The sequence below is a fragment of the Ralstonia sp. GX3-BWBA genome (assembly GCF_003290055.1).
GTDB lineage: Bacteria > Pseudomonadota > Gammaproteobacteria > Burkholderiales > Burkholderiaceae > Ralstonia > Ralstonia holmesii.
Map to the genome: position 1 here is coordinate 1 of NZ_QMKS01000029.1, position 115,343 is coordinate 115,343.

The window sequence follows — 115,343 nt, forward strand, 5'->3', positions numbered from 1 at the left end:
CTGGTCATCGAGGTTGACACCTCATTGCCGGGCCTGCGGGTCAAGCAAGTGCTGGAACGGCTGAAGGAGATGCGAGGCTTGCCAGCTTCCATCACGGTGGACAATGGTCCCGAGTTCGCTGGTAAGGTGCTGGACGCATGGGCCTACGAAGCGGGCGTCACGCTGTCGTTCATCAGGCCCGGCAAGCCAGTGGAGAACGCCTACATCGAGAGCTTCAACGGGCGGTTCCGCGATGAATGCCTGAACGAGCACTGGTTCGTCTCAATGCGCCACGCCAGGCAGCTGATTGAGGAATGGCGTATCGAGTACAACACCGAGCGGCCTCACAGCTCGCTCGGCTATCTGACCCCGGCGCAGTTTGCACAGGGGCATGAGCAGAAAGAGTTTTTAACCTCGGACTCCACCTGCGCTTCGTACTAAAACCGGGGGCAGGTCAGTGGGCATCTGAGCAGACAGTGAATCCGTCAACAATAGGCAAAGAAACCGGCTATCAAATAGCCGAGGGGAGAGGCGCAAAGCAGATCTGCTCGCAAACGCACCATTCGGATCAGTCAGGGAGTGGGGCAGCCGTCGTACATAAACAGCCAATCCGCATAGGTACGTGCCAGCGAATTGCGGATCATCACCTCAGCCGGCAGCTTTGTACGGATCGGCAGCTTAGTCGATGTACTAGCCACGCCCCAAATTCCGCCTTGCGGTGCCAGCACCGGCACAAATGGCTGGGAGGTCATCGGATCCAGGTACAAACGGCGCAAATACCGCCGAGTGACCAGATGTCGATTGTCCTTCAGCAGATCCTCCAACTGGGCTGGATAGCGATGCTGCCCGTTAGGTGCGCTCAGGTAATAGTCCTTGATGGCCTGGCGATACGCTGCGCCCACCTCAAGAAGTGCGGCCTCCCGTTCGCGCTGCATGCTCGTCGAATACACCTCGACTGCCTTGCCCAAACCGAGCGACAGCAAAAACACGGCAAACAGCATGAAGAGATAGCCCACCCCACGCTGCCGGCCCCTCATTGAGCACCTACCAAGATTTGAATGGCGTTCCATCGATAGCATTGCCTGCCGCGCCGCTGCGCACGTCGTACACCACCTTCTTGCCGGCGTCCTCTTCACGAATCATCGGCAGCCAACTGTCGCGCTGGTCTGTGACGGGATCCAACGGCATGGCGCGCAGATAGCGCTGAACCACCAAGTCGGTGAGCTTTTCCGGATAAACGCCCTTGTCGCTGTAGTACTGGTCTAGCGCTATGCGCAGTGCCCCAAGGTTTTCTCTCAGCGCGGCCTCCTTGGCCACATCCACTTTATGGATGTAGCGCGGCACGACGATGCTCAGCAGTGCCGACACAATCGCCATCACCACCAAGAGTTCGATCAACGTGAATCCGCGCGATCTCTTCATTGGTGCTTACCATTGAGCGTACGGCTGGCCATTCAGCCCCACCCGCTGACTTGTCGAATAAACATCATAGACGTCATCACCTTCTTTCGGGCGATCCGCTTCGCTCGCATAGGAGCGCTTGCCCCACGTTGCCGTCGGTGCCAGTTTCAGGTCGGGGTTCATCGGATCGCGTGGCACGCGGCGCAGAAAGTAAATCTTGCGCCGCCCGGGGTCCTTCAAGTCCTGAGCGCCTTCCACCAGAACGTCCAAGGTCGCTGGATAGCCTGTAGTGGTAGCCGAGCGGTAGATGCGCCCCTCATCTCCTGCGCGCTTGTAGGCGTCAATCGCGCCCCGAATCTCGCGCAACGCGGCGCGCAACTCCTGCTCTTTGCCCCGCCGCACGCTCATTTCCGTCAGCGGGACCACGACAGAGGCCAGGATGCCCACTAGCACCACAGTGATCAGCATCTCAATCAAGGTGAATCCACGTGCGGTCTTCATCGCTGAACCGTGAGTTGCTTCGGCAACGCAACGGTCGCGGGCAGCGCATTGCCGTCAGCCCCCTTCACTTGCAGGTTTTGCACTGAAAGGCTGATGGGCGCAGACGGCTGCTTGGTGGCCTTCATCGTTACCATCGCGACAGTCGGCCCTCCCTCAGCACGCTTGCCCGCCTTCACGTGAATGGTCTGACCGGCTTGCGCGATCTGCGTCGCTGCGGCTGCACCGTTCGCACTTGGGCTCGGGCTATTCACAAGTTCAATGCCCGGCTGGTCCATCACCAGATCAAACTCGATTGAATCATAAGGCTGTGGATAGTTGATGACGACTCTGAAGTCGCCGCCCAGTTGGACGCGGTCAGGCGTCTGCAGGCTGACCTGCTGAGCAACCGACTGTTGCATTGATGCCAGTGGCGCGAATGCCGTCGCCCCACCTACAGGGGCGCCCGGAACCGGGGGCGCACCTACAACGGGTGGCGCACCTGTTGGCTCACTAGAAGCCTGTGGGACTTGCGTCAACTGTGCGTCGCTGCCACTGTACTGTCCCCCTGGGGTTAAACGCAGAGGCCTTACAGATGCACTATCCGCTGTACCAGAAGGAAACTCCACCACATAAGCCGGCGGGGTGGGCATTGAGCGCACAATGCGCGGCGTAATGAGCAGCACAATCTCGGAACGGTTATTGGTATCCGTCTGGTTCGAGAACAGCCGGCCAACCACGGGCAGCCTTCCGATGCCGGGAATGCCTGCCGAACTGTTGCTTTGCTCGTCTTTAATGAGACCTGCCAGCACCTGTGTCTCGCCGTCATGCAACCGCAGCATCGTACTCGCGTTGCGCGTGCCGATCTGGTACGCCAGCAGCCCGGTGGTCGAGCGAATCTCCTTCACTACGTTGCTGACCTCCAAGTCGATCCCGATGGTCACCTCTTCATTGACGTGGATCTCCGGCTGCACCTCAAGTTTCAGGCCCACGTCCAGATAGCTGATTGACTCGGTGGACGCACTGGAAGTCTGATTGACTGTCGTGGTGATGACGGGCACCTTGTCGCCAATCAACACCTTGGCCTTCTGGCGATTGGTAACGCGGATACGCGGATTGGCCAAGGTTTTGGCATCACTACTGGTCTGCTTGAGGTTGAGCACCGCCAGCGGGTTGGGCAAGAACAGCTGGAAGTTGTTGCGGTTGATGCCACTGAGCTCATTCATCGCCAGTTGCCCGCCAACGCCCGCTCTACCGAAAACGCCGACAGAGACATTGTCGGGGTACTGGATACCAGCGTTGAGCAGCCCATTGGAGTTCACCTCCAGAATCTCCACCTCTAGCAAGACCTCGGGGTCTGCGATGTCGTAGGTGGCAACCAGGCGCTCAATAGCAGAAATCACGTCCAAGTTGTCCCGGACTACCAGCATCTTGAAGCGCTCGTCCACATAGAGCGACTTGGGCGCAATCAACGCCTTGACCATATCCTGCATCTTCTTGGGGTCAGCGCTCTTGAGGTAGAACGTGCGCATCACCAAGTCTTCATACCGGCGCTTCTTCTCCTCAGTGTCGCTATAGATCAGAAGAGTCGACTCATTCAAGATCTTCTTGTGCAGTTGGCTGGTGCGCAGCACTAGGTTGAGCGCATCCTCAACTGACGTGTTCTTGGCAAAGATTGTCGTCTTGATGTCCGTCTTTACGTCCTTGTCCAGTACGAAATTGATGTTCGACGTCCTAGACAGAATTTCGAGCACGTTCTGGATCCCGACATCGCGGAGCTCCAACGTGACCGGTTTCTTGAGGGCTTTCGACAGAATGGGATCGGCCGTCAGGCTTCTGTTCTTCTCCAACTCAATGCTCTGAAGCATCTGCTTCGCCTGCTGCTGGTCGGCGTTCTCGAGAAGCGCCGCCTGCAGCGAACGTGTCGCAGTGGCGGTATCGCCTGCTTTCAAGGCGGCATCGGCCTGCGCGATGTTCTTTGCTTCTCGTGCATCGCGGTCGAGCGAGGCAAGCCCCGCGGTCGCTGCCTCATTGACGGGATCAATGCGTAGCATGGCCTGATAAGCGCGCTGAGCTTCCGCAGTCTTCTTAGCCGCTGTCAGCCGCCGCGCCGCTAACAACATGTCGCGTAGCACGCCATCACGCGTCCGGATGTACTTAAGCTTGTAGTCTGCCGGTTCTGTTTTGGCCAGTTGCGCGAGCAGGACGAGGCCCGCCTCGTTGTCCCCCTCGGCGATTAGCTGGTCCGCGCGGCGCGCCTCCAAATATGAAGCACAGCCCGACAACAGGGCAAATGTCGCTACCAGGCACAGCCACCTGAGGGACAAGACATGCCGTCTATTTGTATTTGTCGTCATTGCACGGCGATGAGGCGCACTTCATCCAAGGGTAGGTAGCGCAACTCCACTTCTGAAGCGCTGGCTCTTTCGACTTTCCACTGGGCGTCCACTTGTCCTCCGACCTCCACTACCAACGGCCTGGCGCCGCGCCCCAGAAACACGTAGCTGCGACCATCCTGATCCATGTGGCCGAGATATGTCAGTGCGGGATCCGGAGCGGTCGGCTTTGGAGGAATAACGGGTGCCGGCGGCGGGAGCCGTGATGGTGCGGGCGCAGGGACCGCTGCCACTTTGTCTTGCTCCGGTGCATTCGGCTTCCACTCCTCCCCTTCCAGCCGAACCCAGGGTGCTCCGGTATCCGACGACGACTCGGATGGTCCATCAGCTGACCGTGGTGGTACAGCGTTAATCACTGGCACCTCAACGGCATCCGGCTTCAGCAAAGCAACGGCAGTCAACGAAGTCGTGGCGAGCAGCAAGGCCTGTAGCGATTTGGACAGTCCGAGCCCTTTCATTGGCCGGCTCCAGTCGTCGGGGCACTAGGGTCCCGATAGTAGAGGCTCGTCTCCAACCGGACATTCAGCCGTGTCGCCTGACCCGGCGCCTTTTCCATCGTGACGCGATCGATGACAAGGTTAGGCAACGCCACCAGAAGAGTGTGTAGATACTTGCGGTAGTCGAAGTATTCGGCGGATACCGTCAGTTGCATGGACATCCGCTGGGCCGACAGATGTTCCAGGCTACCTTGGGCGTACTCCACTCGGGAGAGATCCACACCGCTAGCGGTGGCGAGTCCGTGCAGGATGCGCAACTGCTGCTCACGCACATCCTGCGTCGGCAAAAAGGCAATCAGACCTGAGACATAAGCGGCACTGTCGCGAGCCACAGGTACCTGCGTCGAAGTCGCAATAGACCCCGGCGGCGTGGGCCTGTGCTGAGGTGCGACCGTCGGAATCACTGCTTGCAGCTCCCGCACCTCGCGGCGCAAAGGCTCGTTGACCCAGAGGCCCAAGCCGACACCAAAACCAATCACGGCAACAGCCAAAAACTGAGGCCACGCCAAGCGTTCCCAGCAAAGACGGGCATGCCAGCCGATGCGCCGACCGACCTGCTGCAGCCGCATCCCTCCCGACAGTGCGGGCCAGTTCACGGACGCCTCCGCTGCACGGCCAACTGGAACGCCAGCGGCTTGCCGCCGGAGGCGGTAGCCTCAGGCTGCTTGACCTCAGACAGCGGTTCCACATTGCGCCAGAAGGCATCACCCTGTAATCGCTGCACGAAGCCAATGAACGCCTGACTGTTGTCAGCCTGACCGCTAATCCGCAATCGGAACGCGTCAGTCTCCGGCTGCACGCGCTGCAGCAGGATGTCATCCTGAACCGCCGACTGCAGCGAATTGAGCATCGGCTCCCAAGGAAGCTGTAAGCCCGCCACCAGCCGCTCGGCCTCCTCAATCGCTTCCTTGCGGGGCGGAGGCAATGGCTCAGGATGGGATTTGATGACCGTGTGCCGATAAGCGTCGATCCGAGCCAAGGCAGTGGCTCGACGCTCCAGCAGTTGGTCGCGCTGCCACAACAAAAAACCGCTGCCGGCCACGCCAAGCATCAGCAGCACAATCGTGCTCATCCGCCATGTGGATTTCCTAACAAAATCCAGTTGCAGGGCCGCCATCAGTGGACTCCGCACAACGCAAATGCATAGGTAGCATCTTCCTGCTCGCGAAAGCCTTCGCCATTGCGCAACGAAAGCCGTATCTCTTCTGGCAACTGAGGAAGCCAGATCGAGGCGAAGACACGCTGTCGCCCCTGCGCACCGGTTGACGGCATGACGATGTCACCCGTCGGATCGGGATCGAAAGGCCGCAATGCAATGCTGTTGATGCAACCTTGCTTGTGGCATAACGCCACCAGGCGGTCGCCGTCGACCAAGGACACTGTTCCCTGCTCTGATGCCAACAGCTTCTCGAAGCGGTTCCAGACTGCAGCCACGCCAGGCGTGATGCTGGCAAGACGAACTCCCGCCGATCGAGCATGCGCCTTCAGCTCTACCAGCAGCGCCTTTGACACACACGCCACCATTAGTGCCTGTCCGTAACGCGGGGAAGCGAAACACATGGCGTAAGCGGATGCATCCTGCTTGAACTGCTGCTCGAACAGTGCGACCGCGAACGCCTGGCGCAAGGACGCGTTAGCGAGGTCCGGCGTCCATGGCAACAGCAAATAGCGCACGGCCGTATTGCCCAGTACCCACTCCAGTGAACCCCGCCGGCTTGGACTCCCCATCCACTCGCGCAGAGCTAGCAGTGCAGCGGAATGCTCGCCTGGCGCGAAGGCGAAACACTGCTTGCGCACCACTCGTCGCCCCAGCAGCTCGCAGGCCATCAGCGCCCCAGCTGCGAAGTGCACCCGGTATCGTGGCGCGGGCCGCAAAGCGACGTTGATTTGGCGCCTGAGCAGCCGGCCGAAACGGCGCATGCTGTTCACCCAAGATGCCCCCACACCGCTACTCCACAAAGGTGACACGGTTGATCTCCTGCAGCGTGGTCTGCCCTTGCTTGACGGCCTCTAACGCCTCCTGGCGCATCGACGCCATCCCATGCGTCCGCGCCGCCTCCTTGAGTCGAGCGATAGGCGCCTGCTGCAGGATGAGTTCGCGCAGTTCGTCGTTCAGAACCAGCACTTCGGTCAACGCACGGCGGCCCTTGTAGCCCGTCCCGCGGCAGTGCGCGCACCCCCGGCCCTGCAATAGCGCATGGCCGTGCAACGCAGCGCGCTCGATGCCCGAGGCAACCAGCAGCTCCCCGTCCGGCTCGCAGGATTGCACGCAGTGCGGGCAGTTCAATCGCACCAAGCGCTGCGCGACCACGCCATTCAATGCTGTGACGAAGCTATAGGCGTCCACACCCATGTGTCGAAAACGGCTTAGCACGTCGAACACGTTATTGGCGTGCACGGTGGTGAACACCAGGTGACCAGTAAGTGCAGCCTGTACTGCGATCTCTGCGGTCTCGCGGTCCCGGATTTCGCCCACAAGGATTCGGTCGGGATCGTGGCGCAGGATGGAACGCAGGCCCTTGGCGAAGGTCAGACCCTTGCGCTCGTTGACGGGAATCTGCAACACCCCGGGCAACTGATATTCGACGGGGTCCTCGATGGTGATGATCTTGTCGTCGCCGCGGTTGATCTCGGAGAGCGTCGCGTACAGGGTCGTCGTCTTGCCTGAGCCGGTCGGGCCAGTGACCAGCAGCATGCCGTAGGGCTGGTTGGCCAAGCGTCGGATGGTCTGCTGGGCTGCCGGTGTAATCCCAAGCAGATCGAGACTTAGCTGCGCCAACTCCGTCGTGAGTGACTGCTTGTCCAAAATGCGCAGCACGGCGTCCTCGCCGAACAGGCCCGGCATGACGGAGACCCGGAAGTCGATCTCCCGTGCTGCAATGTGCACGGCAAAGCGGCCGTCCTGCGGGATGCGCTTTTCCCCGATGTCCAGCTCCGCCATCACCTTCATCCGGGAGATGACCTGTTCTGCCAGCTGCGGGTCAGGCAACTGGCGTGCCGTAGCCAGCACGCCGTCGATGCGGTACTTAATAACCAGACCTGCCGGCGTGTTCTCGAAGTGGATATCACTCGCACCGCTCTTGTGGGCGTCATACAACGTGGAGTTGACCAGGCGCACCACTTGGCTCTCGTCTCGGGCGATGGAACGCAGGGAGATTTCCTCACTGTCGTCGGCATCGGATCGAGGTGGAACGCCCTGTTCCAGTCGGATAACCTGGGCCAGCGCCTGCTGATGCGCCTCCAGGCGCGAAAGCATGGCCTTGAGTTCGAGTGGATGGGTAAAGGCCAGCTTGAAGTAGCCCTGGATTTGATGTGCGGCCCAGGTATGCAACGCCGCATCCAAAGGGTTGCCCGCAACAAAATGCCGTACACCTTGGGCGTCGGTCATCAACAAGCATTCACGCTCTAGGCACTCGCCATAGCTCACCAGCGAGAAATCTGGAGTCATAGCCTCAAGGTCGACCAGACCCAGCGCGGGCAGTCCGCTGTGCCGGCTTACCGTTTCAAGGACCTCATCAGGCGACCGCCCAGCCAGGCGCTGTAAGGCCACAAGCAGCGACTCACCTTGGCTCGTCGCCTCGGTGGCGGCGCCCGCTAGCAGTTCGGCCGTTAGCCAGTTGGATTGGCGGGACACCGCCACACTTGCCTGGGTAGAGACTTGAGACGCTGCGCTCATTGCAAGCTCCCGGCGAGCTCGAAAATCGGCAGATACAACATGATGACGATGCCGCCGATGGCAAGGCCGATCACCAGCATCAGCACCGGCTCGAAAAGGCGAGCAAAGCGGTCGATCCAGTGTGTGATTTCCTTGTCGTGGAAAGCGGCTGCCTGCTCCAGCATGTCGGCCATCTGACCGTTGCGCTCTCCGGCGCGCAACAGCCGCAGGGCAACCGGCGTAGTGAGCGCGTTCCCATGCAAGCTGTCGCTCAGGCTCTGGCCCTGAGTTACCTGAACGGTCGCGCCAAGAGCAGCAGTCTGCAGTTGCGCAGGCAGCAGTCCTTGCGCCATCTGCATGGCCTTGATCACGGGGATACCGCCACCAAGCAGCAGGCCAAGCGAGCGATAGAAACGCGACAGTTGCATCAACCGAACCCGCGCGCCGATCCAGCGGTTCACCTGTGCAGCGGCACCCAGCCAGGCACGCATCTGTGGGCGGGTCAATGCTACCGGCAGAGCGGCCATGATCGCGATGAGTGCGATGGCAACCGCGAGCCAATGTTCGCTGGCAAAGCCACCCCATTGCATGAGCCAGCGCGAGGCGAGTGGGAGTTTGTCTTCCATGCCTTCGTAGACGCGAGCAAAGCGTGGCACCAGGAAGCACAGCAGAAACAGGGCGACGGCTCCACCGACCACGCACAGCATGATCGGGTACAGCGACGCGCTGATGATCTTCTGACGGATGAGGCCCAGTTGCTCGTGGTAACGCAACCAGCGTTGGAGCGCCGGCACGATCTCGCCGGTGTGCTCGCTGGCTGCAATGGAGGCAACGAAGAGCTCAGGAAAGATGTCTGGGAAGCCCTGCAGGGCAGCGGAAAAGGACTGGCCCTCGCGCATGCGGCGCACCAACTCGCTTAGAACGCCTCCCGTGCGCGCGGCATGCTCTTGGCGCTCGGCCAGCGTTTCAAGGGTTTCAATCAAGGACAGCCCTGCACTGAGCAACGCGACCAGTTCATGTGTAAACAGAGCCAGTTCAAAGTGTCCACCGGCGGCGCGGTTAAGTGTCAGTCCGAGACGCTCGCCCTGAACAGTCAGGACACGCAACCCGCCCTGTCGCGCAAACTGCTCGGCCTCGGCTCGACTGCCGGCCGTCACAAGGCGCATCTGCAGTTCGCCCTGGGCGGTGATGCCGCGCACCTTGAATTTGGCCATGGGGATGAGAGGGGGCGCTCCGGCAGTTCAGTGGCCGATGTCAGCGTTGTCGCCCGTACCGCCAGGCGCTTTGTCAGCGCCAAAGGAATAGAGCTCGAAGTCGTCTGATTGCTTGCTACCGGGGAATTTGTATTGGTAGGGCATGCCCCACGGGTCCGGAGGTACGTCCTTACGCAAATAAGGACCGTGCCAGCGCCCTTCGCCAGGGATGGGGCTGATGAGCGCAGCAAGCCCCTCCTGACTAGTGGGATAACGCCCCACATCTATGCGGAACTGATCTAGCGCTTTGCTGAGAATATCGATCTGTGCCTTAGCTGTCGTCACCTCGGATTTGCTCACATTACCGAACAGGCGCGGACCAACGATGCCAGCCAAAAGTCCAATAATAACCAATACAACCAGAAGCTCTAACAAAGTAAACCCGCGATTAAATTGACTTCGACGCATTTTTTAGAATACCGCCCTCAATCAACACCAACCCGTCAATCAGACGCAGATCAAAACTTCCCAGACACCACCGTACCCCCGTATTTCTCAATGAGCCCGCGAACGCTCTCAAGCGCAGCCTTCCGAGCCTCGGCGTCCGGGAAATAGTTCTCAAAAACAAGAAACTCAATTTTTGAAACACCCTTTATATCGGTCGCCACCAGGAATCCCGTTTTCTCCGATACATCCCGCTTGTACTCAAAATATAAAACAGGCCGCCCTAAAAGATCATCGAGCCCTGGAGCTGCCGCAAATTTCCTCAGCCCTTGCACACCAAGCGCCGCATCCAAATCACGCACAAAATCGGCATACTTCTCCGGCGCAACCTTCAAAACAGCAACCTGAGTCGGAGGGATTTTTTCAGCAGAGCATCCCATCACCCCCCCAAAATATATGCAAGCAAACAAGGCAAGAGACCGAGCAAATTTAATCACGGATAACCCCCACTCGAACCACCTTGAAAATAGTCCACAGACCAAACATGAGTCGGGGTAAAGATCAAATATCCGAGAAAATTATTCCAGCCAGGCCTAGGGCCACTTCCAGTGCCAACAGTAGTCAGATATATCCCGATCCCGACCCCATCAGGTCCTGGGCCATAAGTTATTGAGTGCTCAACCTGACCAGGGAAAAATTGATGCCCCGGAAGAGTAATATTAAATATCGCGTAGCGATCGTAATCAACTATGTGCTGAATCGGGTCGTTGGTTGGCAATAGTAAGTTGTACCCTTGACTAGGAGCACCATTAACAATCGTCAGAATACCAAGGGAAAAACCATCAACGACCTGCAGCGCGATCCCCCTAGTACAACCAGGTCCTTCTGTACAAAGATACGTGGGTCCAATCTGGTACCGATGATCAGTCGAGCCAGTTTGTACAAAGCTCAAGCCCGTCGGATCCGTCCGATTTACCGGATTGTTGCCCACATACGCATAAAGGTTCTCGTCATCCTTGTAACCGATCGGGTCTGTCTGCAAGAACCTCCCGAGCGTAGGCGAATAGAACCTCCCCTTGTAGTAGTACAAACCAAGATCGCCGAGCAATTGCTGGCCGGTATACCGGAACCGTAGCCCAGTTGTAACGTTAGGTTCTCCATACGGACCATAGGAATAGGTCGCCGTCCTCGCACCTGCCGCGTTAGCGGTGGCCACGATGCTGCCCAGATGGTCCGAGTACAACCAGTTCTTGGCGGTGGTACCAGCACCTTCGTACCAGACGATTGGCTCATCAGTTCCCGGACCATGCACGTATTTTCTGAGCACGGTGTTGCCGGTACTGTCATATTCGGCAACCAAGTTCTGACCGTCATACAGCAGATTGGTGGTCGTGGTGGTGAGTAGCAAAGTTACCGCTGTCTGGCGCAGCCTGCCCTCGGCATCGTAGGCTAGGGTGGCACTGGTCGAGGGGAGCTTACTCGCCGTCTTGAGGCGATTGTCTAGGTCGTAGCTGTAGTTCCAAGTACCGTCGCCCGCCAAGTTTCCGTTGCTGTCATAGCTGTAGGACAGAAGAATAAGACCGGTGTAGCGATTCAACCCGTCGCTGGTGTAGGTCTGAGTGCCGGTTGTCGCTCCCGTCCATTGATAAGTGTTGTTGCTCCAAGTAATGCCCGTCAGTTCGCGGATCTGGTTGCGGGTGTAGGTGTACTGCACCTCTTCGCTGGTTGATGCAAGGAAGTTTTTCAGCGTCGCCAGTGCCCCCTGGTTGTCATAACTACGCTGAATTGTCGTACCGTTACCTAGAGTGACGGTTGTACGCCGGCTCAAATCGTCGTATGCATAGCTCGCCAGGTTGACGCTGCCATTCTCCTTGATAGCGTTTGGCCGGTTAAGCGCATCGTAGCTAGTGGTCGTGTAGAACGCGTCGGGCCAAGTCGTTTGAACACGGTTACCAGCAGCGTCGTACTGATAGGTGAGCGTTTTGCCTCCCGCGGTCGTATTGATCAGTCGGCCTGCGTTGTCCCAAACGTAGGTGATGGTGTGGCTGCCATTAGCGTACTGCGATGCAGTACGTAGGCCTCGCAGGTCATACCCGAACTGTACGTTGTCGGAGGAACTCGGATACGTGCGTGCCGTTAAGCGGTTCAGGTTGTCCCAGGTTTGCGTAATGACATCCCCTGTGCGCTTGCGCATAGAAGAGACATTACCGTTAGCGTCATAAGCATATTCTTCGTAGTCATTCGTGTTGGCAGAGCCTGGGGTGCTGGGTTGAGGGTAATAAATGCGAGTCCGTCGATCGAAGCCATCATATGCATATACGGTCAGATTACCCTTCGCATCCTGACTCGAATTGAGATTGCCATTGGGCGTGTAGGTGTACTGAACGTAGCTCTGTGCGATCGAGGTGCCGACCGCCTTATCGATCCTCTGAACCGTGTCATCGGCGTTATATACGGTCTGGGTGACCCGATTTCCGCCATCTCCTGCCGCCAAGTATTGCGTCACTTGGTTTGCGCGGTCCAGATCATCATATGCAGTGTCGGTGATGGGTACTGGCGAGGATTCTGTTGGACATGTCGTGGCGGCTGCTGTCTGAGCAGGCCCCCAAGCGCGAACGATCTTGCCAGTCGCGCTGTAACGACTGCAATTGACCAGCCACTGGGTGCCGATTTGTCTGGCCACGCTGACCGGCCGACCATCAGCGTCATAAGTAGTCTGTGTTTGCTTGCCTACTGCATCGGTGACTTGCGTAGCGCGACGCTCACTGTCGTATGCCGTGGATACCGATGAGACGACATCAGTACGTGGACCAACGACTTGCGTGAGGTTGCCCACGCGATCATAGGTAAAAGTCGTGGTGAGGTTCAGCGTTCCCGTACCCGAATCGACAGTACTGGTTTTAGGTACGTACTGATTCGTTGAGTCGTAGGAGGTCGCTGTGACCGTGGAGTTGGTCGAGCTGATCCTGACCGACTTCGAGGACGGCAGATAGAACGTTGGGAAGCCTGTCGGAGTGTATGCAACGTAGCCATAGCTTGTCTGCGGCGCCACCCCGGATGCGTCAATTGGGGACGTCATCTGCAACGGCTGGCCCTGCGCTGTATACGTGTAGCTAGTAACGTTGCCCCGCGCGTCGGTCGCCGTCGCGACCTTATTGAAAGCGCTTTCATATGTGAAACTCAGAGTCAAGGGCGTCATTCCTGATCCTGCCGCCCCGACCTTGCTCATAGTCCGCACATTGTGGGTGCACCTCTTCTCCGCACTCGCGCAACTTACGTCGTCGTAGGTGTAAGTAACACCGTTACCCTGAGGAAGCTGTGTGCTGACCAGCCGTCCGTGTCCGTCATACGTGTTGACGGTCCAATTCAGCAACGGCGTGCTCTTCTGAAGGACATTGCCCAGGGCATCGATATAGTTGGTCTTGGTCACCCCACCAGGACCTACTTCCGCCGACCTGGAGCCTGCAAAGTAGTAGTTGTAGACCTTTCCTCTCGCGTTGGTTTGAGTCTGAACGCGTCCAAGCGTGTCATAGGTGTTGGTAACCGCGGCAGTTGTCGGGAAGCTGGGGTAGAAAATCTGTTTCAGCTGTCCCGGCTGGCCATACGTGAAGGTTGTGGCCGCACCGACGGTATTTGTGAAAGTCGTCAGATTTGCGTTGCTGTCATAACCGTAGCTAACTGATCGGGTGCCGTCGCTGACTTGGCTAAGCCGCCCGTTTGTGTACGTGAAGTTGAGCGTGCGGCCCAGACTATTGGTCACGCTCGTCAGTAAATTGCCGGTATACGAGTAGTTGACTTGGATGCCGCTTGGATCGGCATAGGTCCCCGCCTGCCCAGCCGCATTGAACTTCAACACCGCCCGATTCAAGAACTCGTAGTTATAAGTGCCGTCGGCATTCTGTGTCAGTTTGGCAGAGTTGCCGGGCGGCGGATTGTACGTACCATCGGGAAGCTTGACGAATACCTCGCCATTCACGCCCCGAGTAACGATCACGGTGTTATTGGTCAGCTGCTCCCCAAACCAACGCTGACCCAGCACAGCCGCCACCAATTTATCTGTCGGCCTTGTAGAGTCAGACAGCAAGTCCAACGACGCCTTCATTTCCACCAATGCACCAACGGCATCCAATGCTGAGTCCTCGCCCATGCCCTGAAAGCCATCGGAGTTGACCGCGACACTAGCTTGAAGGTTGTGCGCCCACCCCTTGCCTAGAGAACCGTTCTGGTTGCGCATCCCCGAGCTGTACGATCGCTTAAAGCTCAGGCTCTGCGGGAAGGTACCCACCCCAACGTTTATGTCCTCGTGGTCGTAAAGAAAATTTCCGGAGACCAAGTCCACAGGGTCGTTATACGTGCCGGACCACCAGGCATTCACCAGTGACGCCCACCATGACATGTCCTGTCCGACGAAGGAGTTCAAGTTACCGGGATCTTGCGGCGCATCGGCGAAACCGCCGAACAGCCCCCCACTGATCATGGATCCAACGGTATTTGAGTTGACAACAAAATAGCCAACGCCCGCCCAGCGGTTTTCCGTGAGATCGCAACGACTCGGGACAATCAGTCGCCAGCCGGCATTCAAGTAAGCATTGAAACTCGGGTAATAGGAGCTGCAGTTCACCAGGTTCGGTTGTACGGCACTCGCGTAGTTGGTCGAGGTTGCGCTGTAGATTGGCAGACCACTAGCCGCAGCGATATCGAGCAGCTTGACAGTGGATACGGCAGCTATGTTCGTGGTCTGCTGTACGGTGGTCGACTCCAGAATGCTCATGTGGTCGGCCACAGTTAGGAATGCGGCATTTTCCTTGTCGACACTGCCACTAAGATTGGCCGTTGAGATCGTGCTGCCCTGCAAGTCCACATAGGCGCTGTTCACATAACCGGCAATGCCTACATGGTGCTGGTGCAAGATGCTGGTGTCGCCCAACCGTTCTGTGGCGTAAGCGATGTGTGCGACCTGCGCAAGCCATTGAGCACCAATAACTGCCAGCGTCGAGCCGAGCATCGGTTCGGAAGTTGCGGCCGCGCCGGCCGCGCTCAAATCATTAAGCGCATTTTGGAACTTTTGTGCCGGGCCGCGTCCTGCTGGGCCCCAGCCATTGGCAACTAGAAAAGTGTTGGTACCACCGGCGGTGAGGGTCTGGTTTAGCGTCTGGTTTGCGAAAGTCGACGCGTAGGCGTTGTGCGTGATCGTGAAAGTGATGGTCGTCGATGTTCCTGGCGTTACCGCCGTCCCTGGCGAGCCGACAGCAGCCCCATCCAGCATGAGCACGGGCTGGTTGGAGCCGTTATAGGTAATAGTCAGACGCCGCCCATATATGGCGTCCGAGGTATAGGTCTGATCAATCCCTTGATACTGGACGCGCAGCGTCGGCTTGGCGGATGCCGGGACATCGGTGATTTCCTGAGTGGTGTACGCAGTGTCCTGGAGCGGCGGCGCCGTGTTGCGCAAGGTCTCGCCATACGACGGCGTAATGGTCTTTCCACCCAGGACATCGTCCAGCGTGCCTGACGGCAGATTGGATCTCAGGTAGCTAGCCAGATTGTTGGCGTAGGTGTTGAGATTGTTGCGAATATTGGTGCGGTTGATGTTTTGAACATAATCGCCAGTGACCGTCGCCCCGCTTCTGGCAGCGCTCAGATAGGTCGCCGCATCGTAGCCAGTCGTACTCGGACTGGCCAGGTCGATTCCCGTCTTGAAGGTATGTGGCTTGTAGCTGGGGTCGAAGTAATAGCTCGTCCCGCCAATGTTGGCTTTGACCCAGATATGCCCGAGCGATGCATCGGTCATCGCAGCGGTCGTCCCCGGGCAGCTACCAGCGCTCGTGGCATTGATCTGGTAAACGGGAATCTGAGTTTTGCCAAGGAAACTCAACACAGCGCAGGCGTTCGATGTATCAATGCCATACCACTGGTTCATTTGGGCTGCGGTTACCTTGATCACGCCGGTCACAAAGGTCGCTGTGTACCCGGAAGCCCGTAGCAGATCCACCATAAGCATGGCTTGGTCGTACGCAGTACCTTGGTTGTCCAGCACTGCACCGAGCGAGCCTTTTTGCACGCCGAAGATTGGGTAGAACTCGATATTGTTGCGAACGTACTGGTAGATCAGGTCGGGGTCATATGACAAAGCGCGTGCCAGTTCTGCAACGGATGCCGGCCCCTGAGGGCTGGCGTCGCCGCCTACACGAACCGCAGCCATTGGCGTAGTCGTAGTCGGTGAGCCATTGGCCGTCGTTGCTCCGTAGGTCGGCACAACCGTCTTCGTGGCGCTGTAGGCCCCCCGGTTCAGATTGGCTGGGAATACACGGCTGGCGCGAGCTCGTTCCGAGTCCTGCCCGGAGACGGGCGGCAAATTGGCAGAAGAGGTGCCTGGGCCTGGGCCGGCCTGCTTGCCAAGACCCGTAGCAGGTAAATTCTGCGGCAGGTAGCCAAGTACGAGCTTGCCGCTGACAAACGTGACGGGGCCCCCGGCTCCGCTTGCGGGAGGCACCTTGCCAGCGTACTGCTTTGCCGAAGCCGGTGGCGCAATAGCCTTGCCCAGTGCTGGACCGCGCGCGGTCTTGACCGAAGCGGCGCCATTGTTTGGCCGATACCCTGATTGGATGGAGCCACTAACGGCATTTGTAGCGAATACGCTAATACCGATACACAGGACAGTCGGGAAAAGGGCGTGCGCGAGCCTGGACATAGGAGTCCCACCAAAATGTTTTAAAAAATTTGGTATCGCACCGAAATCGGTGCGACGCAGAAGATGCGCTATGGCGACGTCGTTACCACCGACGTGCGATTGCCTGCAGCGTCATAGCTGTATGTGATGGTGGTGGTAGTAGAGCCGTTGTTGTAGACCGCCGTGGCCAAGCGGCCTAGCGCGTCATACGTGTAGCTCACGGAGCCGGCAACGGCAGGCACGCTTGTCAGCATGACTGCGGCGGTCAAAGCGCTCAGAAGCGGTCGATGTGCGGGCCGGCGCTGAGGCACAGGCCCATTTCCCGAGTCAGTCATGTCCCCTCCCTGTACAGCCCCCCACTGAGTCACGACGCAATTCACAGTGACTGCTCAATAGTGGTATTTCGTTCTCATTCGCTGCCGTTTACGAAAGCTAACAAAAAGGTTCCCGCAGAACAACGCGCGGACACTGTATTAAGAATATTTCAGATCACCTCATCGGGATCTTACAAAATCAGAATTCCAGCACCCCACCATGGACGCAACTCACATCAGTTAGTAGAAAATATCTACGTCGATCGGAATAATTGTCTTCATTACTGAAGACAGGCATTTGATAACTAGGGAAGCGGTCGCGATTCTTGCCAATCCAGGCGGGTGCAGCAAGGCGAGTGGGACTTCTCGCCGGCAGAAGAAGATTGGGTGATGAAGCGGGCTCAACAGGTTCTTGGCTGGAGACCCGTCCGAAATGAGAGTGTCAGGATTTCCGTGTTCAAGGCGGGGTTGAGATTCACACGGACGGTCGGACGAATCGATCTGCGTGGAGGATGGCGAATTGGTTCATGGCCTGCTTCCGGTGGTGGGCGGCACGGCTCCAACCCCGCCGTGATGTTACGCAGTTCCAGCCAGATGAGCCTCGTCGCTCGGGAAGTGGCCTCGGGTCTTGATGATTTTACGTAGTTGGGCATTGATGTTCTCAATGGCGTTCGTCGTGTAGATCACCTTGCGTACGGCCGAAGGAAACGCAAAGAACAGAATCATGCGATCCCAGGCGTTGCGCCAAGCGACACTGACTGTCGGATATCGTTGTACCCACGAGCCGTCGGCAAACGCCTCGAGCTCCGCCGGCGCGACGTCCGCGCTCGGCGCTGTGTAGATCGGCCGGATCGCCCCGGCCAACTCACGGCGGTCCTTCCAGCTCGCGTAATCTAGGCTGTTGCGAATCTGGTGGACGATGCAGGTCTGCTGCGTGGTCGCCGGGAATACGGCCGCCAGTGCTTCGGGTATATACCCCTGAGCCCGTCCGTCACGGCGATCAGGATGTCGCCCACGCTGCGCGTCTTCAGATCGTTGAACACCTTCATCCGGAACTTGGCGCCTTCGGTGTTCTCGATCCACAGGCCCAGGATGTCACCCGTGCCGTCGGGAAGCACCCCCAGCGCCAGATAGACGGCCTTGTTGCGCACCAGGGCGTCCTCGCGAATCCTGACCCGCAGTGCGTCGGAGAACACCACCGGGTACACGGGATCGAGTGGCCTCGCCTGCTAGGCGGTGACTTCGGCCATCACCTCGTCGATGCTTTCGCGGTTCATCTGCTTCCAGACCTTGTCGGCGCAATACACCTGCCAGTTGGCATGCCAAGCTCGCAGGACTCACAGCAGAAATGCCCGAGCGCGCCCGCACGCTGGACGCACGTTGGCCGCGGAAGGGTACTGCTGACTCCCCTCCGTGGCTGGCCAGACAGTAATGGAGCCCGGCCGAAGAGCCGAAGGCATGGCCCGGACAAAAGCAGGATTCGGGATGGCGCATGAGCCCGGTTGCACTTGCTCAAATATTCTTGTTATTTTAACTAGATCTCTAATATAATGGGTCGAATTGACGACGGCAACCGACCATCAGGAGACGAACATGCTGACCCATGAAGAGAACGAACTTTTGTGCCGCGTGGAAGGCGATGCCCCAATGGGGAAGCTGATGCGCCAGCACTGGACCCCTGTTTGCTTGATTGAAGAAGTCAGCGAACCGGACGGCGCGCCGGTCAAGGCCCGCGTTTTGGGCGAAGACCTGGTCGTGTTCCGCGACAACGAAGGTCGCGTTGGTGTGATGGATGAGTACTGCCCGCACCGCCGGGCATCGCTGGTGTACGGCCGTAACGAAGATGGTGGCCTGCGCTGCCTGTACCACGGCTGGAAGTTCGACGTGCTGGGCAATGTGCTGGAAATGGTGTCCGAGCCGGCCGCCAGCGGCATGACCGAGAAGGTCAAGCACAAGGCTTACCCTTCGAAGGAATGGGGTGGCATGGTCTGGGCGTACATGGGTCCGCAGGACGCCATTCCCGAATTCGTCGCACCCGCCTGGGCGCCGACCGCTGACACCCGCGTCAGCATCGCCAAGGCGCTGCTGCCCTGCAACTGGGCCCAGGTTCTTGAAGGCGCGATCGATTCCGCACACAGCTCAAGCCTGCACTCGTCCGACTTCGTGCCGGCACGCGTCGGCGGCGCCGAGGCAACGTCGAAGAACTGGCTGCGCCCGTCCACCGACAAGGCACCGCGCCTACAGGTCGAACGCACCGACTATGGTTTCCGCTACGCTGCGCTGCGCCGCCCGATCTTCAACGCCAACACGCACGACTACGTGCGTTCGACGGTGTTCATTGCGCCCGGCACGGTGCTGATCCCCCCCAACAACCTGTATAACGTCGCCAACATCAACGTGCCGATGGACGACACGAATACTGCGTTCTACTTCATCGCGTGGGGCGACCCGGAAACCACACCGGAAACCGAAACCTGGCGCAAGTTCCTCCGTCAACAGATTGGCCCGGACTTGGACGAGCGCTACCGTCCGCTGCGCAATCACGAGAACCGTTTCTGGCAAGACCGCCAAGCCATGAAGGCCGGCAATTTCACCGGCATCACCGGCTTCCCGAATCAGGACATCGCCATGTGGGTCACGATGGGTCCGATCGCCAACCGTTCGGACGAGCGCCTGGGCGCAAGCGATCTCGCCATTGTCGAGTTCCGTCGCCGCATGCTGGATGCTATTGCGGAATTCGAGCAGGACGCCGAAGCCATCGGGACCGGTGCAAAGGCGATCCCGCAGACGGTCTGTTCGTATCAGGCGGTGGTGCCGAAGGAAACCGACTGGCGCGCGTACGCCGCCCGCTATGTCAGCGCGAAACATGCCCTGCCGGAAGGTGAGCCCGCTGCGCTCGCGACCGACTATCAGGTGAGGCAATAAGCGATGAAGCCGGCCATGGAACAGCGCCGTCTGCGCATCGGGGTAGCGGGACTGGGGCGAGCGTTTTCGCTGATGCTACCCACCTTCCTTCAAGACCCGAGGGTTCAACTCGTCGCCGCGTGCGACCCGCGCGAGGAAGCTCGGCAGCAGTTCGCCGCCGATTTCGGCGCTCGGACCTACGCAGATGTACTGGACCTGGCTGGCGACCCCGATGTGGAGGTTATCTACGTGGCCAGCCCCCATCAGTTTCACGCGCAGCACACCGAAATTGCCGCAGCCCACGGCAAGCACGTGTTGGTCGAGAAACCGATGGCGCTCAACGCGGCCGACTGCGATCGTATGATCGCCGCGTGCCGGGCTGCAAACGTGCATCTGATCGTTGGGCATTGCCATAGCTTCGATACGCCATACCTGCGCACGCGCAACCTGATCCGCTCGGGCGATTTCGGTGCGGTGAAGATGATCCAGGCATTCAACTACACCGACTATCTATACCGGCCGCGCCGTCCAGAAGAACTCATGACGGCCGAAGGTGGCGGCGCCGTATTCAGCCAGGCCGCGCACCAGGTCGATATCGTGCGGTTGCTCGCGGGTTCACGCGCGACGCGCCTGCGTGCAAGCGTCGGTCGCTGGGACTCCAAGCGCCCGACCGAAGGCGCGTATTCGGCACTGATCTGGTTCGAGAATGGCGCCTATGCCTCGCTCTCATACAGTGGGTATGGCCACTTCAACAGCGACGAATGGATGGGCTGGATCGGCGAGATGGGTGACCACGCAAATCCCGACGCCTACGGCGCCGCTCGGCGGCGGCTGGCGACCATCGCCTCTTCGAATGATGAGGCGCAGCTCAAGGCCGCAGGCACGTATGGCGGCGCGGCATACAAGCCGCCCTCGACCGCGCCGGACGAGCCGGCACGCCGGCATCAGCATTTTGGCCCGGTGATCGTGACGTGCGAACGCGCCGACCTGCGCCCCATGCCCGATTCCATCATCGTGTACGGTGACCTGCAACGGGAGACTCTGCCGCTTGAGCTTCCCACCGTACCGCGCGGCGAAGTGATCGACGAACTCTTCGAGGCCGTCATCGCGGGGCAGGCGCCTCTTCATGATGGTGAGTGGGCGAAGGGCACGCTGGAGATTTGCATCGCTATCTTGGAATCGAGCGAATCGGGCAAGGACGTATCGCTTTAACCCTCGCCAGAAAGCAAAGAGCCCTCGCTATCGCGAGGGCTCTCTTTTTTTGGCACGGCGGCGGGGCGTCCGACGAGGACTGCCCAAGCCAACACTACGCGCCTAGCGCCTCAACCCGTAGAGAAAAATCCACCGCCCTGACATGCTTTGTGAGCCCGCCAACGGAGATGCGGTCCACACCCGTTTCCGCAATGGCACGCAGCGTTTCCTGCGTCACGCCGCCTGACACCTCCAGGCTGGCGCGCCCGTTGTTGATTCGCACCGCCTCCCGCATTTGTTCCAACGAGAAGTTATCAAGCAGGATTGCGCAGGCGTCTGCGGAGAGCGCTTGTGCCAGTTCATCCAGCGTCTCGACCTCGACCTGTACCGGCACACCCGCACCAAGTACCTGCGCGGCGCGCACCGTCGGTGCAATGCCACCACCCGCTGCGATGTGGTTCTCCTTGATCAGGATCCCGTCATAGAGGCCTCGTCGATGGTTCTCGCCGCCACCGACGCGCACCGCGTATTTTTGCGCCAGGCGCAGTCCGGGCAAGGTCTTTCGGGTATCGAGAATCCGCGCCCTTGTGCCCTTGACGATCTCCACCAGGGCGTGCGTCGCCGTGGCGACGCCCGACAGCAGTTGAATGAAATTGAGCGCCGTACGCTCCGCGGTCAGAATGCCGCGTGCCGGCCCAGTGAGCTGGCACACCGCCTGCCCTTCGCGCATCCATTCGCCTTCACCCACGAACCATTTGATCGTGATGCCCGGCTCACACTGCCGTAGGGTTTCTTCAAACCATGGCGTGCCACACAGCAGCGCTGCTTCGCGCACCGTGAGGACGGCCTCGGCCGAGGCAGCCGAATCCACGAGCCGGGACGTCCAGTCGATATTGCCAACATCTTCCGCGAGCGCTTCGCAGATATTGCGCGTCATTGCCGCGCGCGTTGCTACATCCATTTTGAAAGGTCCGATTTTGAGCGGAAAAACTGCGTGAGATTGGTAGCGGCAGCACTGAGGTGCCGCCCCCAATCGATGGAATATGTGAGGAAGGAAACGCTGGCAAAGACCGATGCAAGACGCACCGTTCAGGGACTTTCTTACTCCTCGCCGCGCGCGGCGATCAGGCTGCCCATTTCCCGCGTGGAGGGAATCCGCAGCGCCGGATCATCGGTCTCGGCTTCGTCGCGGGCCATGTTTTCAATGATCGTCAAGAGCACCTTGCGCGCGACGTTAATCTCCGTGGCCTTCAAGCCCCTGACGCTGATCTCGTTGACTTCTTCAGCCAGTGGAACGAGCTTGTTTTTCAGGCTGCGGCCGCGAGCCGTGAGATACACATGCGTGTTCTTGCGATTGCCTGGGGCATAGTGACGCTCGACGTATCCGAGCTTTTCCATCGCGGACACCGCGCTGAAAGTGGTCGGCGTGGTGGTCCCGGCCTCGTCGCTGAGTTCCTTCTGCGTCAGACCGTCGGTAACCCACAGGATGCGCAGGAACGCCCAGTGACCGAATGAGACCTCATGCTGAGCCAGCCGCATCTGCAGCCCGCGCACCATCGCGCGCGCCGCATCCTTGACCAAGTGGGCAAGACGATCATCCGGGACGGCCTCGTGCCAATGCCGCAGGATGGGATTCTCTTTGGAAGCCCTTGCCCTGCCCGAAGAACGTGTTGCAACCATGCTTTCCTCGCCGTGACCATCACCAAAATGGTTCACATCATAGCGTGTTCGACAGTGCGCGTGCCGCCTGATGGCCGCGCACCGAGGCCCTGAAAATTCAGAAGAGATGACGAATACCGATCGTCACGCCCGCTTGGTCCATGCCGGCAACCACGTCCACGCCGGTACCGCGAAGGCCGACATTGGTCGTTGACCGGTTGGCAACGTACGCGCCCTCTACATACACGTCCGTGCGCTTGGAGAACGCGTAGTCGACCAGCAATGCCCCCATCGTCGGACCACCGTTGGAATCGCGGAAGTGCGTGTGGTAGACACTGGCTGAAATCGACAGCGGCGCGGTGACCTGCCAAACCATGCCCCCCCAGTACAGCAGCGAACTCGGCGGCGCATCCGTATTGCGCGTGTTCAACCAGCGCAGACCCGCCAGCGCCTTGACCGGGCCGATTTGGTACGACAGGCCCAGTAACGTGCGCTGCTGAGTGTGGCTTTGCGTGGCGATTGAGGTGCCCTGCAATTGATCATAGGTCACGCCGACGCTGAACGGACCCTGGTCGTACAGGATCGCTGCGCTCATTTCGCGCCCCACCTTTGTCGCGCCTGGTAGCTCGCCGCCGTTCTGAATGGCCGCATCGTAGCCGGTGCTATACAACGCTGCAAACGTCACACCGCCCAGATTCACGCCGTAGCGCAGCGAGTTGTCCGCGCGATTCACGAACTGGCTGTCCATGCTCTGTGCGGAATAGCTGGGATTGAACGTTAGCGGGTCATACTTGAACATCAGCTCATAGAGTAGGTTCTGGTGACGCCCCGCCGTCAGCGTACCGGCCGGCGTGGCGATACCAACGAAAGCCTTGCGACCGAAGAGCCGCCCACCCTGCCCGAGCGTGCCGGTATCCGAGTTGAAGCCGCCCTCAAGCGTCATCACTGCCTTGTAGCCGCCGCCGAGGTCCTCAGAGCCCTTGAGCCCCCAGCGCGATCCAGCGAGGTTGCCGGACTGCTCGCGCACCACCGAGCCTTTGCTGGCGCCCTGAGCCACGCGGTTGACGTATTCCACGCCCGTATCGACGACGCCATAAAGAGTCACCGAACTTTGAGCATGGGCTACCGTACCGGTGAGCGCCAGCAGCGCGCCACCGGCGCGCGCGATGATTTGTCTCGTCATTTTGATTTGTCTTGTCACTATTTTCGTAGTTCTGGTGGGCGCTCTCCCGCCCCCTTGGTGTTCCCCACGCATCTGTCTCCTGCCAGATGCGCGACGGGCATCACTACCCGCTGCGGAATTCAGATCTTGAAGCTTTCCAGGCTGGCCGGATGGAACAACTCGGTCGGCTGAAGGCGTCGGCTCGACAGCCCCTCGATGTGGTGCTGCGCCAAGAAGCGGTCGATCACGTGCTCGTTGTTTGCGAATCCGTATGACCAGAAATCGTGGCCCATCAAGCGGCGTGCGTTGCGCAGCTGGTCTTCGATGAATGGCAGCGTGACCTTGGTAGCCGACGTGTCGCTCAAACGTGCAAGCGCCACTTCCTTAGAATGCTCGAACGCCTTCACGATGGCGCCGGGCAGCCACGGGTGCTGTTCGGCCAGTGTCTTGCGGATGCCGAGCGTGTGCATGATCGGGAACAATTTGCGGCGTTCGTACCACTCCGCCGCGCTCTTTTGCGGGTCATCGAAGAGATACTTGACCTGCGGATGCCCGCGGTCGAAGCACGACGGTGCCCGCGGCCCGATCACGCCATCGATTTCGCCTTCGGCCAGCAGATTCGAGATCGTCTTGCCTTCCGGAGCGTTTTCCAGCATGACGCCTTCCGGCAGCTTCAGTGAGATCTTCTCCACGCGCGTCGGATCTTCATAACCCCCGCGTATCCAGTGGATGTCTGACGCTTTCACACCGTATTCCTCTTCGAGGAACATGCGAACCCACACGTTCGCCGTGAGTTGGTATTCCGGCACGCCGATGCGCTTTCCCTTTAGGTCTTCCGGCCGGTTGATGCCCCGATCCGCACGCACATAGATCGAGCTGTGGCGGAACGCGCGCGATGGGAAAACGGGCACGGCGATGTACGGCGAGGTGCCTGCGGCCGTTTTGACCGAATAGCTGCTGAGCGAAAGCTCGCAAATGTCGTAGTCTGCGTGGCGGAAGGCACGGAAGAAAATCTCTTCCGGGTCCTGCAACATGAACACGGGATCCACGCCATCAATCTGGACTTCGCCGTCGATCAGCGGACGCATCCGGTCATAGTTGCCCACGGCGATGGAAAGTTGAAGCTTGCTCATTGATGTTCCTTTTAAACAATCGAAATCAATCCGTTGCGTTCGTTCTCACGCGCCGGATTTAGGTACCTGCTGCTGACGTGGTACGCCGAGAAGAACCGCAATACCACCAGCAAAGACGAGCACGGCAACCAGCAAGATGCCGGCCGAGAAACTGCCCGTCACGGTCTTTACCCAGCCAAGGACGATCGGGGCGAAGAACGCGCCGACCTGGCCGAGACTGCTGATGACACCGATCCCACCGGCGGCTGCCTCGCCCTTGAGGTAGTTCGGCGGAATGGTCCAGATGATTGCCGCGGCGGCGAAATAGCTCACCGAAACGAGGCTAAGGCACACGATCGCAGCGGCCGGATTGTGGGTCAGCATCGTCAACAGCGTGGCGCCCGCGGCACCCGCTGTCGTCGACAGGAAGAAGTGCCAGCGACGCTCAAGCCGCATATCTGAACTACGCGCAATCAGCAGCATGGCAACGGCACCGACGATGTATGGCAACGCCGACAGGAGACCAATCTCCAGCATGTTGGAGATGCCGGTCTGCTTGATGATGGTTGGCGTCCAATAGTTCAGGATCGTGCCGCAAATGGGCACCGTGGCCCACCCTGCTGCAATCACATATACGCGCGGATCGCGCAGCGCAACGATCAGGCGGCTCGGTGCGCTGTCCGGTTTCGCGCGATGTTCTTCCTCCAGGGCTGCCACGACGAGGCGCTTCTGCGCGGCAGTCAGCCACGTTGCATCCTCCGGTTTGTCGACCAGGTAGAACCAAGCAAACACCCCGGCAAGCACTGCCGGCAGGCCTTCAAGGAACAGCAGCCATTGCCAATTTCGGAAGCCCCAGACGTTAATGAAGTTCTGCAGAATCAGGCCAGAAAGCGGGCCGCCGATGATGCCGGCAACTGCAATCGCCAGCAGGAATCGCGACGTGATACGGGCGCGACGCTGCGCGGGATACCAGAATGAGAGATAGAGAATGATCCCCGGCCAGAAGCCCGCCTCTGCCGCACCAAGCAACGTGCGAGCGAGGTAGAACTGCCAAGGCGCGTTCATGAAGGCCATGGCGGTGGAGATAGAGCCCCACAGCAGCATGATCCGCGTGACAGTCTTGCGTGCGCCGATGCGCCTGAGCAGCAACGTGCTCGGCACTTCGAGCAGGATGTAGCCGATGAAGAACAGGCTCACGCCGAGCCCGTATGCGGCGTCGCTGAGTCCCAGGTCCTGCTTCAACTGCAATTGCGCGAAGCTGATATTGACGCGATCCAGATAGTTCAGAACCCAGCAGAAAAACAGGAAGCTCATCAGCCTGAGTGTGATCTTTCGATAGGTCGCCTCAACGGCTACGGAGTCAGTACTCAGATGCGGGGGCGCATCCGCGTAGGTCAACGTGGAGTCTTTCATTTCGTTGTCTCTGGGGGCGTTTTGTCGACTCGATCACTCAGACCTCCGCGTAGGACGGTGTTTGCTTCTCGTTGTCGAATGTTGATTAGATGTCTAGTTATAAGACTACGAGGCCTTGCCCCCCCTGACAAGTGAGGGTTTATACCGAACCCGCGCTTTCCTTCTCCGATTACGTCGCTTGCATAATTAGATCTCTAGTTATATGATGCGAACAACCGACTGAAGTCAAAACGAATCAAGTAGACGGAGACAGCATGACCACCCCTGACACCGGCTTGCTGCGTCTGAAGATCGCGCAGAAGGAAATGATTGCGCGCGACATCTGGCGCTTTGAACTGACCGATCCGCAAGGCGCGCCGCTTCCGCCGTTCGAGGCCGGATCAAATTTGACGGTCGTGGTGCCCAATGGCATGCGCCGCAGCTATTCGCTCTGCAACGATTCGCAGGAAGATCATCGCTACGTCATCGCGGTCAAGCGTGACAGCAACGGTCGTGGCGGTTCCATGAGCCTGATCGACGACACGGCCGCAGGTGATCTGATCGACGTATCCCTGCCCCGAAACGAATTCCCGCTCGACGAACGCGCAAAGTCGTTCATTCTTGTCGCGGGTGGCATTGGTATCACGCCGATGCTCTCAATGGCACGCCAACTGAAGGCGGAGGGCTTGCGGGATTTCAAGCTGTACTACCTGGCCCGCGACCCAGAGGGTACGGCTTTCCTGGACGAACTGAGCAGCGACGAGTGGCGCTCGTCGGTGAAGATTCACCACGATCTCGGCGACCCCACCAAATCATTCGACTTCTGGACACTGTTCGAGCGGCCAAAGGCCGCACACATCTACTGCTGCGGCCCGCAGGCGCTGATGGACACGGTGCGTGACATGACCGGGCACTGGCCGTCTGGCACAGTTCACTTTGAGAGCTTCGGCGCCAACAACGCGAACGCGCAGGTGAACACGCCGTTCATGGTTCAGCTCAAGCGCACCGGCACGTCGCTGGACATCCCGGCGGATCGCTCGATCCTTGACGTGCTGCGCGCCGCAAACGTGCACGTAGCAAGCTCATGCGAAAGCGGCACCTGCGGATCCTGCCGGACTGCACTGTGCTCGGGCGAGGCGGATCATCGGGACATGGTACTGCGGGACGACGAGAAAGCCACGCAGATCATGGTCTGTGTGTCGCGCGCAAAATCGGCTGAACTGGTACTGGACCTCTGAGCCATCCCCAGTGCGGACGCACGAAGCCAACACGAGGATTTGAACATGAGCGGCCAGACTTCCTCCCGCACCCCACCCACCCGGGACGCTAGTGCACCAACGCCGGCGAGCGACAACAGTCTCGCCTGGTCCGATGCGCGTCTGCTCGGGTTCACGCCCATGGACGACGTGCACGAGGAGTTTTACACGCTTGCACTTAAACTGGTGACCTGCTCGGATGCGAGCGCCGCCGATGCAATCGAACGATTCGAGCAGCACGCGATCAGCCATTTTGAGCAGGAAGATGAATGGATGCGCTCCACCAACTTCCCCCCGCGCGACTGTCACATCGACGAGCATGCAGCTGTGCTCAAGTCAGTTGGTGAAGTCAAGCAAGCCGTGGCACAGGGAAAGGCCGGCGCCGACGTGGTTCGCAATCTAGGGATGGCCCTCTTTGACTGGTTCCCGGGTCATGCCGACTACCTGGATTCCGCACTGGCAGCCTGGATGACCAAGCAGAACATGGGCGGAAAACCCATCGTGCTACGCCGCAAGCTTGATTGAATGACTCACCCACGGGCTCAACGTATGAAATTCCACCGGCCGGGACGAATGCCGTTCAGTTCGGATGCCTGTGATACAGCGGACCGAGTCGCCATGTCGTTTTTTCTTGCTAGTTGCCCCCCCGCTGCCGGACGCGCAAGACGGCATCGGGTTGAATGCGGCTGAATACCTTCAAGCGCGATCGCCTTCCTCAACGGTCCCACCCCTATGACAGCAACGCCCAGTCACGTCAATCGAGCCTGAAAGCCGAAACGGCCACAGCAAGATTCCTTGCGCGTTGCTGCAAAGACTCCCCCGCCGCTGCCGCTTGCTCCACCAGCGCCGCGTTCTGCTGGGTCACCTCGTCCATTTGCGCTACTGCGGTATTAACCTGCTGGATTCCAGAACTCTGCTCGTCACTCGCTGCGGTAATTTCGCCCATCAGCTCCACGACGCGTTTGATCGCCGACACAACCTCATCCATCGTTGTCCCAGCTACGCCAACAAGCGTGTTGCCGGTTTCCACGTGCCCAATCGAGGCCTCAATGAGGGCCTTGATTTCCTTTGCCGATTCGGCACTTCGCTGCGCTAGGCTGCGTACCTCGCCCGCCACGACCGCAAAGCCACGACCTTGTTCGCCTGCGCGCGCGGCTTCCACTGCGGCGTTCAGTGCCAAGATGTTGGTCTGGAAGGCAATCCCGTCGATCACGCTAATGATGTCAGTGATCCTTGTTGCAGAAGCACGGATCGACCTCATGCTGTGCACGACTCTGGATACGACTTCGCCGCCCTGAACCGCAACATTGGATGCGTTGCTCACCAGGGCGTTGGCTTGCCTCGCGCTGTCGGCGTTCTGCGCAACGGCAGACGCTATTTGCTCCATCGACGCTGCGGTCTCCTCCAGCGAACTGGCCTGATGTGCAGTTCGCACTGACAAGTCGGTATTTCCCGCTGCTATCTGCGTACATGCGCTCGCGATGCCGTCCGTATCGCTGCGTACCTTTCTTACGATTCGGACGAGGCCCTCTTTCATGACGCCTAGCGCTTCTAGAAGTATGCCTGCCTCATCTCGTGTGTACCCACCATCCTCAAGGGATTCGAAATCTGTCAAATCCCCTTGCGCGATACGCCTGGCTACCCTTACAGCCTTGCCAATCGGTTCCGTGATACTCGCGGTCAGCAGCCAGGCAAAGACAACACCGAGAACGACAACCAACATAGCCAGCAGGATCAGCATCCTACGACTCTCGACCGCGATTGCCTCAATGTCCTGGGCTGCAGTGTCGATGGATTGCCGCTGATAGTCGAGCACTGCCTGTACGGCCTTCTCGTATGCCTTCGCAGATGGCAGGAAGCGCTGCTCGAGGAGGCGATCCGCCGCATCCCGATCCCCCGACAACTTGGCAGCCGAAACACTATCGCGCCCTTCGACATATGCTTCGCGAACGCTTTTCACTTTCCGGAGTAGAGATTTCTCCGCCTCGGTGTTCGGCAGTGCTTCGATCTTCTTCGCCAGTTCCATCGACTGGCTCGTCGAGGATGCGGCGTCATCTGCGAAAAATTGCGCAAGCGACGGATCGCTGCTTTTGGCAATCGCGATTGTCCGGCGAATACCCCCGTATAGATAACGCTGCCAGTCGGAGACCATCCGCTCCTTGGCAAGCGGTATATCCATCATCGCCCGGGTTGCGTTGGCAACGGTCTGTAGCCGGTAAATCCCAATGCTGGTATTGACCGCCAGCGCGACGAGGATCAATGAAAAACCGAGACCAAGACGTTTCCCGATACTCAGGTTCCTGAATTCCAAAATCAATCTCATTCTTGTTAGTTGCTGTATATCTGTTCATCACGAGAACCGGCAGGGTGTCGGCGATCCGTCTGAACAGATGGCACCCGCTCTATCAACCTCGACGCGGAACAACCGATGCCGCCACTACCTACTTTTGCGACCGGCCCGGCAAGAACATGAGCGCAGCCACGGCCACCACTGGCCCAACGGCAAGCGCCCCCAGCGCCACCGAGAACGAATGCGTCTGCCCGTAGAAGTAGCCCACCACCAGCGGTGACACGGCACTGCCCGATTGCCAGATGGCGTTGGTCAGGCCCGCGCCAGCGCCGGCGGAATTGCGCCCGCATGCGTCGCTCACCTGTGCCATGAGCACGGGCGTGTAGCCGAATCCAACGGCACCCAGCAACGGTGCCAGTAGGTAGAACTGGGTGACCGTGGAGCTCTGCCCGAAGACCATCAGCATGACGGCAAAGCCCGCCAGGCACAGAATCGATATCCGCTTGCGCGCATGGCCGTGCAGGTCGGAGAGCCAGCCCAGCACCGGCTTGGCAATGACGGCCCCGATGCCAAAGGTGGCAGCGATTGAACCCGCCGTCACCGGAGAGATGCCGTACTGCTTGGTCATCAACGCGTTGCCCCACGCACCGAACCCCACGGTGGCCCACAGGCCGCCGCAACCGGCGATAGCCAGCAGAATGAGATTGCGGTTCTTGAGTAGCGCGAGGATGTCAGTCCCCTTGATGCGCGCGAGCGGGGGCTCGCCTTCGGGCGCATCCCGCAATACGAACCAGGCAACCACTGCACATGCCAGCGTGATGCCGCCCAGCAGGCGGAAGGCGGTCTGCCAGCCATACCACTGCGAGATCGTCGGCACCGTGGCATTGGTAAGCACCACGGCCAGCGACGTGGCGGTGGTGTACAGCCCCATGGCGCGGCCACGGTCCTTGCGGAACCACGCCGCGATGATCTTCATGCCGGCGGAATAGTCCGCCCCCGCGGCCAGGCCCATCGCAAACTGGATGGCGATGCCCGACCACAAGGTGTGCGCAAAGCCGAAGCAGAACGTGAGCACGCCCAGCGGCACGAGCGCCACGGTGAGCGTGGTGCGACCGCCGAGCACATCGGTCAGGATGCCGCCCGCGATGTTGGCCAGCACGTAGCCGATGTAGAACGCGGTGACGAATGCGCCCAGCATGGATACGGATAACCCGAGCGAGTGCCCGACCGGTGCGGCAACGCTGCTCCATGCCACGCGATCTACGTAGCTCAACAGAAACGCTGCCCAGACAACCGCCAGCACTACCCAGCGGTAGCGTGATGTTTCTGTCTGCGCATGCGATGCGGCCTGCACCACCTCCTCCGTCATCGAGAGGCTTGTCTTCATGGTCTCCTCCATCGCGGGCTTGTGTGTTGGGCGCTCCGCGTGTGTACTTGGTGTCCCGGTACCGGGGGTCCGGGGCGTCGTTTGTTGGTAGGCGGCTCTGCGTCCGCTCTTTCAAAGATCGAGGACCAGCGTGCGCGATCTCGCGCGCGAGCAGCACGGCGTGAACTGATCGTTCCTGGCCTGCTCTTCCGGGGAGAGGTACAGGTCACGATGGTCGGGCTCGCCCTCGAGCACGCGCACCAGGCAGGTCCCGCAGATGCCTTGTCCGCAAGATACCGGCACCTCGATGCCGGCAGCGGCAAGCGCCTCCGCCACGGTCTGCTCTGCCCGCACGGCAACGGTCTTGCCGGAACTGGCGAGCTTCACTTCAAACGCGCCACCCGCCGTGTCCACGCTGACTGCAAAAAACTCATAGTGCAGACGATCTTCTGCCCAGCCCAGCCGGCGTGCTGTCTCCAGCACAGCATCCATGAAGCCCTTGGGGCCGCAGACGTACAGGTGCACATCGGCGCCAGCCTCCGCCAGCACGGCCTGAATGTCGAGCTTCTGTGCTGTGTCCTCATCATCGAAATGGAACGCCACCTGATCAGCATAGGGCGCGCTGCCAAGCTGTTCGACAAAGGCGGCGCGCTCCCGCGAGCGGGCGCAGTAGTGCATGGCAAATGCATGCCCATCGCTGGCCAGGCATTGCGCCATGCACAGCATCGGCGTAATGCCAATGCCGCCGGCCAGCAGCAGATGCCGCGGCGCGTCGGGCTGAATCGGGAAGTGATTGCGCGGTGGGCTGATCTGCAACGTACCGCCCGCTTCCACAGCGTCATGCATGGCGCGTGAGCCGCCGCGCGACTGCGGATCGTTCAGCACGGCAATCACGTACCGGTGCCGTTCGCCCGGGTGGTTGCACAGCGAGTACTGCCGCGTGAGGCCGCCCGGAACGTGCACGTCGATATGCGAGCCGGCGGAGAACGCCGGCAGCGGCGCGCCACTCGGGTCAGCCAGTTCAAAGCTGCAAATACCGTCTGCTTCCACCTGCTTGCGCACCACGCGCACGGTGAGTTGCGATGTGTCCATACCCACCTCTACATCACGTGCAAACCACCGTCGACCATCAGCGTGGTGCCGGTAATGAACGAAGCCTCGTCGCTGGCCAGCCACAGGATCGGCCAGGCGATTTCGTCGGGCGATGCCCAGCGCCCCAGCAGCGAGGTGTCCTGACGCTGCGTCTTAAGCACGTCGACGCTCTTGCCGACAGCCTGCGCGCGGCCGATATGGAAATCGGTCAGCGTTGAACCCGGACAGATTGCGTTGGCCCGCACCGCATGCGCCGCCTCTTCAAAGGCGAGCGTGCGCGTCATGGCCAGCATGCCGGCTTTGGTGGCGTCATACAGCCCCATGCCCTTGCGGCCCGTCACTGCATAGCAGGACGAGACGTTGACGATGCTCCCCCGCCCGGATGCTCGCAGCAGGGGCAACGCGGCTTTGCAGTAGTTCGACGTGCCGACCAGGTTCACGTCAATCATGGCGTGCCACTCGTCCGGCGTGACTTCCGCGAGTGCCGAGTAGTTGCGCATGGCCGCGTTGTTCACGAGCACGTCCATGCCGTCAAACTTGTCCGCCACCAGTTGCACGGCGCGCTCAGCCTGTTCCGGGTCGTTCACGTTGGCCGCCAGCGTTTGCACCTGAGCGTCGGGAATCTGCGCAGCAATGTCCGCGGCGGTGCGTTCCAGCGCTTCGGCGCTCGCGTCAACTAGCATGACCGACGCGCCCGCGGCGCAGAACAGGCGCGCCGTGGCAGCACCGATGCCGCCTCCGCCGCCGGTAATCAGGGCGCGTTTGCCCTGCATCCGTTGTCGTTGTTCCATCGTCGCCGCCTTACACCGAATAGACCGGCTGGTCCTTGCCGTCATCCAGATGCACGCGTGCCCAGTCTTGCGGCTTCTGGTCCTTGGGCAGCAGCACGCCGGCGGCGCGCACGCGCTGGGCGGTGGCGTCGAGCGCAGGCGGCTCCACATCGCTCTGCATGTTCGTCGCGGCTTCATACAGCATGCGGCGGCACATCACGATCGCGCGGTCGGTGGGCAGCAGCTTCTCGGCCGCGTGGTTCTGGATCGGGCCCATGCTTTCCTGCAACGACGAGTCCTGCACCGCGAAGCCGAACACACCGCTGTACGCCCGCTTGTCCTTCTGAGCCTGGCGGTCGATCAGGTAGTCGTTGTCCTTGTTGGCCTTGGTGCGCCACGTGCCTTCTTCGTATTCGTTGTGGATGCCCTTACCTGCCTTCATGTCGGCCAGTTCCTGCTCGGTGAGCGGGCGATCGGGGCGGAAGTTGATGCTCCAGGCCCAGCAATTGTGGTCATCGATGGGCACCCAGACATGGCCGCCCAGCGCATGCTCGCCAAACGGCGGAATCAGCGTGTACCAGGGGAACAGCCACTGCGTGATGCGGTAGTAGTACGTGTCTGCATCGCCGTTGCGACGGCCGAACAGCGTGAGCCCCACCGGCGTCTTTTCGATGTCGAAGATCACGTTGCCGTCGGCCTTGATGTACTTCAGCGCCTCGGTGCCCTGGTGCATCGGGTCGTCGTCGACCTCGTAGCGGTGCACGTACGACACGTGGCTGGTGTCGATGCCGCCCTCCATGGCCTGCAAGTAGTTGCTCTCCTGCAGGCGCTTGGAAACATACACATGGCTCGCGGGCAGGTTGCACCACTCCAAATCGGGCGGGGCGGGCTGCTTGTCCTTCGGGCCCAGATAGGCCCAGACGATGCCCGCGCGCTCGATCGTCGGGTATGCCTTGATACCCATGTGCTTGCAGGCTTGGGGCGCGTCGTAAACCAGATCCAGTTCAAAGTGGATCGCAAGGGGGGCGACCTGGCATTAGAGGCCGATTCTCAGAACCCACCACAAGTCTCATCATCAACAACTGCGCTGCTGGAGGAGGTTCTTAAGCTTGGTGTGTCGCCGAACAAAGCCGCCCAGCTCATGAGCGAGTTCTCCGAGGAGCAGGTCAGGGCCGCGCTCCAACATACCCTGCTTCGCGACGCGTCGAAAGACAAAGAGCCCCTGAAGAGTCGGGCATCGTTCTTTGTCAGCAGCATTGAGAATGGATATTCGCGATCAGGTGTTTCGGGAAAACTCAACGCTGGGACATCCCCTCGTCGCCCCGTCTTGAACGACGCTGACCTCAGGGAATCGTTCATGTGCAGCCGTGACGCCAAAGCGGAAAAAGCGTTCTTGGAGATGCCCCTCGACGAGCAGGCGGAGGTGCTCCAGCGATACAACTCCAGTGTGCGGAACGACAAGCTCTTGTACGACCCATCCCGTAGTACAAAACTGGCAAAAACTGGGTTTATCCGGTTCTTGAACCAGCATTTGTGGGGCGAACCTGGTGATGCCGATCTGTACGCCTATCACTTCAAGAACTGAGAGATCCTGCGTGTTCTGTAGCTTCTTACTGGTATTGGCCGCAATATCTTTCCGCTAGCCTTGCCAATTTGGGTTCTGCCGGGCGTGTAAGGGCAGTTGCTCCCCCCCTCCCCGTTCCTCCATTATTCTTCCTTGCTTGAGTCCGGCCGGCGATCGGCCTCAGATGGCCACACAACGGCCACAGACAGGCAAGGAGGAGCATGTCCCCCAGTTCAATGGCCACTTTCCGGCCATTGATCGGCGCACTATGGCCTCAGGCTGTCCAGGTGCGTAATGAGTTGCCGCTTTACACCTTTCCCACCGCCGTTTCTGGTCAAAGGAATTGCGCTCTCAGTGAATGGAAATGCTGTTAGAGCGATTGCGGCAGCCTTGTCGTGACCTACTGTACACATACATATCTGCATAATTTGATGGATTTTTGTCGTACTTTCTTTATATTTTTTTATTTCTATCGTCAAATTGTTGTGAAGTCACTCGCTTGATTGCGCGGGACCAGCTTGCAACCGCTTCAGCGTCATACCGGGCAGCACTGTGCCGATCGGGCGGCGGCTAAGGGGTAAAAGTAAAAACACACAATCAAGATCCTGGGCGGCGCCTCTTCGAGGAGCAGTTGCCTTGGCGAAGCGACTTGGCTCGAGCCAACTTTCCTATCGGCTTGGAGTGCGCCATACGACTGCTTTCTTCCATGGAACCCTGCGAGTGCCTGAAAAGTTGGCTCGAGCCAAGATTTCACTGACCACTTTGGGGTCCGACCAATCAACAAGACCGCTACTTCCGAATCGAGCTACGCGCCTCGTTTCCGGGGAGTTGGCTCGAGCCAACTTCTAAAGGGCTCGGGTGCGCGTCATTCACACGCCTTCCTCCAGAGAGCCCCGTGACCACCGGCGATCTTGGCTCGAGCCAAGATTCTCTCGGCCATATTTGAATCCGACCAATCAGCAAATCCGTTACTTCCGAATCCAGCCACGCACTTAGGTCTACGGCAAGTTGGCTCGAGCCAACTTCCAAAGGGGCTCAGTTGTGCGTTACAAATTTCTCTTCTTCCATAGAGGCCCGTTACCATCGGAAAAAGTTGGCTCGAGCCAAGATTTCACCGGCCACGCTGCGGGCCGCAATATCCTCGGAATCTTTGCGTTCGAGTCGCCCGGTGCACGGCTGCGGCACTAGGTTGGCTCGAGCCAACTTTTTATATGCGAACTTTGCGCGCGGAATTTCTTGACGTTTGGATTGCCATCTCTTGTTTAGCGATTTCTTCTGAATTAGAATTCACTAAATTTCGATAATTTGTCTGGAGGACATCCATGGTTATCACTATCGGTGCCGAAAAGGGTGGGGTCGCGAAAACACGGTTGTCTACGCATCTCGCAGCTTTGGCAGCAACTGAAGGAATAGATGTGGTTCTTTTGGATACGGACAAACAAGGCTCCGCGATGTCTTGGTCTCGCATACGCAATGACGAAGGCGTAACTCCGGCGATTCCTGTACTTTCTTTGCCACCAAATCCGGCTAGAGAGCTCGCTAATCTTGCCGGCAAGTACACGCTAGTTGTCGTCGATATCGGGGCGCAAAACTATCGAACGATGCTTGAATGCGCACAATTATCGGATCTTGTGCTGGTTCCTTGTGGACCCGATCAGCAAGAAGTCGAATCCACACTCAATGTGTTCGAAGCACTGCGTGCTCTGGATCATCGGCACCAGAACGGCAGTATTCCAGCTCATGTCGTTCTGACCAGAGTGTCTACAAAAGAAAATGCAAAAGCCACGAATGAATTGAGGGAATACTTCGCGGGAGAATCCATTCCAGTGTGCCGAACACACATTGCACAGCGAGAAGCGTGGCGGGCGACGGGAAAAACTGGTCGCGCCCTGCATGAACTCAAAGGCTCCGACCGGTCATTAAAAGCAATTGAAGAGATGCAGGCGCTATACGAAGAAATCGTCGAACTGGCAAATAAGGAGTGATCTAATGGCCACATTTAAAAAGAAGACTATTTCTCCGGCCGCCGTCGCAGTTGCGGAGGCAAATGCAGCAAGCGCCCCAATTGTCGGAGACCCCCGGACGCACAATGACGGGTTGGCGCTTGCTCAGCCGGTATTTCACGACGCAACAACAAAAGTTGGCTCGAGCCAAGATGTTGTGATCGGCCAAATTATCGAAGTGCCTGTTGAACGGGTCAGGTCGAATCCACTGAATCCACGTGCTGTCTATACGAGTGCAGCAGTGGACGAAATGGCGATCTCACTGACGAATAACGGGCAGCGTGTTGCCGCACTCGGCTATCAGGAGGACGACGGAGCAATCGTACTGATTGAGGGCGAGACGCGTTTGCGCGGCGCCCGGGCGGCCGGTATCCCGACGCTCCGGGTCGAAATTCGTGCCAAGCCCGCAAGCGAACGCGAGCTGTACGAAATGGCGCGCGCTGCGAACGTCGAGCGAAGAGACCAGACTCCGCTCGACGACGCTATTAGGTGGAAGGAACTGCTCGCACGAAAGATCTACCCAACCCAGAGTGCACTCGCTAAGGCGTTGAATCTCGGTGAAGACTATGTGTCCCGCACCCTATCACTCGCGCAGTTGCCTCACAAAATTGTCTTGGGGGTATCTGAGTATTCAGAGCTAATGAATCACAAGATGCTCAACGCCTTGCGTGAATACTGGGAACAGCAAGGCGATGACGAGACCTTCGAACTAATTCAAGACGCAGCCAGGAATGGTCTGGGTTACCGTGACGTGGTTGCTCGCCGCAAGCTAGCAGCCAAAGGCCCAGTGCGCCGGGCACGATCATTTCGGGAACACTTAAGCTTTGGCGAGGCAAAAGGGGAGCTAAGGACGTTCGAGGCCGACGGCCGACTTGAATTGAAGTTGAAGGGCCTGAGCGCACAACAGGCCGAGGAGGTCGCGAGAAAGATCAAAGATCTTTTCCCGACTCAAGTTACGTGACACTCGTTGGTGGCGACGACAGTTGATTGCACTATGGCAGCCGCGTTTCCGAGGGTCCCACGTAATACGAATTAGAGCCTGCAGCAAGAGTTGCGTAATACAACAGCACGGGACTACCTAGTTGCGCCGACTAGCGCACCTAGATTGGTTGAAGCATCACTGAATAGTTTTGCCGGAGAAGGGGAGGGGGGGATGCTGCGATTGGGGAAGGTTCTGCGCTTGACGCCAGAGGAAACTGAGCGCTTTCAGACGATTTCTGGTGACCAGACAACACCGAAGTCGGTGGAGGAGTACAACAAGGCCTTGCTAAAAACAGCAGAGCATTACCAACTGCTGGCCGCGCAAGAAGGATCCGCAGATGCGGAACTTCTTGCACGACTGGCAGAAGGGGAACTGATCCAGACCGAACCGAAGTTCAAATCAAGGCCAGATCCATGCGAGCAATAAGGCTAGCTGGTAGAACCTGTCGCCAGGTACGTTCCAAGCGAGCCACTTTGCTCGTCCATGCCCCACCAAATCAGTAGGCGGGACGATAGGCCCGTGCAGACGGGACCGACTCGTTTGCTTTGGCGAAGAGCCACAGCAGACCGATCACGATCATGGAGAACGCGAGCACACCCAGCTGATGACGCAGCACCGAACTGCTGACCGGAATGGTCAGGAAGTAGAGGGCGGCAAACAGCTGGACGACGACGGCCAAGATGGCAACTGCAGACGAACGGGATTCGATGTTCAACATGCTAGGCTCCAAAGATGTTTCGAAGCCTGCCCCCCAGCGGGGAGTAGGCCCCGATGGGTGAGAAACAACAAGTGCCGGATGGCACGGTGGACTCGCTTGTGGCGCATTACTGCGTCGAAAGCTTGCGACCACATGCCTATCAGACTGGAAGACTCCGCATAGCGGAACCCCCAGCGCTGATTGGCAAAGAGGAACTGTGTGCGATTAAGCAGAAGCCTTGGTCGCAAACAGAACCACGCGAGAGATGACGGTACTCGCGTAGCGCCCGATACCAGGCGCATCACACAGCAGCTCGAGCTGCTTACCAAATCCCTGTTCCACGAGAATCTCCACGACTTCTTCCAAGCATGCCAGATCGCCCACAAGGGACGGATACATGCGGAAGTTTTCGAGGAGCGTCTTCGGTTGCTTTGCAGCCACCTCCAGGAGATGGCTGTGAGCTTCCGAAATGGCTTGGCGACGCAGGGCGCGTTCAGACAGGACGACGTTCGACATGACAATCTCCAAAGGAGAATGCGAAGACATCGTCCCCACGAGGGAATCGAGTCCCCGCGCGGGTTGAAAGAAAAACGGAACGAGCAACAGCCGATCGAATCGGACAGCTACCAGAACCGAGGCACAACAAGACGACAAATCGCTGAAAAGGCGATGCCGAGACAGGAGAACGGTGAAGTTCTCGAGGCTACCGGAGTAGCAAGCCGTCCACAAAGGGACGAGCAAGATCACAAAGGATCTCGCGGGAAAAACGGGACACGCGAACGTGTTCGAAATCCTGCTGCTTGCAACCAAGGAGAGCAAGACAAGCCCAGAGGGACTTGGATGAAAGCTTGGGGAATGCAAGCCACTGCATTTCCCAAATCTTCATCCGCGTAGAGGCTTGCGTAGAAGTGAGGCTCGAAATGGTGCGAGTTCCAGCTGCTCGATGCCGGTGTTCGGCACGTGGGTATTCTTTTTCAGTTCGCCAGCAAAGTCAAGAACTACTTCCCATCAGGAATCGCTGGGGGCAGATATTGTGCAGCCCTAGGCGATTCGCTTAGGCACCGAGGGGCGCGACGGGAGCAAGAGAATGCCCGATTTGTCGTAGTCGAGCTTCGCGTCGCGGTAGACTTCCTTCACATCCTTCAGGTTTTTGAGGAAGTTTTCCTTGAACTTGTGAGGTGACGACTCAGAGCCGAACTGCAGCATCAGAGCTTCCCATGGAATCTTGGTCGACTTGTCCATAATCGCGTATCGATAAGTCAACCAGCAGTAGATGTCGATCGCCATTGCGGATCGAGACAATGCCTTCACAATCCGCAGGTCGACTGGAACCGGGCTCTTCGACAGCGTCTCATGGAACCGCTCGGTCAAACGAAGCCGAGACTGCCAGAGTGAGCCTTGGTCAGGGTTGTGCGGATTCCACCAAATCTCGATGTTCGCGTTGTCCACAATGCGAAAGCCATCAGTCTGCCAAGCCACCGCATCCGGATCACTCGTCACCGCGATATTGGCGGAAAACAACCGCTGCATCTGGTTGCGCATCAAGGTGATATTGCCTCGGGATCCCCCTGACACATGTTCTCTGCCGATGTTGCTCATGAACTCACTGAGTGAGTTGCCGAGAACCAGTTCGCGCTCACCTGTTTTCGCAACCTCGGTCGCAATCCAAGCCAGGATCAGGCGCGGGTATGCGCCGTACGGATACCCAATGGACACTGCCTCCTGGGTGATTTTCGGCTTGCCGCGGACAATCGTCTCCACCCGTTTCATGTAGTGGCCGGGTTGAATTAGCAGGCTGACCTTACCGCTATTTCGCCCCCATGCGGGCGGATTGTTCTTAGGCTGCACATACGGAAGAGTGGCGTGCACCATCCACTTGGCCACGAACCCAATTTGGCCAGCCTTCTTTGCATCTTCCGCCTCGATTGCCAAGGCTTCTTCATACAAAGCGGTGAAGCGTCGCTCCCGAGCGCGCTTGCTCTCCGACGTGGAATCTCGGGGCACTAAGACGAGTTGGGAGGGCTTCTTGGAATCTTCGTTGTTCATGTGAGCTCCGGTACCGGAACGTTTGGGGAAATCTACACGCTCTTCGATCTCGGTGTAACGCAGATTCAGGGTGAAACTGGGGTTTTGGTCGTTTTTTTTCTACATCGTGTTCGCGGGCGCGCTGGGCGGGGGGCAACTTTGGTTTTTCAAAGTTGTCCCCGGGCCGGGCGACCTCAACTAGTTGAGAGATATAGAAAGTCTTAGATACAGAAGATAAATGCCAACATATATGCGGTGCCCGCGAACCGTTGTCCCGTCTAGGTTTGCGGGCACCCTCAACCCTGAATCAGCGTTCTCTCTCCCTGAATCTGCGTAGGTACACCCTGAATCTGCTTGGACAAGCATGCTTTCCGCACCCTGATTCTTCGCCGGCCCACCCTGAATCTTTGTGGACAACTTTCACAATGCACAGGTTTGTCCACAGAGCGCCCTTGCGTCGATATCGAGCTCGCGGCCACAGAGCCTTTCCCACCCTGAATCTGCGCCCAGAGTCACCCTGAATCTTCGCAAATCGCCTTCAAGGCATGCTGGAGCTGAGGTTCTAGGGCCTACCAGAGGTCGACGGCGGCGTACCTGGCGTCTCGAGGTCCGGATCGGCATGAAGGCCGTACGGCGCATTTCCACCCTGGATCTGCGTGTATTGCTCAATCGGACTGGTCTGCCACTTGCCTCACCGTCCGCATTGGCCTAGGAGGTAGCGGCAATGCAGATTCAGGGTGGATTCCGGCGCAACTATCGGATTGTTAACGGGTTTTTCTGATGAGCAATCGGTCCGGCTGAGGCCATTCTAAGGTCATTGATCTGCTCAAGCGGGCCACGTCCATGCGCGGTATGGCCGGCATGCTATCCCACCCGAAGCGCAGATTCAGGGTGGGCATCGTCCCTGAAGGCCCTTGCGGTGGTGGTTGGCAGGCCGCCCATATATAGAGTGTCTGCCATTGTGGGAGGTAGAGCGGGAACGCTCAATTGCGCAGAATCAGGGTGGCGCTTGCGCTTGTTTTTGCCGCCCAAAGGGGCACGAAGATTCAGGGTACGCAGAATCAGGGTGGAAGGGGCATGGCTCCGGCTGCCGCACCGCTCGAGCCTGTAGCCGCGGTTGGCAGCATCGCAACCAGTGCATGGCGCTGCTGCGCGCCGACGGCAGATTCGCACCCCGATTCTTCGCGCACTCGGAACCGGTCGATTTAGATTCACCCCGAATCTTCGTTCGGAGGGAATGGCCGCTGGCCGCCGGCACCTCGGCAACAGTGTGCTGGCCGCGTTTGCCGACTGCTTACCCTGAATCAGCGTGTCGCTTTCAGGGCAAAGAGTGCTGGGGTGTGCACGGAAATCCACCCTAAATCTGCGCAGGTTGGCTGGCCATAGATGTTCGTCTCCCACAGAGTGGCCGGCGCCTCAGTGCGCGTTCGCGCACCCTTGTTCTGCGTGACCCCCATGTTGGGTTATATACGCTTTAGCGCCCATAAGTCGGGACTGAGGCGGATCTTCGATCCGCCCAAAATGCAGCTGCCATTGGAAAACCCAGATAGGAACGCTTTTGGCCAACGCTGAACGATGGGCGGTCAAGAGAGGTCAGGGAAGAAGCGCAAGCGCGCGTGACTCTTTTTCGTGCGCGACTTGTCCAGAGCTACGGGCGGGAAGCGCCACTGTGCACCCTGAACCAGCGTGGCATTACCCTGGGGTAGGGAGGCAAAGTTTCCTTGGGGCGCGTGTCTTTCGTCGACTTGTGTCGGCAATAGAAAGCGCGTTGCTATGCAGAAGCCGGGTAGGGCGCCTACGTGCCAAACGACGATTCGATGAAGGCATCGACCTCTCGGTACTGGCGGGCAATGTCGGCGACCGAGTAGATGCCCGTCGTGCTGATCGACGCGTGCCCCAGGAACTGGCGCGCGGTTTCCAACGCCATCCCGCCGGCCACGGCGTGCGAGCCGAACGTATGGCGCAGCCAGTGTGTGGTTGCCCGCGAGAACGCGTCTGCGAATTCGGGCGCTTCCAGGTGAGCGGCGGCCGCAGCATTGTCGAAAAAGCGCTTCACCGCGTTGTACAGCTTGGCCAGCGTGACGGCCTTCTCGGTACGGTCCGCGGGCACGACGGCCTCTGCACCTGCCGGCTTCAGACGCTTGAGTTGCAGTTCGCGCTTGTCCTGCAGTGCCGGGATGAGCGGCGTGCCGGCCGGGCAGGCCTGCGGATCCGCCGGCAGACCGCGGTAGACCAGGTACGCGGACAGCGCCTGCAGCAGGCGCGGCGACAGTGGGATGAAGCGTTCCTTGCCGCCCTTGCCGATCACCCGTAGGACCGTGATGGTGCCCAGCTCGGGCCCCGCGTACGTGCGGGTGATGTGCCCGGTGCGCGCGCCGGCCAGCTCTGCCCGGCGCAAACCGGTGCCATAGGCGAAGGTCAGGATGAAGCGAATGCGCTGGGTGGCGGGCGTCTCCGCTGGCAAGCCGCGCAAGAAGCGCATGGCGAACTGCCATTCGTCGTGGGTGAGACTGCGTTCGGTATGGATGCGGCTGGTGACGGTCTCCGGCTCCGCTGGCGTGCCATCCTCGGCCAGGCGCATCTGCCGCGAAAGGCGCACCTCTGCAAACGGGTTGAAGTCGAGGTAGTGGGCGCGCGTGAGCGACTCGCACAGGCTCTTGAGCGCCTGCAGGGCCAGGTCGCGGCTCTTGTAGCCCAAGCCCTTGCGAAACGGCCGCCACAGCGGGTGCGAGCGCGCTTCGACCCGCTCCATGATCCAGGTCGACGTCGGGGTCGGTGCCGGCAGGAAGGTGTTCACGTACTCGTTGCAGTCCGCGATCGACAGGCTAGAGAGCGCCTTGCCCTTCTGCAGGACGGCCCACAGCAGCAGCCGCTCGGCCTCGGTGCGGTAGCGCGCCAGCGTGTTGGCGTTGCCGGCGTACTTGCCTAGCCACCAGAGGATCGCCGCCTTGTCGTCGTGCGCCTCGGTCTTGTTGCGCGAGTCCAGGTCGCGGTTGGTGCCGAGGCTGCCGTCCAGCGCGCGTGGCAGCACGAAGTACTCCAACGGCGCGACCGACGTCGACGGCGCGCGCTCCAGCACCACCGGCTGGCCCCAGCGCGGCGGGCGGGCCAGGGCGGTCGGCGCCACCGGCATGCCGAGCGCCTGCCCATTGGCTTCCAGCCAGGCGGTGATGCGGCCGGCACCCTTTTCGCCGAGGCGCGGCACGTTGCGGTACCAGCGGTAGCCGGCCGCATTGACGGCCTGCACCAGACCTCGGAGGGTGTTGAGGCCGACGTCGGCGAGCTTGAGAGCGATCGACACGTCGAACCAGCCCAGCACGTGGTGCTCGGGCTTGGGCACTTCCACCAGCAGGCGCTCCAACTCCGCCAGCGCGACCAGTTGCTTGGCGCGCAACCGGGCGTTGCGTTCCTGCCGGCGGCGCACCGCGGCCTCGGCCGGATCCTCGCTCTCGCCGCCGGCGGGAAACTCGGCCGTAAAGAGCTCGAGCAGCTCGGCCTCGGTGTAGAACCCGTCCGGGTCGCGTTCGGCGGCGAAGTCGTCCAGCGACGGCGCTTGCCGCTTGGGCTGGGCACCGGGCGTGACTGGCGCCGCCTCCAGCGGCGCGATCGCGGCCGGGCGGATCTTCAGGAGGCGCGCGGTGGCGAAATCCTTGTGCTTGCGGGCGGCCGCGACCAACTCGTCGAGCAGCCAGCGCTGGGTGCGGCGCGCGCGCGGCGTGTCGCGCCCGAAATCCAGGTAGCGGTCGGCCGCGTCAGCGAGGTCCAGCCCCTCCAGGTAGGTGCGGAAGAACGCAATGTGGTGCAGGCCGATGCGCCGTCGCTCCGGGGCCGCTCGGGCAGCGGCCGGTGCCTGGCCATCAGCAGGCGCTGCCGGCGTGGCCACCTCGCGAAAGGTCACGTCCTCGACCGTCGCGTCGGCGGGCAGGGCGCCCGGGCGGTTGGCGGTGGTCTCGCGGTCGTCGTTCGTCGGCATGCGGGTTCGCTGTGGGTCGGTCTGGGGGTGTTCGTGGCGCCGACCCCGCTCGGCCGGCGCCGGCTCGGACCGGTGCGGGGCCTTGCTGGCCAAGGGCTGGCGGCCGGGGAGGGTGAGGCGCGTTCAAAAACAGCCTAACTTCACGTATTTTGTGAAGGGGTACATAGTAACACCTATGTATCCCTTGGTTTCACCCTAAAAAATTGCGCCCTCGCGCAATCAAGTCCACAGCAATGCGGTTGACGAAGGGAAAGTCGCACGCGGAGTCCTTGAAATACAGTCTAGGCGCTCGGTGGCTGCTATACCAAGGACACCTTGTGGAGGCAGCGGCTCGACCCGTGCATTCAATCCTCTTCCCGTTGCCCGGAAGGGCAGGGGAGTGGTGGTTGAGAAAATGCGACCGGTCTACACGGCACGCGGGTCCGCGCGATGACTAATCGACCCGAGGCCCTGGGGAAAAGCGGTGCTCTTGCTCGGCGTCAGCCTCATGCAAGCGCTCTTGCCAGGCCCAGTGCTGGTACCAGGGCCCCGGGCGCGTGGGCCAGCGGCCGTCAACAGTCGGAATTCCCTGGTAGGTCTGTACCCACCTTGCGAGGCTGTAGCGGTCGTACTTCGCTTGAAAGCGTTCGTTCTCGTCGGCGTCGCCTGTCTCGCCGGGAAAGCGGATTGGGAGCGTGTTCGTTCGCACGCAATGCACTAGATACGCAATGATCTCCTCCTCCAAGTCGCTTTCGGAGAGTGCCGCCTCCGTGGGAAAGTGGATGGCGAAGTAATCCTGGTCACTCCTGCTCCTGTTCAGCAACTCCAGCGCGCGTACCAGGCTCCTGTCATAAGGATCGATCAGCCCCAGATAATGGAGCGCATCGCGTATAGAGGACTCCATTGCCTCCGCCTCTTCGGCGAATGCAATCGTGACAAGATGGAATTCGCCGCTATCCGCATAGGCGCCATCCGGTAAGCGTAGATGGGGCGGCATCGAACTGTTCCGCTGAGGGGACAGGAGTAGGCCACCGTGGGAGGCTGTGTAGACGTGCCGGATTCCGGGTACGAGTTCCTCGGGCTCACCGATCGCGATTCCCCAAGGGGTGCTGTTTTCCAACTGGCGCTGGCGCATTCTCGGAGAATAGGGGGTCATGCCAAGATGAGGCCAGTTCGCTATCATAAGCCTTCAAGTAATGAAGGCGGCGCGAATCATACGTTTCAGTAATTAAGGATCACGGCGCTTTCGTCCGCTGGCCAACGCGTCCTGGTGTTGCCTTCTTCAACTCGCTCACCAGCCGGCGCGTTGTTTCCGCTTCGGTTTCGGCGCGCTCAGCCCGCCGTAGCGCCTCCTCCAGCAACGACTGGGTCTGCACCAGTTCTTCGGCCGTTTCACGCTGCCGCGTGGCGGCTCCCTCCGCCTGCTGCCGCACTGCGCCCAGTTCCATGCGCAACGTGCCGATCGCATTGGCATGTGTCACGGCGCTTTCTTGCATCGCGGTACGCGCGGCCACAACCTGCGCACGTAGCTCATCGGCCAGCTTGTCGCTTTTCTGACGGGCGGTGCGCTCCTGGTCGATCTCGCGCAACGCACGTTTCTCGTGGCTGGCGGCACGCTCTTCTGCTGCATCCGCGCGGGCCCGCTCACGATCGAGCTGCGCGCCAAATTCAACCCGAGCCTGTGTGAGCTGCTGTGCCGCCTCGTCCAACTGCCGGCGGGTCTCCTGCAGACGCGCTTCGGTTGCTGCGTGGCCCTGGCGCTCAGCAGACAGCATTTCTTGAAGCGCGGCAAGCTGCCCGCGCACCGAGTCCAGCTGTGCCTGAATGACCGCGGTCGCTTGTCGCGCGGTTTCGCTTTCCGCAGTGGCTTGGTCGCGCGCGGCTTCGGCGGCGTGCGCCTGGTGGCGCGCTTCGGCCCGCAGTGCGGCCAGTTCGGTGGCCGCCGCGGACGAGGCCGCTTGCCAGATGGCCAACACTGCCTCGGCGGCAACCTGCTTCAAGGCCTCGGGGAGATCTGGGTGGTCGATCGTCACCCGTGTTTTGTCGCGCAGGTCCTGCCAGAACCGGTTCAGCACGTGGGAAGGTGTGCTCATGCTGCCCTTGCGCACCAGACTGTAGAGCTTGTTGGCCGTCGGTGTGACGCCATAGCGGAAAAACAGCAGCGCGCAGACTTCGCGGTACAGCTCCCGCGTCTCGGTGAAACGGCCGCGCAGCGCCGCGATATCGGCCTGCAGCGCTTGGTCTTCGGCGGTGGATGCGGGGTCAAGCGTCATGACGGGCCTGGATTTCAGTTCGAATGAGTCAATAATATGCCGTAAACCGCGTGATTTCATAATTTCAAGTACAAACTTGAGACATAAGTACGCTTCTGTCTAGACTATACTGCGCACTGGCCCCGCACAATACGCCTCGCCCGAGGTGACCTCGCAGGCGGTTGATTGTCCTACGTTGAATCACTATGATTGGTTTCTAATCGACATGATTGGATGACGCCGAACCTCATGAATCTCTCCGATATGCCCTCCACCGGTACCGGCTGGGATCGCCTTGAAGCCGCCTTCAAGGAGGAGCGTCCCCTGCAGCCGATCCGCAAGATCGTCGTCAAAGGCTCGGTCGACATGGTGTTCCGGCGCGCGGACACGCCAACGCTGGTCGTTGCCGGCGAAACGGCGGATGCGGTGACCTCGGTCCGGACCGCCTACAAAGGCGACAAACTGGTGATCGAGCGCGAAGGCGTGTCGATCCGCTTCGGCAGCAGCCACATGACCTTCCACGGCACGGTCGGCTCGGTGGTCTTGGGCGACATCGTGAACGGCAAGCCCACCGGGCCGGCCATTTCCCTGCACCAGCCGCGCGCGGTGGTCGGCATCGCGCTGCCCGAGTTCCCGGCGATCAAGATCAAGGGCAGCGGCGATGTCACCTTGCTCGATCTGCAGCAAGACGCCTTGGACCTGGAAATCCCGGGTTCGGGCGATATCACCGCCAGCGGCCACGTCGCCCGCTTGCACGTGCAGGTCGTGGGCTCTGGCGATGTCGATGCCAGTGCGCTGATCGCCGAGTCGGCCGACCTGTCGGTGGCGGGTTCCGGCGACATTGACGCCTTCGTGCGGACCGAGGTGCGCGCCCGCGTGGCCGGCTCGGGTGACATCGTCGTGCGGGGCAACCCGCTGCGCTGGGACGACCACGTGGCTGGCTCCGGCACGATCAAGTTTCGTTGACGGCGGCAGGCCCAGCACTCCGCTGCATTGACCCGATTTCAGGAGGACGCCATGTCCAAAGCCGAAACCCGCGTATTGACCGCACATGTCCCAGTGCCGCTGGCCGAGAAGGTGGACCAGTTGGCCGACCGCCTCGAACGCTCGCGCGGCTGGATCATGAAACAGGCACTGTCGGCCTGGATCGCCCAGGAAGAGGAGCGCGACCGCCTCACCCGCGAGGCGCTGGCCGACGTGGACGCCGGCCGCGTCATTGGCCACCAGGCCGTGCAGGCCTGGGCGGACAGCCTGGGTGCCGGTGAGCCGGTGCCGCGCTGATGGAACTGCAGTGGACCAGCAAGGCGCAGGAAGACCTCACGCGCCTGTATGAGTTTCTCGCGCCGGTGAACAGGCCGGCCGCCGCGCGCGCGGTGCAGGCTTTGGTCAAGGCGCCAGAAATCCTGCTGACCAACCCGCGCGTGGGCGAGCAACTGTTCCAGTTCGAACCGCGCGAAGTGCGGCGCATGCTCGTCGGCCAGTATGAAATGCGCTACGAGATCCGGGGCGAGAGCATTTACCTGCTGCGGCTGTGGCACACCCGCGAAGACCGATAACAGGGAGCAAGACCATGCTGGAGTACCGACTGACGCCGAACCATGCCGGCGTCGCATTGTGGTGGGATTTCGCGGCGCTGGAGCGCCTGCACGGCTTCATCCACTACGTCGTGCAGGAAAGCGTCTACATCGAGGACAAGGAAGGCTTCGTGCTCGGCTTGGCGTACGACGTGCGCAAAGCCTATTCGGGGCAGCGCAGCGTGGACCAACGCGGCGATACCAAGGACGACCGTTGCCGTATCTACGGCGTCGAAGTCCTGTGGCCCGTACTCCTGACGCAAGTCGGGGTGCTGCGCCAGGCCATGGCCTTCATCCCGACCAACAAGCTGGACCAGTCGATCATGTTCGAGCTGGAGCACGTGGTCGAATCGGCGGTGCGCGCCGCCACGCCGGTGTTGGCCGATGAAGTCATCCACCGCACGCGGTCCGCTGCGAGCGCCACCTATGTCCACCTAGACAGCGTGCTCGATAGCCGCTGCCGGTACTTCATTGCACTGCCGCCCAAACAGCGCCTCAAGATGCTGCCCAAGGTGATGGCGACGTTCGACCCGATGTACGGGATCTTGGCCAAGTCGGATATCACGTTGCGCCCCGATGTCATCCCACCCACCGCCTTCGTCGACAGCGACGAAGACTGGCCGGACTTCGAGTGGTGAAACGCCCGCACGCTAGGACGGCGGCCCTGCATCGATGACCCATCCCGTTCCATCGTTCAACGGTCCCGCGGTGGCCATCGAGCAGTTGCGCATCCCGCCAGCGCTCTCGGGCCTTCACGGCGCCAACCGCGCACGCGAAGCGAGCCGCCAAATCACGGCGGATGACGACCTGGCCGCCGTGGCTGCGTGGCTCGCCCGCTATGCCGGCGTGCCCGGCACGGTCGCCACCTACCGCAAGGAAGCCGAACGCCTGATACTGTGGGCGATTCTCCAGCACGGCAAGCCGCTGTCTTCACTCACCCACGAGGACCTGCTGCTCTACGAGCGCTTCCTGGCCGACCCGCAGCCAGCTTGGCGTTGGGTGATGGCCTCACGCAAGAAGCTGGCGAGAAGCTCGCCCGACTGGCGCCCCTTCGCCGGTCCACTGTCGCCCACGAGCGTGCGGCATGCGATGACGATCCTCAACGCGCTCTTCGCCTGGCTGGTGCAAGCCGGATACCTCGCCGGGAATCCGCTCTCGCTCGCGCGCCGTCGCAGCGCCAAGACAGCCCCGCGCGTGACGCGCTACCTCACGCATGCGCATTGGGACATCGTCAAAGCCACGATCGAAACCCTGCCCGTCGCGACGGAACGCGACCGGCTGCACGCGGCCCGTTGCCGGTGGTTGTTCTCCGTGCTGTATTTGGCCGGCCTGCGCTTAGCGGAAATCGCCTCCACGCGCATGGGCGCCGTGTTCTCTCGCCGGGACGCGGCGGGCGTCGAGCGCTGGTGGATCGAGGTGCACGGCAAAGGCGGCAAGACGCGCCTGGTGCCCGCCACCGATGAACTGATCGCGGAGCTGGCGCGCTATCGGCGCATCTGCGGCCTGCCGCCGTCACCGCAGATCGGCGAAACACGCCCTTTGCTGCTGCCCGTGATCGGCCCGGAAAAGCCGTTATCGCGCGCGGCGATTCACCTGATCGTCAAGGAGGTGTTCAAGCTCGCGGCCGACCGCGTGCGTGCACAGGGTCCCGAGTTTGGCGCGCAGGCTGACGTGCTCGCCAGCGCATCGTCCCACTGGCTGCGCCACACGGCCGGCTCGCACATGTCCGACCAACAGGTGGACCTGCGCTTCGTGCGTGACAACTTCGGCCATGCGTCGCTCGCCACGACGAGTGTCTACCTCCACGCGGAAGATGACGCACGCCACCAGGCAACGCAAGCCAGCCACCGGCTTGGCTGGAACTGAGCGTACCCAATTCTCGATGGCATGCTCCACGCGCGGCGGCTGCCGGCATCACCCACGAAAACGGGCAAATCGCCATGGCAGCCAGCGCATCGAAGGCGCCACCATGAGCTGGCCAACGAAGCGTGGCGACGCCTTCTACGTTGGCTTTCGGGCCGAATGGCTCGGCTAGTCGGCTGGGCTCAGGTGTTCCAGTGGCTCCAATGATTGGCGCATCCGCTCCAGTGCCGCGAGCCAGTCGCCAAGCTCCATCAGCACCGCGTCGACTTGTTCAACCAGTGTCGGTCCATCCGTGCTGTAGGCTAGGCTCGCGTCGTTAATCACGGTATGAGCCATGCCGTGCAGGCGCAGCAGATCGTCGCGCAACCCGTCCGGCGCGCATCGTGCTCGAATCCCATCGAGCAACTCCACCGCATGCAGAATGGTGCGGGTATCGAACGACTGCCGGAGCCCCTGCAATGCTTCGCTGTCGACATCCCCGTAGGGGGTCTTGGTCTCAGGCATGGCGAGCCCTGCGGACAGCGCGGGCGGGTCCCGCGAACAACCCATCGCGAATCCAGGCCTCCGGTACGCGCTCTAGGTGCAGCTTGTAGTCACCAAAGCGCTTGATGTTGTGGGTCAGATAAGGACTCAGGAATTCGATGTCGGCGACGTTCACTTTGATGCCCTCGCTGACCATCGTGCGTAGGGCCTGCATCAGGTCTGCGGTGTTCTGGAGGATCACGGCCGAGGCGATCAGGTCGTTGTAGCGCAGGCGTTTCTGCTGCTCCTCGGGCTCGTTTTCCGCGATCACGTCACCACCGAACGAGAACCACTTCGCAAAGCCGTTGTACGACTCGATCTTGTTGGTGGTGGCGGTCACTTCCTGGCGCAGCTCGCGACTGCCGACCCATTCGAGCAGGTACACGGTGCGCACGACGTTGCCCAGTTCTCGCGCGGCCAGGTAGAGGCGGTTCTTGCGGCTCTCCGAGCCCAATCTGCGCAGCAGCAGCGGCGAAGAGATGGTGCCGGCCTGGATCGACAGCGCCACCTGCATCAGGTCCTGCCAGTGAAAAGCGATCAGATCCCAGTCGACCACCGCCGAGAACAACGAATCGATGTGCTTGTATTTGACGCCGGCATCGGGCTTGTACAGATCCAGTTCCTTCCAGTTGCGAATGCGGGGCATCAGATTGATGCCAAGCAAGTGGGTGAAAGCGAAGACCGCCGCCGACTGCCCCTGCGTGTCGGCGTGCACGGTGTCGGCCTCGACGCTCAGGTTGGCCTTGAGCAGCCCTTCGATGACATAGATGGCTTCCCACACACCAGGCGGGATGAAGTGCCGAAACACCGCGATGTAATTGTCGGCCACATGCCGGTAAGCCACGGCGCCCATCTTGTGGTAACGAAAATGATAGCCGGCCAGCAGATTGTTGTCGTAGAAGTCGTATTGGGTACCGTCGGCGGCCACCGTTTTGCCGTCGCCCCAGTGTTTAGGCAAATCCAGGCGCAGGTACAGCTCGATCAGCTCGCGCTGCGCGGTCTCCAGCTTCTCCAGGCTCATGTGCCGCCGGTTGACGAACGACATCATATGGGGGGTGACGCGATCGCCCATATGGCGCGCAGCTTGAGTGGGTCCGAGATTGCAACCCATCGCGAAGATCGTCAGCAGATAGCGTTCGGCGGCGTTGCGGATCTTAGGATCGTTGCCGGAGAGCGGCCCGAAGTGCCGGGTGAACTGGGTCCAGTGCTCGATATTGGCCAGCACGTCGAGCAGGTTGCGCGTCGGCATGCGGCGGATCAGCGCCTGCTGCAAGGCAACGGCCGAGGGCGGAGTTTCGCGCGCAGCGGTGCGCTTGAGTAAGGGTTCGCCGTCAGCGCTGATGGTGACGTGCTGGCGCTTGTCCGGAAAACTTTTGTCCAGCGTCTGCGCGGCGTCGGCCAGCCACTGCTTGAGGTGCGCGACGAACTCCTGCGCGTTGGCCGGCAGATCCAGCTTGGCGCAGTACTCTGGCAAGCGCCGCTCGCACTCGCGCCACGGCAACAGGTGGCCCCGGTAGTCGGCAAAGGCGTCTGACCCCACCACGCACAGATCACCCGAGCGCAACTCGTTGACCATGTGGGACAGCACGCACAACTCCAAGTAGCGCCGGTTGGTGGGCGGACCCTCGTGGTGCGCTCGCCGGACCAGCTTGCGCCAGCGCTCGGAGGCAAAACTGAGATCGACTTCAGCAGCGATCCACTCCCGGTGCAGTGATTCGTTTTCCAGCGCGACCTCCAGCCCGGCTAACAACGTGCGTGATTGGCTGGTCGACTCCCACTCCAACACGCGGGCGAGGCGCAACATCACCGAACGGTGGGCGCGGAAGTGCCGCCACAACAGCGGCAGATAGTTGTTGCCGCTGAAAGCCCGCACTTCGGCGCAGCGCTCGCGCAGGGGCTCCAGGTCGCCATTGGGAGCCAACAGCTTGCGCACCTGCGCGCCGATTCGGGCATCGTCACCGCCATCGGCGACGATATCGACGACACCGTCCAGCACGGTGACAAGGCCTTCGAGCTTGGCGCGCTGGCGAGACTGGATGTATTCCAGTTCGTCCTGGGCCCGCTTGTGGATCGCGCCCATACGCCGGATAAACATTTCGGCGAGATCGTCGCGACTGCGCACGCGCATGTGAGCAAGCAAGGCCACGATCAACGTATAGCGCTTCTCAGGCAGCGTTTCCTTGAGGTTGGCTGCGTCCAGGCCCATGGCCTGGTTGGCCAGCGAACGTAGCTTGGTGGCAGGCACGCCTTCCAGGACGCCGGATAGGTCGCCAAAAGAATCCAACCACTCCAGATGCTCGATCAGCAGGTTCAGGTGTTTGCGCGAGGGCCGCCGGGCATGTCGCTTGATGTTGTTGTAGGCGGTCTGCCGGTTGGCGAATTCGCGCGTGAGAAGCTTGTCCAGGCGCTGCCGATCCTCTTCAGAGAGCCGGCGTGCGACCCGCCTGAACATTGCGTTTTGGGTGCGGGCATGGATTTGCTCGACGATGGTGTCGAGCGTTGAGAACGCAGGCAGTTCAACCTGCTGCAAGATCAGCGCATCAATAGTCGCGTTGATAATGTCCACCGGCTGATCCATCGTCTCGGCCGCTTCACGTGCAGCGCGGATGGTGACCTCATTGGCGTCGGTGCCAATGTAGGGTTGCACGCCGAGGAATTGCCGCACGACGACGTAATGCCGGAACAGCGTGGGAGAGACTTTGCGGTCGTAACCGAACGGCGTATCGGGGTCCAACCCCGCGCAAACTCGCACGTGATCGACTACGGCGGTGGGAATCGCATCAAGATAGGGGAAATAGTGCAGTTGCTGGAAGATCTTGAGCAGCACCAAGAGACCTAGGCGCGGACTCTGGCCGCGGGTCGAGCGGGTTGCCCAGTCCAACTCCTCAGCGGTCGGCGTGTAGCAGGCCTGCAGCTCTTTCGTGGAGAAGACCTTTGGGAAACGCGGGTAGGCAGTGCGCTCGACGGTGGCCATACAGGGATCTCCACAATCGCTGAAGGGCCGGCCAGTCTAGCCGACGGCAAAGGCGGAAATCCAGAGGCTCTTTATAACCAAGAGGCATGCATGCAAACTTCTACATAACTGGCGGGCTTATGATAGCGAATTGGCCTTATCTTGGCATGACCCCAATAGCCCACGCCCGCAGACGTGACAGCGTCGTAGACCGATCCATTTCCATCGCTTAGACCCAAGAGCGTAGTGAGCTTCGTCACAACCTCGAAAAGGATTGTCTGCCCATCTGAGCCTGGATCAACCGTGTCGACATAGACAGGCTCGTGTGGCTGCTGGACCGCCCTTGAAAGCTCACGCCAACCCGCATAGCCCATTGCAGTAGCCATGAACTCTTGAGTTTTCTGCAAGCTGGGTTGAAGCGTTCCAGGGTTTCGCCAGTTCCCTGGCAGTTCCATGGCGGTGAAGGCGTCGAAAAGACGGCGAGCCATGCCTTTGGCTTCGCGAAGATGAGCGGGGAATAGACGCATGGCAGCTCCTTGGCATGAGGGTCGGCGGCGGCTCGCTCACCATCGACCCCGACAAGAAGCAGGATGAAAGGCGGTATTACTAAGTGGCAGTGCCGTTGCGGCTAACCCAATGCGAGCGGGACGCTTTCTGCCAAGCGTAGATTTAGATTAGCACAGATGCGCCATGCGGGGCCGCAATCCTCAGAGATTCGAGTGCACGATCCGCTGTCTTTTCAGACAAAGCCCCCGCAAGAAACTTGCGCATGGTCGGGCTATAGATTGAGCCCTGCCGCGAGGAACTATTCGGCGAGTATCAGCGGTATGGGTGCCCGAGCCGGAAAACGGAAAAGGTCGCCTGAAAGTGCCAATTTCAACGACCCGGCCACCAGATACTTCCATGTTCAATGAACCAAGAGTTCCACGTTCGCTGAACAATTCAGCAGTGAAGGTCCCCAATCTCACGTTCGAGCGGTTCAAGATTCAGTGAATCTCGACAGAAGGTTTTGGCGCGCGCGCGTGCGGGCTATCATCAGGTAGGCAGACTTTTCTAGGATTCCATGAAAGCACGCACGCGCTGGCTTGCCTGTACTACCTGTACGGTCTTGCGGGACCATGTTCTCGACACCAGCGGCCAGACATCGCTAGGGCCCTGTCGCACCACCGAGAGCTGGGTCTGCACAGTTTGCGGAACCGTCCATCCAGTCGCGCCGGCGAACAGCGATCAGGCCGATCGGGACCGCCTAGAGCGACTCGGCCAGATCCGCTTGATTGACTGAGTGTAGGGCACCAGAGTGGCCGCCTCGCGCAGAATGTCTAGCGTGCCCCAGGATAGGCGGCGTTATTGGAGTTGGCTAGAGGATCTAGCAGCGCACGCCGGAGTCGCAGATAGTTCTGAGTGACGAGAGCCAGAAAAGCTTGATTCGTTTCGCAACTTCGCCGGGAAGGGCTAGAAGTTGTGCTTCGGTGGTGCACTATCGAGTGCATGCTGACAAACGGAAGGGAGGAAGCGTGAACAATCGAATGTTCCACAACGAGTCTGTTCGAGGCTTGGAGTTCCAGGGGCTGATAAGCGCTGACGGCCCGTACATCACGTGCAAGAGCCGATCGGGCGGTGTTGCTCTCGGGGTCTGCGGATTGCGCAAATTCGCCCCCGTCGACCCTATGAATCGTCCGCGTAACCAGGGATGGTGGCTTGTTAAGTACGACAACGAACCTCGCCTAGACCTGACCGACTTCTCAGATTCGGATGTGAAACAACTGAGCGAGGCCTTTGGAATTGCGTTGCTCCCCCCGCATCTGCTCGTCGCGCAACAGGTACGGCGGGACTACTTTTTCAAGTCCCGGGCGGGGGAGGCCTTGTTTGCATGGGTTCGGGCCCACCCTCGATTGGCAAGTCAACACGCACGCTACGACGCGTATCTGCCAGGCTGGCATAGCGAGGCAGTCGCATCGCACGAATAAGGCGGATGCAAGCGAACACCATAAAAAAACGGGAGGCAGAGCCTCCCGTTCGTATTGTTAGCTTGTTGCAATGGATTTACAGCGCTGCGTCCTTGACCTTCTTCAGCGGGCGAACCTTGACGCGCACAGTGGCCGGCTTGGCTTCAAACCACTGCTCTTGACCCGTGAACGGGTTTTTGCCGAAACGACGCTTGGTCGCCGGCACCTTCACGGAGGTCACCTTGAAGAGGCCGGGAAGCGAGAACTCGCCAGCGCCCTTCTTGTGGACCGCGCCGAGGATGGTGTTCTCCAGATGCTGAAGTACGGACTTGACCGCCTTGGCTTCGACTCCTGCCTTCTCAGCGAGGTGGCTCACCAGGCTGGCTTTCGTGAAAGTGTCCTTCAACGGTTTGATCGCAGTAGCGGCGGCTGGTTTGGCTGCTGGTGCTGCCTTCTTTGCCGGTACGGCTTTCTTTGCTGCGGTCTTGGTTTTCGTCGCCATGGAGTGAGTAGTTTTCAGAAAGTTAACCATCCAAGGATGGCGAATGACAGTGCGATTTTTCGCGTGTCAAGCATAGCAAAGCCAAAGCCTTTTTGGCGATCTACGGCTGAAGTTTCCAATCGCAAATCAATGTCTCTGCTGGAGGACATTCTAAGAGGGCAGGGCAGGGTGCCGGTTTCCTGGATCCCTCGGGTGGCTCAATTGCTGGTAGTCTCGCTGCTGCGCTAATTGAGCGCAAAAGAGGCAGGCAAGGATTCAACTCACCTCTTTCACATTCGGCATAAATTAGGAACACCATGGCAACCTATAAAGAATTGATGGCCAAGAAGGCTGCTCTCGATGAGCAAATTGAAGCCGCGCGCAAGGCGGAGGTGGAACAGGTCGTTCAACAGATCCGCCAAATCATGCAAGACTATGACCTCACCGTTGAGGATCTGGGGGTGAAGCGTGTACGGAAGGCGCACGGTAAAACGCCTGTGGCACCGAAATACCAGGATCCGAAAACAGGGGCGACTTGGTCGGGGCGCGGTCGGGCGCCTGCGTGGATCGGTAAGAACCGGGACCGATTCCTGATCGCCTAACGCTAGCGTCGACTCTCGCTTGGGTAGATCTGCACAGAGCAGCGATTCGCCGGCCGGTGAAGCTCGCTGCGCGCTGCGGGCGTCAAAATGGGTCAAATGACGTTGCGATCCACACCACGCGCCAACTGTTGTGGGGACTTAATGGATGCAGAACTGCTCGCCGTGGTCGAGGTTGATCGCGCTGAACGGGGTAGTCGTCCTTTTCGCGCAAAATCTGGCGGTTTCGTCTGAATTTCCTTTTTAGATCAGTGACTTGGAAATTCAGCAATTTCGCGGCAGTCGTCCTTTTGATGCAGAATCTGGCGGTTTCATGCCGCCGGCGCCGCTACTCCGAGCTGCGCCCGGTAGTCAGCCAGTAGCGTCTGCTGGGCTTCGAGCCGTGCTGCCAGCTTGGCCAACTCCGTCGCCGTCTGCTCACGTTCCGCACGCGAGGCCGCAAGCTCATCGGCCTGGACCTGCACCGTCGCGCGCAACACATCCCGTTCCGTCTCCGCCCGCGTGTGGTCGGCGTGCGCTTGGTTCAGCGCCGCCAGTGTTTGCTCGCCGCGTGCTTCCAGTTCGCGGGCACGCTTCGTTGTGGCCCCGGCTTCGGCGACCAGCCTCGCGCCATCCCTGTTCAACTGCGTGATTTCTCCCTGCTTGACGATCAGCGCCTGGTTGGCCTGCCGGATTTCCGCCTGCAGTTGCTGGACCTGCTGCTCGTGCCGGCGCGCGTTCTGATCCCGCTGCTCCTTGCTAGCATTGCGGAAGTGGTCCAGCGCCTGGTGGGCGTGCTGCAGCTTTTCCTCCAGTGAGCGTCGGAAGCCTTCATGTTCGGCCAGCCGGGCCGTGAGGTCCTGAACCTGCTGCGCAGAGCGCTCCGCCTCGATGGTGCGCTGCTGTAGCGCCGCTTGCGTGTCGCTGTGCGCGGCCCGCTCCTTGGCAATGGTGGCATGAGCCTGCGCCAGTTCGGCGCGAAGCGCGACGAGATCTGCGGACAGCTTGTCGGCCTCTGCCCGGACTTGCTGGCGCTGTGCCGTGGCGGCCGTGACCTGCTGGTCGACCACCGCCTGCGCCTCTTCGTGCAGGCGCGCCGCCAATCTGCCCACCAGATCCAGGATGGCGTCGGAGGTGGTGCCGGCCCGCTTGAGCGCCGCGCCTTCCTCTTCTTCCAGTTCCTTCAGGTAGCGGTGGATCGTCGTCTTCGAGCCGGTGTTACCCAGCGCGATACGTATCGCATCAATCGAGGGGTGTTGTCCCTTGGCGAGCAGCGAATCGCGAGCACGCTTAATGTCAAGACGACTGAGTCCGGCACGGGCCATGGCGTTAGAATTTGATACTGTGGTACGTACCATGTATATACGTACCTAATTGACGCGTCAAGGTGATTGGTTTGAGTCGAAATCTCACATGTGATAATGGCGGATTATCACGTGTGAAACCTCTCACATAGGGCTCCAGTCCAAACCTTCGGTACGAAACTCCAGAAAAGCGCGATTCTCGAAATGCTGGCCGCGCTCACCTGTCTCACGGCGGAAGGCGACAGTACGTTGCGGCCGGCAACGCGAAAACTCACCTTGCGTAGCCGCGGTTCGTCGTTAGGCGAGATGCCAAGTGCCACACCCCAAAAACGTTCACCTTTCCACGGCAACGTATGGTGGTGCCCCAGCAGCCAATCTCCGCTGGTCTTGCATCTGTCGGGCCGGCTCGCATGCTTGTCAAATGCGAGACGCCAAGCCTCGCTATACGCGCACCCAGCTCGCTAATCGACGAACGGAAACCGGAGTGAGAACCGGGTGACGCTGCCAGGGAATGTCGCGACCGATGCAGTGCCCGCATGCAACTCCATGATAGATCTCACGATGGCGAGCCCTAAACCGGTCGACTGATCAGAGTGGGAACGCGCTTGGTCGCCACGATAGAACCGATCAAAAACGCGTTCCCTATCCTTGTCAGGTATCGGGACGCCCTGATTCAATACGTGCACTGTGACAGAGTCTTCGTCACGCTGACAGTTCAAGCTCACGACCGAGCCATTGTCAGCATGGCGGACCGCGTTCGAGAGCAGGTTGCCGACGGCGCGCCGGAACATGGTCAGGTCGGCACTCACGCTGCCGGACACCGAGACCTCAATCTTCACGCCCTTGTCTTCACCCAGCACGGCAAAGTAACTCGCCAGCTTGGACAACTCGGTGCTGAGCTCGATTGGCACACGACCCAGTTCGACCGTCGCCGCGTCGGCGCGTGCCAGGAAGAGCATAGAGTCAATCATGCGCGAGAGGCGCTGATACTCCGCCAGGTTGTCCTCCAGCAGGGTCACGTAGTCGGCTGCTTCTCGTTCACGCGAGAGCGCCACCTCGGTGTGGCCGATCAGGTTGTTCAATGGCGTGCGCAAATCGTGCGCGAGATCGGCGGAAAAACGATACAACCGCTCATAGCCCGACTCCAGTCGCTCCAGCATGGCATTGAATGCGACGCCAATTTCGTGGACCTCCGTTGGCGCACTGGGGGCGTCGATGCGGTAGCTGAGTCGTTCGACGTTAATCCGGTGCACCTGCTGAATCAATGCCCGTGCTGGCCTGAGTTCTCGTCGGGTGATCAAGGCGCCCAGAAGCGCGGTGAAAACCGCGCCCACCAGAATGCCGACGACAATGCTATTGCCCAGTCGGGTCACCACCTGGCGCCTATCGTTACCGCTCTTGGCCACCGATACCGTGGCGAACGGTACGTCATCACTCGCCTCGACGAGGCGCTTTCCAATGATCCATGTGCCGTCGTCATGAATTCCCACCCCAGTGGCCGCCTGATCGAAATCCGATGGCAGGTCGTCAGCCGTTCGATAGACGAGCCGGCCTTGCGGTGTTCGGAGTCTCAACGTCAAACCATCGTATCCCCTGACCAGATCGAACAAGCTGTGTTCGAATTTCTCGGTCTGCTCAAGGCTGCCAGCGTCTCGGACCAGGTGGCTCACCTGCGTCAGCTTGGCCTCGATGATTTCTACGTCCCGCGAGCGTAGTTGAGTATCCAGGGCGTAGTAGGCGTAGGCCCCCATGCTAGCCAGCGCAAACGTGACCAGGATCGAGAATAGCGAGGTCAGCCGACCGATCAGTGAACGCGCCACGTCTCATTTTCCGCGATGAGGATCAAGGACATAACCCATGCCCCGGACGGTATGGATCAGTTTGGTATCGAACGGCTCATCGAGCTTGGCGCGAAGACGGCGTATCGCCACGTCCACGACGTTCGTGTCGGTATCGAAGTTGACATCCCAGACGTGCGAGGCGATGGACGTGCGGGAAAGCACCTCCCCACTGCGGCGAGCCAACAGATGGAGCAGGACGAACTCCTGGCTGGTCAACTCCACCTTGACGCCGGCGCGTACGACTTTGCGGCCAAGGACATCGATATCGAGATCGCCGACGCTCAGATGCTCGGATTCGCGACCGCTGCTTTGCCGCAGGCAGCGGCGAATTCTGGCGAGCAGTTCGGCAAACGCGAACGGCTTCACCAAGTAGTCGTCGGCGCCGAGTTCGAAACCACGTACCCGATCGGCCACGTCATCCCGCGCCGTCAGAAACAGAACCGGGACATCACTCTTCTGCCGGATCATCTTGATCACGCTCCAGCCGTCTGCACCCGGCAGCATGACATCCAGCAGGATCAGGTCGTACCGCACCTCGCTGGCGAGATGCGCCCCGTCCATGCCGTTTGCGGCAATATCGACAACAAATCCGGATTCAGTCAGGCCCTTGAGCAGGTATTCCGCGGTTCGAGCCTCGTCCTCGATGACCAGTATTTTCAATGAGAGTGTCCTTGATGACCGTGGCGTTCGTCGGGTTGGCCGCTCGTCGCAGCAGCAATAGGCTCGCTGGGCCGGAAATGCGTCACGGCATCCGCCTGCGCGCACGGCCGCAGTTCGAACTGGATGGTGATATGCGTGATGCCGAAGCGTTCGGCAAGCCGGTCTCGGGCGACCGGCAGAATGTCGCGTTCGGGATTGACGGCGGGTTCGTTGACCAAGTGCACCGTCAAGCTGGTCTTGCCGCTCGTCAAGGACCACACATGCAGGTCGTGCATGCTGCGAACGCCGGGAATTGTCAACAGCGCCTGCTCCACGGATGGTAAGTCGATATCCTCTGGCACGCCTTCAAGCAGAATGTTGATGCTGGATTTGAGCAGGATCCAGGTGCGAGGCAGCACCCACAGCCCAATCAGCACGGCGATAGCCGAATCGACCCAGGTCCAACCGGTGAACCGGATAACGATCGCCGCAAAAATGACGCCGATCGAGCCCAGCAGATCGCTCCAGACCTCCAGGTAGGCCCCCTTGATGTTGAGGCTCTGTTCTCGGCCGCCTGCGAGAACTCGCATGCTGACGATGTTGACGACGAGGCCGATGGTGGCGATCCCCAGCATGCCCAACGATTGCACTTCGGCAGGCGCGCGCAAGCGCTGATATGCCTCGTAGAGGATGTACAGCGCTACCCCAAACAGCAACAGCGCATTGAAGGCCGCCGCCAGAATCTCAAAACGGTAGTACCCGAACGTCCGCTGCTTGTCTGCCGGCCGCTTGCCGATCTGGATCGCTGCGAGCGCAATGGCCAGTGCCGCGGCATCCGTGAACATATGCGCGGCATCGGAGATCAGCGCCAAGCTCTTGGTCAAAATGCCGCCGATCAACTCGGCGAGCAGAAACGTGCTGGTCAGCGCGAGCGCGATTTTCAATGCACGCTCGTTCCCGGTTGCATGGCTGTGGTCATGTCCTGCGCCCATGGCGAAAGCTCCTTGCGTAAGCGGCGCGGACCATCGGGGTCCGCGCCGTCAACTCCATCTCCGTCAGGCGGACCGCGGTGCCATCTCGCCCGTCCGCTCCATGTCCTCGGCTTCGTCCTTGCGGTGCGCCAGGCGATAGAGGACCGGTAATACCAGCAGGGTCAGTGCCGTCGAAGACAGAATCCCCCCAATGACCACGGTGGCCAGCGGTCGTTGCACCTCGGCTCCCGTTCCAGTCGCAATGGCCATCGGGACGAAGCCAAGCGAGGCGACCAGCGCTGTCATCAACACGGGCCGCAAGCGCGTGAGGGCCCCGGTGCGGATCGCGGTATCAAGCGATTGGCCTTCTTCGCGCAACGATCGGATGAACGACAGCAACACCAGACCGTTGAGCACCGCGACACCGGAGAGCGCGATAAAGCCGACCGCTGCCGAAATGGAGAGCGGTATGCCTCGCAACCACAACGCGAGAATACCGCCGGTCAACGCAAACGGAATGCCGGTGAACACGAGAAGCCCGTCTTTCACGCTGTTGAACATCCCAAAGAGTAGGACGAACACGAGCAGCAACGCAACCGGCACGACGATCTGCAGCCGCGTCGTTGCGGACTGCAATTGCTCGAACGTACCGCCCCAGGTTATCCAGTACCCCGTGGGAATCTTGACTTGCCGCTCAATTGCGGCCTCGGCCTCCGGAACGAACGACCCAATGTCCCGGCCTCGCACATTGGCGCTGATGACGATGCGGCGCTTGCCATTCTCGCGCGACACCTGATTTGGCCCGGGGGCCAAGTCGAGCGAGGCCACTTCACTCAAGGGGATGTAGGTCGTCTTCGACTCGCCAGCAGCGCTTTTTGGTAGTGGCACCGGCAAGCGACGCAACGCCTCCAAGTCACCCCGCACGGTATCGGGCAGGCGCACCAGAATGTCGAACCGTCGGTCGCCCTGGAAGAATGTGCCTGCCTCCTTCCCGCCGATCGCAATCGCAACCGCATCCTGCACATCGCTCATGTTCAATCCATACCGGGCCGCCTTTTGACGATCGATGTTGACCGACAGCATGGGAAGCCCCGTGGTCTGTTCGATCTTGACTTCCGTAGCGCCCTGTATGCCTTGCAATACCGCCGCAACCTTGCCGGCGGTTTCATTGAGCACATCGTTGTCGTCGCCGAAAATCTTAATCGCCACATCGGAGCGAACGCCGGAGATCAACTCGTTGAAACGCAGCTGGATCGGCTGCGAGAACTCGTAGTTGTTGCCGGGAATCCTCTCAGCTTCCGCCTGAATCGCACTGAGCAGCTCCTCTTTTGTCTTCTTTGGCTTGGGCCACTGCGCCTGCGGTTTGAGCATGATGTAGCCGTCCGAGATGTTGGGCGGCATCGGGTCGGAGGCGATTTCCGCCGTCCCGGTACGGGCGAAGATGCGCTCGATCTCGGGGAACTTGGCCTTGAGCGTCGACTCGACTTGCTTTTGCATCTCCAGCGATTGAGACAGGCTCGTTCCGGGGATGCGCAGTGATTGGATAGCGATGTCGCCTTCGTTCAGATTCGGCACGAACTCGCTTCCTAACCGGGATGCCACGGCCAGGCAGAAGACGATCGCAATGCACGCAAAAGTCAGCACGATGGGCGTGTTGGCCAATGACGCGTCGAGCATCGGCTGATAGCGATGCCTGGCCCACTCCATCAGCCGGTTTTCCTTCTCCGCCACCTTGCGCCCGATGAACAGGGCGACCGCAGCCGGCACGAACGTCATGGACAACACCATGGCTGCAAGCAACGCCAATACCACCGTGAACGCCATGGGGTGGAACATCTTGCCCTCCACGCCAGTCAGGGCAAAGATCGGCAGGTACACGATCATGATGATGAACTGGCCGAAGAGCAGCGGTCGCCGCGCTTCCCGCGCTGCTGCGAACACCTCGTGGAAGCGCTCGCTGCGGGTCAGCTCTCGCTTGTGGTGCTCCTGGGCGTGCGCCAGGCGACGCACGCAGTTCTCGACGATCACCACGGCACCATCGATGATGATGCCGAAATCCAGCGCCCCCAGACTCATCAGGTTCGCACTGATCTTGTAGCTGACCATGCCGGTGAACGTGAACAGCATCGCCAGCGGGATAACCATCGCCGTGATGACAGCGGCGCGGATGTTGCCCAGGAACAGAAAAAGAATGGCGATAACGAGGATCGCGCCTTCGAGCAGATTCTTCTTGACCGTCGCGATCGCCTTGTCGACCAGCACGGTCCGATCGTACACAGTCACCGCCTTGACGCCGGCGGGCAGCGTACGATTGATCTCCGCCATTTTCTTGTCGACGGCCTGGGATACCGCCCGACTGTTCTCGCCGATCAGCATGAACACTGTACCCAGCACGACCTCCTTGCCGTTCTCCGTGGCGGCACCGGTGCGCAGCTCCCGTCCGATGTCAACATCGGCGACGTCGCGGATGCGAATGGGCTGCCCTTGCGCCGTGCCCACGATGACGTCGCGTATATCGTCGAGCGATTTGACCTGTCCAGGGGCGCGTACGAGGTACTGCTCGCCGCGGCGCTCGATGTAGCCGGCGCCGACATTGCTGTTGTTCTTGTCGAGTGCGCTCACCAGATCCGTGAGCGTCAGCCCGTAGGAAGCCAGCCGTTCCAGGCTGGGCGCAACCAAGTACTCCTTGGCGTAGCCGCCAATCGAATTGATTTCGGTCACACCGGTCACGTTGCGCAGTTGCGGCTTGACCACCCAATCCTGAATTTCCCGCAGGTCGGTGGGCGTGTAGGCTGCACCGTCGGGCTTGCGAGCGCCGTCTTCCGCTTCGACGGTCCACAGGTAGATTTCCCCCAGCCCCGTGGAGATTGGACCCATGGCGGGCGTGACCCCGCCGGGCAGCCGTTCCTTGGCCTCCTGGATCCGCTGGTTCACCAGTTGGCGGGCGAAGTAGATGTCCGTGCCGTCCTTGAAGATCACTGTCACCTGGGACAGGCCGTACCGGGACAGCGAGCGCGTTTGCTCGAGCCCCGGCAAGCCGGCCATCACGGTCTCGATGGGGTAGGTAATCCGCTGCTCGGTCTCCAGCGGAGAATACCCGGGCGCCGCGGTATTGATCTGCACCTGGACGTTGGTGATGTCAGGCACCGCGTCGATGGGAAGCTTCCCGTAGTTGTAGACGCCGAGCGCCGCCATCCCGAGCACGGCGAGGATGACGAGCCAACGTTGCTCAATGGCAAACCGGATGATGCGTTCGAACATGCCCGTCTCCGTGTCAGTGCTCATGCTCGGCGCTAGCCTTGCCGAGTTCGGCTTTGAGGACGAAGCTGTTCGCGGTGGCATAGCGCGCGCCGGCGCTCAGGCCTTCCGTGATCTCCACCACCTTGCCAGTGGAGCGCCCGGTCTTGACCGGCTGGGCGACGAAACCGCCCGGCACCGCAACGAACACTGCCGGCTTGCCATTGACCTCCTGGATCGCATCCGCCCTGACTGCAACAGGGACTTGAACGGCTGGCCCTAAAACCTGCACCGTCACGAACAGGCCTGGGCGCCAAGCAATGTCGGGGTTCGCCAGCGTGACGCGCGCCTTTGCCGTGCGCGTCTGCTCACCAAGCAGAGAGCCCACATAGGACACCGTGCCGGTCGCCTTGCTGTCGAAGGCAGTCGAACTGATCGTGACTTGCTGACCGACGCGAACATTGCCCAGATCCTTGGCCGCCATCACGAACTCGGCCCACACGGAGGACAGGTCAGAAATCGTGAAGACGTTCGCATCCTCCTTGACGGCTTCGCCGATTGCCAGATGCTTCTCCACCACCATGCCGTCGAATGGTGCACGCAGCTCGAATCGGTTCAGGGCCGTCGTGGCCGGTGCGGCCCCGATCGCAACCAGCTTTTGCTGCGCGTTCTGCACGGCGATTTGCGCCTCTTGCAGTGCAGTCTGGGCCTGCAGGTAGTCCTGCTCAGCGGAGATCTTCTCTTCCCACAGGCGCTTCTCGCGCGCGTAGGTCGTCTGAGCCAGGTTCAAGCGCTTCTGGGCGGCAAGCAGCTCGCTGCGTTGCTCGGACAGTGCAGTGCTCGCAATGACCGCCAGCACCTGTCCGCTCTTGACCTGCTCGCCTATATTGGCGGGGACACGCTCGACAACCCCCGCAAGGCGCGGTACCACATGCGCCGTACGGTCTTCATTGAAGCGGATTTCTCCCGGGAATTGCACGCCCGACTGGACGGCTGCAGCGCCTGCGACTTCCACACCCACGCCGGCTTTGGCGACCTGGTCGACGGTCAATTCGATCTTGCCCTCCTCCTTGGAGAAGGCGACCGTCATCGGTTTCTGAACGCCCGGCAACGTGACGGACGCGGTCGCGTCAAACACGTGGGGCTCGGCAATAGCGGCCTCGCTCTCCAGACTGTCCTTCCCAGCCATGAAGTTGATCGGCGTCGATTCGCCCGCCGCTCGCTTGATGGCACCAGTGGCCGAGATATTGGCAACCAAAGGCTTACCGTCTCGGACGACCCACAGCCTTAGCTTGGGCTCCCCACCGTCCTCGGCCATGCCGAACTCGACGGTAGCGTTGCCAGCAGCGTAGACATTGCCGCCGTGTGGACCCTTCTTCGGCGCGTCATGGTGCTCCTGGTCGCCATGTGCTGCCGTGTCTTCATGCTTGTCCTTCGACGGCTCGCCGTGGTGTTCGCGGTCCTGGTGACCGGCGGACTCTGCGTGTTCGGCCGCCTCGCGAGCGGACTCATTGCCCTCTGTCGAGGGCCCCAACAATAGAACGGTGCCGGTGGCGATCAGGCCAGCAGCCACTAGAGCTGCGATCGCAGTCTTCTGCTTATTCGTGATAGACATGGTTCGGATTCTGAGTTAGCGGCCTAACAGGCGGTCGATGGTCGTCACGGATTGATAGACCTTCGCCAACACGTCGAGATAACGGATACGTGCTTGGAACAACGTTCTTTGTGCGTCCAGCACATCCAGAAAATTGAACTTCCCGGCTTCGAAGCCCCGTGCCGCTGCGCTATAGGCTTGCTCGGCGGCCGGCAGGATCGTCTCTTTGAGCGTCTGCGCGGAGCGACGAGAGACCGTCAACTCGTTCGACGCTTGCTGCATCTCATTTGCCAGCCGGATGCGATTAGCCAGCACCTCGTCCTGCGCCTTGTCGGCACGCCGGATGGCCTCGTACAGGTTGCCTTGATTGCGATCGAACAAGGGCAGCGGAATCGATACGCCCAATACCGCCATATTGCGATTCGCGCTGTTGTCGCGCTTGGCCCCCACGCTGACGGTCACATCGGGGTATTGGCGGCTGCGCTCCACGCCCACCAGGGCTTGCCGGCGATCCAGCTCGACCTGGTCGGCCAATACGAGCGGCGAGTGGTCGAGCTCGGTCAGCAGCTCCGTGAGACCGGGCCGTGACGGCAGCGCGTCGAGGCTACCCTGCGCCGCGGAGAACTGCGGCGTGGCGTTGCCCCAGAGCGCTGCAAGCGAGGCCCGTGCGGAACGCAGTTCGGCGTTGGCGTTGTCGAGTTCGAGTTCGGCGTTGGCTTGCTCGACCTTTGCCTTGGTTTCTTCGACCGGCGAGATCTTGCCCGCTGCCACTCTGCGCGTTGCTGCCTGCGCGCCCTTGGCGGCCAAGTCCGCCGAGGCCTGCGCGAGCTTGACCCGTTCCTGGGCAACCAGCACTTCAAAGAAGCCGCGAATCACGTTGGATCGCAGTTCGGCCCGCGTTGTCGCCAGTTGCGCTTGCGCGAGTTCCCGGCCTTTTTCGGCCGCGACGATACGCGCCGAACGCTTGCCGCCCAGCTCCACAGGAATATTGAGCTGTCCGGTCGTCGTGCGCGACTCCGAGCGCGTGTCCTCCATGGTCGCGGCCACTTCGGGGTTGGGAATGGTGCGTGCCTGCATGACCGCACCTTCATTGGCATCGACTTCTTTCTGCGCAGCAGAAAGCGTGAAGTTACCTGCACTCGCCAATTCCATGGCGCGCTCAAGCGTCAAAGGACCAGGAGCCTCCAGTACTGTGCCGGAAGAAACAAGGGGTGCCGCGTTGGAATTCGCAGCAAAAGATGGGCTGATCACAACAGCCGCTAGCCCAAGCGGCAAAAATAGTCGTCGCATCGAATTGCACCAGGATACAAACCGTGGGAATTCGGCGAGACGCAGGCTCAGTGGGTCTCGCCGTCTATGTGAGACGGCGCCACTGGGGGCGATCCGGTGCGCGGGTGCTAGATGAGGTCAGTTTCAACGCATGTGAAACGGGCGGCGTCTGGGCGCGATCGACCGTGTCGAGGCGAAGCGGCTGACCGCAGGCCATCGCAGCGGAGACCAGATGACATACGCCGCAGTCCGTATCGATCACGGCCTTCTTGTCATGCCCCGCTTTTGTGCTGGATTGATGGTGGTGCTCGTGGTGGCCGAAATGCCACTTGGATTGGCTGGCCTCTTCATGCTGGCAATAGGCGGCCGCTACCGCCCAGTTGAACTGGAATGGCAGGATCAACAAAAGCAGGATCAAGCAGAACCGCCGCATGAATGGCTGAAGAAGTGTTGGCTGGCGCGCGCAAATGGCACCGCTTTACGAATTTGCGCGTCAGTTTACTCGAAGAGCGGGATACGGATGATGACAGGGCGAGGTCTAGCGGCGCGCGCGCCCAACACAAGACTGCATCCGGGAGCGAATCCGGCGGCTACGACCGAGACCAAAAGGCCTGCTTGTCGGAGAGAGCCGCGCAGTGCACGACGAGGTCGGCGCTACAGCGCGGTGCCGCATTCGGCACAAAATTTTGCGCCCGGCTGGGCCGCGCTCCCGCATTGGCCGCACACCACCCCAGCCAGTGACTTGCCGCACTGCGGACAAAACTGGGCGCGCTGAGATGCAATCGAGCCACACCCGAGACAAGTGGTGGGCCAAGGATTCGAGGGGATCCCCGCCTGGGCGCGGTCGTGAGCGTCACCATGGCGTCTGCCGTGGTGACCGCCGTTCGGGCGGTGGCCACCGTGGTGACCGCCGAACAATCGCTTGAGCAGACTCATGCGTTTACATCCGTAGTTTTGTAGCGCTTCAGTATGGAGGACCAGGGGCTGCCCTGCGGGACCCGCTGCGATTGGCGAGTCGCCGGCCTTTGAAAGCATCAGCGATCGTCAATTCCAATGACTGAGTTACAGCCCGTTGGTGTAGACGTCGCGTTGTGCAACGTTCGCGCCGCCGGTATAGACGTCCCGCTGCGTGACACTCTGGCCGTCGGTGTACGGATCACGCGACTGCGCACGGCCACCATCGGTGTACGGGTCGCGCGGGCCCTGGGCGCGAGCGTTCTCGAGAACCGAGTTCACCTGGGTGCCGATGCCGGCCGCAAACGAAGGCATCGTCGAAGCAAACAGCAGGATGCCGGCAACTGCAATCTTGGACGTGGTCTTCATGGCTTTGTTCTCCGTGTCAGTGGTCAACCACCGTGGTTGACCGTGTGAGCAGTCTACGGAGACGGCACCCGCACGCTCATGACGACCTTATTACAATCTTGTCATGTAGAGCGCCGAGCGGCGCTTGGCTCCGGTGTCCGTGCGCGCGAGTCGCATCGTCACGATTCATGGCGCCGCAGCGCGAGCTCGCGTAGCGCCTGCAGCGTCCTGTCGGTAGCAGTCGCTAGCCGCGCAAACTCCTCCAGGTTCGAGCGCAACAAGGCCTCATATTCTTCGGCGCTGCGAGGGGCAATCAATGTCACTTCTGTTTGCAAGGCGAGAGTATGCAGCGGAGTGCGCAAGTCGTGATTGAGATCGGTGTAAATCGAGCGCACAGCCGCCACGGTCTCTTCGTGCTTCGACGAAACGTCGCGCAAGGCATCGACCAACGGTTGAACTTCGGTCGGTATGCTTCCCGACAGCGAAAGATGAACAATCCCAAAGGCTGTCTGATCGCCCTTGGCTGCGAGGCACCGCATTGGCGACAGGCTGCGCGAGACCAGACGATGGGTGCACATACCCACAATCAGCGGCAGGATCAGCGCCCAGATGAGAGCCCAGGTGAGACTTGGGGTCGCTGCGATCTGTCCTGAGCCCGCAAAGACCGATTGGACGACTACTGCTGCCATCGTTCCCAACGTCGCAAGTGCACTTGTCCGCCACGCCAACGAGCGGGGACCGTGCATGATTTGATGGTTCTTGAAAGCTGACACGATAGTTCGGCATGGCGCCCTGAGTGCGATTCGAACGGTTGGAGCCACCGGTTGTCCGGAGGCTCCAGATTTCGGCACCAGCGTAGACCGGAAAGCATCGCCGCAACCAAAGATGACAGAAATGTCATCTTGGTATAAACGTTTTGCAATGGTGAACGTGCCTGGACGTGTGGTGGAGTACCGCAGGCTGGGGGCTGCGCACGTGAGTACTGCCTGTCACATCACTTGGACTCGATGTGAAGGTGCAAGAGCTTCTCGACGGGAACAGCCGCCACGATCCCGGCACCCGGCACCGTCGACTTTCCGACCTCGACGATGGCGTTGGTGATGGCCTCGACGTCGGCCTCGTCCGCGAAAATTTCAACCTTGGTATGCACGCTGGTCAGGTCGCTGGAAAAGAAATTCTTGTACTCGCCATACCCCTTGACCCTTGTGATCGTCAGGTCCGGGGCGTGGACGGTCGCAAGCTTCCTTTCTAGCTGCTCCAGCAGTTCGGTGGGAACAATGGCAATCACCCATTTGATGCTCATGACCGTCTCCTTGATACCCCGGCTGCTGCGCCAGTTTTCGTTACGCTCTCGATGTCTTCAAGTCCTGCACGTCCAGGAAGCCATCAGCGGCGCTATCACGCGTGCTGAACGTCGCGTGTCCTCGAGTCCTGTGAGCTTCCAGCTTCCAACGCAGTCGGCCCAACCCAACCAACGGTATGGCTAGTCTGTTGGCAGCACGTCCAACTGCCTGTCATGCAACGGTGCATCGCCAGCATGCCCAATCCCCCGAGGATCGCGATGGCGCCGACGACGGCCAGGACGATCCAGACCACCTTCCATGTCGATAGTTCGCCCATCACGCCACCTCCTGTCCTTGGCGTGCTCGTGGCGGTGCTCGCATCTGTGATACGTGCCTGCACCGCGCCACGATTCACTTTTCGATCCGAAACGGCTGCTTCCGCTCAGGCGTGTCGTCGGTTGTCGAACGCCGCTGGTCGTCTTGACCTTGCATGCCTTTCATCATCAGCCACATCGATAGCGGGCAGACCAGAATCAACAGGTAGGGGCCAATGCCCAGCACGAAGGCACGAACTGACGGGAAAACGGTATAGGCGATCGCCAGGATCGCCACCAGGGCAGCGCCCACAGCGGCCATGGTTCTCGTATTGCATTTCATAGCGGTACTCCTGTGGTACTCGGTGGTTCTCGATACGGCCGGCCACCGTCATTTCGACGAGGGTGTCTGGATATTGTCCGCGTACTTGCGCAGAATTTCTCCCATCGCCTGCATCATCTCGCCGTGCATCTGCATCGAGAGCTTCTCGTTGCCGGGCGGCAGTTGCCCCATCATCGGACAACCGCCCATCATGCCGCTGTCCATCATGTGGCTCATCATCATGGAATGCATGGGGTCTGGTGACCCCGATTTGGTGCCGTCGGCGCCACGGCTAGGGCTGGCTGCCACGCTCCAGCCACCGGCCCCAAGTAGGGCAAGCACAAGCGTTGCGGCCACGTGTGATCTCGTCTTCATGTCGATCTCCATATTCGATTGAGCTTGAAGCTGTTCGCCGCCGATGCCATGTGCCGCAAGATCAAGCGGCTTAACTCCAGGAGCCGGTGGCGTCGATATGGGCGGCCCGGCCATCAGGCCGAAGCGCACGCGCTCATTTCGCCTCGGGAGCGCCCTTCGGGCTGACGCCGTCCATCGGACGGGCATCCGTCGATTTCATCATTTCAGCGCACTGCTTCTGCATCGCCTCTTTGCTCGACGCGGTGCCGGAAACGGCGGCAGAATGCTTTGCAGCCGCGCGTGCACTGTTGATGGCGTCCCAGTTGGGACCCGCGAAGGCGGCGCTAGCGGCGACACCGAACAAAAGAGATGCGGCGATTCTGAGAACGGAATGCATGATGGTCTTCCCCACACAAGGTTTCCTTCGGGCCCGATCCAGACGGGAATCCGCAGACATCCCGCCGGGAGGCGGCTGAAATCAAGGCTCGCGGCAATGGGTCGCCGCGTGTGGGGAGGATCAGATTCGCAAGCGCGCTGTTGCGAGGTAGATGGGCCCAGGTACTGCAGTGGGCCGATAGGCCTTCGGGTAAGCCGGTCCGGCGTATGGAGTCGGAGGAAGAACATGCACGAGCCCGATTGCGGCGGGCAGCATGCCAAGATCAGGCGCATGGCCGTTGGCATCCGCCCAATGGCGGCCATCGTGCCGATGGTCCGCGCAGAGCGCAGGCTGCGCATCGTCCATGTCCTGGCAGTTCACGACGGAAACAGCCATCGCCGAGGCGTCCACTATGGCCCCTGCCTCGGGCGGGCAAACGTATCCCGCAATCGCCACGCGCGTGAACAACACCGTCGCGAGCAACGCGAGCGCAAGCAACTGCGCGAGGGGGGAATGGCGATGCTTCATGTATCCCTGCAAACAGGTGCGTTCAGTCTAGGCCTGCCAAAACTTGACCACAAGACGGGCGCGAATGGAGGCCGGTAGGCGGTGGACATGATGTTCATCCAAAATGCTGCGCCTAAGGCACTTGTGTCCTCAATCGAAGCGCATTGGAGATCACCGACACCGAGCTCAAGCTCATGGCCAAGGCCGCAATCATCGGTGACAGCAGCCACCCCGTGAACGGGTACAGCGCCCCTGCGGCCAGTGGGATGCCCAGCGCGTTGTAGACGAACGCAAATCCCAGGTTCTGTTTCATATTGGCAATCGTGGCTTGCGACAGTTCCCGCGCGCGTGCAAGGCCGCGCAGGTCGCCCTTGACCAGCGTGACCTGGGCGCTGTGCATCGCCACATCGGTTCCAGTCCCCATGGCGATGCCGACGTCGGCTTTGGCCAGTGCCGGTGCATCGTTGATGCCGTCGCCAGCCATGGCCACTACGTGGCCCTCGCTCTGGAGTTTTGCGACCAGTGCCAGCTTGTCAGCCGGTTTGACCTCGCCGTGAACCTCGTTAATGCCAAGAGGGCCGGCCACGGCTCGCGCTGTCGCGATGCTGTCGCCACTTGCCATCACCACGCGAATCCCGGCCGCTTTGAGCGCCGCAAGCGCTTCGGGAGTGCTGGCCTTGACCGGGTCCGAGACCGTCAGCAGCCCCGCCAATTTCCGGTCAACGGCCAGGTACATGACACTGGCGCCGTACTGACCAAGCACATTTGCCCGCAACGCATGTGATTCAATGGCGACTTGCTCCCGACGCATCAGGGAGGCATTGCCGAGTATCAGTTGGTGACCGTCAACCCGGCCCCGCACGCCCATACCCGCGTCCGATGCGAAATGTTCGGCCTTGCCTAACGTCAGGCCACGCTCACGCGCCGCCGCAACAATGGTGGCTGCCAGCGGGTGTTCACTGCCCTGATCGAGACTCGCCGCCAGACGAAGCACCGTGGTCTCATCGAGCGAATCGACGGCCAATGCCCGCTCGAAGACCGGACGGCCCTCGGTCAACGTGCCGGTCTTGTCGACGATGAGAGTGTCAACCTTGCGGAAATGCTCGATGGCCGCCGCATCCCGGAACAGGATGCCCTGGGTCGCGGCCTTGCCGCTCGCCACCATGATCGACATTGGCGTAGCCAGCCCCAGCGCGCATGGACAGGCGATGATCAACACGGCCACGGCATTGACCAGTCCAAAGACCCAGCTCGGCTCGGGGCCGAAAAATCCCCAGCCGAAGAAGGCAAGCACGGCAATCGCTACCACCACCAGTACGAATACCCCCGCCACCTGGTCCGCCATGCGCTGCATGGGCGCCTTCGAGCGCTGGGCCTGGGCCACCATCTGCACGATCTGCGACAGCACTGTCTGTGCGCCGACCTTTTCCGAACGCATGACCAGGCTGCCCGACGTATTGAGTGTGGCGCCGATCACATGGTCGCCAGCATGCTTGGAAACAGGCAACGGCTCGCCGGTGATCATCGATTCGTCGATGGCGCTTGCTCCTTCGGTCACGATGCCATCGGTTGGCACCTTTTCGCCGGGGCGAATCCGCAGCAGGTCGCCGACATGTACGTGCGTGAGCGGGATATCCTCTTCGCTGCCGTCAGGATTGAGGCGGCGCGCCGTTTTTGGCGCCAGACCGAGCAGCGACTTGATGGCGGCCGAAGTCTGCGAACGTGCCTTCAATTCGAAGATCTGGCCCAGCAGCGTCAGTGAAATGATGACGGCGGCGGCTTCGAAGTAGACCGCAATGCGGCCATGCACAACAAAGCTGCGGGGAAACAGCTCGGGCGCAACAGTGGCCGCAACGCTGTATATGAAGGCCGCACCGGTGCCCAGCCCGATCAGAGTCCACATGTTCGGGCTGCGGTTGCGGAACGATTGCAGGCACCGGGCATAGATGGGGAAGCCGGCCCACAAGACTACGGGCGCGGACAAGGCAAACTCCACCCAGCCTTGCGCCGCCGGGGCCACGCCAGCGACACGCCCCCCCAGCATTACCAGCGCTACGACAGCGATCGTCAGCGGCAAGCTCCACCAGAAGCGCCGGCGGAACGCCGCGAGTTCGGGATTCTCATCCGCTTCAAGACTCGGCATCGCCGGCTCAAGCGCCATGCCGCACTTCGGGCAACTCCCGGGATGATCCTGGCGGATCTCGGGGTGCATGGGGCAGGTGTAAACGGTGTCCGGCGCCGCGTTGGCATCGTCCACAGCGGAGGCGACATGTGGATGCGTGTACCGCGTGGGGTCCGCCTCGAACTTCCGCTGACATGCTGCACCACAGAAGCTGTATCGGGTCCCCGCGTAGCTTGACTGGTACGGCGTATTGGGCTTGACCGTCATACCGCACACCGGGTCCCGTTCCTCCGTGGCGGTCACGAGCGTCAGTCGCGTCGCCGTGGCATGCGGGTGGCCTCCAGCTTGTGCACGTTCCGGCTCGCCGTCGTGCCCGGGCGCGGCGGATGACATATGCGGATGCGGTTGTTGGTTGCTCATTTTCGCGCAGCCTCAATGCCTTGTGGCCTGCGGTGCGGGCAATTGCCGTGGGGCTGCGCTGCTGATCGCCTCCAAGATCGGGCAAGCAGGTCGATCGTCGCCATCACAATGCTGCGCCAGATACAGCAGGGTGTCCCGCATGCCGCTGACCGCGGCAATCCGGGCGTCCAGTTCCTGAATGCGCTGCAACGCGATGGCCTTCACCGCCACGCTCGCGCGCCGCTTGTTTTGCCACAACCCGAGCAGCTCTCGAATCTGCTCCATGGAGAAACCCAAGGCCCGCGCACGCCCGATGAAGCGCAGGGTGTGGATGTCGATTTCACGATACATCCGGTAGTTGCCCTCGCTCCGGGCAGCCGAAGCGACCAGGCCAATACTTTCGTAGTAGCGGATCATCTTGGCCGAGACGCCGGAGACGCTCGCGGCTTGTCCGATATTCATGGCGTGCTCCTCGCTTCCTGTGCGCATGGCACCTTCGGTATCCGGTGTTCGTGGCATCTTTCACGGAACCGGCGCGTGCCCAAATCTTCACGATTTCACGGTACACCCTTCCCAAGTGGGAAGGTCAAGGACGTCGCAATCGTCCTTTTGCCCGACGCCCATGCGGGCGTCTGATCCTGTTTTCCGCGCAGTTGCATTGCGAGCAAAACACGGTATCCTTGCGAAAATCCTGCCACTGCAAAGAACCCTTGCGTCACACGCTGCGCCGGCATCCTTTCTTCGCTGGCATCCTCCTGCTGGTCTTCCTGTCAGTCCAACTGGCAGCGGCGGCGTACGCTTGTGCCGGCAGCCGATACCAAGTGGGCAGCGACAACATGAAGGCCGCCCCGACCGAATCCTGCGCCGACATGGCCAGCGGGACCGATCAGGGCAGCAGCCAGGACATGGACAACGGCGCGCTTTGCCAGGCTCACTGCCAGGCTGACTCCAAGAGCGCCGACCATGTCGCACCGCAACTGCCGGTATTCTTGCCGGTGCTGACGGGCGTCATCGAACCGGCCACCGTGGCTTTTGCCAATCTCCGCACCGTGCTGCGCGCTCAAGTGACAGCGCGCGCGCCACCGCCGCCACTGGCCATTCTTCACTGCAGTTTCCAAACGTAGCCTTCAGATCGACGTCATCCGGTGCTGCCCTCTCTAGACTGGGGTAGCTGTCGTCGTTCATGGAGGCTTTATGCTTTTTCCACGTCGCCTGACGCTGGCGTTGCTTTGCGCGCCTGCCTTCGGCATCGCGATGTCGCATGCCGCGACCTCGCAATCTGTTCCTCCGCTTTCTGTTGAGGAAACCGTTGCGCTTGCCACCGTGCATGCCGGCGACGCCGAATCCTCGCGCGGCACCATCGACGCCGCGACCCAAATGGCGGTCGCCGCCGGCCAGTTGCCGGACCCCGTACTCAAGCTCGGCATCAACAACGTGCCGGTCAATGGCCCGGACCAGTTCTCGGTCAGCCGGGATTTCATGACCATGCGCTCCATCAGCGTGATGCAGGAATTCACGCGTGCGGACAAGCGCCGCGCCAAGGCGGCACGCTTCGAAGCGGAAGCCGACGCCGCCGAAGCGCAGCGCGCGGTCGCCTTGGCCAACGTGCAGCGCAACGCCGTCGGCGCATGGCTGGACCGCTGGTATGCCGAGCAAACGGGGGCCTTGCTGGGCCACCATGGACATCCACTGGAACTCGCGTTGCAAGCGGCAACCGCCGCGTATCGCAGTGGACGGGGCACGCGCGCCGACGTGCTGGCGATGGAACTGGAAATCCAGAAACTGCAGGACCGCCTGGACGAAAACCGCGCCGCCGTGACGGCCAGTGCCGTGGCACTGGAACGCTGGATCGGCCCGGCCGCCACCCGCCCGCTCTCCGAGCCGCCGCGCCTGGACGTTCCCCCGCCGGTCGAGCGGTTGGCGCGCGGTGAGTTGGATACCGTGCCTGAGATCACCGCCGCGCAGCGTGAGGTAGGGCTAGCAGAGAGCGAGATCCGGGCCGCTGCGCAAGCCAAGAAGCCGGATGTCACGGTCGAGTTCATGTATAGCCAGCGCGGCTCTGCGTTCTCAAACATGGGTTCCGTGAACATCAGCTTTCCGCTGCCTTGGGACCAGGGCAACCGGCAGGACCGCGAAGTCGCGGCTAGGCTGGCGCAGGCCCAGGCAGCGCGCGCCAAGTCCGAAATCATCCGGCGCGATACCCAGGCCATGGTCGGCGCCAAGCTGGCCGAGTTGCAGCGCAATACCGAACGGCTCAAGCGCTACGACCAACAAACCTTGCCGCTCGCCAACGCACAGGCGGAGGCGGCCTTGACGGCGTATCGGGCCAATACCGGATCGCTGCTGGCCGTGGCTGAAGCCAATCATCGCGCCATCGACACGGAATTGGAGCGACTCGCACTGGAAGCCAAGACGGCCAAGCTGTGGGCGGACCTGACCTTCCTAGTTCCGCTGCCCACCGCGCAGACCGAGTCCGCCATCAAGGAACGCAAATGAAAAAACAGATCATCGCCACGGCTGTGGGGCTCGTTCTTGTCGGGACCGCGATCTATGGCGCCTACCGGGTCGGCGTCACGCAGGGTGCCCGGTCGGCACCATCGTCGATGCCGGCCAGCACGGCATCCGGCGGCATCGATCCCAAGACCGGAAAGAAGGTGCTGTACTGGCACGACCCCATGGTGCCCGGGCAACGTTTCGACAAGCCGGGCAAATCCCCTTTCATGGACATGCAGTTGGTGCCGGTCTATGCGGACGGGGATAGCGGTGCCAGCGGCATCACGGTCGATAGCCGTGTCGCGCAAAACCTCGGCATCCGCACGGCCGAAGTCAAAGCCGGCCGGTTGAGCGCGGTACTGGAGGCGCCCGGCAACATCGCCATCGACGAGCGCAGCGTGCAAGTAATCCAGGCGCGCACAAACGCCTTCGTCCAGCACGTCGCGGTCAGGGCGACGCTTGACCCCGTGCGGCGTGGGCAGGCACTGGTGACGCTGTATTCGCCGGACTGGGTGGCGGCGCAGGAAGAGTATCTGGCTGTGTTGCGTCAGTCGGCACACGGTCAGGCCGATCTCGCCGGTGCGGCCAAGGCGCGCATGCTGCAGGCCGGCATGACGCCGGGCCAGGTCAGTGCGGTCGAGGCATCCGGCCGGCTGCAGCCCAGCGTGGGAATCGCGAGCCCCATCGATGGCATCGTGACCGAGGTCGCGGTGCGTGACGGGATGACGGTCTCCCCCGGCATGACGCTGTTCCGCCTGGCCGACTTGAGCCAGGTCTGGGTGGTTGCCGAGGTGCCGGAAGGCCAGGCTCGCACCATCTCGCCCGGCCTGGCGGTCAAGGTGCTGCCGACCGGGGCAGCCGAGCCGCTGATCGGCAAGGTCGACACCGTGTTGCCCGACGTCAACCCGGCAACGCGGACCATCAAGGTGCGCATTGTCCTGCCCAACAAGGGCCGACACCTGTTGCCGGGCATGTTTGCCACGGTCCGCTTCGACAGTGGCGAGCAGCAGGACGTGCTTACCATCCCGTTGGAGGCCGTCATCCGTACTGGTCAGCGCAGCATTGTCATGGTCGATGAAGGCCAGGCCGGCTTTGTGGCCACGGAGATCAAGACCGGCCGCGAGGCCGCCGGCATGGTCGAAATCCTGGCGGGCCTCAAGGCTGGTCAGAAAGTGGTCACCTCCGGCCAGTTCCTGATCGATTCGGAAGCCAGCCTGCGCGGCACCACCGAGCGCATGGCGGCACCGGCTGCGGCCTCCGCGCCCGCAGCAGCCACCACCGAGCACGAAGGCGTCGGCCGCATCGAGGCCGTCACGGGTGGAGGCCTGACGATCTCGCACGGGCCGATTCCGTCGATCCAGTGGGGCGCCATGACGATGGACTTCGCGGCGCCGCCGGCAGGTCTGCCAAAAGGCCTGAAGTCGGGCGACCGGGTGCGGTTCCGCTTCCACCTAGACAAGGATGGCATGGCGGTCCTGTCCTCGGTCGCGTCCGCCAGCACGGATCAGGGAGGCAAGCCATGATCGCCCGGCTGATTCTGGCGTCCATCCGCAACCGCTTCCTGATCCTGCTGGCGACGCTGATGCTGACCGCGTGGGGATTGTGGGCCGTGCGTAGCACGCCGCTCGATGCGCTGCCCGATCTTTCAGACGTGCAGGTCATCATCCGCACGCCATTCCCCGGTCAGGCGCCACAGATCGTGGAGAACCAGGTCACCTATCCGCTGACCACCACCATGCTGTCGGTGCCCGGCGCCAAGACGGTGCGCGGCTATTCGTTCTTCGGAGATTCCTTCGTCTACGTGTTGTTCGAGGATGGCACGGACCTGTATTGGGCCCGCTCACGCGTGCTGGAATACCTGAACCAAGTGCAATCCCGCCTGCCGGCCGCCGCCAAGCCGGCGCTGGGCCCGGACGCGACCGGCGTGGGCTGGATCTACGAGTACGCACTGGTGGACAAGACCGGCCAGCACGACCTCAGCCAATTGCGCGCACTGCAGGACTGGTTCCTGCGCTTCGAGCTCAAATCGCTGCCTAATGTGGCCGAGGTGGCATCGCTTGGTGGGATGGTCAAGCAGTTCCAGGTCGTCCTGATGCCGGACCGGTTACGCGCCTACAACCTGTCCCAAGCCAAGGTGCTGGCGGCGCTCAAGGGCGCCAACCAGGAGACCGGCGGCTCGGTGCTGGAACTGGGCGAGGCGGAGTACATGGTTCGCGCAAGCGGCTACTTGAAGACGCTCGATGACTTCCGCCAGATTCCACTGACGACAAGCGATGCAGGCATCGCCGTTCGCCTGGGCGATGTCGCGACCGTCCAGCTCGGGCCAGAGATGCGCCGCGGTATTGCTGATCTCGATGGCCAGGGTGATGTCGACGTAGCGAAGGAAACTTCAAAATAGCGAAGTAGCCTGCAAAATATCGAAGCTGGAGATTGCGTGTTTCCCATGAAATCCCCTCAGCAAGGCCATTCCTCGAGTTCATTCCAGACCCACAAATGATGCGTCGCACAATTCTCCATACGGCACACGTGCACGCCGAAGCCGCTTAGCCATCACTTTCCCCACGCCTCGTTACTTCACCGGATAGCCCTAACCGAGCCGGTGTTGTATGGTCGAACAACGTAGCAATACGAACCCATCACACCTCCCAAATCTCCATGGCTGCCGCAGACATTCAGCGTCACCAATCGACCCATGCGGTCGGTTCGGGCAGCCTCGCGTTCGTTCCTCTCGAACGAACCCGTACGCGAATAGTCGGCTGATCCCCAGCCCTTTTCGGTCCCGGCACTACCCGGTTCGACAACTGCGGCTTCTCGCAGCCAGTTCGCGTATGGAGAAACATCATGTCCGCTCCCGAGCACCCCTCAGAGCATCCGCCCGGGTTTTTGCCCTTAGGCGATCTCGCAGCACTACGCAGCGCCGCAACATGGCGGTTGCTCATCCCCTCGGACATGCGTTCAGCTCTAGCCGCCGCCCGGCAAGACAAGGAACCCAAAGAGGAGATCCCCGGATTCACTGTTGAGGAACCATCCTCAGTTGCGTCGGCAGCGCAAGCACCGGCGACTCGTCGAGCGAGGCTCAAGCATATTCAAGTGTTTGGGCCCGCAGCGCTAGCGCTGGCCAGCGAGAACTTGCAAGGTGTCGACCGCAACCAACAGCGGTACGCACAGTTGTTATTGGAGCAAGCCCGGACCAATGACGGCTATAGAGCGTTACCGCGTGCCCGCTCGGCATTGAAGAAGCTCGAAACAGCGCTGACGTTGTTTGGCAACCTGCGCGAGCCAATTCAAAAGTTGAGAATTGACCTCACGCTTATGAGCGCTATGCGGGCGAAGGACTTTCGCGTTCGGCCGATCCTGCTGACAGGGCAACCTGGCGTCGGCAAAACACACTTCGCGCTGAAGTTGGCGGAGATTTTGAATGTGCCGATGCGAAAGTGGTCTGCTGGAAGTGCCCAAGCAAGCTTCCAACTGACGGGCAGCGATAGCGCCTGGCACCATGCTCGGCCAGGGATGATTGTTGAGATGCTTGCCGGCGGTAAGTCGGCGACACCTGTCCTTATCCTGGACGAAGTGGACAAAATTGGCAGCGATGGCCGCTACCCGGTTACGCCAGTACTGCTGGATCTACTTGAGTCGGGAACAGCGAGCGCGTTCCAAGACGCGTTTTTCCGCATGACATTTGACGCCAGCCGAATCATCTATGTCCTGACAGCGAACGATCCCGACGCTGTGCCTGCGCCTCTACTGAGTCGCGTAGAGGTATTCGACATCCCGGCACCCGAGCCCGAGCAACGGCTGCAGCTCATCTTGGCGGAAGTTCGTCGGCTGCAGCGGGCTACCGGCAAACGCATTGAACTGGACGCCAGTGCGGCAGAAGCCTTGTCAGAGAGAAGTGATGTCGATCTGCGCGCAACGCATCGCCTGGTGCAGGACGCGTTTGCGACAGCAATGGCCTCCGGAAAGGCCGTCGCCGTGCTCAAGGTGCCGCGGCGCGCTGCGCGGCTGGCGATCGGCTTCGCAGCGTACGGCCAAACGGGCGAGCGAGCCTAGGGCGTGGCGGCATTGAATCCGCTGATGTCCAACGACTTGCGCTGCTGGAAGGCAGCCCGAGCAGGGTCAACTCGTTGAACGGCACGCTCGGCCGCGAAAGCGTGGAGGGAGTACTCTTGGGGCACGACAAATGGAGCAAGCCATGCCGGCAGACAAACTCGGCCGATTCATGACCAGCGGCACATTCCTGGAACGCGCGAACGCAGCAGTTGCCAAGGCAGTGCGTCGCCTCGAAAAGCGAGGCATCGCACCGGCTTACATCCAGCGCCAACCAAGCCAGCAATCGAAAATTGACGCTGGCCCAAGCGACAGCGCCCAAGAAGGAAGCCCAGACGTTGCTGGACAGCATGAATCTCCTCGTTCTAAGTGACCTTCATCTCGAATTCTCCACCCTCGACATCGACACGACCGACGTAGATGTGGTCGTGCTTGCCGGCGACATTCATCTGGGCAAGCGCGGAATGCCTTGGATTGAAACCCAGAGCCGCGGCCTACCGGTTATCTACGTACCCGGCAACCACGAATTCTACAAAGGTGAGCACAGTCGAGTGCTTCGAGATCTGCGTGCGGCGTGCGCCGCGACGCCGAACGTCCACCTTCTCGACACGGACAAGATCACGATCGGGGACGTGGAATTCTTGGGCGCCACACTCTGGACAGACTTCGCGCTGTACGGTGGTGCAGAAGAAAAAGTGCGTGCTGCCGAGAGCTACGCTGCTCGGGGCATGACCGACTTCACCGGAGCCATTCGCTTCGAATCGCGCGGAGTGTTCAGAAAGCTGCAGCCACAGGACACAGCTCAAATGCACCACGCCGCACGCGAGTGGCTGACCACAGAGTTGATGACCCCGTCACAGTGCAGACGAGTGGTCGTCACTCATCATGCTCCATCTGCGCGCAGTGTGTCCCCGAGATTTCAAGATGACCCGCTCACGCCGGCGTATGCGAGCCACATGGATGATGTAATCAAACTCGCCGATCTGTGGATTCATGGCCATATGCACGGGAGCTCTGACTACAGCGCCGGAGCATGTCGGGTCATCTGCAATCCGCGAGGCTATGCGCCCAAGGGGCGGAGCACAGAAAACGGCGCATTCGATCTGAGGCTGATCTTGCAGGTCTAAAGCATTTCTGTGTCGTCCAGCAAGCCTTGACGCCCTCAAGAAAACAAGAAGGAGCGCTGCGACGGCAAGCGCAGAACATGATCGCTCTTCAGGCTGACGCGCGCCCTGGAGGGGGCGCCGGATTCATCGACCACGACGATCTCACCGCCTTGGTGAAGCTCTAGCAGACTGGCCTCCACCATTTCGCGAGTAGCAGGCGTTGTGTTGATCAGCTTCAGGAAGAACTGCTCGAAGGTCATCCCCTCAGCGCCATCGAACAACATCTCGGGGATCTGTTCGAGCATGGTTTCTTTGCTCACTGCTGCCGCCACTTCGCTGAAATCAAATCCTGCCTGCAGCTTGTGCTCATCGTCGATCTTGCTGATGTAGCCCGTGCTGAACATGTGGAAGCCGGCGTCCCCATAGTGAGAGAAATGGTTGTTGTGCTGCCAGTGCGTGGAGGCCATCACATCCCGAGCTTTCCAATGCTGCGAGAGATGCAGCAACCAGAAATCTCCGTGCCCGCGCTCAGGGCGAATAAAGAACGGCGTGTAAAACTGGGCCGAGCATTGATCGGTGAGATTCTGGTAGAGCGAGGACTGGAGATGTACGCGCCAGCGTGGCGACTGCTTGATCTCATCGAGCTCGGACGCCCGCACCGATGTACTGACGCCTGTGGCCTTTTGGAAGGCCGCTAGGTTGCGCTCATTCAAGTACTTGATCAGCGCATCAACATAAAAGGTGAGGATCACCTCGGCGTGCTTGAGCTTGGCAAAAATATCGCGCAAACAGTGCATCGGCACGTCGGAATAGCCGTACTGATCAAGAACAAACAACGCTCGCCCTGAACGGCGGCTTCGATCATGGCACCGTTGAATGGCCGCGCCGCAATGATCGACAAATTCGCCTTTGACCAAGCGCACCTTACCGTTGGCGAGTGCGGCTCCGTACCCGCGCTCTTCCAGCAAACGCCTAAGATAGTCCAACGACCGCATCTTGGCGTCAACGCAGATGAGTTCGACGTCGATCAGGATCGGCTTGCGACGCTCCTGCCGAACATTCAGGAGCGTTTCGGCCTCGCGTATGGCCTCAAGAATGACAAGAGGTGAACCCGGAACTTCCTGGCCATCCTCGTTGAGATAGAGCCCACCACCACAGAAGCCATCAACGATGGTCAGTTGGATCTTGTCCTGGTGCGGCAGCGGCACCAGCGTAAGGAAATAGTCGATCAAGTAGTTGCGCAGGAGCGCATGCTTGACCTCGCTGTGTCGCTTAAGCAGCGGCGGCGGACTTCCCCAGACCCATGTGTAGTGTGGCATTGAGTGGCAGCGCTCTTGTGACCCCTGCCTATCAATGTGCGCCCGCGACCTCGCAAAATCAAGTGCGCATCAATGCCTCTCAGGAAGATGCCATGCGCTCGATGACGGTGACGGGCATTTCGTCCCAGGTCCGGCCATTTAATTCGCGGCCGTTGGCCGCCTTCGCCCGTTTTTTTCCGTCTGCGCCCCATCCGCCCCACTGCTTGAAGAAAAAGGCTACTCCCTGCTCCTGGCATTGTGCCCGAACGGCCTCTGCCCATTCCATCTTCATTGGGCGCGCCTTCGGGCCAGACTCACCACCCACAATCACCCAATGAATGTCCGTCAAGTTGAGCTCACCAACATCGGCCAGTAGCGGTTCAACTGATAGGAACCGGATGGTCGCGGGCACTTGGCGTAGGTAGTCGATACGGGGAACGCCGTACTTCCGGTCCTCGACAGAGACTCCAAGCCACGCATTCGTCGGCACTGAACGCTTCCGGAAATAGCGCGCCATCCGAGCGGCTCGTTTGGTAAGTATTTGATATGTATGGTGCGGTGTTTGTGCAATAACTTCGAATACTTTGTCGATATACGCGTCCGGCACCCGCTCGTGGAACAGATCCGACATGGAGTTTACAAAATAAACTGTCGGCTTCTTGCGTTTGATCGGGTCGTTGAAGCGCTCAGGCAAAAGAGTGAGCGCAAAGCCGTTCTCATAGCCAGGCGTCCCCATTGCTTTCAGACGCTTGGCCATGGCCTCCGCATAGCAATGCTTGCACCCGGGCGAGATCTTGGTGCACCCGACTGTCGGGTTCCAGGTTTGCTCAGTCCACTCAATCTTGCTGATGGTTGTCATCGAGATATTCCCTGTTTTTTTATCTTAGCCCCACCGGCCAACTGCGGCCTGTAACTTCGGACAATCCCCCTGACGACACCGATGATGTTCAGGGTCTTCTCGGGAGTCACCGTCTTGCCGTCCATCCCGTGCGACACAAGGCGCGGCTGGCCCCGATCATTCCTGAATTCCTTGATGGTCTGGCTACCGTCGATTTCGGCCACCACGATGTCGCCAGTCAAAGCCTGCGAACTCGTCTCAACCACGGCCACGTCGCCACTCAGGATCCCTACGTTCAGCATTGAATCGCCGCGCACCTTCACCAGCACCGTCTTCGAAGGCTTCGCCATCAACAGTTGATCGAGAGCCTGCGCTTGCACAAGGCCCGTAGCGTCGCCATCCGCGCCAAAGCCTGCTCGCACTTCATCGTCGCTCAACTCCAGCGTGAAAAAGGCGGGACCTGGTGCCAAGCGCCCGCCCACAGACTTCATCAGATGGCCGGAGGCAATCAGCCGCTGCGTCAGTTTGAAAGCTGCATTCTTCGCCTTGAAACCAAGCGCTTTGGCGATCTGGCTGTACGAGGGCACGCACCCCATCTGCGCATAGGTGTCGCGAAGTCGGCGCAAATGCGCCTGGTCATTGTTGGTTCGAGCCATTTCGTTATTTTGGTGGCCAATCGTCCACTAATCAAGAAAAATAATCGGACGCGGCGGTAGCCGCGCCCGTCAGATCAACGAAGCAGATATAGACACCCGATCAGGAATCGAACAGGTTCAGGTTGGGACTGCGAGCAATGTCATCCCAAATGCGGTCTGGTAACTCGTGCCGGGACAGGAACACCATTCGATAGATGATCCGCCCGTTACCATCGGTAATCTTCGGCATCTGAACACTGACCTTGAAACCCAGGCCCCGCACCGCGTCACACCATGCGTTGAAGAACCACCCCGGCAAGCTGGCCTTGGACAACCCATCGGTAGGCACCCTGGACCTCCAGCCAGGCAGAGCATGGTCGAACCGATCCCGCTGGGGATCCAGCTCCATATCAATATTGCGCGTTAGATCCATCAGACTGAAGTGGATGGCGAAATCCACGTGCTGCAGTTTGGATAGGCGCTCGATGATTGAGAACGACAAGTGCTCCAGGTTGTAAGGGTCGATGTAGGCCAAAGCAAGCGCTCCGAACGGAACTGCCTTGATCATGGCATCGACTGTGTCAGTCGCAGCCCCAACGAAGCCCTGTACAGCGGCGCCGGCGGCACCAAGGCGCAACTGATTTGCTCGCACTCGCTCCGCTTCGATGTCGCCGATCAGGACACGTGTGAAGGGCGCGCCAGAGGCGGCGGATTGACGGTACGCCACTACCGAGCCGCCACTACGGGTAAAGGATTCGCCAACAACTTGAATGCGACCAGGACCGCAGAATGGATCAATCAGTACCCGCTGCTTGAACTTCGCCTGGGCCTTACGCGTGGCATGAAGATACTGTTTGAGGTAGAGGTGCTTCTCATCCGGAACCCACCTACCAACCCCACGCCCATGCGGGCCACGCTCGACTGGCAGCTCAGGATAGGGATCTGGGTACTCATCAACTAGCTTATCTGCGTTCAATTGCTTTCTCAGAGGCATGATGGGACTGGAAGTGACCACGCGGTCAGTGTCACGCTCAAAAATGTAAGCCGAAAAATGCCAATGTGCACCCCACCTTAGTATGGAAACCTTGGCAAAGGCAGCGATTACCGACGCGATAACAAAGAGAGGAAGACCCAGCCATCATGGCCTTTATATCTGATATTAGAGGCACGAAATTTCGGTACTGTGCAAAGGTGATGCCCCCCCTCAGCGCCTGAGACCGTCTACTGCAACTGCTGCCCAGCGTGCAGCTTGCACGCGCTATTGCAGTGACCTGATTTCGCGTAAGTGGCGCCCCCAACTAGAGAAGGGTGCAGCACGGTCGATTAATGTCGTTTCATTGACATCCAGGCACGCTCGCGATTGCGTTTGACCGCGATCTGAGCCATGCCCCTGCGACCAACTTGAATCCGCATTTGTACCCGACCAACCACACAGAAAATGCAATCTATCTTCGCCAAGACTTTCGGTGGGCTATCTCGTCCTTACTACTTCCGCCACTTCCTGTTCGGGTTGATCTTTCCCGCGTTCTTCTTTTTCTTTGTAAGCCACGCTGGAAAACCGGCTCCCTTCCCAGTCGTTCTATTCTTTATTGTCAACACGTTCCTCTATCCATATGCCCGGTTCGTGTACGAAGGCGTGATGGGTTTCATCCTCGGTAGCAACATCTTCTTCGTGAACGCGATCGTGATGCTGTTTGCCAAGTTCACCACGATGCTGATTTGCTGGGCTTTCGCAATCTTCATTGCACCGATTGGACTGGTTTACCTGTACTTCCGTCATAGCAGGGCATAGCAATAGCGGAAGTCTTAGTGAGCGGCACAACCGCTGCGGCCAGGCGGTTCCGCAGTACATGGCGTCGGTTTGACGACACAATCAGAGCCACATGGTTCGCATAAACGCGTTTCCTAAAAGCGGGGACCTTTGGCGCGTGGACTGGTTCGGCCCCATTGCCTTTCCCGATCGCATGTTGCGGCGGCGCCATCCATCCGTGCTGGTCTCGCTTTCCAAGGCCAACGCCCCTGATGGTGCCGGTCGCTTATCGCTCCTATCGCTTCACAAAGCGGAAAGGCAAACAACCCGATGCTGGGTCTCAGTCGGAACCACAATGCTCTTGCGCATCGGTGACCTGTGGCGCGAGCAAGGCTTGGAATCCCGTGCGGCTGACGAAGAGTTGCTCTGCGAAGACCTGGCGATCAGCCGAGACACCTGCGATCTCGTAAAAGCCGGATCGAGCTTCGACGAAGGCTGTTTCATGCTGCCGCTCCACGAGCATGCGGGACATCGCGAAAACACGCACTCCTATTGCGTCCGGGTCGCGCTACCAAATGGAAAGCTCCTCGTCGTACCGTGCATGGAGTTAATCCGCTTCTACTTTGGCTCGTCCAGCGAACTCCTCAACCGACTGTTCGTGCCCCCACTCCAGAGGGAGAATCTCTACACAGGCATAACAATCGATCGGCGCAACCGGATGACGCTGCAGCTTGCCGACCGCATTCCGCGTGCAAGCGCCGAGGACATCGCCCGAATCGCCGGAAGCCGACTCGCCTGGCGTGCGGCCGCGATGATCAGTACCTCCTGTGTCAGTGCCGCGCAGGCGCGCCAGGATATCTACCCGCAGACCCTGTTTCCGTTCGAAGGAACGACAACACTGCGGGCCGCTGGGAAGTGGCTGTCGCGAGGCAATGATCCAAAAGGGACGTTCCTCGTCTACCAACTCCTGAGTTGCTCTCACCCGTTTCCTTTCAAATCATTGCAATTCCGCGTGACGGGCGCAAAGAAAGCTCGCAGCAGCGGCATGGCGCCCGATACCCCACCACAGGAAGCCGCGCCAACAGCCCGGAAAACCAAGGAACCTTCCAAGATCAGCCTGGAGGAACACGACCCCTCATCGCAGCTTGCTTCAGCTACGATGCCCATGCGTGGCAATCGACGATTTGTCGACCTGGAGAACAAGTGGGTCTTCGCAGACAGAACCATTGCCGGGAAAACGCCTCGTGCCAACGCCTCGTCCGGTGACCCGATCAGTGAGCACGCGATCGGCGAACCCGGCTCCACGAAGCGCATCCGCGAAGCGCTGATCGTCGAAGGCGACAAAGAGGTTCCAGACCCACCCGCATTCCTGGAACACGCCGTCAAGGCCCTATGCACACTGGACGACGCTTCAGTTAGAGTTCTGACAGCGAGTCGCGACGACGGGTGGTCCGTTCCAGTACCGCTGATCGCGGATGAGGACGGAGTACTGGACGAGTACCTGCTGGTTCCGCAGGACATGCACCGCCTGAAGCGCGTGGCCGCCTTCGCAGTTTCCTCAAAGGAGGCATCCACGTTGCTCATGGTTCTCGAAGCCAGCCCACCCATATCGTTTGCCATCCCATTGGCAGACAAGAGTGACGAAGCGATACAGCGTGCAATTCAGGCAGCGACGGGAGCATTCATCTCCGTCCAAAACGGCACCGACTATCACGTAGTGGCTTTGGAGCACACACTGGCAAACGCTCCCGACGAGCTGCGCTCCTGGATCTCAATGCAACTCAACCACGCGGCCATCGCGTACCTTCGATGATGAGGCGCGCCCGTCTGCTGATGCCCCGACTGGCGAATCAAGACGCGCGGGCGAACCCGCGTCGCGCCGGTACTGGTTCAGGATGTCCTTGACGAATTGGTGATGTAGTGGAGCAATCGGCTTGACCGGTACGCCCTGCGCCTCGGTATCGTGCTGAAGCAGCCAAAGCGACCACAACAGCACTGCGTGGCGAGTTAGTACAGGTTGCAGCTCCAGTGCCGGCTTTCTTGGCTGTTCAATCTCCAAGTCGGAGTAGCCGAAGCTGCAGGCTAGGCAATTGCAGAGCCGAGGCTTGACCTTGCATGACAACACAGTCACTGCGATAGCGTGCAGACGCTCCAACAGGTCACGCTGACGCACTGTGTTCAAAACAGAAAGCTCGCGCGTCAACTGCTGCAACTCAGGAAATAGACCACTCCCTCGATCGTCTATAACGGGCGCCTCCGCCAATCGGAGGTCGTAGTCGCAGTTGTGGCAATGGCAAATGCCATCGATTTCCGCATGACACCAGTTCGCGTCTACCCGCTGGATGAACAAGCAAGCGCCGCAGCTTGGGCATCGATCAAGCAGTAGACATTGGTGTCGCTCGCAGAAGGTTTGAAGTGCAACTCGCCAGCAGAGGCGGAAGTACGGTATCGGGTCGCTCTTCAGACAGTAAGGGCAGAACTGAAGGCCCGGACCGAACCGGGAGTTTCGCGGCAGATTGATAGAGATCACCCACCGGAGGGATCCTCCCATGTGAAACTGTGGGTACAGGATTCGCTCATAGGCCCGCAGCGTGGCCTGACGAACTACCTCCAGATGGGTTCCTGTGTGGAATGCCAGTGATGTCAATAGCGACTCGGGGCCGTGTCGGTCGATATCCACCGTTAGCACCCGAGCCGCAGGGCCGAGTGCCAGATTGCAGAACGGCATCACACTCATTCCATGGCCATGGGCCAATCGCACGATCCAGCTCGACAGAAGCTCACCTGGTATGGGCTTGTACCGAACTGGCCAAAGCGGCGTCTTTGCACATGCCCACGTTTTCATAGCCGTCGTGTGTACGTCCTGCGCTTGGAGGGTGGGACCCAGTCCAACTCGGTGAGCTGCAGTTCGGTGATCGCCTCCTTCCCGGACCGAATGGCGTCCACTGCAGCAGTCTTCACGAGGTCGAAGATGTCACCAAGGGTGGACTCGCTCTTCATGTAGATCGCTTGCATCATCTCCGCACGATGGAGCCCTGACGGTTGGCGCAACGGCGTCCGGTGCTCCAAGGTCTTCAGCAACGTTCCCAACTGCCTGCCTGGTATCCAACTAGGCATCTCAATCGGTACGAATCGACTCGACATCTGCGGATCAGCGTTGAACGCGTTGTACGCCTCTTCAATCCCCGAGGCGACGATGCTGATCTTTGCTTCATTGCTCAGGCTTTTGAGGGCATTGCGAAACTCGCGTTGCTTGGTAAGGCCACCGGCGATGAGATGGTGGATCTCATCGATGATGAGGATGCGCACATCCATCTCGCCAAAGAGACGCTTGACCTGCGAGTACTTTTCATAGACCGGAGCCGTCGGCTTGTACGGCGCCATCAGACTATCCATGATCCGGCTGTAGAAGTCGGACAGATCAGGCTTGGGCGGCGCATCGACCATCACCACCGGGCACCGCGTGACCTCCTGCTCAGGATCCAAATCGGGAAGGTGTTGATCGCGAAAACGCTCAAGAATGGAAGTCTTTCCGCTGTATGAAGGACCTACGATGAGATAGCTCGGCATCCGCGTTACCTTTGGGTAGTCGAGCAAGTCCTCCAACTTCTGAAGCGTCGTCTTTGCATGATCGAGTGGGAGCCACGTGCCAGCCTGGATCAGGCGAATCCGATCCTTGTCTGGTAGGGTCAGCTGTTCCTGCGCCTTCGGGCTGAGATGACTGTACTCGGCTGTCGTGCTATTCATCGTCGCTCAGCGGTTGGATTTCGTCAGGGTCATACCCTCGTATCGCCGGTGCAAGTCTGGTCGGCTCAAGCTTCGAAACTTGCGGCAAGTCTTGAGGCTTTTGCGCCCGAGCTTTGGCCTGCTGCTTACGCTGCTGCTCGGCACGACGCGCCGCCTTCGTCTTGGTAGCAGCAGACGCTTCAATCTCACGCTGTCGCGCGATCAGCGCGAAAAGGTCACGCTCGCGGTACTTCTCCATGCCCGTATCTCGTGCCATCTTCTTGGCCGCGCGAATCTCCCAAATACTCGCCGCTGGGAGACTCATGTCTCGATAGGGAATCGGGAAATAACGTTTGACGTCGGGATCGAAAAAGTACAGGACGCTCATATCGCTCGGATCGTAGCGAAATCGGAACTGTCTGGTCTGCCTTGAATTCTTTGTGTCGCGAGCGTTCACCCACGGGCGCAAGATGTCATGGAAGTAGTGAATTCCGTCAATGGCGACCCCGTAGTCTTGGATCGTCCGGTCCACGTACGGCATGAAATCGATGCGGACTTTCTCTGCATCGGTGCGTATCGGTGGCAATCCGCGGCCGATCTTTTCCCGTGTTCCAAGAATGCCTTCACGCCACTTGGTCAATGGTGTTGTGCCGATACCCGAGTGCACGGCGCGGTGGTACCGCGCGAACATGAGGACAAGCCACTTTTCCAGCTCATCGAACGTCATGCAAGCGTTACCCTCGGCGTCGTATTCCCCTTTCTGCCGCGGGTTCGCGAAGGTTGCGCCTTTCAGCCCCTTCAACTCTTCCGACACCGTGCCCATGAGCCGTTCGATGTGCCCGCCATAGCGCGGCTGCTTGACCGGTCGCAGATGAATATCGATGTGGTACTCCCTTGCGGCGAGCGCCAGCATCTTGCCCCTGAATTCGCGTGCGTTGTCCAGATGAAGCACATCCATGACCCCATAGAACGGCCACTCAACGTCCCCACACCCCATCCGAGCCATCCAAGCATCTTTTGTCAGAATGGCATGCGAGATGCACATGCCGGCGGACATCGCGGACGGGGCATCAAAAGTTAGGTACATGCCGAGGCAAACGCGACTGAATACATCGATCGCCAAGGTGATCCAAGCACGGCCGATGGATTTTCGATGCTTGTCATCGACAATGATGACGGGCAGTAAGGTGTGATCGACTTGAACCAGCGCAAGCGGCCAGCCTGCATCCGGGATGGATCCCTTGTTCACATGGAATCGCTGTTCAGCAGCTCGCCTACCTTCTCGGTGTTTAAGCGACTCTTGCTCATTCAACCAACTGAGATGCCGATATACAGTCGACGCTGCAGGAAGAGGCTCGATGCCTGCGTCGTAGCAAAGGCGGCGTATTTCGCGAGCGGCCTTGGCGACTGATGGCTTTTGCTTGGTTAGATGGTGCTCCCGAACATAGTTATCCAGGATTAACTTCACCTCTGGCGAGAGCCGACTGCGCCCTCGGCCACCGTTCTTGCGCGTCGGTAGCAACGAAGACAACAATTCAGAAGCTGAATATGCGCTCAGCCAGTTGTAGATCGTTCGAACGCCTACACCTGCTTTGATGGCTGCAGCAGCGTAGTCAGCTTTTGCACGATTTTGCCGATTGTCCAGCAGCGGGCCAATCGCTTCCAAACGCATTTGTGCAACCTCCCATTCTTCGCTGGATACGTCTTCCAGATCAACTTGATCATTGCCTTCTGCTGGATCGCCACTGCTCCTGAACGGGGCCTCAAGTGAACCCAGCTTCAGCACAACAAGTTCATCCGACGCCTTCTCACGCGCGAGAACCTTGTTCAAATCGGCATGGCGGAGAACTATATATTCGCGCCCGTCATGAGTGACGGTGCTGCCCTTCCTAACGTGTAGAAGAGTCGGCATCTTTGCTCGTGAATTGCCCGTCATGACCTAGCTCGGTAGAGATAGTGGCGTGCTTTCCGACAGCGGAACCTGCAGATCCGCTTGAATTGCGCCATGGGCCACAAGATGCCAAAGCACGGGAATCCACGTTGCACGCGTCTCCAAGTTGTCTGTCAGACAGCCGAGCAATGCTGCCGGCGTCATCGGACTCCCCTCTTGACGCATCGCCTCAAGTAGATGATCAACTGCCACCGGATCTGCCGGCGTATGGCGGTATCGATGCAGATATTTCAGGTTCTGGATAAGAGGCGTCCTGACATCCAGCTCTGTTCGGGTAACGAAGATCCAGCCTCGCTCTTCAGCAAACACCACTGCCGCGGCGAACTTCTCTCGGTATTTGTCAGCGTACCGATCCAGATGCTCTTGCGTTTTGATCTCTACCAGCTCAGGTGGTCGGAGATTTCCGGAAGGCGTGGGACGATATGTCACCAGCAGGTCCGGGACATAAATTCGGCCACGGGACAGTGGAATTTCGACAGGCTGGACGTCGTACGATTCGAGGTAAGGATCCGAGTCCAGCAGGAGCATGTACTCCTTCTCCAAGATCGACTCGAACTCAACCACCTCGTCCGCCTGCGGAGAGGCGTGTCGTCCCGTGACAAAGAGGAAATTCTTAGGGATCCGGCGCACCGGCATAAAGCGCTCCACAAATCACACATCCGTGGATTCTTGCTTTCCCCACCAAGACTTGTCGACCCTCCATCGCGAGGGGGCTCAGCGTCGTGAGCGTCTTCCAGTCTAGGTCGGCTCGGAACACTTATGTAGTGCACACATGGCGATCGGACCATTGCAGGCGCGAGCTGCCTGCTCGCCAACACAGTCCGGTGGTCGACACCGTGACCGATTGCAAAGACACATGCGTTAAAAAACGGAGCAATCTTGGCTCATATGCCCCATAAATGAGGCAGGGAATGGGCCCTCAGAGGAGATGCGCAGAATGAGAACGCCTCTCATGCGGATTCTTTTCTGCAGCTCCCGGTTATTACCAAAATGGCCAGTTCTGCCCCTATGATCGCGGACAAATTCGGGCACGCGCCCTCAAGGTGACCTGTCCTCGAACATCGGACGAACAAAACCATGCAACAGCCAACCGAGATCGATCTCGACAGCGAGACGCCCGCCATGAGGCGCGCGGCGAAACGCAGCACGCTCGTGAGCGTGGGTGTCAATTTGACCCTAACAGCTGCGCAGCTGATTGCTGGCGTTCTTGCCCATTCACAGGCGTTGATAGCCGACGCGATTCACTCGCTTTCCGACCTGGTTTCGGATTTCGTTGTTCTCTTCGCTGGACACCATAGCCAGAAGGAACCGGACGCGGAACATCACTATGGTCACCTTCGATTCGAGACAGCGGCGTCCCTGGTATTGGGCTTGCTGCTACTCGCCGTCGGCATCGGGATGCTTTGGAGCTCGGTGACCAAGCTTGAGCATCCGGAGTCGATCTCACATGTAAAGTTGATCGGTTTGTGGGTCGCACTTGGCGCCCTGGTGAGCAAAGAACTGTTGTTCCGGTACATGCTGGCCATCGCGGAGCGCGCGCGCTCCAGCATGCTGATAGCGAACGCTTGGCACGCTCGCTCCGACGCGGCTTCCTCGTTGGTGGTCGCGCTCGGCATCGTCGGCAATTTGCTTGGATTCCATCTGCTCGACCCAGTGGCCGCACTCGTTGTCGGGTTAATGGTATCGAGAACGGGCTGGCAGTTTGGCTCGAATGCACTACACGATCTCATGGACAGAGCTGTCGATGAAGAGACAGCGACCGAGATTCGGGATGTGATACTCGGCACGCCGGGCGTGCTTGGCGTTCATGACGTACGGACACGCAAAATGGGCGACATGATCCTGGTGGACGCACACCTCGAGATCGCAGGCACCGCAACCGTGAAGGTCGGTCACGACATCGCGCTCGAAGCCAGGCGACGCGTCATGGAAAGACGTGATGTACTCAATGTCATGACCCACGTCGATCCCGTAGTCGAGCTCCCACCCGGCACAAGCTAGCTTTTCAGGCGGGGTAAGAACACGTTGAATGTTGAGCCTTTGCCTTCTTCGCTGGTCACGGTGATCGTCCCTCGGTGCAGTTCCACTACCAGCTTCACCAAATAAAGCCCTACACCTGCCCCGACCGTCCCCGCAACGTTGCCCCCACGCACGTAGCGCTCGAACAAACGCTCGATATCGCGTTCGGGTATGCCCATGCCCCGGTCTTCAACCGTCACCGACACACCGTCGGCATCGCTGCGCACACGCACACTGACCGGTGCGCCTGGCGGTGAGTACTTGACGGCGTTGCCGACAAGATTGCTGAAGGCCTGGAACAGAAGCCGGGCATCGCCGAAGAATGTGTTCGGCTCATCAGCCTCTACGCACTCGTCGATCCGTGCGCTTGGCGTACTTTCCCGGTGCATCTCGCAAACCTCGTGCAAAAGTGCCGCAAGCGGGAAATCGGTGCGCCGCATCGCTGCGGGCGTCGTGGAATCTAACCAGTGCGAAGAGTCGAGCAGGTGATCCATGAGGTGCGTCATGCGCTGCACCGCCGCGCGAATTTTCCCGCAGCGCTCTTCCAGCGTCTCAGGCGGCAAAGCGTCACGCATGCGCATCAACCGCTGGGCCTGACCATCAATCACGCCTAGTGGTGTGCGGAATTCATGCGAAGCCATTGAGACGAAATTGCGCTGCAGCTCGGCCATGCGACGCTCCTTGTCGAGCGTCTCCTGCAATACGGCGGCTTGGGCGATCAGTGCATCCTTGCTGCGTCCCAATTCGATTGTGTTTTCTCGAAAGCGCGCCACGGCCTGCGCAATATCGCCAATCTCGTCGTGGCGCTCCAAGCCAGGGATGTCGATCCGGGTGTCGTTGTTGGCAATGTGGTGCATGCGATCGACCAACGCAGCAATCGGCCGCGACACAGCGTAGACAAGGTAGATCACAGCCAGCACGACCAGGCATGCCGCCACCACGATCGCCCCAATGATGAGTTGCCGCGCGTCGTGGTAGGCCTGTGCCTCACGCTCGGTTTCTGCTGCCGCGCCAGCGACACTGCGCTCGGTCATCACGCCCAGTGTATCGTTGGCCAAGTCGAATGCATGCTTGGAGTCCGTGTGGTAGAGCCGCGTACCGCCCGCTACGTCGCCTGCCTTGGCAGAAATCATCAGTCGTTTCGCGAGCTCACGATACGTATTCCATTGGGTGACAAACTGGCTGTAGAGCTCGTGTTCGGCACTATCGTGCTCGATCTTGTCGTAGCGGGCCTGGGACGTGGCAATCAACTTGTCTAGCATGACGACCTGTTCGTCGGCAGCTCGCAGATCGGCGCGTGATGAGGCGATCAGAAAATCGCCTTCGGCCGCGCGGTAATCCGAGATGTAGTTGTTCAGGTCCCCTAGAATTCGGCTGTTCTGAAGCCAGCGCCCGCTGATCTGCGCAGATACGCTGTGGAAACTCGCCAATTGGTCGATACTGAAGGCGCCGACGCCAACCACCAACAGTAAAAAGACCACGAACACCAGCGTTAGCCGCACCCGGATAGGGCGCAAGATCGACGGAGAAGCGATTCCAAAGCGCCGCCCGTCTGGCGCGTCGGAGACCGGTTTTGGCGAGTGCATAGGTAGTGTCCTGCGCAGTGTTCCTTGGCCCCGTCGTGAGCGGAGCATCAGTCACCATACCATCAGGTGGAACATCCATGAAGCCAGTCAGCGCCAAGATTCTTTGCATTGAAGACGATATTGAAACCGCCGAACTGATCGCCGAAGAGTTGGCTGAACATGGCTATACCATCGTCACGGCGCACGACGGAGAGTCCGGCCTGGCGATGCTCCTGCGCGAAGCCCCCGATCTTGTGCTATGCGACGTGGGCATGCCGGGCATGACAGGGTTCGAGTTGCTGGAGCAGTTGCGCACGCTCGCGCCACGGTATGCCGAGATTCCGTTCGTCTTTCTGACGGCGATGGCGCAACGCGACTCCGAACTGCGCGGGCGGCGCCTGGGGGCCGATGACTACGTGACCAAGCCGGTCGATTTCGAAATCCTGATTAGCATCGTGCAGACCCGGCTCGCCAGACGGCCGCGCACGCATGCCGCGCATCCGCCCGTACAACTGAGCGAGCGCGAGGCCGAGGTGCTGGCATGGTCTGCGCGCGGCAAGACATCGGGTGAGATCGCCACGATTCTTGGGCTCTCCAAGCGAACGGTCGATTTCCATATGGACAATGCGCGCGAAAAGCTGGGCGTCGCCACGCGCATAGAAGCCGTGGTCAGGGCATCCAGTGCAGGGATCATTAAGCCGTAAGCGCCGCCGCACGAAGCGGCGGCCATCGCTCAGACCGGCGCTTCCTCAAGGGGCGGGTCTTCAGACGGCGGCTCCTTGCCGAGGAAGACCATCCGCAACGCAGGCACGATCACCAGCAGCATCAACGGGCCCACAAGCATGCCGCCCACGACCACGGTGGCCAGTGGCCGCTGCACCTGGCTGCCGATGCCCGTGGAAATAGCCGCCGGGAACAAGCCGATACATGCCGACAGCGCGGTCATCAGCATGGGCCGCATCCGCTGTTGCGCCGCATGGAACATGGCTTCAGTGGGCTGGAGGCCGCGCTCTCGGCGCAGGTCGTTGTAGTAGGTGATCATCAGAATACCGTCCATCACGGACACCCCAAACAACGAGACAAAGCCGATTGCCGCCGAGACGCTGAAGTCCAACCCCGTCAGGAACAGCGCTGCCACCCCACCGGTAATCGCAAATGGAATCCCGGCCAGCGCCATCAGACTATCGCGCAGCGAATTGAACAGCCCATAGAGCAGCACCAGGATCAACAGAATGCTGATCGGCACCATGACCGCCAGCCGCTGCTTGGCTTGCTCCAGTTCTTCAAATTCACCCGCCCACTCAATGCGGTAACCCTGCGGCAGCTTGACATGCTGGGCGATGCGTTGCTGTGCTTCTTCCACCGTGCCGCCCAGATCGCGCCCACGCACGCTGAACTTGACCGGAATATAGCGGGCATTCTTCTCGTGATAGATGTACGACGCACCCGTATCCAGCGTGATATCAGCCAGGGCCGATAGCGGAATGTATGAGTTGCCGCCGTTAGCGTTTGTGTAGGCGACGCGGATGTTGCGCACCGCATCGATAGTGGCGCGGTACTCCGGGGCCAGCCGCACCGTCAGGGCAAACTGCCGATCACCTTCCAGGATGGTGGTGGCCTGCGAGCCCGACAAGGCAGCCTGCACCACGGTGTTCACGTCCCCTGTGTTCAGCCCATAGCGCGCGGCCGCCTCCCGGTTAATGCGCACGTTCAGGTTCGGTTGACCCAGCACACGAAAGATGCCCAGGTCTGTGATCCCTTTGACCTTGCTCATTTCGCTTTGCACCTGGTCGGCCAACCGTTCCAGCACTTGCAAGTCCGGGCCGATGATCTTGACCGAGTTGGCCCCCTTCACGCCAGACAACCCCTCTTCCACGTTGTCCTGAATGTACTGCGAGAAATTCAGCCCGACCCCAGTGAACTCGCTGGTGAATTCTTTTTGGATCTGCGCGATCAGCTTCTCCTTGGTCATCCCGGCCGACCATTGGTCGAACGGTTTGAGCGGCACGAAGAATTCAGCGTTGTAGAAGCCCGCGGCATCACTGCCATCGTCAGGGCGTCCGTGAGCCGACACCACCGTGCGCACCTCGGGGTGCTTGAGCAAAATCTGGCGCATCCTAGCGACCGGTACCACGCCCGATTCCAGTGACGCCGTTTGCGGCATCGTCAGCCGAATCCACAGGTTGCCTTCTTCAAGCGCGGGCAGGAACTCCGTGCCCAGCAGCGGCATGAGCGCGGCGGTTGCCGCAAGCACGATCGCTCCGATTGTCACGGCAATGCGCCGGTTGGATAGGGACCACTTCAGCGCTGGCTGGTAGAGCTTGTGCAGTGCGCGCACGAGCCAGGTTTCCTTCTCTTCAATCTTCTTGGGCAGCAGGTACGAGCACAGTGCCGGCGTGACCGTGAAGGTGGCGATCAGTGCGCCTGCCAACGCGTAGCCATAGGTACGTGCCATCGGGCCGAAGATCTGGCCTTCCACCCCCTGCATGGTGAACAGCGGAACGAAAGCCGCGACGGTGATCAAGGCGGAGAAGAACACCGCGCGATCCACCTGCAGCGCACTGACGAAAATCATGCGCAAGCGCTCCGGCACGCGGAAGCCGAGCATCTTCGCGTCACGACTCATCAGCAGACGCGTCTGCTCCGCAGCCGGCATCTGGAAGTTGCGAAAGATGTTTTCGACCAGGATGACGGAGGAATCCACGATGATCCCGAAGTCCACCGCGCCCACTGAAAGCAGGTTGGCGGATTCACCGGTCAGCAAGAGAATTAGGATGCTGAAGAACAGCGCAAAAGGAATGTTCGCGCTGACAATGATGGCGCTGCGCAAATCGCCCAAAAAGATCCATTGGATGAAGAACACCAGCAGGCAGCCAAACAGCAGCGCATGCATGACCGTGTGCGTGGTGACGGAGACGAGCTCCGAGCGGTCGTAGTAACGCTCGACCTTCACGCCTGCCGGCAGCGTGCCATCGGTGTTGATCTTGTCCAGCTCGGCCTTGACGCGCGCCACCACGTCGTTGGTCTGCATGGTGCGGTTCATCACCACGATGGCGGTGACGACGTCGCTTTCGTTGTCACGGCCGGCAATGCCCAGACGGGGCGCGAAGCCGATCTTCGTCTTCGCAACATCCTTGACCTGCACGGGCACCCCGTTGGTCTGCGTGAGGACGATCTTGTCGATGTCCTTCACGTCTTGGATGAGACCCACGCCGCGGATGTTGACGGACTGCTGCCCAAAATTGATCGTGCGCCCGCCGACGTTGATGTTGGCGTTACCGAGCGCCGTCATCATCTGCGGCAACGTTACGCCATAGGCTTCCAGTTTCTTTGGGTCAACCTCGACGTCGTACTCCTTGGTCGTGCCTCCCCAACTGACGACCTGGGCTACGCCGGGTACGGTTTTCAGGCGGCGCTGCAGCACCCAGTCCTGCAAAGTGCGCAGGTTGGTCAGGCCGAAGTGAGGAGGCCCCTTCAACTGATAGCGCACCACTTCGCCGACCAGACTGGACGCCTGGATTTGCGGCTGCACGTTGTTGGGCAGGCTGACGTTCTGCTGCAGGGCAAGCGCGGCCTGCGTGTAGGCAAAGTAGTAGTCGATCCCGTACTTGAAGGTCACACGCACGAACGACAGACCGTAGAACGACGTGGAGCGGATATTCTCCACGCCAGGCGTCGCGGCCAAGCCGATTTCCATTGGCACCGTGTAGTACCGCTCCATCTCTTCGGCCGATAAGCCCGGCGTTTGTGCGGTGATTTCGAGAATAACGGGCGCAGGGTTGGGGTACGCCTCGATATTCAGCTTGGAGTACGCGAACAGCCCTGCCGCCACGAACGCCAGCAGGAACAACAGGATCAGCGGCCGTCGCAGCAGCGACAGCTTGAGAATCGCCTTGAGCACGGTGAACCCCCTTCAGTCAGCGCTATTGACGCTGCCGGAAGCAGCCGTGCTCAGGTACAACGCCCCCTCGCTGGCGGCCAGTTCGCCGGCGTTCAGACCCTCAAGGATCTGCACGAAGCCGTCCTGCTCAAGGCCGAGCTTGATCACGCGCCGCGCAAAGCGTTTGCGGTCGGTCGTGACCCAGGCGGTCATGGTGCCGTCGCCTTCGCGCACCACGCCGTCCATCGCCAATGCTGGAGATTGGATGGGTGCGCCAGTGGTGATGTCGAAGGAAGTGAACATGCCGGGGCGCAGTTCGTGCTTCGGGTCGTCGATTTCCGAGCGCACCAGGATGCGGTGCGTGTTGGCGTCGACCGACGCGCCTACGGTGGTGATCTTGCCGTTGAAGACCCGTCCGGGGAATGCCATGACGTGAATCTTGACCGGCTGTCCAACATGCAGAAGCGGCACGTCGGCTTCCGGCACAAAGGCCTGCATCCACATAGTAGACACGTCAGCCACCGTGAATGGCGCCGTGCCGTTTCCCGGTTGCAAGAGCAAGCCCGGCTGGGCACTGCGCGCAGTCACCTGACCCGAGATCGGACTGACCACTGTCAGCAGCGAATCGGTCTTGCGCGTCTGGACAATCTGGTCCATCTGCGCGGGTGTCTTGCCAAACACGGCCAGGGCTTCACGCGCGGCCTTGTAGGCAGCCTCGGCGGCTTGCTGGTCGGAGACAGCTTGGTCCAGATCCTTCTGCGCCAAGCCCTGAATCTCATACAGCTGGCGTGCACGGGCCAGAGCATCGGTCGTCAGCTTGCGCGTGCCTGCAGTGGAGATCAGCGTGGATTCCGCCTGCACAAGATCGGGGCTCTCAATATCGAACAGCGGCTTGCCCTTGGCAACGGTGTCGCCCACCTTGGCATACGTGTTGCGGATCTTGCCCTGGTATGACGTGAAGACCTGCACCGCGTGGTCCTCGTTGAAATCAACGTTTCCCACGGCTTCACGCCGGCTGGCGAATGCACGCAGCTCCACAGGTGCGACCTTGATGTACTGCAATTGGCCCTGGCTCAAAGTGACGGCTTGGCCATCACGCGACGGCGACGCAGGCACAGCGACGGGCGCGCCTGTGTACGATGGAGCGAGCGCGGCTTCCGAGCGATTCTGGCTCCCGATTCCCCACATCAGGCCACCAACGACCAACGCAGCAACGGCGCCCCCAATGGCAGCGGACTTGTAATCGACCTGCACAGCAATACCCCAGACGATAGAAATTTGCCCGCATGATGCTGCTCACCCACGGATCGGTCTACTGTGATGAATCACAGTTCGCAATGATTCGCCGCTCTCATAGAATCGCCGCCATTCGATCAGACTGGGTGCCTCCATGCCCGCCAACACTGCCCTTGGCACGCCATCTTCCGCCTCCGTTCTTCTACGCCTGACTACCATGGCGGCGGCATGCCTGTTGACCACCGCCTGCGCGGTCGGACCTGATTTCAAAACACCCGAAGCCCCCAAGGTAAGCGGCTATACGCCGCAGCCACTGCCGCACCAGACGTCGACCGCCGCCACGCAGGGTGGAGAGGCGCAGCGCTTCGTGTCGGGGATGCCGGTGTCCGACCAATGGTGGAAGACGTTTCAGTCGGAAAAGCTGAACAAGACAATCGCCAATGCAATTGCCGCCAGCCCGACTCTTGCCGCCGCCCAGGCTGCCCTGCGCGTGGCGCAGCAGCAGACGCGGGCACAACAGGGAGCGTTCTTCCCGATGCTGCAGGGCTCTTATCAGCCCAGCCGCCAACAGAATGCCGTGGGCACGATTTCGCCCACGCTCACCTCCGGTGCGCCGATCTACACCCTGCACACCGCGCAGCTCACGGTGAGCTACGCACCGGATGTCTTCGGGCTGAATCGCCGCCAGGTGGAATCGCTCAAGGCAACCGAAGATGCGCAGTATTTCCAGATGGAGGCGGCTTATCTCACACTGGCGTCCAACATCGTGGTGGCTGCCGTGCAGGAAGCCTCGCTGCGCGCACAGATCGTGGCGCAGCAACGCATTGTCGATATCAATACGCAGTTGCTCGACAACCTGCACAAGCAGTTCCAACTTGGCGCTGTGATGGGGCTGGATGTAGCAGCCGCCGAGACGGCGCTGGCGCAAGCGGAGCAGGCGCTGCCCAATCTGCAAAAGCAACTGGCGGTGCAGCGCGATCTGTTGGCCGCTCTGGCCGGCAAACTACCCAGCGAAGGCATCCCCGAGACCTTCACGTTGGCGGACTTCACGCTGCCGAAGGAGTTGCCGGTGTCGCTGCCGTCGGATCTCGTGCGACAACGCCCTGACGTGCGTGCCGCCGAAGAACAACTGCACGCCGCGACTGCACAGGTAGGTGTGGCCATCGCCAATATGCTGCCGCAGTTGACGATTACCGGGACCAAAGGCGGCACCGCCGAAATCTTCAGCCAGATGTTCCGTGACGGGAACGTCTTTTGGAGCCTGGTCGGCAACGTGGCACAGACGTTCTTTGACGGCGGGGCGCTGCTGGCGAAAAAGCGGGCGGCGGATGCGGGCGTCGATCAAGCGGAGGCGCAGTACCGTGGCACCGTGGTCACCGCTTTCCAGAACGTCGCCGACACCCTGCACGCGCTGGATGCCGACGCCGACGTGCTGAAAGCCGCGCTCAAATCCGAGCAGGCCGCACGCAAGACGTTGAACATCACAGACAAGCAGCGGGCAATCGGCCAAGTCAACCTCCTCGCCGTGCTGAACGCCGAGCAGGCCTATCAGGCAGCAACGCAGGCCACTATCGCGGCGCGCGCAAACCGACTCTCGGACACGGCTGCGCTATTTCAAGCGCTAGGAGGCGGGTGGTGGAACCGGGGCGGAGGTGACATCGCACAGCGCTGATGCTGACGAGGCGTGGGCCTTCCAATTGAGAATTGAAGCCCACCAACTGATGATCAGCTCAAGGGGATTTCGAAAATCCACTTAAACGTCCATCGGTCAGTAGCGCGCGTCAAACCTCGGCCCACGCCAAAGTTGAAAACGAACGGCTTGTGATCCACGTCAAACGCAAGAAAGGCGGTGTGCTGCTGTTGTTGCAATGGCAAAACATGGTCGACGCGCCCCAGCCCAGCGTAGTACTCCAATCCAGCGCGAACACCTGTTGCCACTATCCGCGCGACCTTGAAAGCAGGTGCGACTTCGGGCACCCCACTGCGGTCAGGGCCAGAGAGGTTCCAGTCGAGCACTGGGTTGAACGCCCATAGCCACTGTTCATTCTGATAACCGTAGATTGGTCGCAACTCAGCCGCTTGCTGCGATTGATCAAACCGACTTGCAACGTGAGCGAGCTCGACGTTGACACCGGCGAAGTAACCGACGCCTTCTTCCGGTCGAACGGGCATCCACTTCACGCGCACTTTTGGCCCCGTGACGTAGTAGGTGTTCTCGCGTGTGAGCGCGGTCGGAACGTACAGGCCAAGCTCTACCGACGACGTCAGGCCGTAAGAAAACTCGGCCGTAGCCCGCCAACCATGCGGCGTTGTGACTTCGCGCGGATAGGACGGTTCCGAAATGCCGCTTGGCGTTGTGTTGAGGTGCAGCTCAAGACCAAACTCGCCAGGTGCGTTGATGTCACCGGTGTAGACCTGAATCTCATCTGGAAGGACGGCATGCGCCGGAAGCGCCGATAGACCCAGTAACGTAACGATGAGCCCGACAAGGCTGGAGAGGCGTGCATGCAGCATGGATGGCTCCGATTTCTAGCCGCGCAAGCATAGACGCGACGCAAGTTCTTTTGCGGAATAACCCGGTGCCGCAAACAAAAACCGGCATGAGATGCGTTTTCGTTTGCACTACTCCGGTTCACCTCCGTACGGTATCCGACACGTATGGCACTGTGATTTGTACGGTATCACTGTGTGAAGGACCTGCCCTAAACTGAATATAGGGCTTGGACTTTCAGCATATGCGCAACGACTATCGAACAGGTCCGTTGCCGCGGGTCCAATATCGAGGAACAAGGGGCCGATGATGAAAGGAACTCCGAGGAAGCTTGCTCTTCATTCGACACTGCGCGTGGCAGCACTCAGCACCCTATTGATCATGGCCCTCGCCGGTTGCACGACCATCTATGAAGGCAAATATGCGTACGACGAGGGATGGAGAGTCGGAGAAATCGAAAAGGTTGGAGCGCCTGCCGATCTGGGGAGGTTCGTGGCGCTGTGTCAGCAAGGGGTAGGCCAATCCAGCGCGTCGCAACTGTTTGCTGTCGTGAGGTTTGACTTCGGAACCATGGCCGGCAAATACATGCATAGCGGGCGGAAATTGCGCCACGCGGTGGTACCGCTACCCGCGGGTAGTACGTTGAGGAAGGACACTCCCGTATACGTGAACATTCACGATTGCGAGCAACCTCTGGTCCCCGTTGCCCAACTGGACTCACAACCGCTTCAGTTACCCCGCTCGTGAAGCAGGAAGTACGCCGAAGCTGAGCAAATACAAGTAAATAGCAGTTGGCCTGGCCTTACCCTGTCAGCAGTCCGGCAATCCGCACCAGCACCAGCCCAGCCGCCACCACAAGGTAGCCGCGCAGCACAAACATCCACGTGCGCTTGAGCGGCGTCCAGCGTGCCGGCGTTAGCTGCTCCAGCGGCGGCATCGTCCAGCGGTCGCGATCCAGCACGCTCACGCGTTGCGGATGATGCGGCCGATGCAATTGTTGGCTGCGCCGCTCGATGCGCCACAGCACCAGCGACATCACCACCGCAATCAGCGAACCGCTGATCAGGATCGCACCGATCTCGAACTCGCCGATGCCGGGGAACAGCACCGCTGCCGTCAGGATGACCGACAGCATCACCAGCACCGCCACCACACCGCCGGTGAAGATATTCATCGCGCGGCCATTCGTCCACGGGCCCAGCACAGCCTTGTCGTTGCACAACAGCAGCAGGAACACCGTCGCGCTCGGCAGCAGCACACCGGCCAGCGACTGCACCGCGTTGGTCAGCAGCCCCAGCGGCACGCCGGGCGTGAGCACCAAGCCGGCAGCCAGCAGCGTCAGGCCGAAATAGATCGCGTAAAAGCCCTTGGCTTCCGTCGGCTTACGATGCAGCGAATGCCGCACGGCAAACACATCGCCAATCGCATACGCCGTCGAAAGTGACACTGCGCAGGCGCCGATGATGCTGGCGTCCAGCAACGCAATCGCAAACAGCACACCCGCCCAGCGGCCCGAATGCGTCTCCAACCCCTTTGCCGTGCCCAGCGCATCGGTGTAGTTGCCGAACGCGGGCGTGCCTTGGAAGGCCTGCGCGCTGAACGCGATCATTGCCACCGCGCCGGCAATCACGAGCACGATGCCCAGCCACAGGTCCGCACGCTCATAGCGGATGAAGCGCGCGGTGATGCGCTTGTCGATCACGTAGCTCTGCTGGAAGAACAACTGCCACGGCGCGACCGTCGTCCCTACGATGGCGATGATCAGCAGCATGACCTCCGCCAGCGGTGCACCGGCCGGTAGCGCGGGCACGAAAAAGTCGCGCGTCACCTGCCCCATCGGCGGATGCACCATCACGAACACGGGAATCAGCGTGAGGCTGCCTGCCACCAGTGCCAGCGCAAAGCGCTCGAAGCGGCGGAAGTCTCCGGTGGACGCCGCCAGCATCACCAGCGCCGCCGCCGCGCACACGCCCCAGTGGCGCGGAATGCCGAGGTACTCCAGCGCCAGGCTGATGCCGATGAACTCCGTCACCAGCGTCAGGGCGTTCACGAGAAACAGATCGATGACGGAGAAGCTGCCCCAGAACTTGCCGAAGCGCGCAAAGATGAGCCGCGCATGGCCCACGCGCGTAACGGCGCCCAGGCGCAGCACCATCTCCTGATTCACATACAGCACGGGAATGAGCAACAGCAACGTCCACAGCAGCGTGGTGCCATAGTTCTGCCCCGCCTGCGTGTAGGTGCCGAACGCGCCGGCATCGTTGTCGCCGACCATCACGATCAGGCCAGGGCCGAGGATGGCGAGCAACGTCCGCAGGCGCGCTCGCCAGCTATCCCGTGCGCCGGTGTCATGGTGGGCGATGGTGCCGAGCGCACCGCGGATGTCGCCCACGTGGGCGTCGTCGAGCGCGGCATGACGCGGTGGTGCGTCGATGCCCGAAGCGAAATGGGTCATATCGACCTCCGTTTGTTGGTGTTATTGGGTGCCCCGCGTGGGCCTACCAGTAGGTGCGCGACAGCCGGATGGCGGCCGCGGCATAGCTGTGATTGGAGAGCGGTTGGCCATCGCCAGCACGCCGATTGAGCGTGGCGGCCACGTCGTGGGCGCGTTCAGGCGCGCCGGCCCGGGCTTGCACGAACGGCGAGCTGAACGGCAGTGCAATCGCCGAGAAACGACGGGCGGGGATGTTGAATTTGCGCATGGGTCACTCCTGGCCGCATGGGCACCTCACGTGCACGGCATGCGGCAATCGCCACGACTGAGCGTGGCGCGTTCAAACATTCAAGGAGCGATGCAGACACCGCTGACTTGCCTGGGCGGCAAGTCAGCAGCAGGGAAAACCGTGCGGCGGACTCGCCTAGTGGGATGAAAATGTCGGGTAAGGTCGACTCGGACTGTCCATATGGATCCTCCGATTGCAAAAGTGCCGCTTAGTAATCAATGCGCATCAGCAGGAGCGCAGCACGGACGCTCTCGCGCAATTGCCGCGCCGGTCCGATGCAAATAAGCACGCTTCAGGGATGCAATGCCGCCTGCTTCGCGTGCCTGTTACTCAAAACGCTAGTTGGACAGAAATTCTGCATCAAAAATCCAGATGAAGGCGTGCGGCTACGACTGAAACAGGTCCCCGGTCCCGGTTATAGGCGGGGTGGACAATGTACTGGTAGTCGAGCCCAGCAGTGACATGAGGCATGACTGCCCAAGTGTAGTAAATTTCAGCGATCCGCTCAGTACCGTAGTTCAGTGCGCCGTCCCCGATCAGGACGCCCAACCCGCCGGCCGCAAAATACTGCCTCGCCGCCTTGGACAAACCGTTCACTGCAAAAGCAACGCCAAGCCTGTCTTTGGAACGCCCCCAGCGGCTACCGGACATGGAAAGGCCCGCAGAAACTGACTGATTGATATCGGTGAAGTCAAAGGTCTCTTTGTTGCCGTCATTCATGCTGGCCCGAGCAAAGAAACCCAGATCATTTGCCAGTTCTTGCTCAACATTGAGCGCGACGCCACGTCGGGAGGCGAACTGCCTGACCAAGGATGTATCTGGCGTCGATCCTGTCTGCTGCGCCAGACTCACCGCATCGTCATAGCGGCCCATATAGCCGCGGTTCACGAAGGCCAGGAATTTCAACTTGCCCGGACGGCCCAACAACTGATGGCGCGCTTCGATTTCGCCGACCCATTCATGCTGCTTGAAGCCTACATCGATGGACTCGCTATTCGGTGTCGTTGACAGGGCAAAGAAGCCCCCGCGCACGGTCCACCAAGATTGTGTCCACTCCACCGCAGCACCGCGTGTGTACCCCCACGCGTCCGCCGCATAATCGAAAGCACCGGCTTCGATAACAGACCAGTTCAAGAAGTCTGCACGGGGATCATGCGCGTAGCTGTTGGTGTCAAAGACGTCCACTACGGCAAATTTGCCGACGGTGACGGTGATGTTGTCAGCGGATCTCGACCCAGCGAGTTGATTTGCCGCTGACTCCAACGGTTCAGACTCCCCCCCCAGGTTGATGGTCTGTCGCAGGAAAAGCCGCGGCAGCTTATGGTAAGGCGTGTTGTTGCCGACTTTGTATGCACCTCCGCTAGGAAAGCCGGCCACACCGAGCGTGTTGCTCAAGCCAAAGCCCTGATCAATTTCGGCGTTCGCATACAACTCGGCTCCATGCCAAAGACGCAGCCCAACGAAGAGCGTCATGTCGGTGGTTTCACTGCTCTCGCCGTCGGAGGCCAAAGAGTTCGCGCCAGCGTAGGGGGCTCGGAACTTGGAGTGCCACTGGGTGATATGAGTGGCCTGCGCGTGGAAATTCCACCACTGTGCCTCCGGCATTGCCGGCGCTTGCTCGGCAGAAGCAGGCGATTTAGAACCCACGGCATTCTGATCCTCCGCCGAAGAAGTAGGCGGGGTTTCGGCCAGGACGGTATTTTCTGCGTGGGCAACGCAAGCCAAGGCAGACATCAGCACTGTCATGGACAGCTGAGCTGAACGGCGATGGGCGACCTGGCTAAGGACTGTGGCTCGCACTACAGAAAGCGAACGCACTGCCACCCAAATGTGTTGAATAAGGGGAAAAAACAGCATGGGGCCTCCCTCGTTCGCTTCTGTGACGAACGTAGGCAACGACCGGCCACGGACCTCCCAATAGCGACGCGCACGAAAACGCGCGGCCACATGGCCGTACCGGAGAAAAACAATCGAATTCAAGAAGAGGCTCGCGCAGAGAACCTACGCAAGAACCACCACCTGCCGTGCAATGCGGCTAGGCAGTGGCGGGAAGGGCAACCAACGCGCCTGGACTGCTTAGCCGTTCAGAGTGCGACCCAAGATCGACTAGAACAACTGTCCATGGAAATTATTCCGTAGTTGTGACGGCGCGCAGATTAGCAAGTCTCACGCAAGCCAGCAAGGCATTTCTTCGCGTATGCCATGTACAACAATTAGGCAGTCCTGAGGGTCGGCGGGTCAATAGCGCGCACTAGGGAATCCAAAGATAACAATCAGTGCGAACAGCGCATATAGAGAACTCACGGCCAACAGTGTCCGCCCATTCACAACGCCACGCCGGAAAAGCGCCCACAGGAATAGGATGGCCAGCGCGGGCGCAATACGCACCAACTGAAATGGAACTGCTAGCTCGATGGCTGCTCAGTGTAGGTGCCATGGTCACCATCATCGTCAAGCTCGCGCCATCTTGGACGACGCTGGCTCCCACTAAGCGGCACAGATCAGCGTCGGCCGCGAGGCCAAAACAATCGTGCAAACTGCTGCTGAACCAATGCGACATGATCGTGATGGGCTCGGCAGCTCGCACGCCGCTGGGCTCATTAATGGTAGCTAGGCTCTCGAATCAGCTGATGCGCCTGTCGCGCACTCCGGTAACGCTGATACGCCGAGTCGGCCGGCCTAGCGCAGTGGCTTGCGCTGGAATCAGAGCAGTTCGTTCAGCCAAATTTGGTTGCAATCATCTTCGCTATTTTTTGCAGCATAGTTCGCTATTTCCTGGGCAAACGGCGGGGTTTTTTGCAGTTTCCTTCGCTACGTCGACAGGTGAAGTCGCCGGCGGCGTCATCGTGATGCGCTCCGGCAAGAACGCATTAGAAACCATCGAAGCCGTCAAGGCCAAGCTCGCCACGCTGCAGAAGAGCCTGCCTGCCGGCGTCGAGATCGTGCCGACCTACGATCGTTCCGAGTTGATTAACCGCGCGGTAGAGAACCTGACGCACAAGCTGATCGAGGAGTTCATCGTCGTCGCGCTCGTGTGCCTGGTGTTCCTGTTCCACTTGCGCTCGGCGCTGGTCGCGATCGTTTCGCTGCCGCTGGGCGTGCTCGCCGCCTTCCTGGTGATGCGCTATCAGGGCGTCAATGCCAACATCATGTCGCTGGGCGGCATCGCCATCGCCGTCGGTGCCATGGTCGACGCAGCCGTGGTCATGATCGAGAACGCGCACAAGCATCTGGAACACTGGCATGCGGACAATCCCGGCCGGGAGCTGACCGGACACGAGCGCTGGAGCGTGATCGGCGAGTCGGCGGCGGAAGTGGGCCCGGCGCTGTTCTTCTCGCTGCTGATCATCACGCTGTCGTTCATCCCCGTGTTCACACTGGAGGCGCAGGAAGGCCGGCTGTTCTCGCCGCTGGCTTTCACCAAGACCTACTCGATGGCCGCTGCCGCGGGGCTGTCCGTGACACTCGTGCCGGTGCTGATGGGTTACCTGATCCGCGGGCGCATCCCGACCGAGCAATCGAATCCGCTCAGCCGCTGGCTGATCCGGCTTTATCAACCGGTGTTGGCTAGGGTGCTGGCGTATCCCAAGACGACGGTTGTCATCGCCGCCGTGCTGCTTGCGGCCACGGCCTGGCCGATCCTGCGCACGGGCGGTGAGTTCATGCCGCCGCTGGACGAGGGCGACCTGTTGTACATGCCATCGGCACTGCCGGGGTTGTCTGCAGGCAAAGCGGCCCAACTGTTGCAGCAGACCGACCGCCTCATCAAGACCGTCCCGGAGGTTGCCACCGTGTTCGGCAAGGCCGGCCGCGCTGATACCGCGACCGACCCGGCGCCCATCGAGATGTTCGAGACCACCATTCAATTCAAGCCGCGCGACCAATGGCGGCCTGGCTTGACGACCGACAAGCTGGTCGAAGAGCTGGACCGCGTGGTCAAGGTGCCGGGCCTGTCTAACATCTGGGTGCCGCCCATCCGCAACCGCATCGACATGCTGGCCACCGGCATCAAGAGCCCGGTCGGCATCAAGGTGGCGGGCACGGACTTGAAGGAAATCGACCGGCTGACCACGCAGATCGAGGCGGCGGTGAAGACCGTGCCCGGTGTCACTTCGGCGCTGGCGGAGCGGCTGTCCGGCGGGCGCTACGTCAATGTCGACATCGACCGGATGGCCGCCGGGCGGTATGGCCTCAATATCGAAGATGTCCAGAGCATCGTGTCGTCGGCGGTGGGCGGGGATAACGTGGGTGAAGTGGTCGACGGCCTGGCCCGGTTCCCGATCAATGTGCGTTACCCGCGCGACTACCGCGACTCGGTCGAGCAACTGCGCGGCCTGCCGATCGTCACCGACCGCGGCCAGCAGATCACGCTGTCTGATGTCGCCCGAATCCAGGTGGTGCAAGGGCCACCGATGTTGCGCAGCGAGAACGCCCGCTTGTCCGGCTGGGTGTACGTGGACATTCGGGGGCGCGACCTGCGCTCGGCGGTGCAGGACATGCAGGCGGCGGTGGCCAAAGCGGTGCCAATGCCGGCTGGCTACGCGCTGAGCTGGTCCGGCCAGTTCGAGTACCTGGAGCGCGCCAGCGCCAAGCTGAAGGTGGTCGTGCCGTTCACCTTGCTCATCATCTTCGTGCTGCTGTACCTCGTGTTTGGCCGCATCGACGAGGCGCTGCTCATCATGGGCACGCTGCCGCTGGCGCTGATCGGCGGCTTCTGGCTGCTCTACGGGCTGGGCTACAACCTGTCGGTGGCCGGGGTTGTCGGCTTCATCGCGCTGGCCGGGGTGGCAGCCGAGTTCGGCGTGATCATGCTGCTCTATCTCAAACAGGCTTGGACGGAGCGACAGGAAGCCGGCCGCAACACAACCGAGGCGCTGCTGGAAGCCATTCAGGAAGGCGCCGTCCTGCGCGTGCGCCCGAAGGCCATGACGGTCGCCGTCATTCTGGCCGGTCTGATTCCGATCATGTGGGCGCACGGCACAGGTTCCGAGATCATGCAGCGCATTGCCGCTCCGATGGTTGGCGGCATGGTCACCGCGCCATTGCTGTCCCTGTTCGTCGTCCCGGCCGTGTATCTGCTGATCCGCCGTCGGCAGACGGAATCGTCACCGCTTTCCACCCACCCCTCACATCAAGAGGAATCACTATGAAACACATCAAGACCTTTGCAATCGTGCTTGCTCTCGCTGCTGCACCGGCGGCATTTGCGGCCGAATCCATGGATGGCATGGACATGAAGCCGGCGGGCCACGCCAAGCAGGCGCCGAGCCCGGTTGCCGCGGATATCCAGAAGATCGACCTGCAAGCGGGCAAGGTCACCCTCAAACATGCTGCGATTGAGAACCTCGGCATGCCGGCCATGACCATGGCGTTTCCGGTCAAGGACCGCGCTTCGCTGAAGAACTTCAAGGAAGGCGAGTCGGTCTCGGTCATGTTCGATAAGGTCGGTGGCAAACCAACCGTGGTGGATATTCAGCGCAAGTAAATGCCAGAGTGCGCTCCCGCTGATGAGCGCGGGAGTGTGCCTCAACGCGCAGCGGCTCGAAAAATGATGAGCCGCAGGATTTCGAATATTTTCGATGCACCCCCTGACCTTCCCACGAATGGAAGGTTTATCTTGAAGTCATCGCTTCGACTACCAAACAGGAATCCCCGTCGTGAGAACTCAGGTCATGGACATGCTCCCCACACCGGCTGGCTTTGCCGGGCGGTGGCATGCGCGCGGCCGGTTTGATGTCCACGGCCGCAACCTCGTCGCAGGTTTGCAAACGGGGTCGCTCCGATGAGGGCCGGCAGCGGGATCCTCCGCCGATTGGCCGGCTGGGTCGTCCTGGCCAGCTTACTTTTCACCCGTCTGGCGGCAGCAGGGTATGTGTGCCCGATGGAATCGGTGTACGAGCCGGCGCACCAGAATCTGGTGTCGCGCGACGACTGCCTGAATGCCGGCGGCGACCAGTTGGTGCTGTGTGCCGACTCGTTTGGCGATGGGCGTCTCTGGGCCGACAACAAGGGCCATCCACCCGATGGCGATGGGCCACCAGTGCGGGAAGCTCGCTATCCCCGCCCGGAGATGTTGGGGCGCAGCGATGCCTTGCATCCCCTGTCGCTCTACACGGTGGTATCTGCGCCGATCTATCTTCAGACGGCCAGACTACGACTCTGATTGACCCCGAATGGCAGCAGTTGCTGCTGCCAATTGCAGAAACCATGCGCACACCTTGCTGCGAACAATGCACGCCATGTGGTGTCGCGCCTCTGACAGTCAACATTCGGGATCAATCATGAAAGCTATCCAAGTTCTTTCCGCTATTACCTTCGCCGCACTCAGTGCATCCGCCTTTGCAGGCCCAAACTGGGACGCCATCAACAGTGCCCGCAAGGCCGCGCAACAACAACGGGTTGCGAGTGCGGGCGATGCGAGCGATCAAGCGATGCGCGATCACTGCGCAATGATGGGGCAGATGTCTGCAACAGGAGACAAGATGCACCAGCAAATGATGCATCGGTCGGACAGCCAGCCGAGCAATGCGGGCGCCGCGCTGTTCGGCGAGCGGGCTGCGGCGATGCCCGTAGGCTCGCGCACGGTTGTCGTCGTCCCGGGGATGAAAGCCGTTCCCGTGCGCGCTGGCGAAACGGTGCGCTTTGACTTCGGTCAGAGCTCAACCGCATGGACCTTCGCCGCGCGGCAGGGCAACTCCGCCGTCGAGCTGAGCACGCTCTTTCCGGAGATTCCTGCCGCCAAGGGTGTCTGGGCCTATCCAAACGGCACCGGCCTGTACGCCGGCCACTAAATCAACTCGCGGTGAGCTGACGGAATCTCAGGAGCCGGCGCATTTCGCGCCGCATCACTGGATATGAGCAACACGGGATTCTGAGCGATGGCGACGCAGCCCACTCAGATCCGCACGATTGGAGAAATATCATGCAAACGATCAAGAAGATCATTCTCGCCAGCACGGTACTGGTGTCTCTTGGCGCAACCGCCGGTGTGGTGATGGCCGCGCAGAAGGTAGACCCCTACCACGATGGTGCGCACATCGCAGACAAGCGTGATATCTACACCGACGGCGCACGCTCGGTGAACGATCCGCGCGACCCGTACACCGATGGCCGCAACGCGCTGACAGGTCGGAACACATCAGCGGCCTGACGCTGTCCCGCCAACTGCATGATGAAGAAGCAAGGGATGCTGAGGCGTTCCTGGCTTTCAGTCGACCGTCGATGCAAATCGCAATGCGTGTGACTCACTGTGAATAGAGCCCCCGTCTTCGATCTTCCGCTCAATGTCATTGTGACCATCTTGGTCGCCGTGGCGCTGACATTTTGTGCGATCTGTTTATTCGCTTGGTACCTGCGCCGACGATATGGCACCGGTCATCCGCGTGGACAAGCCCGCGCGCGCACGCGTTCTCGCAAGACCGCGAGCCGCCGCCGCAAGTAAGTCACCGCCCTGCGGCCCCCATTGGGTAAAGCCTGGGCCGCTTCGAAGCATCCAGTCGCATAAATCGCGGCATGCGCTCGAGTCAGGAGTGCGGCGACCCGGACATCCATCGGCCAGACACAACATCTGTTTCCCAACCACCCTCTCATGACGAAGTCTCACGATGAAATACGTTTCCGCTCTTACATTCGCCCTGATGCTGGCATCCGCCCCCGCAGCCTTTGCCGCCACGCCGATGGAAGGTATGGATATGAAGCCGGCAGCGCAGTCTCAGCAAGCACCCAAGCCCGTTTCAGCAGAAGTCCGCAAGGTCTACCCCGACACCGGCAAGGTCACGCTCAAGCATGGCGCCATCGACAACCTCGGCATGGGCGCCATGACGATGACGTTTTCCGTCAAGGACAAGGCGTCGCTGAAGAATTTCAGGGAGGGCCAAGCTGTGTGGGCGGTCTTTGATACGGTCGATGGTCAGCCGACCGTCGTCGATTTGCGGAGCAAGTAAGCCGTCGGCGGCGTACGGGCCAACGGTCGTGCGCCACCCGGCTGAGCGGGATCAGTCGGGTGGGCTGCTCACGAAAGCGCCTTGTCGTGGCATCCACAGGGAAAGCAATGGCCCGTCGCAGCAACGTGGCTGTCCCTGAGTCATGCGTGGCGTACCTGGATGTATTTGGGTTTTCAGGACGGCTTTTTAAAGACAAGGTAGTCGAGATAAAGCCAAATTTCGCGCCACAGAAAGTTCGCTCGAGTGGTCAAGGATTCGAAACGGCTAGAGGACGTAGGCCCAGGCAGGGCCTGGAGTCCAAGATCGTTAGCCATTGCCGTTGCTCTTCGCAAATGTAGCGGATCGCTGACCAACAGAACCGTGCGAATCCCAAGTGGGTCTAATAATTTCTTTGCATTGACAAGGTTTTGCCAAGTCGTACGCGAGGTGGTCTCCGCCAAGATCGCGTCAGGTGGAACACCGTGCTTGATCGCATACTCGCGGCCGACCTCGCCTTCGCTGGGATAACCTGCCCCCGGTGTCCCGCCGGTGAAAACCAGGTATTTCACCTGCTTGTTCTGGTAGCGTGCAATCGCCTCGTTAATCCGCTCCCGATAAACGGGAGACGGCCTATTCCCCCATGCTGCAGCGCCAAGAACAACAGCCGCATCCACGGGAGCATTAAACGACTGCTCTCCGTAACTGACAATCTGCCATGCCACTGTGAGGAATCCAATGGCGATCAAGAGGGCCAGCATCGCTGGCCCGATGACAATGGCGCGTCGAAGTAACATGGAGCGTCGATTCACATCACTCAACCGGCTGACCTCGCTATAGCGAAAGGCCGAATATCGAAGCCTTCTGAAAAAGCTCCAATTCGGCAGAAGCACATGACAAACGTGGTTAGCCAATCCACAGTACCAACAGCGAAGCCAACAAGCAGTAACAGCCGAAGAAATGCCATCGGCCTTGCTCCAGCCAGCGTGACAGCCACCGCAGCGCAACCAAACCTGCCAAGAAGCTCAGCGCCATGCCGATCATGCTTGGCCCCATGAGGTGCAAGAGTCCATCCGAGTGCATTGCTGTGGTGGTAGCTGCGTATTCTTTGTAGAGTCGATACGCTTCTTTGGCGATCACTGCTGGGGTTAATACTACGGCCAACGCAAAGCTAAACTCTTCGGCACGCCGCCGCGTCACACCTAAGGCAAGCCCGGTCG

99 protein-coding genes and 4 pseudogenes (1 of these 103 running past the window's edge) are annotated in these 115,343 nt (G+C 60.3%); 32 read left to right on the forward strand and 71 right to left on the reverse strand.

The window, feature by feature from the left end; genetic code table 11:
• Nucleotides 1–420, forward strand: a 420-nt coding sequence (locus DOD19_RS26570; RefSeq protein WP_162634496.1) for an integrase core domain-containing protein, incomplete at its 5' end; no start/stop codon positions are given.
• Between the two features lie 131 nt (nt 421–551).
• On the opposite strand, the gene DOD19_RS26575 is transcribed toward DOD19_RS26570, so the two are convergent.
• The 15 genes and pseudogenes from DOD19_RS26575 to DOD19_RS26640 all read right to left on the reverse strand — a co-directional run.
• Nucleotides 552–995 carry a type II secretion system GspH family protein gene (locus DOD19_RS26575; protein ID WP_204360108.1) on the reverse strand — a complete coding sequence of 148 codons (444 nt, stop codon included), beginning with the start codon at nt 993–995 and terminating at the stop codon, nt 552–554.
• A gap of 28 nt (nt 996–1,023) precedes the next feature.
• The gene (locus tag DOD19_RS26580; protein ID WP_112189018.1) at nt 1,024–1,401 is read right to left on the reverse strand and encodes a prepilin-type N-terminal cleavage/methylation domain-containing protein; all 378 of its coding nucleotides are present in this window, start codon (nt 1,399–1,401) and stop codon (nt 1,024–1,026) included.
• 6 nt (nt 1,402–1,407) lie between these two features.
• Nucleotides 1,408–1,881 carry a type II secretion system protein gene (locus DOD19_RS26585; protein ID WP_112189021.1) on the reverse strand — a complete coding sequence of 158 codons (474 nt, stop codon included), beginning with the start codon at nt 1,879–1,881 and terminating at the stop codon, nt 1,408–1,410.
• On the reverse strand, nt 1,878–4,121 hold the full coding sequence (locus DOD19_RS26590; protein ID WP_162634498.1) for a secretin and TonB N-terminal domain-containing protein: 2,244 nt from the start codon (nt 4,119–4,121) through the stop codon (nt 1,878–1,880). Before DOD19_RS26590 ends, DOD19_RS26585 begins: the two co-directional genes overlap by 4 nt.
• A gap of 89 nt (nt 4,122–4,210) precedes the next feature.
• A complete protein-coding gene (locus tag DOD19_RS27640) occupies nt 4,211–4,711 on the reverse strand; it encodes a hypothetical protein (protein WP_162634500.1) in 501 nt (166 codons plus the stop codon).
• Nucleotides 4,708–5,346: a hypothetical protein gene (locus DOD19_RS26595; protein WP_162634503.1), complete on the reverse strand. Its 639-nt coding sequence runs from the start codon at nt 5,344–5,346 to the stop codon at nt 4,708–4,710. The genes DOD19_RS27640 and DOD19_RS26595 overlap by 4 nt, the downstream gene beginning before the upstream one ends.
• Nucleotides 5,343–5,867: a PilN domain-containing protein gene (locus tag DOD19_RS26600; RefSeq protein WP_112189027.1), complete on the reverse strand. Its 525-nt coding sequence runs from the start codon at nt 5,865–5,867 to the stop codon at nt 5,343–5,345. The genes DOD19_RS26595 and DOD19_RS26600 overlap by 4 nt, the downstream gene beginning before the upstream one ends.
• Nucleotides 5,867–6,670, reverse strand: a complete 804-nt coding sequence (locus DOD19_RS26605) for a hypothetical protein (protein WP_112189029.1) — start codon at nt 6,668–6,670, stop codon at nt 5,867–5,869. The genes DOD19_RS26600 and DOD19_RS26605 overlap by 1 nt, the downstream gene beginning before the upstream one ends.
• A 28-nt stretch (nt 6,671–6,698) precedes the next feature.
• Entirely contained in the window at nt 6,699–8,426 is a 1,728-nt protein-coding gene (locus DOD19_RS26610) for a GspE/PulE family protein (protein ID WP_112189031.1), read from the reverse strand.
• Nucleotides 8,423–9,619, reverse strand: coding sequence for a type II secretion system F family protein (locus DOD19_RS26615; RefSeq protein WP_112189033.1), 1,197 nt, complete (start codon nt 9,617–9,619; stop codon nt 8,423–8,425). Before DOD19_RS26615 ends, DOD19_RS26610 begins: the two co-directional genes overlap by 4 nt.
• Before the next feature lie 27 nt (nt 9,620–9,646).
• Nucleotides 9,647–10,066, reverse strand: coding sequence for a type II secretion system major pseudopilin GspG (gene gspG, locus DOD19_RS26620; RefSeq protein WP_112189035.1), 420 nt, complete (start codon nt 10,064–10,066; stop codon nt 9,647–9,649).
• 50 nt (nt 10,067–10,116) lie between these two features.
• A complete protein-coding gene (locus DOD19_RS26625; protein WP_162634504.1) occupies nt 10,117–10,539 on the reverse strand; it encodes a hypothetical protein in 423 nt (140 codons plus the stop codon).
• Complete coding sequence (locus DOD19_RS26630; RefSeq protein WP_239498117.1) at nt 10,536–16,244, reverse strand: RHS repeat-associated core domain-containing protein; 5,709 nt, start codon at nt 16,242–16,244, stop codon at nt 10,536–10,538. The genes DOD19_RS26625 and DOD19_RS26630 overlap by 4 nt, the downstream gene beginning before the upstream one ends.
• Before the next feature lie 557 nt (nt 16,245–16,801).
• On the reverse strand, nt 16,802–16,966 hold the full coding sequence (locus tag DOD19_RS26635) for an RHS repeat domain-containing protein (protein ID WP_112189041.1): 165 nt from the start codon (nt 16,964–16,966) through the stop codon (nt 16,802–16,804).
• Nucleotides 16,967–17,501: 535 nt separating this feature from the next.
• Nucleotides 17,502–18,285, reverse strand: a pseudogene (locus tag DOD19_RS26640) (IS256 family transposase); the annotation flags it as partial.
• A 334-nt stretch (nt 18,286–18,619) separates the two neighbouring features.
• On the opposite strand from DOD19_RS26640, the gene DOD19_RS26645 reads away from it, so the two are divergent.
• Together DOD19_RS26645 and DOD19_RS26650 are read left to right on the forward strand one after the other, a co-directional pair.
• Nucleotides 18,620–19,951, forward strand: coding sequence for a Rieske 2Fe-2S domain-containing protein (locus DOD19_RS26645; protein WP_112189043.1), 1,332 nt, complete (start codon nt 18,620–18,622; stop codon nt 19,949–19,951).
• Nucleotides 19,952–19,966: 15 nt separating this feature from the next.
• A complete protein-coding gene (locus tag DOD19_RS26650; RefSeq protein ID WP_112189115.1) occupies nt 19,967–21,142 on the forward strand; it encodes a Gfo/Idh/MocA family oxidoreductase in 1,176 nt (391 codons plus the stop codon).
• 94 nt (nt 21,143–21,236) lie between these two features.
• On the opposite strand, the gene nadC is transcribed toward DOD19_RS26650, so the two are convergent.
• The 5 genes from nadC to DOD19_RS26675 all read right to left on the reverse strand — a co-directional run bounded on the left by nadC (nt 21,237) and on the right by DOD19_RS26675 (nt 26,467).
• Complete coding sequence (nadC, locus tag DOD19_RS26655; protein WP_112189045.1) at nt 21,237–22,082, reverse strand: carboxylating nicotinate-nucleotide diphosphorylase; 846 nt, start codon at nt 22,080–22,082, stop codon at nt 21,237–21,239.
• 140 nt (nt 22,083–22,222) lie between these two features.
• A complete protein-coding gene (locus tag DOD19_RS26660; protein WP_112189047.1) occupies nt 22,223–22,801 on the reverse strand; it encodes a MarR family transcriptional regulator in 579 nt (192 codons plus the stop codon).
• Between the two features lie 97 nt (nt 22,802–22,898).
• Nucleotides 22,899–23,963 carry a porin gene (locus DOD19_RS26665; protein ID WP_112189049.1) on the reverse strand — a complete coding sequence of 355 codons (1,065 nt, stop codon included), beginning with the start codon at nt 23,961–23,963 and terminating at the stop codon, nt 22,899–22,901.
• 119 nt (nt 23,964–24,082) lie between these two features.
• Nucleotides 24,083–25,075 (reverse strand): ABC transporter substrate-binding protein, encoded by a 993-nt coding sequence (locus DOD19_RS26670; RefSeq protein WP_112189051.1) that lies wholly within the window; start codon nt 25,073–25,075, stop codon nt 24,083–24,085.
• Nucleotides 25,076–25,120: 45 nt separating this feature from the next.
• Nucleotides 25,121–26,467: an MFS transporter gene (locus tag DOD19_RS26675; protein ID WP_112189053.1), complete on the reverse strand. Its 1,347-nt coding sequence runs from the start codon at nt 26,465–26,467 to the stop codon at nt 25,121–25,123.
• A 254-nt stretch (nt 26,468–26,721) separates the two neighbouring features.
• On the opposite strand from DOD19_RS26675, the gene DOD19_RS26680 reads away from it, so the two are divergent.
• Together DOD19_RS26680 and DOD19_RS26685 are read left to right on the forward strand one after the other, a co-directional pair.
• Nucleotides 26,722–27,684: a PDR/VanB family oxidoreductase gene (locus tag DOD19_RS26680; RefSeq protein ID WP_112189055.1), complete on the forward strand. Its 963-nt coding sequence runs from the start codon at nt 26,722–26,724 to the stop codon at nt 27,682–27,684.
• Between the two features lie 45 nt (nt 27,685–27,729).
• Nucleotides 27,730–28,227: a hemerythrin domain-containing protein gene (locus DOD19_RS26685; RefSeq protein WP_112189057.1), complete on the forward strand. Its 498-nt coding sequence runs from the start codon at nt 27,730–27,732 to the stop codon at nt 28,225–28,227.
• 229 nt (nt 28,228–28,456) lie between these two features.
• Here DOD19_RS26685 and DOD19_RS26690 read toward each other — a convergent pair whose 3' ends face one another.
• The 5 genes from DOD19_RS26690 to DOD19_RS26710 form a co-directional block, all read right to left on the reverse strand.
• Complete coding sequence (locus tag DOD19_RS26690; RefSeq protein ID WP_112189059.1) at nt 28,457–30,025, reverse strand: methyl-accepting chemotaxis protein; 1,569 nt, start codon at nt 30,023–30,025, stop codon at nt 28,457–28,459.
• Nucleotides 30,026–30,143: 118 nt separating this feature from the next.
• Complete coding sequence (locus DOD19_RS26695) at nt 30,144–31,379, reverse strand: MFS transporter (RefSeq protein ID WP_239498118.1); 1,236 nt, start codon at nt 31,377–31,379, stop codon at nt 30,144–30,146.
• A gap of 111 nt (nt 31,380–31,490) precedes the next feature.
• Complete coding sequence (locus tag DOD19_RS26700) at nt 31,491–32,450, reverse strand: PDR/VanB family oxidoreductase (RefSeq protein ID WP_112189063.1); 960 nt, start codon at nt 32,448–32,450, stop codon at nt 31,491–31,493.
• An 8-nt stretch (nt 32,451–32,458) separates the two neighbouring features.
• Nucleotides 32,459–33,241 (reverse strand): SDR family NAD(P)-dependent oxidoreductase, encoded by a 783-nt coding sequence (locus tag DOD19_RS26705; RefSeq protein WP_112189065.1) that lies wholly within the window; start codon nt 33,239–33,241, stop codon nt 32,459–32,461.
• A gap of 10 nt (nt 33,242–33,251) precedes the next feature.
• Entirely contained in the window at nt 33,252–34,184 is a 933-nt protein-coding gene (locus DOD19_RS26710; protein WP_239498119.1) for an RHO alpha subunit C-terminal catalytic domain-containing protein, read from the reverse strand.
• Between DOD19_RS26710 and DOD19_RS26715 the strand changes: the two genes are divergently transcribed.
• The 4 genes from DOD19_RS26715 (at nt 34,185) to DOD19_RS26730 (ending at nt 38,195) form a co-directional block, all read left to right on the forward strand.
• Complete coding sequence (locus DOD19_RS26715; RefSeq protein WP_239498120.1) at nt 34,185–34,805, forward strand: hypothetical protein; 621 nt, start codon at nt 34,185–34,187, stop codon at nt 34,803–34,805.
• A 1,301-nt stretch (nt 34,806–36,106) separates the two neighbouring features.
• Entirely contained in the window at nt 36,107–36,769 is a 663-nt protein-coding gene (locus DOD19_RS26720) for an AAA family ATPase (protein WP_080693740.1), read from the forward strand.
• A 4-nt stretch (nt 36,770–36,773) separates the two neighbouring features.
• Nucleotides 36,774–37,748 carry a ParB/RepB/Spo0J family partition protein gene (locus tag DOD19_RS26725; RefSeq protein WP_024979389.1) on the forward strand — a complete coding sequence of 325 codons (975 nt, stop codon included), beginning with the start codon at nt 36,774–36,776 and terminating at the stop codon, nt 37,746–37,748.
• A 144-nt stretch (nt 37,749–37,892) separates the two neighbouring features.
• Nucleotides 37,893–38,195 (forward strand): hypothetical protein, encoded by a 303-nt coding sequence (locus tag DOD19_RS26730; RefSeq protein WP_231973571.1) that lies wholly within the window; start codon nt 37,893–37,895, stop codon nt 38,193–38,195.
• A gap of 70 nt (nt 38,196–38,265) precedes the next feature.
• On the opposite strand, the gene DOD19_RS26735 is transcribed toward DOD19_RS26730, so the two are convergent.
• The 6 genes from DOD19_RS26735 to DOD19_RS26760 all read right to left on the reverse strand — a co-directional run bounded on the left by DOD19_RS26735 (nt 38,266) and on the right by DOD19_RS26760 (nt 46,716).
• Nucleotides 38,266–38,487 (reverse strand): hypothetical protein, encoded by a 222-nt coding sequence (locus DOD19_RS26735; protein ID WP_024979387.1) that lies wholly within the window; start codon nt 38,485–38,487, stop codon nt 38,266–38,268.
• 204 nt (nt 38,488–38,691) lie between these two features.
• Nucleotides 38,692–38,982: a hypothetical protein gene (locus DOD19_RS26740; protein WP_004630160.1), complete on the reverse strand. Its 291-nt coding sequence runs from the start codon at nt 38,980–38,982 to the stop codon at nt 38,692–38,694.
• A 525-nt stretch (nt 38,983–39,507) separates the two neighbouring features.
• On the reverse strand, nt 39,508–40,512 hold the full coding sequence (locus DOD19_RS26745) for a replication protein RepA (protein ID WP_024979386.1): 1,005 nt from the start codon (nt 40,510–40,512) through the stop codon (nt 39,508–39,510).
• 1,774 nt (nt 40,513–42,286) lie between these two features.
• Nucleotides 42,287–44,464, reverse strand: coding sequence for a phage integrase family protein (locus DOD19_RS26750; protein WP_024979385.1), 2,178 nt, complete (start codon nt 44,462–44,464; stop codon nt 42,287–42,289).
• A gap of 433 nt (nt 44,465–44,897) precedes the next feature.
• Nucleotides 44,898–45,440 (reverse strand): hypothetical protein, encoded by a 543-nt coding sequence (locus tag DOD19_RS26755; RefSeq protein WP_112189067.1) that lies wholly within the window; start codon nt 45,438–45,440, stop codon nt 44,898–44,900.
• A 238-nt stretch (nt 45,441–45,678) separates the two neighbouring features.
• A complete protein-coding gene (locus DOD19_RS26760; protein WP_004637342.1) occupies nt 45,679–46,716 on the reverse strand; it encodes a DNA-binding protein in 1,038 nt (345 codons plus the stop codon).
• A 228-nt stretch (nt 46,717–46,944) separates the two neighbouring features.
• On the opposite strand from DOD19_RS26760, the gene DOD19_RS26765 reads away from it, so the two are divergent.
• From DOD19_RS26765 to DOD19_RS26785, 5 genes are read left to right on the forward strand one after another with little or no spacing between them, the layout of a single operon-like run.
• Entirely contained in the window at nt 46,945–47,661 is a 717-nt protein-coding gene (locus DOD19_RS26765) for a head GIN domain-containing protein (RefSeq protein ID WP_238563858.1), read from the forward strand.
• Nucleotides 47,662–47,712: 51 nt separating this feature from the next.
• The gene (locus DOD19_RS26770) at nt 47,713–47,976 is read left to right on the forward strand and encodes a ribbon-helix-helix domain-containing protein (protein WP_004637345.1); all 264 of its coding nucleotides are present in this window, start codon (nt 47,713–47,715) and stop codon (nt 47,974–47,976) included.
• On the forward strand, nt 47,976–48,251 hold the full coding sequence (locus DOD19_RS26775) for a type II toxin-antitoxin system RelE/ParE family toxin (protein WP_004637348.1): 276 nt from the start codon (nt 47,976–47,978) through the stop codon (nt 48,249–48,251). Before DOD19_RS26770 ends, DOD19_RS26775 begins: the two co-directional genes overlap by 1 nt.
• Before the next feature lie 14 nt (nt 48,252–48,265).
• Nucleotides 48,266–48,907 carry a hypothetical protein gene (locus tag DOD19_RS26780; RefSeq protein ID WP_004637349.1) on the forward strand — a complete coding sequence of 214 codons (642 nt, stop codon included), beginning with the start codon at nt 48,266–48,268 and terminating at the stop codon, nt 48,905–48,907.
• A gap of 34 nt (nt 48,908–48,941) precedes the next feature.
• Nucleotides 48,942–50,135: a tyrosine-type recombinase/integrase gene (locus DOD19_RS26785; RefSeq protein ID WP_004637351.1), complete on the forward strand. Its 1,194-nt coding sequence runs from the start codon at nt 48,942–48,944 to the stop codon at nt 50,133–50,135.
• A gap of 165 nt (nt 50,136–50,300) precedes the next feature.
• Here the strand turns inward: DOD19_RS26785 and tnpC are convergent, their stop codons facing one another.
• From tnpC to DOD19_RS26815, 4 genes are all read right to left on the reverse strand, one after another.
• Nucleotides 50,301–50,636 carry a Tn3 family transposase post-transcriptional regulator TnpC gene (gene tnpC, locus DOD19_RS26790; protein ID WP_012430353.1) on the reverse strand — a complete coding sequence of 112 codons (336 nt, stop codon included), beginning with the start codon at nt 50,634–50,636 and terminating at the stop codon, nt 50,301–50,303.
• Nucleotides 50,629–53,628, reverse strand: a complete 3,000-nt coding sequence (locus DOD19_RS26795) for a Tn3 family transposase (protein WP_004637366.1) — start codon at nt 53,626–53,628, stop codon at nt 50,629–50,631. Before DOD19_RS26795 ends, tnpC begins: the two co-directional genes overlap by 8 nt.
• Nucleotides 53,629–53,699: 71 nt before the next feature.
• Nucleotides 53,700–54,134: a hypothetical protein gene (locus DOD19_RS26800; protein WP_112189069.1), complete on the reverse strand. Its 435-nt coding sequence runs from the start codon at nt 54,132–54,134 to the stop codon at nt 53,700–53,702.
• 1,516 nt (nt 54,135–55,650) lie between these two features.
• On the reverse strand, nt 55,651–56,055 hold the full coding sequence (locus DOD19_RS26815) for an HU family DNA-binding protein (protein WP_024979381.1): 405 nt from the start codon (nt 56,053–56,055) through the stop codon (nt 55,651–55,653).
• A 296-nt stretch (nt 56,056–56,351) separates the two neighbouring features.
• On the opposite strand from DOD19_RS26815, the gene DOD19_RS26820 reads away from it, so the two are divergent.
• The gene (locus DOD19_RS26820) at nt 56,352–56,636 is read left to right on the forward strand and encodes an H-NS histone family protein (RefSeq protein ID WP_024979380.1); all 285 of its coding nucleotides are present in this window, start codon (nt 56,352–56,354) and stop codon (nt 56,634–56,636) included.
• A gap of 308 nt (nt 56,637–56,944) precedes the next feature.
• Here the strand turns inward: DOD19_RS26820 and DOD19_RS26825 are convergent, their stop codons facing one another.
• The 18 genes from DOD19_RS26825 to cueR all read right to left on the reverse strand — a co-directional run bounded on the left by DOD19_RS26825 (nt 56,945) and on the right by cueR (nt 74,908).
• On the reverse strand, nt 56,945–57,937 hold the full coding sequence (locus DOD19_RS26825) for a DNA-binding protein (RefSeq protein WP_024979379.1): 993 nt from the start codon (nt 57,935–57,937) through the stop codon (nt 56,945–56,947).
• Nucleotides 57,938–58,377: 440 nt separating this feature from the next.
• Entirely contained in the window at nt 58,378–59,736 is a 1,359-nt protein-coding gene (locus DOD19_RS26830) for a heavy metal sensor histidine kinase (RefSeq protein ID WP_024979378.1), read from the reverse strand.
• 3 nt (nt 59,737–59,739) lie between these two features.
• Nucleotides 59,740–60,417 (reverse strand): heavy metal response regulator transcription factor, encoded by a 678-nt coding sequence (locus DOD19_RS26835; protein WP_009240707.1) that lies wholly within the window; start codon nt 60,415–60,417, stop codon nt 59,740–59,742.
• Nucleotides 60,414–61,388: a cation diffusion facilitator family transporter gene (locus DOD19_RS26840; protein WP_009240708.1), complete on the reverse strand. Its 975-nt coding sequence runs from the start codon at nt 61,386–61,388 to the stop codon at nt 60,414–60,416. The genes DOD19_RS26835 and DOD19_RS26840 overlap by 4 nt, the downstream gene beginning before the upstream one ends.
• 63 nt (nt 61,389–61,451) lie before the next feature.
• Nucleotides 61,452–64,628 (reverse strand): CusA/CzcA family heavy metal efflux RND transporter, encoded by a 3,177-nt coding sequence (locus tag DOD19_RS26845; RefSeq protein WP_024979377.1) that lies wholly within the window; start codon nt 64,626–64,628, stop codon nt 61,452–61,454.
• 13 nt (nt 64,629–64,641) lie between these two features.
• Nucleotides 64,642–66,219 (reverse strand): efflux RND transporter periplasmic adaptor subunit, encoded by a 1,578-nt coding sequence (locus DOD19_RS26850; RefSeq protein ID WP_024979376.1) that lies wholly within the window; start codon nt 66,217–66,219, stop codon nt 64,642–64,644.
• 15 nt (nt 66,220–66,234) lie between these two features.
• A complete protein-coding gene (locus DOD19_RS26855; protein ID WP_024979375.1) occupies nt 66,235–67,488 on the reverse strand; it encodes a TolC family protein in 1,254 nt (417 codons plus the stop codon).
• A 64-nt stretch (nt 67,489–67,552) separates the two neighbouring features.
• A complete protein-coding gene (gene czcI / locus DOD19_RS26860) occupies nt 67,553–67,900 on the reverse strand; it encodes a cation efflux protein, CzcI family (protein ID WP_009240712.1) in 348 nt (115 codons plus the stop codon).
• Nucleotides 67,901–68,121: 221 nt separating this feature from the next.
• Entirely contained in the window at nt 68,122–68,502 is a 381-nt protein-coding gene (locus tag DOD19_RS26865; protein WP_316870965.1) for a zinc ribbon domain-containing protein, read from the reverse strand.
• A 27-nt stretch (nt 68,503–68,529) separates the two neighbouring features.
• Complete coding sequence (locus DOD19_RS26870; RefSeq protein WP_009240713.1) at nt 68,530–68,790, reverse strand: hypothetical protein; 261 nt, start codon at nt 68,788–68,790, stop codon at nt 68,530–68,532.
• 158 nt (nt 68,791–68,948) lie between these two features.
• Entirely contained in the window at nt 68,949–69,542 is a 594-nt protein-coding gene (locus DOD19_RS26875) for a histidine kinase (protein WP_139181143.1), read from the reverse strand.
• 221 nt (nt 69,543–69,763) lie between these two features.
• Nucleotides 69,764–70,072, reverse strand: a complete 309-nt coding sequence (locus tag DOD19_RS26880; RefSeq protein ID WP_009240715.1) for a P-II family nitrogen regulator — start codon at nt 70,070–70,072, stop codon at nt 69,764–69,766.
• Nucleotides 70,073–70,463: 391 nt separating this feature from the next.
• A complete protein-coding gene (locus tag DOD19_RS26890) occupies nt 70,464–70,709 on the reverse strand; it encodes a DUF2933 domain-containing protein (RefSeq protein ID WP_024979374.1) in 246 nt (81 codons plus the stop codon).
• Between the two features lie 48 nt (nt 70,710–70,757).
• Entirely contained in the window at nt 70,758–71,192 is a 435-nt protein-coding gene (locus DOD19_RS26895; RefSeq protein ID WP_231973573.1) for a hypothetical protein, read from the reverse strand.
• 4 nt (nt 71,193–71,196) lie between these two features.
• Nucleotides 71,197–71,454, reverse strand: coding sequence for a hypothetical protein (locus tag DOD19_RS26900; protein ID WP_024979372.1), 258 nt, complete (start codon nt 71,452–71,454; stop codon nt 71,197–71,199).
• 105 nt (nt 71,455–71,559) lie between these two features.
• Nucleotides 71,560–71,946, reverse strand: coding sequence for a hypothetical protein (locus DOD19_RS26905; protein ID WP_024979371.1), 387 nt, complete (start codon nt 71,944–71,946; stop codon nt 71,560–71,562).
• Nucleotides 71,947–72,058: 112 nt separating this feature from the next.
• Complete coding sequence (locus DOD19_RS26910; RefSeq protein WP_024979370.1) at nt 72,059–74,467, reverse strand: heavy metal translocating P-type ATPase; 2,409 nt, start codon at nt 74,465–74,467, stop codon at nt 72,059–72,061.
• 12 nt (nt 74,468–74,479) lie between these two features.
• Nucleotides 74,480–74,908, reverse strand: a complete 429-nt coding sequence (cueR, locus tag DOD19_RS26915) for a Cu(I)-responsive transcriptional regulator (RefSeq protein WP_024979369.1) — start codon at nt 74,906–74,908, stop codon at nt 74,480–74,482.
• Nucleotides 74,909–75,156: 248 nt separating this feature from the next.
• Between cueR and DOD19_RS26920 the strand changes: the two genes are divergently transcribed.
• The 6 genes and pseudogenes from DOD19_RS26920 (at nt 75,157) to DOD19_RS26950 (ending at nt 82,113) form a co-directional block, all read left to right on the forward strand.
• The gene (locus DOD19_RS26920) at nt 75,157–75,570 is read left to right on the forward strand and encodes a hypothetical protein (RefSeq protein ID WP_024979368.1); all 414 of its coding nucleotides are present in this window, start codon (nt 75,157–75,159) and stop codon (nt 75,568–75,570) included.
• A gap of 70 nt (nt 75,571–75,640) precedes the next feature.
• On the forward strand, nt 75,641–76,942 hold the full coding sequence (locus DOD19_RS26925) for a TolC family protein (protein ID WP_024979367.1): 1,302 nt from the start codon (nt 75,641–75,643) through the stop codon (nt 76,940–76,942).
• The gene (locus DOD19_RS26930; RefSeq protein ID WP_024979366.1) at nt 76,939–78,462 is read left to right on the forward strand and encodes an efflux RND transporter periplasmic adaptor subunit; all 1,524 of its coding nucleotides are present in this window, start codon (nt 76,939–76,941) and stop codon (nt 78,460–78,462) included. The genes DOD19_RS26925 and DOD19_RS26930 overlap by 4 nt, the downstream gene beginning before the upstream one ends.
• Nucleotides 78,459–79,310: pseudogene (locus DOD19_RS26935) on the forward strand (efflux RND transporter permease subunit); the annotation flags it as partial. The gene DOD19_RS26930 and the pseudogene DOD19_RS26935, both read left to right, overlap by 4 nt.
• A gap of 470 nt (nt 79,311–79,780) precedes the next feature.
• Complete coding sequence (locus DOD19_RS26940; protein WP_112189071.1) at nt 79,781–80,989, forward strand: AAA family ATPase; 1,209 nt, start codon at nt 79,781–79,783, stop codon at nt 80,987–80,989.
• 290 nt (nt 80,990–81,279) lie between these two features.
• Complete coding sequence (locus DOD19_RS26950) at nt 81,280–82,113, forward strand: metallophosphoesterase (RefSeq protein ID WP_004637054.1); 834 nt, start codon at nt 81,280–81,282, stop codon at nt 82,111–82,113.
• Between the two features lie 35 nt (nt 82,114–82,148).
• Here DOD19_RS26950 and DOD19_RS26955 read toward each other — a convergent pair whose 3' ends face one another.
• From DOD19_RS26955 to tcmP, 4 genes are all read right to left on the reverse strand, one after another.
• Nucleotides 82,149–83,411 carry a three-Cys-motif partner protein TcmP gene (locus tag DOD19_RS26955; RefSeq protein WP_004637053.1) on the reverse strand — a complete coding sequence of 421 codons (1,263 nt, stop codon included), beginning with the start codon at nt 83,409–83,411 and terminating at the stop codon, nt 82,149–82,151.
• A 79-nt stretch (nt 83,412–83,490) separates the two neighbouring features.
• Nucleotides 83,491–84,249 (reverse strand): phage Gp37/Gp68 family protein, encoded by a 759-nt coding sequence (locus tag DOD19_RS26960; RefSeq protein ID WP_004637052.1) that lies wholly within the window; start codon nt 84,247–84,249, stop codon nt 83,491–83,493.
• Nucleotides 84,246–84,884 (reverse strand): S24 family peptidase, encoded by a 639-nt coding sequence (locus tag DOD19_RS26965; protein WP_112189072.1) that lies wholly within the window; start codon nt 84,882–84,884, stop codon nt 84,246–84,248. Before DOD19_RS26965 ends, DOD19_RS26960 begins: the two co-directional genes overlap by 4 nt.
• Before the next feature lie 100 nt (nt 84,885–84,984).
• Entirely contained in the window at nt 84,985–85,839 is an 855-nt protein-coding gene (tcmP, locus tag DOD19_RS26970) for a three-Cys-motif partner protein TcmP (RefSeq protein WP_239498121.1), read from the reverse strand.
• A gap of 462 nt (nt 85,840–86,301) precedes the next feature.
• On the opposite strand from tcmP, the gene DOD19_RS26975 reads away from it, so the two are divergent.
• A complete protein-coding gene (locus DOD19_RS26975) occupies nt 86,302–86,655 on the forward strand; it encodes a hypothetical protein (RefSeq protein ID WP_004637049.1) in 354 nt (117 codons plus the stop codon).
• Nucleotides 86,656–86,968: 313 nt separating this feature from the next.
• Nucleotides 86,969–88,426 (forward strand): hypothetical protein, encoded by a 1,458-nt coding sequence (locus DOD19_RS26980; protein ID WP_239498122.1) that lies wholly within the window; start codon nt 86,969–86,971, stop codon nt 88,424–88,426.
• Here the strand turns inward: DOD19_RS26980 and DOD19_RS28090 are convergent.
• The 5 genes and pseudogenes from DOD19_RS28090 to DOD19_RS27000 form a co-directional block, all read right to left on the reverse strand.
• Entirely contained in the window at nt 88,385–88,963 is a 579-nt protein-coding gene (locus DOD19_RS28090) for a hypothetical protein (RefSeq protein ID WP_239498123.1), read from the reverse strand. The genes DOD19_RS26980 and DOD19_RS28090 overlap by 42 nt on opposite strands.
• Before the next feature lie 42 nt (nt 88,964–89,005).
• A pseudogene (locus DOD19_RS28095) lies at nt 89,006–89,458 on the reverse strand (TniQ family protein); the annotation flags it as partial.
• A complete protein-coding gene (locus DOD19_RS26990) occupies nt 89,455–90,360 on the reverse strand; it encodes a TniB family NTP-binding protein (RefSeq protein WP_112189080.1) in 906 nt (301 codons plus the stop codon). The pseudogene DOD19_RS28095 and the gene DOD19_RS26990, both read right to left, overlap by 4 nt.
• Nucleotides 90,353–92,275: a Mu transposase C-terminal domain-containing protein gene (locus DOD19_RS26995; protein WP_112189082.1), complete on the reverse strand. Its 1,923-nt coding sequence runs from the start codon at nt 92,273–92,275 to the stop codon at nt 90,353–90,355. The genes DOD19_RS26990 and DOD19_RS26995 overlap by 8 nt, the downstream gene beginning before the upstream one ends.
• A 3-nt stretch (nt 92,276–92,278) precedes the next feature.
• Nucleotides 92,279–92,926 carry a TnsA endonuclease N-terminal domain-containing protein gene (locus DOD19_RS27000; protein WP_112189084.1) on the reverse strand — a complete coding sequence of 216 codons (648 nt, stop codon included), beginning with the start codon at nt 92,924–92,926 and terminating at the stop codon, nt 92,279–92,281.
• A 441-nt stretch (nt 92,927–93,367) separates the two neighbouring features.
• Here DOD19_RS27000 and DOD19_RS27005 point away from each other — a divergent pair, with 441 nt between their 5' ends.
• Nucleotides 93,368–94,291 (forward strand): cation diffusion facilitator family transporter, encoded by a 924-nt coding sequence (locus tag DOD19_RS27005; protein WP_004637006.1) that lies wholly within the window; start codon nt 93,368–93,370, stop codon nt 94,289–94,291.
• Here DOD19_RS27005 and DOD19_RS27010 read toward each other — a convergent pair.
• The gene (locus tag DOD19_RS27010; RefSeq protein ID WP_112189086.1) at nt 94,288–95,895 is read right to left on the reverse strand and encodes an ATP-binding protein; all 1,608 of its coding nucleotides are present in this window, start codon (nt 95,893–95,895) and stop codon (nt 94,288–94,290) included. The genes DOD19_RS27005 and DOD19_RS27010 overlap by 4 nt on opposite strands.
• Nucleotides 95,896–95,972: 77 nt before the next feature.
• Between DOD19_RS27010 and DOD19_RS27015 the strand changes: the two genes are divergently transcribed.
• Nucleotides 95,973–96,578 (forward strand): response regulator transcription factor, encoded by a 606-nt coding sequence (locus tag DOD19_RS27015; protein ID WP_004637002.1) that lies wholly within the window; start codon nt 95,973–95,975, stop codon nt 96,576–96,578.
• A 29-nt stretch (nt 96,579–96,607) separates the two neighbouring features.
• Here DOD19_RS27015 and DOD19_RS27020 read toward each other — a convergent pair whose 3' ends face one another.
• Entirely contained in the window at nt 96,608–99,775 is a 3,168-nt protein-coding gene (locus DOD19_RS27020) for a CusA/CzcA family heavy metal efflux RND transporter (protein ID WP_112189088.1), read from the reverse strand.
• Nucleotides 99,776–99,787: 12 nt separating this feature from the next.
• Nucleotides 99,788–101,008 carry an efflux RND transporter periplasmic adaptor subunit gene (locus tag DOD19_RS27025; RefSeq protein WP_112189090.1) on the reverse strand — a complete coding sequence of 407 codons (1,221 nt, stop codon included), beginning with the start codon at nt 101,006–101,008 and terminating at the stop codon, nt 99,788–99,790.
• Between the two features lie 136 nt (nt 101,009–101,144).
• Between DOD19_RS27025 and DOD19_RS27030 the strand changes: the two genes are divergently transcribed.
• The gene (locus tag DOD19_RS27030; protein ID WP_112189092.1) at nt 101,145–102,662 is read left to right on the forward strand and encodes an efflux transporter outer membrane subunit; all 1,518 of its coding nucleotides are present in this window, start codon (nt 101,145–101,147) and stop codon (nt 102,660–102,662) included.
• A 53-nt stretch (nt 102,663–102,715) separates the two neighbouring features.
• Here the strand turns inward: DOD19_RS27030 and DOD19_RS27035 are convergent, their stop codons facing one another.
• From DOD19_RS27035 to DOD19_RS27055, 4 genes are all read right to left on the reverse strand, one after another.
• Nucleotides 102,716–103,504 (reverse strand): hypothetical protein, encoded by a 789-nt coding sequence (locus tag DOD19_RS27035; RefSeq protein WP_112189094.1) that lies wholly within the window; start codon nt 103,502–103,504, stop codon nt 102,716–102,718.
• A gap of 779 nt (nt 103,505–104,283) precedes the next feature.
• On the reverse strand, nt 104,284–105,936 hold the full coding sequence (locus tag DOD19_RS27045) for an Nramp family divalent metal transporter (protein WP_112189098.1): 1,653 nt from the start codon (nt 105,934–105,936) through the stop codon (nt 104,284–104,286).
• Nucleotides 105,937–105,979: 43 nt separating this feature from the next.
• Nucleotides 105,980–106,183, reverse strand: a complete 204-nt coding sequence (locus DOD19_RS27050) for a hypothetical protein (RefSeq protein ID WP_112189100.1) — start codon at nt 106,181–106,183, stop codon at nt 105,980–105,982.
• Nucleotides 106,184–106,564: 381 nt separating this feature from the next.
• Nucleotides 106,565–108,061 carry a carbohydrate porin gene (locus tag DOD19_RS27055; RefSeq protein WP_112189102.1) on the reverse strand — a complete coding sequence of 499 codons (1,497 nt, stop codon included), beginning with the start codon at nt 108,059–108,061 and terminating at the stop codon, nt 106,565–106,567.
• 965 nt (nt 108,062–109,026) lie between these two features.
• Here DOD19_RS27055 and DOD19_RS27065 point away from each other — a divergent pair.
• The 6 genes and pseudogenes from DOD19_RS27065 to DOD19_RS27090 form a co-directional block, all read left to right on the forward strand.
• Nucleotides 109,027–111,354 (forward strand): annotated as a pseudogene (locus DOD19_RS27065) (CusA/CzcA family heavy metal efflux RND transporter); the annotation flags it as partial.
• Complete coding sequence (locus DOD19_RS27070) at nt 111,351–111,689, forward strand: copper-binding protein (protein WP_024979364.1); 339 nt, start codon at nt 111,351–111,353, stop codon at nt 111,687–111,689. The pseudogene DOD19_RS27065 and the gene DOD19_RS27070, both read left to right, overlap by 4 nt.
• A 396-nt stretch (nt 111,690–112,085) precedes the next feature.
• Complete coding sequence (locus DOD19_RS27075; RefSeq protein ID WP_024979363.1) at nt 112,086–112,367, forward strand: hypothetical protein; 282 nt, start codon at nt 112,086–112,088, stop codon at nt 112,365–112,367.
• Between the two features lie 118 nt (nt 112,368–112,485).
• Complete coding sequence (locus DOD19_RS27080) at nt 112,486–112,995, forward strand: CzcE family metal-binding protein (protein WP_160169402.1); 510 nt, start codon at nt 112,486–112,488, stop codon at nt 112,993–112,995.
• A gap of 131 nt (nt 112,996–113,126) precedes the next feature.
• Nucleotides 113,127–113,354: a hypothetical protein gene (locus DOD19_RS27085; protein ID WP_024979361.1), complete on the forward strand. Its 228-nt coding sequence runs from the start codon at nt 113,127–113,129 to the stop codon at nt 113,352–113,354.
• A 454-nt stretch (nt 113,355–113,808) separates the two neighbouring features.
• Nucleotides 113,809–114,147, forward strand: coding sequence for a copper-binding protein (locus DOD19_RS27090; protein ID WP_024979360.1), 339 nt, complete (start codon nt 113,809–113,811; stop codon nt 114,145–114,147).
• Nucleotides 114,148–114,320: 173 nt separating this feature from the next.
• Here DOD19_RS27090 and DOD19_RS27095 read toward each other — a convergent pair whose 3' ends face one another.
• Together DOD19_RS27095 and DOD19_RS27100 are read right to left on the reverse strand one after the other, a co-directional pair.
• Complete coding sequence (locus DOD19_RS27095; RefSeq protein ID WP_037032491.1) at nt 114,321–114,920, reverse strand: YdcF family protein; 600 nt, start codon at nt 114,918–114,920, stop codon at nt 114,321–114,323.
• 109 nt (nt 114,921–115,029) lie between these two features.
• Nucleotides 115,030–115,343 carry the end of an undecaprenyl-diphosphate phosphatase gene (locus tag DOD19_RS27100; RefSeq protein ID WP_024979358.1) on the reverse strand. It continues 535 nt past the right edge of the window, so the window shows 314 of its 849 coding nt (coding positions 536–849); the start codon falls outside the window, past its right edge — the gene reads right to left on this strand; the stop codon is at nt 115,030–115,032.

Excerpts from the sequence above, each read along its gene's own strand:
- DOD19_RS26580 (WP_112189018.1), bottom strand. The coding sequence starts at position 1,401 with ATGAAGAGATCGCGCGGATTCACGTTGATCGAACTCTTGGTGGTGATG.
- DOD19_RS26585 (WP_112189021.1), bottom strand. The coding sequence starts at position 1,881 with ATGAAGACCGCACGTGGATTCACCTTGATTGAGATGCTGATCACTGTG.
- DOD19_RS27640 (WP_162634500.1), bottom strand. The coding sequence starts at position 4,711 with ATGAAAGGGCTCGGACTGTCCAAATCGCTACAGGCCTTGCTGCTCGCC.
- DOD19_RS26600 (WP_112189027.1), bottom strand. The coding sequence starts at position 5,867 with ATGGCGGCCCTGCAACTGGATTTTGTTAGGAAATCCACATGGCGGATG.
- DOD19_RS26605 (WP_112189029.1), bottom strand. The coding sequence starts at position 6,670 with ATGCGCCGTTTCGGCCGGCTGCTCAGGCGCCAAATCAACGTCGCTTTG.
- DOD19_RS26610 (WP_112189031.1), bottom strand. The coding sequence starts at position 8,426 with ATGAGCGCAGCGTCTCAAGTCTCTACCCAGGCAAGTGTGGCGGTGTCC.
- DOD19_RS26615 (WP_112189033.1), bottom strand. The coding sequence starts at position 9,619 with ATGGCCAAATTCAAGGTGCGCGGCATCACCGCCCAGGGCGAACTGCAG.
- gspG (WP_112189035.1), bottom strand. The coding sequence starts at position 10,066 with ATGCGTCGAAGTCAATTTAATCGCGGGTTTACTTTGTTAGAGCTTCTG.
- DOD19_RS26630 (WP_239498117.1), bottom strand. The coding sequence starts at position 16,244 with ATGGCTGCGGTTCGTGTAGGCGGCGACGCCAGCCCTCAGGGGCCGGCA.
- DOD19_RS26635 (WP_112189041.1), bottom strand. The coding sequence starts at position 16,966 with ATGCTGACAAGCGTGCCTGCCGTTGCCGGCTCCGTGAGCTACACGTAT.
- DOD19_RS26645 (WP_112189043.1), top strand. The coding sequence starts at position 18,620 with ATGCTGACCCATGAAGAGAACGAACTTTTGTGCCGCGTGGAAGGCGAT.
- DOD19_RS26650 (WP_112189115.1), top strand. The coding sequence starts at position 19,967 with ATGGAACAGCGCCGTCTGCGCATCGGGGTAGCGGGACTGGGGCGAGCG.
- nadC (WP_112189045.1), bottom strand. The coding sequence starts at position 22,082 with ATGGATGTAGCAACGCGCGCGGCAATGACGCGCAATATCTGCGAAGCG.
- DOD19_RS26660 (WP_112189047.1), bottom strand. The coding sequence starts at position 22,801 with ATGGTTGCAACACGTTCTTCGGGCAGGGCAAGGGCTTCCAAAGAGAAT.
- DOD19_RS26665 (WP_112189049.1), bottom strand. The coding sequence starts at position 23,963 with ATGACGAGACAAATCATCGCGCGCGCCGGTGGCGCGCTGCTGGCGCTC.
- DOD19_RS26670 (WP_112189051.1), bottom strand. The coding sequence starts at position 25,075 with ATGAGCAAGCTTCAACTTTCCATCGCCGTGGGCAACTATGACCGGATG.
- DOD19_RS26675 (WP_112189053.1), bottom strand. The coding sequence starts at position 26,467 with ATGAAAGACTCCACGTTGACCTACGCGGATGCGCCCCCGCATCTGAGT.
- DOD19_RS26680 (WP_112189055.1), top strand. The coding sequence starts at position 26,722 with ATGACCACCCCTGACACCGGCTTGCTGCGTCTGAAGATCGCGCAGAAG.
- DOD19_RS26685 (WP_112189057.1), top strand. The coding sequence starts at position 27,730 with ATGAGCGGCCAGACTTCCTCCCGCACCCCACCCACCCGGGACGCTAGT.
- DOD19_RS26690 (WP_112189059.1), bottom strand. The coding sequence starts at position 30,025 with ATGAGATTGATTTTGGAATTCAGGAACCTGAGTATCGGGAAACGTCTT.
- DOD19_RS26695 (WP_239498118.1), bottom strand. The coding sequence starts at position 31,379 with ATGAAGACAAGCCTCTCGATGACGGAGGAGGTGGTGCAGGCCGCATCG.
- DOD19_RS26700 (WP_112189063.1), bottom strand. The coding sequence starts at position 32,450 with ATGGACACATCGCAACTCACCGTGCGCGTGGTGCGCAAGCAGGTGGAA.
- DOD19_RS26705 (WP_112189065.1), bottom strand. The coding sequence starts at position 33,241 with ATGGAACAACGACAACGGATGCAGGGCAAACGCGCCCTGATTACCGGC.
- DOD19_RS26710 (WP_239498119.1), bottom strand. The coding sequence starts at position 34,184 with ATGGGTATCAAGGCATACCCGACGATCGAGCGCGCGGGCATCGTCTGG.
- DOD19_RS26720 (WP_080693740.1), top strand. The coding sequence starts at position 36,107 with ATGGTTATCACTATCGGTGCCGAAAAGGGTGGGGTCGCGAAAACACGG.
- DOD19_RS26725 (WP_024979389.1), top strand. The coding sequence starts at position 36,774 with ATGGCCACATTTAAAAAGAAGACTATTTCTCCGGCCGCCGTCGCAGTT.
- DOD19_RS26735 (WP_024979387.1), bottom strand. The coding sequence starts at position 38,487 with ATGTTGAACATCGAATCCCGTTCGTCTGCAGTTGCCATCTTGGCCGTC.
- DOD19_RS26740 (WP_004630160.1), bottom strand. The coding sequence starts at position 38,982 with ATGTCGAACGTCGTCCTGTCTGAACGCGCCCTGCGTCGCCAAGCCATT.
- DOD19_RS26745 (WP_024979386.1), bottom strand. The coding sequence starts at position 40,512 with ATGAACAACGAAGATTCCAAGAAGCCCTCCCAACTCGTCTTAGTGCCC.
- DOD19_RS26750 (WP_024979385.1), bottom strand. The coding sequence starts at position 44,464 with ATGCCGACGAACGACGACCGCGAGACCACCGCCAACCGCCCGGGCGCC.
- DOD19_RS26755 (WP_112189067.1), bottom strand. The coding sequence starts at position 45,440 with ATGCCGCCCCATCTACGCTTACCGGATGGCGCCTATGCGGATAGCGGC.
- DOD19_RS26760 (WP_004637342.1), bottom strand. The coding sequence starts at position 46,716 with ATGACGCTTGACCCCGCATCCACCGCCGAAGACCAAGCGCTGCAGGCC.
- DOD19_RS26765 (WP_238563858.1), top strand. The coding sequence starts at position 46,945 with ATGAATCTCTCCGATATGCCCTCCACCGGTACCGGCTGGGATCGCCTT.
- DOD19_RS26770 (WP_004637345.1), top strand. The coding sequence starts at position 47,713 with ATGTCCAAAGCCGAAACCCGCGTATTGACCGCACATGTCCCAGTGCCG.
- DOD19_RS26775 (WP_004637348.1), top strand. The coding sequence starts at position 47,976 with ATGGAACTGCAGTGGACCAGCAAGGCGCAGGAAGACCTCACGCGCCTG.
- DOD19_RS26780 (WP_004637349.1), top strand. The coding sequence starts at position 48,266 with ATGCTGGAGTACCGACTGACGCCGAACCATGCCGGCGTCGCATTGTGG.
- DOD19_RS26785 (WP_004637351.1), top strand. The coding sequence starts at position 48,942 with ATGACCCATCCCGTTCCATCGTTCAACGGTCCCGCGGTGGCCATCGAG.
- tnpC (WP_012430353.1), bottom strand. The coding sequence starts at position 50,636 with ATGCCTGAGACCAAGACCCCCTACGGGGATGTCGACAGCGAAGCATTG.
- DOD19_RS26795 (WP_004637366.1), bottom strand. The coding sequence starts at position 53,628 with ATGGCCACCGTCGAGCGCACTGCCTACCCGCGTTTCCCAAAGGTCTTC.
- DOD19_RS26800 (WP_112189069.1), bottom strand. The coding sequence starts at position 54,134 with ATGCGTCTATTCCCCGCTCATCTTCGCGAAGCCAAAGGCATGGCTCGC.
- DOD19_RS26815 (WP_024979381.1), bottom strand. The coding sequence starts at position 56,055 with ATGGCGACGAAAACCAAGACCGCAGCAAAGAAAGCCGTACCGGCAAAG.
- DOD19_RS26820 (WP_024979380.1), top strand. The coding sequence starts at position 56,352 with ATGGCAACCTATAAAGAATTGATGGCCAAGAAGGCTGCTCTCGATGAG.
- DOD19_RS26825 (WP_024979379.1), bottom strand. The coding sequence starts at position 57,937 with ATGGCCCGTGCCGGACTCAGTCGTCTTGACATTAAGCGTGCTCGCGAT.
- DOD19_RS26840 (WP_009240708.1), bottom strand. The coding sequence starts at position 61,388 with ATGGGCGCAGGACATGACCACAGCCATGCAACCGGGAACGAGCGTGCA.
- DOD19_RS26845 (WP_024979377.1), bottom strand. The coding sequence starts at position 64,628 with ATGTTCGAACGCATCATCCGGTTTGCCATTGAGCAACGTTGGCTCGTC.
- DOD19_RS26850 (WP_024979376.1), bottom strand. The coding sequence starts at position 66,219 with ATGTCTATCACGAATAAGCAGAAGACTGCGATCGCAGCTCTAGTGGCT.
- DOD19_RS26855 (WP_024979375.1), bottom strand. The coding sequence starts at position 67,488 with ATGCGACGACTATTTTTGCCGCTTGGGCTAGCGGCTGTTGTGATCAGC.
- czcI (WP_009240712.1), bottom strand. The coding sequence starts at position 67,900 with ATGCGGCGGTTCTGCTTGATCCTGCTTTTGTTGATCCTGCCATTCCAG.
- DOD19_RS26865 (WP_316870965.1), bottom strand. The coding sequence starts at position 68,502 with ATGCTTTCAAAGGCCGGCGACTCGCCAATCGCAGCGGGTCCCGCAGGG.
- DOD19_RS26870 (WP_009240713.1), bottom strand. The coding sequence starts at position 68,790 with ATGAAGACCACGTCCAAGATTGCAGTTGCCGGCATCCTGCTGTTTGCT.
- DOD19_RS26880 (WP_009240715.1), bottom strand. The coding sequence starts at position 70,072 with ATGAGCATCAAATGGGTGATTGCCATTGTTCCCACCGAACTGCTGGAG.
- DOD19_RS26890 (WP_024979374.1), bottom strand. The coding sequence starts at position 70,709 with ATGAAATGCAATACGAGAACCATGGCCGCTGTGGGCGCTGCCCTGGTG.
- DOD19_RS26905 (WP_024979371.1), bottom strand. The coding sequence starts at position 71,946 with ATGAAGCATCGCCATTCCCCCCTCGCGCAGTTGCTTGCGCTCGCGTTG.
- DOD19_RS26910 (WP_024979370.1), bottom strand. The coding sequence starts at position 74,467 with ATGAGCAACCAACAACCGCATCCGCATATGTCATCCGCCGCGCCCGGG.
- cueR (WP_024979369.1), bottom strand. The coding sequence starts at position 74,908 with ATGAATATCGGACAAGCCGCGAGCGTCTCCGGCGTCTCGGCCAAGATG.
- DOD19_RS26925 (WP_024979367.1), top strand. The coding sequence starts at position 75,641 with ATGCTTTTTCCACGTCGCCTGACGCTGGCGTTGCTTTGCGCGCCTGCC.
- DOD19_RS26930 (WP_024979366.1), top strand. The coding sequence starts at position 76,939 with ATGAAAAAACAGATCATCGCCACGGCTGTGGGGCTCGTTCTTGTCGGG.
- DOD19_RS26940 (WP_112189071.1), top strand. The coding sequence starts at position 79,781 with ATGTCCGCTCCCGAGCACCCCTCAGAGCATCCGCCCGGGTTTTTGCCC.
- DOD19_RS26955 (WP_004637053.1), bottom strand. The coding sequence starts at position 83,411 with ATGCCACACTACACATGGGTCTGGGGAAGTCCGCCGCCGCTGCTTAAG.
- DOD19_RS26960 (WP_004637052.1), bottom strand. The coding sequence starts at position 84,249 with ATGACAACCATCAGCAAGATTGAGTGGACTGAGCAAACCTGGAACCCG.
- DOD19_RS26965 (WP_112189072.1), bottom strand. The coding sequence starts at position 84,884 with ATGGCTCGAACCAACAATGACCAGGCGCATTTGCGCCGACTTCGCGAC.
- DOD19_RS26975 (WP_004637049.1), top strand. The coding sequence starts at position 86,302 with ATGCAATCTATCTTCGCCAAGACTTTCGGTGGGCTATCTCGTCCTTAC.
- DOD19_RS26980 (WP_239498122.1), top strand. The coding sequence starts at position 86,969 with ATGCTCTTGCGCATCGGTGACCTGTGGCGCGAGCAAGGCTTGGAATCC.
- DOD19_RS26990 (WP_112189080.1), bottom strand. The coding sequence starts at position 90,360 with ATGAATAGCACGACAGCCGAGTACAGTCATCTCAGCCCGAAGGCGCAG.
- DOD19_RS26995 (WP_112189082.1), bottom strand. The coding sequence starts at position 92,275 with ATGACGGGCAATTCACGAGCAAAGATGCCGACTCTTCTACACGTTAGG.
- DOD19_RS27000 (WP_112189084.1), bottom strand. The coding sequence starts at position 92,926 with ATGCCGGTGCGCCGGATCCCTAAGAATTTCCTCTTTGTCACGGGACGA.
- DOD19_RS27005 (WP_004637006.1), top strand. The coding sequence starts at position 93,368 with ATGCAACAGCCAACCGAGATCGATCTCGACAGCGAGACGCCCGCCATG.
- DOD19_RS27010 (WP_112189086.1), bottom strand. The coding sequence starts at position 95,895 with ATGCACTCGCCAAAACCGGTCTCCGACGCGCCAGACGGGCGGCGCTTT.
- DOD19_RS27015 (WP_004637002.1), top strand. The coding sequence starts at position 95,973 with ATGAAGCCAGTCAGCGCCAAGATTCTTTGCATTGAAGACGATATTGAA.
- DOD19_RS27030 (WP_112189092.1), top strand. The coding sequence starts at position 101,145 with ATGCCCGCCAACACTGCCCTTGGCACGCCATCTTCCGCCTCCGTTCTT.
- DOD19_RS27035 (WP_112189094.1), bottom strand. The coding sequence starts at position 103,504 with ATGCTGCATGCACGCCTCTCCAGCCTTGTCGGGCTCATCGTTACGTTA.
- DOD19_RS27045 (WP_112189098.1), bottom strand. The coding sequence starts at position 105,936 with ATGACCCATTTCGCTTCGGGCATCGACGCACCACCGCGTCATGCCGCG.
- DOD19_RS27050 (WP_112189100.1), bottom strand. The coding sequence starts at position 106,183 with ATGCGCAAATTCAACATCCCCGCCCGTCGTTTCTCGGCGATTGCACTG.
- DOD19_RS27055 (WP_112189102.1), bottom strand. The coding sequence starts at position 108,061 with ATGCTGTTTTTTCCCCTTATTCAACACATTTGGGTGGCAGTGCGTTCG.
- DOD19_RS27070 (WP_024979364.1), top strand. The coding sequence starts at position 111,351 with ATGAAACACATCAAGACCTTTGCAATCGTGCTTGCTCTCGCTGCTGCA.
- DOD19_RS27075 (WP_024979363.1), top strand. The coding sequence starts at position 112,086 with ATGGAATCGGTGTACGAGCCGGCGCACCAGAATCTGGTGTCGCGCGAC.
- DOD19_RS27080 (WP_160169402.1), top strand. The coding sequence starts at position 112,486 with ATGAAAGCTATCCAAGTTCTTTCCGCTATTACCTTCGCCGCACTCAGT.
- DOD19_RS27085 (WP_024979361.1), top strand. The coding sequence starts at position 113,127 with ATGCAAACGATCAAGAAGATCATTCTCGCCAGCACGGTACTGGTGTCT.
- DOD19_RS27090 (WP_024979360.1), top strand. The coding sequence starts at position 113,809 with ATGAAATACGTTTCCGCTCTTACATTCGCCCTGATGCTGGCATCCGCC.
- DOD19_RS27095 (WP_037032491.1), bottom strand. The coding sequence starts at position 114,920 with ATGTTACTTCGACGCGCCATTGTCATCGGGCCAGCGATGCTGGCCCTC.